The sequence below is a fragment of the Methylobacterium hispanicum genome, from assembly GCF_022179285.1.
GTDB classification, from domain to species: domain Bacteria; phylum Pseudomonadota; class Alphaproteobacteria; order Rhizobiales; family Beijerinckiaceae; genus Methylobacterium; species Methylobacterium hispanicum.
Map to the genome: position 1 here is coordinate 56239 of NZ_BPQO01000009.1, position 110939 is coordinate 167177.

Annotated in this window: 106 protein-coding genes and 1 pseudogene (2 of these 107 only partly in view); 58 read left to right on the top strand and 49 right to left on the bottom strand. The window is 72.7% G+C overall.

Annotation, left to right across the window (positions count from 1 at the left end; translation table 11 throughout):
• Positions 1-290 carry the 3' end of a DUF1186 domain-containing protein gene (locus MFF56_RS12360; RefSeq protein ID WP_066925527.1) on the top strand. The gene continues 556 nt to the left of window position 1, outside the view, so the window shows 290 of its 846 coding nt (coding positions 557-846); its start codon lies off the left edge, out of view; the stop codon is at positions 288-290.
• 106 nt (positions 291-396) lie between these two features.
• Here MFF56_RS12360 and MFF56_RS12365 read toward each other — a convergent pair whose 3' ends face one another.
• The 3 genes from MFF56_RS12365 to MFF56_RS12375 form a co-directional block, all read right to left on the bottom strand.
• Positions 397-1188, bottom strand: coding sequence for a HesA/MoeB/ThiF family protein (locus MFF56_RS12365; RefSeq protein ID WP_066925524.1), 792 nt, complete (start codon positions 1186-1188; stop codon positions 397-399).
• Between the two features lie 85 nt (positions 1189-1273).
• Positions 1274-1795 (bottom strand): translation initiation factor IF-3, encoded by a 522-nt coding sequence (infC, locus tag MFF56_RS12370; protein ID WP_238230070.1) that lies wholly within the window; start codon positions 1793-1795, stop codon positions 1274-1276.
• 259 nt (positions 1796-2054) lie between these two features.
• Positions 2055-3278 carry a glycosyltransferase family 4 protein gene (locus MFF56_RS12375; RefSeq protein ID WP_066925518.1) on the bottom strand — a complete coding sequence of 408 codons (1224 nt, stop codon included), beginning with the start codon at positions 3276-3278 and terminating at the stop codon, positions 2055-2057.
• 124 nt (positions 3279-3402) lie between these two features.
• On the opposite strand from MFF56_RS12375, the gene MFF56_RS12380 reads away from it, so the two are divergent.
• Positions 3403-4176: an alpha/beta hydrolase gene (locus MFF56_RS12380; RefSeq protein WP_066925515.1), complete on the top strand. Its 774-nt coding sequence runs from the start codon at positions 3403-3405 to the stop codon at positions 4174-4176.
• A 101-nt stretch (positions 4177-4277) separates the two neighbouring features.
• Here the strand turns inward: MFF56_RS12380 and MFF56_RS12385 are convergent, their stop codons facing one another.
• Together MFF56_RS12385 and MFF56_RS12390 are read right to left on the bottom strand one after the other, a co-directional pair.
• Positions 4278-4562 (bottom strand): BQ00720 family protein, encoded by a 285-nt coding sequence (locus tag MFF56_RS12385; RefSeq protein WP_066925512.1) that lies wholly within the window; start codon positions 4560-4562, stop codon positions 4278-4280.
• Positions 4563-4982: 420 nt separating this feature from the next.
• On the bottom strand, positions 4983-5411 hold the full coding sequence (locus MFF56_RS12390; protein ID WP_066925508.1) for an Hsp20 family protein: 429 nt from the start codon (positions 5409-5411) through the stop codon (positions 4983-4985).
• A 409-nt stretch (positions 5412-5820) separates the two neighbouring features.
• Between MFF56_RS12390 and MFF56_RS12395 the strand changes: the two genes are divergently transcribed.
• The 8 genes from MFF56_RS12395 to MFF56_RS12430 all read left to right on the top strand — a co-directional run bounded on the left by MFF56_RS12395 (position 5821) and on the right by MFF56_RS12430 (position 11673).
• On the top strand, positions 5821-6318 hold the full coding sequence (locus MFF56_RS12395) for a hypothetical protein (RefSeq protein ID WP_066925505.1): 498 nt from the start codon (positions 5821-5823) through the stop codon (positions 6316-6318).
• 80 nt (positions 6319-6398) lie between these two features.
• The gene (locus tag MFF56_RS12400) at positions 6399-6899 is read left to right on the top strand and encodes a Tat pathway signal protein (RefSeq protein ID WP_066925530.1); all 501 of its coding nucleotides are present in this window, start codon (positions 6399-6401) and stop codon (positions 6897-6899) included.
• A 148-nt stretch (positions 6900-7047) separates the two neighbouring features.
• Complete coding sequence (locus tag MFF56_RS12405) at positions 7048-7749, top strand: MotA/TolQ/ExbB proton channel family protein (protein WP_238230071.1); 702 nt, start codon at positions 7048-7050, stop codon at positions 7747-7749.
• 135 nt (positions 7750-7884) lie between these two features.
• Positions 7885-8358 carry a protein TolR gene (gene tolR, locus MFF56_RS12410; RefSeq protein ID WP_066922026.1) on the top strand — a complete coding sequence of 158 codons (474 nt, stop codon included), beginning with the start codon at positions 7885-7887 and terminating at the stop codon, positions 8356-8358.
• Positions 8359-8377: 19 nt separating this feature from the next.
• The gene (locus MFF56_RS12415) at positions 8378-9412 is read left to right on the top strand and encodes a TonB family protein (RefSeq protein WP_066922028.1); all 1035 of its coding nucleotides are present in this window, start codon (positions 8378-8380) and stop codon (positions 9410-9412) included.
• A 108-nt stretch (positions 9413-9520) separates the two neighbouring features.
• The gene (locus MFF56_RS12420) at positions 9521-10858 is read left to right on the top strand and encodes an MFS transporter (RefSeq protein ID WP_066922030.1); all 1338 of its coding nucleotides are present in this window, start codon (positions 9521-9523) and stop codon (positions 10856-10858) included.
• Between the two features lie 250 nt (positions 10859-11108).
• The gene (locus tag MFF56_RS12425; RefSeq protein ID WP_066922037.1) at positions 11109-11420 is read left to right on the top strand and encodes a hypothetical protein; all 312 of its coding nucleotides are present in this window, start codon (positions 11109-11111) and stop codon (positions 11418-11420) included.
• Positions 11421-11427: 7 nt separating this feature from the next.
• Positions 11428-11673, top strand: a complete 246-nt coding sequence (locus tag MFF56_RS12430) for a BrnA antitoxin family protein (RefSeq protein WP_066922039.1) — start codon at positions 11428-11430, stop codon at positions 11671-11673.
• Positions 11674-11676: 3 nt separating this feature from the next.
• Here MFF56_RS12430 and MFF56_RS12435 read toward each other — a convergent pair whose 3' ends face one another.
• The 3 genes from MFF56_RS12435 to MFF56_RS12445 are packed head-to-tail and all read right to left on the bottom strand — an operon-like array spanning position 11677 to position 13446.
• Entirely contained in the window at positions 11677-12138 is a 462-nt protein-coding gene (locus MFF56_RS12435) for a YaiI/YqxD family protein (RefSeq protein WP_066922040.1), read from the bottom strand.
• A gap of 10 nt (positions 12139-12148) precedes the next feature.
• Positions 12149-12340 (bottom strand): hypothetical protein, encoded by a 192-nt coding sequence (locus MFF56_RS12440; RefSeq protein ID WP_066922042.1) that lies wholly within the window; start codon positions 12338-12340, stop codon positions 12149-12151.
• Positions 12340-13446 (bottom strand): adenylate/guanylate cyclase domain-containing protein, encoded by a 1107-nt coding sequence (locus MFF56_RS12445; RefSeq protein WP_066922046.1) that lies wholly within the window; start codon positions 13444-13446, stop codon positions 12340-12342. Before MFF56_RS12445 ends, MFF56_RS12440 begins: the two co-directional genes overlap by 1 nt.
• A 411-nt stretch (positions 13447-13857) precedes the next feature.
• On the opposite strand from MFF56_RS12445, the gene MFF56_RS12450 reads away from it, so the two are divergent.
• On the top strand, positions 13858-14697 hold the full coding sequence (locus MFF56_RS12450) for an aldo/keto reductase (protein ID WP_066922044.1): 840 nt from the start codon (positions 13858-13860) through the stop codon (positions 14695-14697).
• A gap of 181 nt (positions 14698-14878) precedes the next feature.
• Positions 14879-16159 (top strand): OprO/OprP family phosphate-selective porin, encoded by a 1281-nt coding sequence (locus MFF56_RS12455; protein ID WP_373324056.1) that lies wholly within the window; start codon positions 14879-14881, stop codon positions 16157-16159.
• Between the two features lie 74 nt (positions 16160-16233).
• Here the strand turns inward: MFF56_RS12455 and pheT are convergent, their stop codons facing one another.
• The 4 genes from pheT to rpmI all read right to left on the bottom strand — a co-directional run bounded on the left by pheT (position 16234) and on the right by rpmI (position 20606).
• Entirely contained in the window at positions 16234-18654 is a 2421-nt protein-coding gene (gene pheT, locus MFF56_RS12460; RefSeq protein ID WP_066926404.1) for a phenylalanine--tRNA ligase subunit beta, read from the bottom strand.
• 78 nt (positions 18655-18732) lie between these two features.
• Positions 18733-19821, bottom strand: coding sequence for a phenylalanine--tRNA ligase subunit alpha (gene pheS, locus MFF56_RS12465; RefSeq protein ID WP_066926406.1), 1089 nt, complete (start codon positions 19819-19821; stop codon positions 18733-18735).
• A 158-nt stretch (positions 19822-19979) separates the two neighbouring features.
• Positions 19980-20351, bottom strand: coding sequence for a 50S ribosomal protein L20 (gene rplT, locus MFF56_RS12470; protein ID WP_066926412.1), 372 nt, complete (start codon positions 20349-20351; stop codon positions 19980-19982).
• A 51-nt stretch (positions 20352-20402) separates the two neighbouring features.
• Positions 20403-20606, bottom strand: coding sequence for a 50S ribosomal protein L35 (gene rpmI / locus MFF56_RS12475; protein WP_056244427.1), 204 nt, complete (start codon positions 20604-20606; stop codon positions 20403-20405).
• A gap of 575 nt (positions 20607-21181) precedes the next feature.
• Here rpmI and MFF56_RS12480 point away from each other — a divergent pair.
• Complete coding sequence (locus MFF56_RS12480) at positions 21182-22315, top strand: glycosyltransferase family 4 protein (protein ID WP_066926414.1); 1134 nt, start codon at positions 21182-21184, stop codon at positions 22313-22315.
• Between the two features lie 205 nt (positions 22316-22520).
• A complete protein-coding gene (locus MFF56_RS12485; protein ID WP_066926416.1) occupies positions 22521-24839 on the top strand; it encodes an amylo-alpha-1,6-glucosidase in 2319 nt (772 codons plus the stop codon).
• On the opposite strand, the gene MFF56_RS12490 is transcribed toward MFF56_RS12485, so the two are convergent.
• Positions 24790-25191 (bottom strand): PilZ domain-containing protein, encoded by a 402-nt coding sequence (locus MFF56_RS12490; protein WP_238230073.1) that lies wholly within the window; start codon positions 25189-25191, stop codon positions 24790-24792. The two genes, MFF56_RS12485 and MFF56_RS12490, sit on opposite strands and share 50 nt — an antisense overlap.
• Before the next feature lie 166 nt (positions 25192-25357).
• On the opposite strand from MFF56_RS12490, the gene dapE reads away from it, so the two are divergent.
• On the top strand, positions 25358-26530 hold the full coding sequence (gene dapE, locus MFF56_RS12495; RefSeq protein ID WP_066926420.1) for a succinyl-diaminopimelate desuccinylase: 1173 nt from the start codon (positions 25358-25360) through the stop codon (positions 26528-26530).
• Positions 26531-26570: 40 nt separating this feature from the next.
• Here the strand turns inward: dapE and MFF56_RS12500 are convergent, their stop codons facing one another.
• On the bottom strand, positions 26571-26930 hold the full coding sequence (locus MFF56_RS12500; protein WP_066926422.1) for a hypothetical protein: 360 nt from the start codon (positions 26928-26930) through the stop codon (positions 26571-26573).
• A gap of 177 nt (positions 26931-27107) precedes the next feature.
• Positions 27108-27824: a hypothetical protein gene (locus MFF56_RS12505; protein ID WP_066926424.1), complete on the bottom strand. Its 717-nt coding sequence runs from the start codon at positions 27822-27824 to the stop codon at positions 27108-27110.
• A 236-nt stretch (positions 27825-28060) separates the two neighbouring features.
• Between MFF56_RS12505 and MFF56_RS12510 the strand changes: the two genes are divergently transcribed.
• Positions 28061-28252: a hypothetical protein gene (locus MFF56_RS12510; RefSeq protein ID WP_238230074.1), complete on the top strand. Its 192-nt coding sequence runs from the start codon at positions 28061-28063 to the stop codon at positions 28250-28252.
• Between the two features lie 55 nt (positions 28253-28307).
• On the opposite strand, the gene MFF56_RS12515 is transcribed toward MFF56_RS12510, so the two are convergent.
• The gene (locus MFF56_RS12515; protein WP_066927700.1) at positions 28308-28991 is read right to left on the bottom strand and encodes a hypothetical protein; all 684 of its coding nucleotides are present in this window, start codon (positions 28989-28991) and stop codon (positions 28308-28310) included.
• Between the two features lie 668 nt (positions 28992-29659).
• Between MFF56_RS12515 and MFF56_RS12520 the strand changes: the two genes are divergently transcribed.
• On the top strand, positions 29660-30982 hold the full coding sequence (locus tag MFF56_RS12520) for a right-handed parallel beta-helix repeat-containing protein (RefSeq protein WP_238230075.1): 1323 nt from the start codon (positions 29660-29662) through the stop codon (positions 30980-30982).
• Between the two features lie 113 nt (positions 30983-31095).
• On the opposite strand, the gene MFF56_RS12525 is transcribed toward MFF56_RS12520, so the two are convergent.
• Positions 31096-31413, bottom strand: a complete 318-nt coding sequence (locus MFF56_RS12525; protein ID WP_197430465.1) for a hypothetical protein — start codon at positions 31411-31413, stop codon at positions 31096-31098.
• A 132-nt stretch (positions 31414-31545) separates the two neighbouring features.
• On the bottom strand, positions 31546-32454 hold the full coding sequence (locus MFF56_RS12530) for a LysR family transcriptional regulator (RefSeq protein WP_066919456.1): 909 nt from the start codon (positions 32452-32454) through the stop codon (positions 31546-31548).
• 351 nt (positions 32455-32805) lie between these two features.
• On the opposite strand from MFF56_RS12530, the gene MFF56_RS12535 reads away from it, so the two are divergent.
• The 5 genes from MFF56_RS12535 (at position 32806) to MFF56_RS12555 (ending at position 35325) form a co-directional block, all read left to right on the top strand.
• Entirely contained in the window at positions 32806-33924 is a 1119-nt protein-coding gene (locus MFF56_RS12535) for a PAS domain-containing protein (protein WP_082772886.1), read from the top strand.
• 42 nt (positions 33925-33966) lie between these two features.
• The gene (locus tag MFF56_RS12540; RefSeq protein WP_066919458.1) at positions 33967-34206 is read left to right on the top strand and encodes a hypothetical protein; all 240 of its coding nucleotides are present in this window, start codon (positions 33967-33969) and stop codon (positions 34204-34206) included.
• Positions 34207-34262: 56 nt separating this feature from the next.
• Positions 34263-34472 carry a hypothetical protein gene (locus tag MFF56_RS12545; RefSeq protein WP_066919460.1) on the top strand — a complete coding sequence of 70 codons (210 nt, stop codon included), beginning with the start codon at positions 34263-34265 and terminating at the stop codon, positions 34470-34472.
• Between the two features lie 5 nt (positions 34473-34477).
• Positions 34478-34687, top strand: coding sequence for a hypothetical protein (locus tag MFF56_RS12550; protein WP_238230076.1), 210 nt, complete (start codon positions 34478-34480; stop codon positions 34685-34687).
• A gap of 341 nt (positions 34688-35028) precedes the next feature.
• Positions 35029-35325, top strand: a complete 297-nt coding sequence (locus MFF56_RS12555; protein WP_066926608.1) for a hypothetical protein — start codon at positions 35029-35031, stop codon at positions 35323-35325.
• Between the two features lie 21 nt (positions 35326-35346).
• Here MFF56_RS12555 and MFF56_RS12560 read toward each other — a convergent pair whose 3' ends face one another.
• Complete coding sequence (locus MFF56_RS12560; protein ID WP_373324058.1) at positions 35347-35790, bottom strand: hypothetical protein; 444 nt, start codon at positions 35788-35790, stop codon at positions 35347-35349.
• Between the two features lie 188 nt (positions 35791-35978).
• Here MFF56_RS12560 and MFF56_RS32290 point away from each other — a divergent pair.
• The 4 genes and pseudogenes from MFF56_RS32290 to MFF56_RS12575 all read left to right on the top strand — a co-directional run.
• Positions 35979-36704 (top strand): annotated as a pseudogene (locus MFF56_RS32290) (CHASE domain-containing protein); the annotation flags it as partial.
• A gap of 132 nt (positions 36705-36836) precedes the next feature.
• Positions 36837-38660 (top strand): ATP-binding protein, encoded by a 1824-nt coding sequence (locus MFF56_RS12565; RefSeq protein ID WP_373324062.1) that lies wholly within the window; start codon positions 36837-36839, stop codon positions 38658-38660.
• 48 nt (positions 38661-38708) lie between these two features.
• Positions 38709-39122: a response regulator gene (locus tag MFF56_RS12570; RefSeq protein WP_066928184.1), complete on the top strand. Its 414-nt coding sequence runs from the start codon at positions 38709-38711 to the stop codon at positions 39120-39122.
• Positions 39119-40186: a sensor histidine kinase gene (locus MFF56_RS12575; RefSeq protein ID WP_066928156.1), complete on the top strand. Its 1068-nt coding sequence runs from the start codon at positions 39119-39121 to the stop codon at positions 40184-40186. Before MFF56_RS12570 ends, MFF56_RS12575 begins: the two co-directional genes overlap by 4 nt.
• 177 nt (positions 40187-40363) lie before the next feature.
• Here MFF56_RS12575 and MFF56_RS12580 read toward each other — a convergent pair whose 3' ends face one another.
• Positions 40364-42151, bottom strand: coding sequence for a PQQ-dependent methanol/ethanol family dehydrogenase (locus MFF56_RS12580; RefSeq protein WP_066928158.1), 1788 nt, complete (start codon positions 42149-42151; stop codon positions 40364-40366).
• Between the two features lie 241 nt (positions 42152-42392).
• Here MFF56_RS12580 and MFF56_RS12585 point away from each other — a divergent pair, with 241 nt between their 5' ends.
• Positions 42393-42665: a hypothetical protein gene (locus MFF56_RS12585; protein ID WP_066928160.1), complete on the top strand. Its 273-nt coding sequence runs from the start codon at positions 42393-42395 to the stop codon at positions 42663-42665.
• Between the two features lie 11 nt (positions 42666-42676).
• Here MFF56_RS12585 and flbD read toward each other — a convergent pair whose 3' ends face one another.
• From flbD to MFF56_RS12625, 8 genes are all read right to left on the bottom strand, one after another.
• Entirely contained in the window at positions 42677-44047 is a 1371-nt protein-coding gene (gene flbD / locus MFF56_RS12590) for a sigma-54-dependent transcriptional regulator FlbD (RefSeq protein WP_066928162.1), read from the bottom strand.
• Between the two features lie 56 nt (positions 44048-44103).
• Positions 44104-44442, bottom strand: a complete 339-nt coding sequence (fliN, locus tag MFF56_RS12595) for a flagellar motor switch protein FliN (protein ID WP_066928163.1) — start codon at positions 44440-44442, stop codon at positions 44104-44106.
• Positions 44442-45104: a FliH/SctL family protein gene (locus MFF56_RS12600; RefSeq protein WP_066928165.1), complete on the bottom strand. Its 663-nt coding sequence runs from the start codon at positions 45102-45104 to the stop codon at positions 44442-44444. Before MFF56_RS12600 ends, fliN begins: the two co-directional genes overlap by 1 nt.
• On the bottom strand, positions 45101-46174 hold the full coding sequence (locus MFF56_RS12605) for a flagellar motor switch protein FliG (RefSeq protein ID WP_082773406.1): 1074 nt from the start codon (positions 46172-46174) through the stop codon (positions 45101-45103). The genes MFF56_RS12600 and MFF56_RS12605 overlap by 4 nt, the downstream gene beginning before the upstream one ends.
• A gap of 51 nt (positions 46175-46225) precedes the next feature.
• On the bottom strand, positions 46226-47845 hold the full coding sequence (gene fliF, locus MFF56_RS12610; RefSeq protein ID WP_066928166.1) for a flagellar basal-body MS-ring/collar protein FliF: 1620 nt from the start codon (positions 47843-47845) through the stop codon (positions 46226-46228).
• Positions 47846-48039: 194 nt separating this feature from the next.
• A complete protein-coding gene (gene sciP / locus MFF56_RS12615; protein ID WP_066928168.1) occupies positions 48040-48315 on the bottom strand; it encodes a CtrA inhibitor SciP in 276 nt (91 codons plus the stop codon).
• 171 nt (positions 48316-48486) lie between these two features.
• Positions 48487-49170: a flagellar hook assembly protein FlgD gene (locus MFF56_RS12620; protein ID WP_066928170.1), complete on the bottom strand. Its 684-nt coding sequence runs from the start codon at positions 49168-49170 to the stop codon at positions 48487-48489.
• Between the two features lie 199 nt (positions 49171-49369).
• Positions 49370-51052, bottom strand: a complete 1683-nt coding sequence (locus MFF56_RS12625) for a flagellar hook-length control protein FliK (RefSeq protein WP_066928172.1) — start codon at positions 51050-51052, stop codon at positions 49370-49372.
• A 283-nt stretch (positions 51053-51335) separates the two neighbouring features.
• Here MFF56_RS12625 and mnmA point away from each other — a divergent pair, with 283 nt between their 5' ends.
• The 4 genes from mnmA (at position 51336) to MFF56_RS12645 (ending at position 55662) form a co-directional block, all read left to right on the top strand.
• Positions 51336-52487 (top strand): tRNA 2-thiouridine(34) synthase MnmA, encoded by a 1152-nt coding sequence (gene mnmA / locus MFF56_RS12630; protein ID WP_066928174.1) that lies wholly within the window; start codon positions 51336-51338, stop codon positions 52485-52487.
• 71 nt (positions 52488-52558) lie between these two features.
• Positions 52559-53212, top strand: coding sequence for a methyltransferase domain-containing protein (locus tag MFF56_RS12635; RefSeq protein WP_066928175.1), 654 nt, complete (start codon positions 52559-52561; stop codon positions 53210-53212).
• A gap of 65 nt (positions 53213-53277) precedes the next feature.
• Positions 53278-54021 carry a TVP38/TMEM64 family protein gene (locus MFF56_RS12640; protein WP_238230096.1) on the top strand — a complete coding sequence of 248 codons (744 nt, stop codon included), beginning with the start codon at positions 53278-53280 and terminating at the stop codon, positions 54019-54021.
• Positions 54022-54207: 186 nt separating this feature from the next.
• A complete protein-coding gene (locus MFF56_RS12645; RefSeq protein WP_066928180.1) occupies positions 54208-55662 on the top strand; it encodes a sensor histidine kinase in 1455 nt (484 codons plus the stop codon).
• Positions 55663-55801: 139 nt separating this feature from the next.
• Here MFF56_RS12645 and bioB read toward each other — a convergent pair whose 3' ends face one another.
• The 3 genes from bioB to MFF56_RS12660 form a co-directional block, all read right to left on the bottom strand.
• Entirely contained in the window at positions 55802-56854 is a 1053-nt protein-coding gene (gene bioB, locus MFF56_RS12650; protein WP_238230078.1) for a biotin synthase BioB, read from the bottom strand.
• 61 nt (positions 56855-56915) lie between these two features.
• Entirely contained in the window at positions 56916-57995 is a 1080-nt protein-coding gene (locus tag MFF56_RS12655; RefSeq protein ID WP_082773120.1) for a methyl-accepting chemotaxis protein, read from the bottom strand.
• A 144-nt stretch (positions 57996-58139) separates the two neighbouring features.
• A complete protein-coding gene (locus MFF56_RS12660) occupies positions 58140-59024 on the bottom strand; it encodes a fumarylacetoacetate hydrolase family protein (protein ID WP_066923766.1) in 885 nt (294 codons plus the stop codon).
• A 378-nt stretch (positions 59025-59402) separates the two neighbouring features.
• Between MFF56_RS12660 and MFF56_RS12665 the strand changes: the two genes are divergently transcribed.
• Positions 59403-60728 (top strand): OmpP1/FadL family transporter, encoded by a 1326-nt coding sequence (locus MFF56_RS12665; protein WP_066923768.1) that lies wholly within the window; start codon positions 59403-59405, stop codon positions 60726-60728.
• Between the two features lie 162 nt (positions 60729-60890).
• On the opposite strand, the gene MFF56_RS12670 is transcribed toward MFF56_RS12665, so the two are convergent.
• Entirely contained in the window at positions 60891-62678 is a 1788-nt protein-coding gene (locus tag MFF56_RS12670; protein WP_066923770.1) for a PHA/PHB synthase family protein, read from the bottom strand.
• Positions 62679-62827: 149 nt separating this feature from the next.
• Here MFF56_RS12670 and MFF56_RS12675 point away from each other — a divergent pair, with 149 nt between their 5' ends.
• The 4 genes from MFF56_RS12675 to moaB all read left to right on the top strand — a co-directional run bounded on the left by MFF56_RS12675 (position 62828) and on the right by moaB (position 65578).
• Positions 62828-63181 carry a hypothetical protein gene (locus MFF56_RS12675; protein WP_066923773.1) on the top strand — a complete coding sequence of 118 codons (354 nt, stop codon included), beginning with the start codon at positions 62828-62830 and terminating at the stop codon, positions 63179-63181.
• 157 nt (positions 63182-63338) lie between these two features.
• Entirely contained in the window at positions 63339-64556 is a 1218-nt protein-coding gene (locus tag MFF56_RS12680) for an LL-diaminopimelate aminotransferase (protein WP_066923785.1), read from the top strand.
• A gap of 192 nt (positions 64557-64748) precedes the next feature.
• On the top strand, positions 64749-64964 hold the full coding sequence (locus MFF56_RS12685; protein ID WP_066923777.1) for a hypothetical protein: 216 nt from the start codon (positions 64749-64751) through the stop codon (positions 64962-64964).
• Positions 64965-65026: 62 nt separating this feature from the next.
• Positions 65027-65578, top strand: a complete 552-nt coding sequence (moaB, locus tag MFF56_RS12690; protein ID WP_066923778.1) for a molybdenum cofactor biosynthesis protein B — start codon at positions 65027-65029, stop codon at positions 65576-65578.
• A gap of 7 nt (positions 65579-65585) precedes the next feature.
• Here moaB and MFF56_RS12695 read toward each other — a convergent pair whose 3' ends face one another.
• The 4 genes from MFF56_RS12695 to MFF56_RS12710 form a co-directional block, all read right to left on the bottom strand.
• A complete protein-coding gene (locus MFF56_RS12695; RefSeq protein WP_066923779.1) occupies positions 65586-66107 on the bottom strand; it encodes a hypothetical protein in 522 nt (173 codons plus the stop codon).
• A 206-nt stretch (positions 66108-66313) separates the two neighbouring features.
• On the bottom strand, positions 66314-66910 hold the full coding sequence (rnhB, locus tag MFF56_RS12700) for a ribonuclease HII (RefSeq protein WP_066923782.1): 597 nt from the start codon (positions 66908-66910) through the stop codon (positions 66314-66316).
• Positions 66911-67327: 417 nt separating this feature from the next.
• Positions 67328-68398 (bottom strand): glycosyltransferase family 4 protein, encoded by a 1071-nt coding sequence (locus tag MFF56_RS12705; protein ID WP_238230079.1) that lies wholly within the window; start codon positions 68396-68398, stop codon positions 67328-67330.
• Positions 68395-69237, bottom strand: a complete 843-nt coding sequence (locus tag MFF56_RS12710; protein WP_238230080.1) for a UDP-2,3-diacylglucosamine diphosphatase — start codon at positions 69235-69237, stop codon at positions 68395-68397. The genes MFF56_RS12705 and MFF56_RS12710 overlap by 4 nt, the downstream gene beginning before the upstream one ends.
• 686 nt (positions 69238-69923) lie before the next feature.
• On the opposite strand from MFF56_RS12710, the gene MFF56_RS12715 reads away from it, so the two are divergent.
• From MFF56_RS12715 to MFF56_RS12760, 10 genes are all read left to right on the top strand, one after another.
• Complete coding sequence (locus MFF56_RS12715; protein ID WP_066927610.1) at positions 69924-71132, top strand: aminotransferase class V-fold PLP-dependent enzyme; 1209 nt, start codon at positions 69924-69926, stop codon at positions 71130-71132.
• A gap of 175 nt (positions 71133-71307) precedes the next feature.
• A complete protein-coding gene (locus MFF56_RS12720) occupies positions 71308-72252 on the top strand; it encodes a D-2-hydroxyacid dehydrogenase (protein ID WP_066927608.1) in 945 nt (314 codons plus the stop codon).
• A gap of 255 nt (positions 72253-72507) precedes the next feature.
• The gene (locus tag MFF56_RS12725) at positions 72508-73368 is read left to right on the top strand and encodes an NADP-dependent methylenetetrahydromethanopterin/methylenetetrahydrofolate dehydrogenase (protein ID WP_066922726.1); all 861 of its coding nucleotides are present in this window, start codon (positions 72508-72510) and stop codon (positions 73366-73368) included.
• Between the two features lie 11 nt (positions 73369-73379).
• Positions 73380-74006 carry a methenyltetrahydrofolate cyclohydrolase gene (gene fchA / locus MFF56_RS12730; protein WP_066922728.1) on the top strand — a complete coding sequence of 209 codons (627 nt, stop codon included), beginning with the start codon at positions 73380-73382 and terminating at the stop codon, positions 74004-74006.
• 309 nt (positions 74007-74315) lie between these two features.
• Complete coding sequence (locus MFF56_RS12735; protein WP_066922730.1) at positions 74316-75503, top strand: malate--CoA ligase subunit beta; 1188 nt, start codon at positions 74316-74318, stop codon at positions 75501-75503.
• Positions 75504-75517: 14 nt separating this feature from the next.
• On the top strand, positions 75518-76405 hold the full coding sequence (sucD, locus tag MFF56_RS12740) for a succinate--CoA ligase subunit alpha (protein WP_238230081.1): 888 nt from the start codon (positions 75518-75520) through the stop codon (positions 76403-76405).
• A 130-nt stretch (positions 76406-76535) separates the two neighbouring features.
• Entirely contained in the window at positions 76536-79295 is a 2760-nt protein-coding gene (locus MFF56_RS12745) for a phosphoenolpyruvate carboxylase (protein WP_238230082.1), read from the top strand.
• A gap of 136 nt (positions 79296-79431) precedes the next feature.
• Positions 79432-80406, top strand: a complete 975-nt coding sequence (locus tag MFF56_RS12750; protein WP_066921163.1) for an HpcH/HpaI aldolase/citrate lyase family protein — start codon at positions 79432-79434, stop codon at positions 80404-80406.
• Between the two features lie 100 nt (positions 80407-80506).
• On the top strand, positions 80507-80941 hold the full coding sequence (locus MFF56_RS12755; RefSeq protein ID WP_066921165.1) for a GlcG/HbpS family heme-binding protein: 435 nt from the start codon (positions 80507-80509) through the stop codon (positions 80939-80941).
• A 90-nt stretch (positions 80942-81031) separates the two neighbouring features.
• Entirely contained in the window at positions 81032-81208 is a 177-nt protein-coding gene (locus tag MFF56_RS12760; protein WP_197430535.1) for a hypothetical protein, read from the top strand.
• Positions 81209-81278: 70 nt separating this feature from the next.
• Here the strand turns inward: MFF56_RS12760 and MFF56_RS12765 are convergent, their stop codons facing one another.
• Both MFF56_RS12765 and MFF56_RS12770 read right to left on the bottom strand, forming a co-directional pair.
• Positions 81279-81665, bottom strand: a complete 387-nt coding sequence (locus tag MFF56_RS12765; RefSeq protein ID WP_066921167.1) for a hypothetical protein — start codon at positions 81663-81665, stop codon at positions 81279-81281.
• 132 nt (positions 81666-81797) lie between these two features.
• Positions 81798-85217, bottom strand: a complete 3420-nt coding sequence (locus MFF56_RS12770) for a YhdP family protein (protein ID WP_082772984.1) — start codon at positions 85215-85217, stop codon at positions 81798-81800.
• Between the two features lie 158 nt (positions 85218-85375).
• On the opposite strand from MFF56_RS12770, the gene MFF56_RS12775 reads away from it, so the two are divergent.
• Positions 85376-85843 carry a peroxiredoxin gene (locus MFF56_RS12775; protein ID WP_066921169.1) on the top strand — a complete coding sequence of 156 codons (468 nt, stop codon included), beginning with the start codon at positions 85376-85378 and terminating at the stop codon, positions 85841-85843.
• A gap of 106 nt (positions 85844-85949) precedes the next feature.
• A complete protein-coding gene (locus MFF56_RS12780) occupies positions 85950-87071 on the top strand; it encodes a M23 family metallopeptidase (RefSeq protein WP_238230083.1) in 1122 nt (373 codons plus the stop codon).
• Between the two features lie 9 nt (positions 87072-87080).
• On the opposite strand, the gene MFF56_RS12785 is transcribed toward MFF56_RS12780, so the two are convergent.
• The 4 genes from MFF56_RS12785 to MFF56_RS12800 all read right to left on the bottom strand — a co-directional run bounded on the left by MFF56_RS12785 (position 87081) and on the right by MFF56_RS12800 (position 90391).
• Complete coding sequence (locus tag MFF56_RS12785) at positions 87081-87926, bottom strand: DUF1206 domain-containing protein (protein ID WP_066919840.1); 846 nt, start codon at positions 87924-87926, stop codon at positions 87081-87083.
• Positions 87923-88264 (bottom strand): hypothetical protein, encoded by a 342-nt coding sequence (locus MFF56_RS12790; RefSeq protein WP_066919838.1) that lies wholly within the window; start codon positions 88262-88264, stop codon positions 87923-87925. Before MFF56_RS12790 ends, MFF56_RS12785 begins: the two co-directional genes overlap by 4 nt.
• A 21-nt stretch (positions 88265-88285) precedes the next feature.
• A complete protein-coding gene (locus MFF56_RS12795; RefSeq protein ID WP_066919836.1) occupies positions 88286-88846 on the bottom strand; it encodes a Uma2 family endonuclease in 561 nt (186 codons plus the stop codon).
• Between the two features lie 99 nt (positions 88847-88945).
• Positions 88946-90391, bottom strand: a complete 1446-nt coding sequence (locus tag MFF56_RS12800) for a homospermidine synthase (protein WP_066919834.1) — start codon at positions 90389-90391, stop codon at positions 88946-88948.
• A gap of 759 nt (positions 90392-91150) precedes the next feature.
• Between MFF56_RS12800 and MFF56_RS12805 the strand changes: the two genes are divergently transcribed.
• From MFF56_RS12805 to MFF56_RS12820, 4 genes are all read left to right on the top strand, one after another.
• Complete coding sequence (locus MFF56_RS12805; protein WP_066919832.1) at positions 91151-91855, top strand: invasion associated locus B family protein; 705 nt, start codon at positions 91151-91153, stop codon at positions 91853-91855.
• A 17-nt stretch (positions 91856-91872) separates the two neighbouring features.
• Complete coding sequence (locus MFF56_RS12810) at positions 91873-92361, top strand: hypothetical protein (protein WP_066919830.1); 489 nt, start codon at positions 91873-91875, stop codon at positions 92359-92361.
• A 70-nt stretch (positions 92362-92431) separates the two neighbouring features.
• On the top strand, positions 92432-92821 hold the full coding sequence (locus MFF56_RS12815) for a hypothetical protein (RefSeq protein ID WP_238230084.1): 390 nt from the start codon (positions 92432-92434) through the stop codon (positions 92819-92821).
• Positions 92822-92900: 79 nt separating this feature from the next.
• Complete coding sequence (locus MFF56_RS12820) at positions 92901-96317, top strand: tetratricopeptide repeat protein (protein ID WP_238230085.1); 3417 nt, start codon at positions 92901-92903, stop codon at positions 96315-96317.
• Between the two features lie 18 nt (positions 96318-96335).
• Here the strand turns inward: MFF56_RS12820 and MFF56_RS12825 are convergent, their stop codons facing one another.
• Both MFF56_RS12825 and xth read right to left on the bottom strand, forming a co-directional pair.
• On the bottom strand, positions 96336-96533 hold the full coding sequence (locus MFF56_RS12825; protein ID WP_066925728.1) for a hypothetical protein: 198 nt from the start codon (positions 96531-96533) through the stop codon (positions 96336-96338).
• 170 nt (positions 96534-96703) lie between these two features.
• Positions 96704-97498, bottom strand: coding sequence for an exodeoxyribonuclease III (gene xth / locus MFF56_RS12830; RefSeq protein WP_066925730.1), 795 nt, complete (start codon positions 97496-97498; stop codon positions 96704-96706).
• 84 nt (positions 97499-97582) lie between these two features.
• On the opposite strand from xth, the gene MFF56_RS12835 reads away from it, so the two are divergent.
• The 3 genes from MFF56_RS12835 to glpX all read left to right on the top strand — a co-directional run bounded on the left by MFF56_RS12835 (position 97583) and on the right by glpX (position 100908).
• A complete protein-coding gene (locus MFF56_RS12835; RefSeq protein WP_238230086.1) occupies positions 97583-98278 on the top strand; it encodes a hypothetical protein in 696 nt (231 codons plus the stop codon).
• A 135-nt stretch (positions 98279-98413) separates the two neighbouring features.
• Positions 98414-99748: a homoserine dehydrogenase gene (locus tag MFF56_RS12840; RefSeq protein ID WP_066919733.1), complete on the top strand. Its 1335-nt coding sequence runs from the start codon at positions 98414-98416 to the stop codon at positions 99746-99748.
• Between the two features lie 170 nt (positions 99749-99918).
• Entirely contained in the window at positions 99919-100908 is a 990-nt protein-coding gene (glpX, locus tag MFF56_RS12845; protein WP_066919730.1) for a class II fructose-bisphosphatase, read from the top strand.
• A gap of 241 nt (positions 100909-101149) precedes the next feature.
• Here the strand turns inward: glpX and MFF56_RS12850 are convergent, their stop codons facing one another.
• From MFF56_RS12850 to MFF56_RS12860, 3 genes are read right to left on the bottom strand one after another with little or no spacing between them, the layout of a single operon-like run.
• Positions 101150-101629 carry a hypothetical protein gene (locus MFF56_RS12850; protein ID WP_066919729.1) on the bottom strand — a complete coding sequence of 160 codons (480 nt, stop codon included), beginning with the start codon at positions 101627-101629 and terminating at the stop codon, positions 101150-101152.
• Positions 101629-102801 (bottom strand): glycosyltransferase family 2 protein, encoded by a 1173-nt coding sequence (locus MFF56_RS12855; protein WP_066919727.1) that lies wholly within the window; start codon positions 102799-102801, stop codon positions 101629-101631. Before MFF56_RS12855 ends, MFF56_RS12850 begins: the two co-directional genes overlap by 1 nt.
• Before the next feature lie 47 nt (positions 102802-102848).
• Positions 102849-103769, bottom strand: a complete 921-nt coding sequence (locus MFF56_RS12860; RefSeq protein ID WP_066919725.1) for a L,D-transpeptidase — start codon at positions 103767-103769, stop codon at positions 102849-102851.
• Between the two features lie 496 nt (positions 103770-104265).
• On the opposite strand from MFF56_RS12860, the gene MFF56_RS12865 reads away from it, so the two are divergent.
• The gene (locus tag MFF56_RS12865; RefSeq protein WP_066919723.1) at positions 104266-105519 is read left to right on the top strand and encodes an MFS transporter; all 1254 of its coding nucleotides are present in this window, start codon (positions 104266-104268) and stop codon (positions 105517-105519) included.
• Between the two features lie 117 nt (positions 105520-105636).
• Positions 105637-106428 carry an enoyl-CoA hydratase/isomerase family protein gene (locus MFF56_RS12870; protein WP_066919721.1) on the top strand — a complete coding sequence of 264 codons (792 nt, stop codon included), beginning with the start codon at positions 105637-105639 and terminating at the stop codon, positions 106426-106428.
• A 15-nt stretch (positions 106429-106443) separates the two neighbouring features.
• Here MFF56_RS12870 and MFF56_RS12875 read toward each other — a convergent pair whose 3' ends face one another.
• Entirely contained in the window at positions 106444-107127 is a 684-nt protein-coding gene (locus MFF56_RS12875; RefSeq protein WP_066919719.1) for a GntR family transcriptional regulator, read from the bottom strand.
• A gap of 155 nt (positions 107128-107282) precedes the next feature.
• Between MFF56_RS12875 and MFF56_RS12880 the strand changes: the two genes are divergently transcribed.
• The gene (locus MFF56_RS12880; RefSeq protein WP_066919717.1) at positions 107283-108779 is read left to right on the top strand and encodes a carboxypeptidase M32; all 1497 of its coding nucleotides are present in this window, start codon (positions 107283-107285) and stop codon (positions 108777-108779) included.
• Between the two features lie 176 nt (positions 108780-108955).
• On the opposite strand, the gene MFF56_RS12885 is transcribed toward MFF56_RS12880, so the two are convergent.
• Positions 108956-110939, bottom strand: partial view of a YhaN family protein gene (locus MFF56_RS12885; protein WP_066919715.1) — the 3' portion only. It continues 1517 nt past the right edge of the window; 1984 of the gene's 3501 nt are visible here — the last part of the coding sequence; its start codon lies off the right edge, out of view; its stop codon occupies positions 108956-108958.

Below are 110939 nucleotides of genomic sequence, written 5' to 3' on the forward strand. Positions count from 1 at the left end.
GCGTCGAGGCGGCCCGGCGCGACGGGCGCATCACCGACGAGATCAGCGACGCGGGCTGGTTCAAGGAAGCCCTGCGCAAGGCGGTGAACCGCCCGGACGACCTGCGGCGCTTCGATGCCTGGAGCTTCGGGACCCTGGACGACCCGCTCGCCGACCTCGCCTGGACCGAGGAGGGCGCGGGGCTGCCCCAGCAGAATCCCTACAGGGACGTCGGCCGCAACGACCCCTGCCCCTGCGGCAGCGGCAAGAAGTTCAAGAAGTGCTGCCTGGACAAGGTCGCGGCGGCCTGACCTGACCGCGTTTCGGCCGGGCGCCTGAATCGCGCCATACCCTCTCTCCCATAGGGAGAGGTCTGCTTTCGCAGAAAGCCGGGTGAGGGGACCCGCGCCATGTCATTCAAAGGCTCGAAGCCAAGGCCTCCGTACCGCTGAGCGGGTTCGCCGGGTCCCAGCCGTAGGCCAGCGTCTCGAAGCGCATCGCGCGCGCATCGACCATGAGGAGACGCCCGACCAGCGGCTCGCCGAAGCCGGCGATGGCCCGGATCACCTCCATGGCCATCAGCGAGCCCATCACGCCGGCCAGCGCGCCGAGCACCCCGGCCTCGGCGCAGGGCGGCACCGAGCCCGCCGGCGGCGGCTCGGGGAAGAGGCAGCGATAGGTCGGGTTCGGGCGCCCCTCCGCATCGGTCTCGTGCGCCCGGATCGTGGTGAGCGAGCCGTCGAAGCGGCCGAGCGCGGCGGTGACCAGCGGGCGCCGCGCGTGGAAGCAGGCGTCCGAGACGGCGTAGCGGGTCGTAAAGTTGTCCGAGCCGTCCGCCACCAGATCGTACCGCGCGATCAGGTCCACCGCGTTCCCGGGCGTGATCCGGTGCGGATGGGCGACGACCGCGACGTGCGGGTTGAGTCGGGCGACCGCGTCCCCGGCGCTCTCCACCTTCGGCCGTCCGAGATCGGGCGTGCCGTGGATCACCTGCCGCTGCAGGTTCGAGAGCGAGACGGTGTCGTCGTCCACGATGCCGATCGTGCCGATGCCGGCAGCCGCGAGGTACTGGATCAGCGGGGCGCCCAGGCCCCCCGCCCCGATCACCAGCACGCGCGCGGCCTTCAGGCGGTTCTGGCCCGGGCCGCCGACCTCGGCGAGCACGAGGTGGCGGGCGTAGCGTTCGATCTCTTCGGGGGCGAGGGCCATGGCTGGCAGATAAGCCGGCTGCCGCCCAAACGAAAGCGCCGTCCCGGAGGGGACGGCGCGAACGCGATCGAAATGTCGAGGCGCCTCAGCGCGGCGCCAGGATCATGATCATCTGGCGGCCCTCGAGCATCGGCTCGCTCTCGACCTTGGCGATCTCGGCGGTCTCGTGCTTCACGCGCTCGAGGAGGCGCAGGCCGAGATCCTGGTGAGCCATCTCGCGGCCGCGGAAGCGCAGGGTCACCTTGACCTTGTCGCCCTCCTCGAAGAACCGCTGCACCGACTTCATCTTGACGTCGTAGTCGTGCTTGTCGATGCCCGGACGGAGCTTGATCTCCTTGACCTCGACCGTCTTCTGGCGCTTGCGGGCCTCGTTCTGCTTCTTCTGCTCGTTGAAGCGGAAGCGGCCGTAATCGAGGAGCTTGCAGACGGGCGGCGCGGAGTTCGGGGCGATCTCGACGAGGTCGAGGCCGGCCTCCTCGGCCATCTGGAGGGCATCGAAGAAGGCGACGACGCCACGGTTCTGGCCGTCCGCGTCGATGAGCTGCACGTCGCGGACGCCGCGAATGTCCCGGTTGGCGCGCGGCCCGTCCTTCTGCGGGGCCGGCATGGCTCTCATAGGTCTACGAATGGCTGCTATCTCCTGCTGCAACGACGAAGAGGCGACCCGGAACACCCGTCCGAGGATGTCCTGACCGCCGCCGCTCCGGCCAATCCCGGATAAATCCTACCTTGGCTCAAGCGTGCGGCAAGTCAACACACCTCGGCGTGCGTGAATCGCAGTTCTTCGCGGATGGTTCCCGAAAGACACGTCAGATGTGAGAACGCGCCAGCTTGCCCGCAAGATCCGTCACGCTCCCACGCTTCTGTCACGCCCCTCTGCCGAGGAGGCGCGCGTAGACGTCGAGGGTGTCGCCGACCATGCGCTCGAGCGAGAAGTTCGCCTCCACATGCGCGCGGGCGCGGCGGCCCAGCGCGTCGCGGGCGCTGGCGCCGAGCGCGAGCGCGTCGCCGAGCGCAGCGGCGAGCGCGTCCGCGTCGCCCGCGGGCACGCGCCAGCCCGTGCGCTGGCCGGGCTCCACGTCGGGCGGGCTCAGCACCGTCTCGGGCACGGCGCCGAGATCGGAGACGACGACGGGCGTGCCGAGCGCCTGCGCCTCCACCGCCGAGCGGCCGAAGGCCTCGGGCTCGACGGAGGGCACCGCCACCACGGAGGCCGCGCGAAAGGCCGCCGGCATGTCGGTGCAGTGGCCGACGCGCCGCACGATACCCTGGAGGCCGCGCTCGGCAATCAGGGCGTCGAGTTCGCGCACGTAGCCGTCCCGCCCCTGCGGATCGCCCGCCAGCACCACCGCGAGGTCGCCGACGCCGCGGCCCCGCATCATCGCCGCGGCCTCGATCAGGACGCGGTGGCCCTTCCAGGCGGTCAGCCGCGCGGCGAGCAGCACCACGCGCTCGTGGGGCGCCACGCCCCAGCTCCGGCGCAGGGCCTCGACCCGCCCGGGCCCGACCGCGACCGGCGTGAAGGCGGCCAGATCCGTGCCGCGGTGGATCACCCGCACCCGGTCCCCCGCCTGCTCGGCGTGGAGGCGCCGGATCAGGTCGGCGGTGTAGTGTGAGTTGGCGATCACCACGTCGCCGCGCGCCATCACCGAGTTGTAGAGAACCTTCACGCCGGTCCGGCCCGAGTAGCTGCCGTGATAGGTCGTGACGAAGGGGAGCTTGAGCCGCCGTGCCGCGCCGAGCGCCACCCAGGCCGGGGCGCGGGAGCGGGCATGGATGATGCCGACGCCCTCGCGGCGGCACAGCCTCGCGAGGCGCCCGACGTTGAGAGCCATCGCGGCGGGGTTCTTCGAGCCGGCCGGGAACGGCACCCAGACGCCGCCCTTGGCCTGCAGCTCGCCGACGAGCCGCCCGCCCTCGGTGGCGACGAGCGCCCGGGCGCCGGCCGCCGCCAGGCCCGCGGCCACGTCGACGGTGGTGCGCTCCGCGCCGCCCGCGTCGAGCTCCGGGATGATCTGGAGGACACAGGTGCCGGCGAGCGGCGGGGCCTGCATGGGAAAGCCGGTGGGGTTGCGCGTCTCGCCGGTCATGTGCGGAACGCTACCCTCTGTCTCGTGCGCATCGTCACAGGATCGGTCCCGGGCTTTACGGTCGGGTAAACGGAGCCTGAAGCTGAAGCGTTCAGGCCGGGAAGCATCGCGTAGGGAGAAGGGGATGGCGCAGATGGATGAGACGCCCGCGTTCATCGCGGTCGGCGCGGGCGCGGCGCGGCGCGAGATCGCCGTGCGGGTGCGCGAGGGCGCGGGGCCGCCGGTGGTCTGGCTCGGCGGCTTCCGCTCCGACATGGGCGCCACCAAGGCGATGGCGGTCGATGCCTGGGCGGAGCGCGCTGGCCGCCGCTTCGTGCGCTTCGACTACACGGGCCACGGCCTGTCGGGCGGGGATTTTGCCGCCTGCACGATCTCGACTTGGCTGGAGGATGCGGAGGCTGTGATCGCGGCGCACGCGCCCGAGCGCCCTGTGCTGATCGGCTCCTCGATGGGCGGCTGGATCGCCTGCCTCGCCGCCCGCGCCCAGCTCGCCGCCGGCCGGCCGGCCGCCGGGCTGGTGCTGATCGCCCCGGCCCTCGATTTCACCGAGGACCTGATGTGGGACCGGTTTCCGAAAGAGGTGCGGGATACGCTGGAACGCGACGGCGTCTGGCTGCGCCAGAGCGCCTACGCGCCGGAGCCGGACCCGGTCACCATGGCGCTGATCGCGGACGGGCGCAGGAACCGGCTGCTGACCGGCCCGCTCGATCTCGGCTGCCCGGTCCACATCCTGCAGGGGATGCGCGACCCGGACGTGCCGCACCCGCACGCCTTCAAGATCCTGGACCGGTTGCCCGCGGAGGGCACGGTGCTCACCCTGATCGCGGACGGCGACCACCGCCTGTCGCGGCCGCAGGACATCGCGCGGCTGATCGGGGCGGTGGCGGAGATGGCGTGAGAGAACGGTCCGACGGCGCCGGACGGGGAGCCCGGCGCCGCCGGGGCGCGCCTCCGACGAGGCTCGTGGCCCCGTCGCGGCCGGCGCGCGACCGGGATTGGCTAGTGCAGGCTGACCGGCTGCAGGTCGTGCGCGAAGGCGTTGGCCAGCACGACCTCGCGGGAATCCGCGAGCAGGATCGGGGCGCCGCTCGCCGAGAGCAGGGCGAACAGGTCGAGCCCGGGGGTGAGGTCGGGCGCCTGCGGGAACATCCGCTTGACCTCGTCCGAGGTGATCGCCCGCACGTAGGCGATATGGCCCTCGCCGAGCGCGGCGAGGTCGGCGGCGTTGAACTCGGCCGGATCGAGGTCGGCCGGCGTCAGGGGAGCCGGGTTGAGATCGGTCATGTCGTGCCCTCCTTTCGAGGCAGAGCTTCAGGCCTGGTTTGCGGTCCCGAAGCGACCGCGGGGCCTGATCCGCATGTGGTGGCGGCACGCTCGCCGATCAATCCTTGCCGGCTTTCCGCTTGACGCGCGTTTAAGCGCAGGGCGCAGGGGATTCCCGGTCCGGGGCTTCCGTCCGAAGCCGCACGCCACAACCCCGGTGTCGGCTTTTCGCGCCCTTCCCGGACGCCCGGAGCGTCAGCGGAGGGTGATCCGGGATCCAGCACAACGAGGCGCGTAGCGTCCGGATCCAGCAACCGTGCATGAAGATCGAGCCGCTTCGCGGCGCTTCATTCGCTGGATCCCGGATCACCTTCCACTCTCGTTCCAGGTGCCCGGGAAAAGGGCGGTGTTTCGTTCGTCAGGATCGAAGCCGTCCGCCGCTCAATCCCGCGCCGAGATCGTGATCTTGCGCACCACCCGCTCCGGCTCGGGCCGGGCGAGGTCGATCGACAGGAGGCCGTTGGAGAGGTCGGCGCCCAGCACCTCCATGCCGTCGGCGAGCAGGAAGGCGCGCTGGAACTGGCGCGCCGCGATGCCGCGGTGCAGGAAGTGGCGCTCGCGCTCCTCGACCTGGCGGCCGCGCACGACGAGCTGGTTCTCCTCCAGCATCACGTCGAGCTGGTCGCGGGTGAAGCCCGCAACCGCGAGCGTGATGCGCAGGCGCTCGGGCTCCCGCTCGGTGCGGGGCACGCGCTCGATGTTGTAGGGCGGATAGCCGTCGTTGGCTGCCTTCGACACCCGGTCCAGCGCCTGCTCGATCTCGTCGAAGCCGAGCAGGAAGGGGTGTCCGAACGGGGAGGGACGGGTCATCGTCGGCAAGCGTCCTTCAGGCGGAGCCCCGTGGCCCGAAGGCCTGTGGGCGCTCCGTGTCGCGGAGCCCGCCGCGGCAGCGCTCCCGCCCGGCCGTGCCGGATCGCGAGAAGATATGGACGGCGCGCCGCCGGGCATCAAGGGAGGCGGCCGAGAGGCCGCGGGGCAGGGCTCCGGCCCGGCGCGCGAAGCCTGGAGCGGGAGCGTATTTCGCCGGTCGGGAAGAGGTCGGGACGATTCGGCAATACTGGGGGCGACTTTCGAGACACCCAGACAGGCCCTGGGTAACAGTTTGGAACTGCTCTGAATTTCGAAGCAGACCTTGATCCCGGACGCTGTCCCGCGATATCGCCCCCGTCAGACGTGGAGCGGCCGGGCCTCGGCGCGCCGCGCGGATACCGGAGGCTTCATGACGGCGTCGTCCAGCCCGCCCGGCCACAACGCGATGCCGCGGGTGGCCGACGTCTGCGGCGACGACGCCGACGTGCTCGCCCTGTCGGTCGTCCGCTTCGTGGCCGCCGGCTACATGACGCGCGACGTGGCCTGCTGGGACGCGGCCTTCGATGGGGCCGAGCGCCTGCTCGGGCCCGACGAGGGCGGGCGCTTCGTCGCCTGCGCGGTCGGGATCGTGCGCGCGCTGCGGGCGGAGCGGGACCGGGACTGGTCCTTCATGCCCGCGACCTGCTGCCGCGTCACCGGGCACGAATGCGCCCTGGTCGGGTTGATCGGCCGCGGCCGGCGCTGCCTCTGGGAGGAGGTGGCGCAGGGTGCGGCCGAGATCACCGGCCGGTCCGAGGCGCCCCGGCTCGTGGCGGCGCTGCGGGCGGCCGTCGCGGCGATCGACGCGGCGGCGGACCGGCTCGGGCCCGGTCCGCAGCGCAGGCCGGCAGGTCAGGCCCTGCACTGAGTCTGAGGCCGGCCCCGTGCGGACCTCGGAACGGGTTCGAGACGCGAGAGGATGATGGAACGGTGATGGTCGCAGAGCAGGTGTCGGGGCGGGGCGCGGGGAGACGGCGCGGCCCGGGTGTAGGGTGCGGCTCCGTCGCATCCGGCTTGGCTGCGCTCGGCCTCACCGTCGCGCTCGCCGGCGCCGCCGCGGCCCAGGACGCGGCCGGAGCGGGCGCGCCGGCCGCCGCGGGGGCGCCGATCCGGCTCCAGCTCAACCGGCTGGAAGCCTCCGGCGAGGCCTGCCGCGCGACCGTGGTGATCGACAACCTCAAGGGCGGCGCGATCAAGTCCTACAAGGTCGATCTCTTCGCCTTCGACACCGAGGGGGTGGCGCAGAAGCGGGTCGCGGTCGAGCTCGGGCCGCTGCCCGCCCGCAAGACCACCGTGAAGCTGTTCGATTTCGCTGGCCTCACTTGCCCGAAGATCGGCCGCGTCCTCCTGAACGACGTGCTGGCCTGCGAGGGCGGCGAGGGCGGCCGGGAGGGATGCCTGGAGCGCACCGAGACCGAGACGAAGGCCGGCGTTCCCCTCGATCGCTGAGCCGAACTCAGGCCGCCGCGGGCTCCGAGGCCGCGGCGGCCGACCCGACGACCCAGGGCTGCCCGGCGCGGACGCGCCCGGCGGCCGGAAGCCATTGCGCGCATGCGAGCTTGGCCGCAACCCGACCCGATGACCTGAGGAGCCCCCGATGGAGAACCCCGCCCCAGCCGCCGAGGCCGTCGCTGCCGCGCACGACATGTCCTTCGTCGGCCTATACCTTCAGGCCGACCCGATCGTGAAGGGCGTGATGATCCTGCTGGTCGTCGCCTCGATCGCCTGCTGGACCGTGGTGTTCGAGAAGATCGTCCGCCTCGCCGCGGCCAAGCGCCAGGCAAAGGCCTTCGAGGCTCTTGTGCGCTCCGGCGGCAGCCTCGACGGCGAGCAGCGGGGCATCTCCGGCCACATCGTGAAGGCCGCCATCGACGCGTGGCGCGACCAGGACCCGAGCGAGACCCGCGCCGAGCGGCGCGAGCGCATCGAGCGGGCCATGCGGGCCGCCCTGGGTCTCGAGATGAAGCGCCTGCAGAACGGCCTCGCGCTGCTCGCCACCTCCGGCTCGACCGCCCCGTTCATCGGCCTGTTCGGCACGGTCTGGGGCATCATGAACTCGTTCTCGTCGATCGCGAAGAGCCAGGACACCTCGCTCGCCGTGGTGGCGCCGGGCATCGCCGAGGCGCTGTTCGCCACCGCGATCGGCCTTGTCGTCGCGATCCCCGCGGTGATGGCCTACAACAAGCTCTCGGGGGACATGGCGCGCCTCCAGAGCGGCTTCGTCTCCTGCATCGGCGTGCTCGGCAACCGGCTTGCCCGCGACCGCGGCACCGTCAAGCACCGCGCCGCCGCCGAGTAGCGCCCCCCGTTTCGGCGGGCGTCGCACGCCCGCCCCCGGCCCCGCCCCGGCATCCGGTGCGGCGGGGTCTCCCGCAATGCAAGTTCGTGCGCGGCGCCCGCGGATTCGGGCGGCCGCCAGTCCGGAGGACGCCCGATGGCGATGGGTTCGATCCGCGCGAGCGGGGGCGACGACGAGGACGGCCTCGACGCGACCCCGATGTCCGAGATCAACGTCACCCCGATGGTCGACGTTATGCTGGTGCTGCTGATCATCTTTATGGTGGCAGCCCCCCTGATGACGACCGGCGTGCCGGTGCAGCTCCCCAAGACCGCTGCCGCCAAGGTGGCGCAGTCGAAGAAGCCGATGGAGGTCACCGTCGACAAGGAGGGCCAGCCCTCCATCGCCAAGGAGGTCTTCACCACCGAGGGGCTGACGGCGCGGCTCAGGGCGATGGCGGCTGAGGACAAGGACCAGGTCGTGCTGGTGCGCGGCGACCGCGACGTGCCCTACGGCAAGGTCATGGAGGTGATGGGCCTCGTGGGCCAGGCGGGCTTCACCAAGGTGTCGCTGATCGCGCAGTCGCCGGGCGGCGCCGCGGCGCCCGCTGGCGGCGGGGCGGCGCGCTGATCCGATGAGTGGTACGTCCATGCCCGCCGGGTCCGATCTCGCCGGCCTCGCGCCGGACGGGCCGGGGAATCGGCCGTCCGGGCTCGCCGCGGCCTTCCTCGTCGCGTTCGCCCTGCACGCCGCCGCGCTCGTCGCCGTCGCCTTCCTGCGCCTCGCGCCGCCCGCTCCCCCCGGCGAGCAGCAGGTCACGGTCGATCTCGCGCCCCTGATGACCGAGGCCCAGACCGAGTCGGTGCTGGAGACCCAGGCCGCGGCCGAGACGCCGCCGGAGCAGCAGCCCACCGAGGAGCCGGTCGAGGAGGCGACGACCCCGCCCCCGCCGCCCGAGGTCGCCGAGGTCAAGCCGGAGGAGACGCCCGCCGAGGCCCCACCGCAGACCCAGGCCCTGACCGAGGCGCCGCCGGACGCCCAGCCGATCGAGCCGGAGAGCCAGGTCATCACCTCGACCGCGCCCGACACCGAGCCGCTGGCACCCCCGCCGCCGACCGTCGCCGAGGCCCCGAAGCCGGTCGAGCCCGAGAAGCCGAAGCCGGATCTGGCCAAGCTCAAGGCGGAGCGCGAGGCCAAGCTGAAGGCTCAGCGCGAGGCCAAGAAGCGCGAGGAGAAGCGCGAGGAGATGCTGGAGAAGCGCCGCGAGGAGCTGCGCGAGGCCAAGCTGAAGGCGGCCCGCGAGGCGCGCGCGCGGGAATCCCGCGCCGCCGACGGCGCCGAGCGCGCCTCCGCGGCCTCCTCGCGCCAGAACACCGCCGGCCGCGCGGCGGCGGGCAGCGACCCGAGCGCGATGCGCCAGTGGACGGGCGCGATCAGCGCGGCGATCCACGGCCGCATGAACCCGGGTGCGGCCGCCGGCACCGGCGGCGGCACGGCGGTCGTGCGCTTCACCGTGATGCGCTCGGGCGCGGTGACGAGTGCCGGGCTCGCCCGCAGCAGCGGCGTCGGCCCGATCGACAGCGCGGCGCTCGGCGCGGTGCGCGGCAGCCTGCCGGCGGCCCCCGCCGGCGTGAACCAGGCCAGCCTGACGGTGACGATCCCGCTCAATTACCGGGTGCGCTGAGCCCGGCACGCCCGGCTCACGCACTCGTGTGGCGGGCGCGCCGGAACCACGCCCCCCGAAACGGCTTGGCAGCGCGGCGCGACCGGCGCCGCGCGTGTCGAGACCCCCATGATCGCTGCTGCAGGTGCGGGCTCCGAGTCCCGCGCGCCCTCCGCCCGCGTGCTGCGCGGGCTCGACGCGCTCAACTTCTTCCTCGCCGACGTGCGCGACGGCCTCGGGCCCTACCTGGCGATCTACCTGCTGGCCGTGCGCGGGCCGGACCAGGGCTGGAACGAGGCGACGATCGGCCTCGTCATCACGATCTCGGGCATCGCCGGGCTGATCGCCCAGACCCCGGCCGGCGCCCTCATCGATCGCACCAGGGCCAAGCGGCTCGTGGTGATCGCGGCGGCCGTCGCCGTGACGCTGAGCTCGCTCGCCCTGCCCTTCATCCAGAGCTTCTGGCTCGTTGCCGCCACCCAGTCGGTCGCCGGCATCGCGGGCGCGATCTTCCCGCCCGCGCTCGCCGCCATCACGCTGGGCGTCGTCGGGCCGAAGGCCTTCGCCCGGCGCATCGGCCGCAACGAGGGCTTCAACCACGCGGGCAACGCCGTCTCGGCGGCGATCGCGGGCGCCACCGCCTACTTCTTCGGGCCCATCGTGGTGTTCTGGCTGATGGCGCTCCTCGCGGCCGCATCGATCGGCGCGATGCTGATGATCCCGGCGCGGGCCATCGACGACGACCTGGCGCGCGGCCTCGACCACCCGGAGGGCGCGGACGACGCGGCGCCCTCGGGCCTCGGCGCGCTCGTCCAGAACCGCACCCTGCTGCTCTTCGCGCTCCTCTGCGCCGCCTTCCACCTCGCCAACGCGGCGATGCTGCCGTCCGTCGGCCAGCTCCTCACCAAGCTCTCGGGCAAGGACCACGCGACCTCGCTCATCGCGGTCTGCATCGTGGCGGCGCAGTGCGTGATGGTGCCGGTGGCGGTCTTCGTGGGCGCGCGCGCCGACGCGATCGGCCGCAAGCCGATCTTCCTCGCGGCCTTCGGCGTGCTGGCGCTGCGCGGCGTGCTCTACACATTCTCCGACAACCCGTTCTGGCTCGTCGGCGTGCAGCTCCTCGACGGGATCGGGGCCGGGGTCTACGGCGCGCTCTTCCCCGTGGTGGTGGCGGACCTCACCCGCGGCACCGGCCGCTTCAACGCCGCGCAGGGCGCGGTCGCCACCGCGCAGGGGCTCGGCGCCGCCTTCAGCGCGACGCTCGCGGGCGCGCTCATCGTCTGGGCCGGGTTCTCGGCGGCCTTCCTGGCGCTGGCCGGGATCGCGGGCCTCGCCTTCCTGGCCTACCTGCTGCTGATGCCCGAGACCTACGGCTACACGCCGCCGGGGGCCAAGCCGGATGGAAGGCCGGACGGACGGTCCGGCAGCGCGCCGGGATCCCGGCCCCTCGCGACCGCCTCGGCCTGATCCCGCCCCGGAGACCGGGATCCCGCCGGACCCGCGCCCGCGGATTTCGCACCTGCGCCGAGGAATCTTGGCCGAAGCCTGGCCGTGAAACTCGCTTTTCCGGCAGGACGCCCTACATGAGGTGTGTCGCAGCCTTCCGGCGGTCCGCCCGCCGATGCGGCGCCACGGCCCGTCTTCCCCGCATCCGGGCCGAACCCGAACCAGCCGATCGTTGCGCGCGCCCAGCCCGCGGCGGCCAGAAAGGGACAGGATGACCCACGATACCGACACCGAGATCGACGACGCGGACGAGGTGCGCGATCTCGAGGCGGAAGCCAAGGCCAAGGCCGAGAACCGCGCCGAGCGGGCGGAGCGTGCCGAGCGCATGGCCCGCGAGGGCGCGCAGGCGATGGCCGAGCATCACGCGCAGATCAAGGCCGTCGACGAGCGCACGACCCGCCTGCGGGCGCTGCGCCTCGCCAAGGAGGCCGCCGACGCGCAGGTCAAGGCCGCCGAGGACGCCGCCAAGGCCGAGGCGAAGGCCGCCAAGGCGAGCGCCAAGAAATCCGCCCGGAAGGCCTGACCGTCCCATGTCCGACATGCGCAGCCGCCGCCCCGCCGACCCACGCCGGGCGGCGGAGGCCGCCTTCAAGGCGGCTACCACCCGCAAGCCCGAGAGCCCGGCCCCGAGCACGCTCGCCGCGGCGCCCGGCGCGCGCGAGAGCGTGACGCTGCGCCTCGACAGCGCCGTGCTGGAGCATTTCCAGAAGGACGGGCCGGGCTGGCAGGACCGCATCAACGCGGCGCTGAAGACCCTCGTCCCGCGCGAGGGCTGATCCTCACCGCCCCCGGCGCAGCCGGTTCACCGCGCGGTCGAGCGCGCCCAGGAAGGCTGAGCGGTCCTGGCGGGTGAACGGCCGCGGGCCGCCCGTGATCACGCCTGCCTCGCGCAGATCCTGCATCAGGTTCCGGGTGGCCAGCGCCATCCCGACGGAGGATTCGCTGAACGGCTTGCCGTTCGGCGCGATCACGCTCGCGCCGGCCTTCACGCAGCGACTCGCGAGCGGCACGTCGGCCGTGACCACGATGGAGGCTGGCCCCGCCCGCTCGGCGATCCAGTCGTCGGCCGCGTCGAGGCCGTCGCCGACCACGACCCGCTGGATCCAGGGCTCCCGCGGCAGGTTGAGCGGGCTGTTGGCCACCACATAGACGTGCAGCCCGTAGCGGGCCGCGACCCGGAAGGTCTCGTCCTTCACCGGGCAGGCGTCGGCATCGACGTAGATCGCTGGCGTCGTGGTCATGGCATGCCGCTCATCGCGCGCTCCTCGGCACGAGGCGCGCGGCGAAGCTCAGACCGATGAGGAGCGCGCCCAACGCGAACTGCCAGCGCTCGATATCTCCGCCGACCGAGATGACCACCGCGTGGCCGATCACCACGAGGCCCGCGAGCGGAAGCCCGAACCGGATCGCGGCCCGGAGGACCTGGAGCCGGGTTTCGCGCATCAGCGCTGCCCCGTGGCGGCCCGCAGGGGCGCGACGGCCGCCGCCTCCGCGCGGATCTCGGCCCGCGACACGGCCGGGGCGGCCTCGCGGGCCGCGCGTTCCAGGGTGGCGATGGCGAGCGGCTGGCCGCGCCCGCGCAGGGCGTGGGCGCCCAGCGAGCGGGCGCGGATGCCGGCGGGCAGCGCCGCCAAGCGGTCGAGCAGGTCCTGCGAGATCAGGATGCTGGTGCCGAGCGGCCGGCACAGGGCCTCGATCCGCGCCGTGACGTTCACCGCGTCCCCGAAATAGGCGATCTTGTGCCGATCGATGCCCACCTCCGCGGTCACGATCGGGCCGCCGTGCAGCGCCGCGCGCAGGCGCGGCACCGTGCCGAAGCGCGCCCGCCACGCCTCGGCGTCCCGCTCGATCCGGTCGAGCACGTCGAACACGCAAGCGACGCAGCGTGCCTTGTGCAGGCCGCGCTTCATCGGCCAGGTCACCATCGCCATGTCGCCGATATAGTCGTCGATCGAGCCGGCGTTGCGCCGTACCGGCTCGGCCAGCGCCGCGAACACGGCCGCGAGGTATTCCTGAGCGCGCAGGTCCCCGTGCGTCTCCGCGAAGGCGGTCGAGCCCATCACGTCGAGGAACAGGAAGATGCGCTCCTCCTCGACCGGCCGGTGGTAGCGGCCCACCATCAGGTTGATGAAGACCTCCGCGCCGATGAGGTCGCGCATGCGGATCACGAAGACGAGGAGCGCCGAGACTGCCAGCGCGTAGGTGAGCACCCGGGGCGTGGTCCGCACCGCCTCGGCGAGCGGGTCCGCCGTCAGCCCGAAGGCCCACACCACGAGGCCGCCGAGCGCGTTGCCGGCCACGATCATCGCCACGTAGGCGAGTTCCGCCGCCGGCACGAAGACGCTCGCGGGCAGGCGCCGGATCCGGGCCTGGAGCCCGGCCAGGATCAGGCCGCGATCGAAGGCCAGCGCGGTCGCGCCGATGCAGAAGCCGTAGGCGAGGCCGGCGAACGGCGAGGCGCCGTCCGCGAAGACGAAGTTGTAGACGAGCCCTGCGCCCGCGCAGGCGAGGAGGATCAGCGCCCAGAACCAGCGATGCTGCGGCAGCATCATGCCCCCCGTGGCGTCCGGTGCCCGACGGAGATCCCAGCGGATTTCCGGGCGCTTCTCAAGAGGCCGCGCGCGGCGCGCGGCCCTGGACGAAAGTCCAACCCCGACGGCGGGGCCGGCCCATTGCTCACCGTCCCTTGATGGCGCGAATAAGGCGTCGGTCGCGCCGCGCGGCCGTCCGTGGCCAGGGCGCCGCCCGTTCGGGTCCGGCCCCGCGCGCGACGGACCATTGGTATCCCGGCGGCGCGGGGCTTAAGAGCACGAGGCGAGGGGCGGCTTGCGCCCGTGCGGGACGGGTGCCGGGCGACCGGATGCGCCCTCCCGCGCAGCGGGACCGCCCCCCGTGGCAGGGCCGGTATCTCGGCCGGGCCCTCCGCCGGGTTCTGGGGCCGCCAGCAGAGGGGCAGAGCGATGCGGGCAAGAAGCTTCGGCGCCACCGGCATCTCCGTACCGGTGATCGGCCAGGGCACGTGGCGCATGGACGAGACCGGGCGCGCGGCATCGATCGCGGCCCTGCGGGCCGGGATCGATGCCGGCATGACGCATATCGACACCGCCGAGATGTACGACGACGCCGAATCCATCGTGGCAGAGGCGATCGCGGGTCTGCGGGAGGAGGTGTTCCTGGTCTCGAAGGTGGTGCCGGGCAACGCGACCCGGCGCGGCGTGGTGCGGGCCTGCGAGGCCTCGCTCCGGCGGCTCAAGACCGACCGGCTCGATAGCTACCTGCTGCACTGGCCGGGGCACCACCCGCTGGAGGAGACGATCGCCGGGTTCGAGGACCTGCGCCGGGACGGCAAGATCCTGTCCTGGGGCCTGAGCAACTTCGACGTGGAGGACCTCGACGCGGCGCTGCGCATCGCCGGCCCCTACCGGATCGCCTGCAACCAAGTGATCTACCATCTGGGCGAGCGGGCGATCGAGCACGCGGTCCTGCCCTGGTGCGCGCGGAACGGCGTGGCGCTGGTGGGCTACTCGCCCTTCGGCAGCGGCGAGTTCCCGGACCCGTCGAGCGCCGGGGGGCGGGTGCTCGCCGGCATCGCGGAGGCGCACGACACAACCCCTTACGGGGTGGCCCTCGCCTTCCTCACCCGGCTCGACAACACCTTCACGATCCCCAAGACCGTGCGGGCGTCGCGGGCCCTCGAGAACGCGGCCGCCGCCGACATCCGTCTCAACGCCGCCGAGATCGCCCTGATCGACGCGCATTTCCCGCGCGGCCCGCGCCCGCGCACCCTGCCGATGCTGTAGGCTGCCGAGAAGCCGCCCGGAACGGGCGCAGCGCGCGAGACAGGGTGTGGACTTCTGTCCTCACACCGGGCGAAAAAGCTTAGCGCCGTCCGCCCGCGTCACCGGGCTGTCGCAGCCGGCGTGGCGTGGTTCGGGCGCGGCCGGTTGCGGCGCCTGGTGCCGGCCCGCCCCGGAAATGGAGATGCGCGTGCGACGGCTGCGAACCGGACTGGTCCTGACCCTCGCGGCGGCCCTCTGTCCCGCCCTGCCCGCCCGCGCGGCCGAGGTCGGCGCCGGGAAGGCCGGGGACTTGGCCGGCCCCTACGGCGAGCGCCTGACGATCGACGAGCGCGGCATCACCCTGACCTTCCCGGACGACGCCGCGAAGCTGCGCATCGGCGGCCGGCTCCAGCTCGATTTCGGTGCGGCCGGCCTTCGGCAGCCGGGCCTGCCCGAGCCGTTCTCCGACAACATCGCGGTGCGCCGCTCCTGGATCGAGAGCTACCTGACCCTCGGCAGGACGCTTGAACTCGCCTTCCAGTACGATTTCGCCGAACCGACCCGCCCGATCAGCGACGCGGCCATCGGCTGGAAGGGCATACCCGACACGATCCTCACGCTCGGCAACATGAAGGAGCCCTTCAGCCTCGACCAGCTGATCAGCGACAACAACACGGTCTTCACCGAGCGCTCGCTCGCCGACGCCTTCGCGCCCGCGCGCAATTTCGGCTTCGCGATCGGCCGGACGATGGGCAACTGGACGGCGGTGGTCGGCGTCTTCGGCGGCAACGTCAACACGGACATCCGCAGCGAGGGCGTCTCGGCCGCCGCCCGCCTCACCGCGGCGCCGATCAACACCGACGCGCAGGTGCTGCATCTCGGGGTCAGCGGCAACTACCGGAGCCTGCCGCGCAACGAGGCGCCGCTGCAGCTCTCCGCGCGCTCGGAGGCCTTCCTGTTCGCCAGGCCCTTCGTGAACACCGGCGACATCCGGGACGCCGCGAGCGTCGGGCGCGTCGGGCTGGAGGCGGCCTACCGGCACGGCCCGGTCCTGATCCAGGCCGAGTACATCCGAACGGAGGTCGAGCGCTTCGGGGCCGCGCGGCCCCTGAGCTTCCAGGGCGGCTACGTCGAGGCCAGCGTCGTCCTCAACGGCGAGGGGCGCCGCTACGCGCTGACGCCGGAGTACGGCACCACCTACGCGATCTTCTCCGGCGTCCGGGTCGGCGACGCGGAGCGGGTCTCGAACGGCGGGTTCGGCGTGTTCGAGTTCGCCGCCCGCTTCAGCGCCATCGACCTCGACGACGGCCCCGTGCGGGGCGGCATCGAGCGGGACGTCTCGGTCGGGCTCAACTGGTACCCGGACCGCAACGTGCGCCTGATGGCCGACTACGTCCGCTCCCACGCCGCGCCCTCGGCCATCGCGGGCGGGCGCACGATCGACGCCGACACCTTCATCGGCCGGCTGCAGTTCTACTGGTAGAGGGGCCCCTCTCCCCGCTCGCGGGGAGAGGCCTGTCCGCACCGTGGTGGCGCCCGGACGGGGAGCGGCGCGGTTCAGCCTCGTAGGGTCGCGCCGGTCTTGCGCGCGACCTCGGCCACGATCTTCTGGCTCACCGCCTCGATCTCGGCATCCGTCAGCGTGCGCTCGGTCGGCTGCAGCCGCACGGCGACCGCGACCGACTTCTGGCCCTCGGGCACGCCCGCGCCCTCGTAGAGGTCGAACACGTCGACGCCCACGACGAGCTTGCGCTCGGCCCCTTGCGCGGCCCGCACGATCTCGCCGGCCGGCACGTCGCGGCCGACCACGAAGGCGAAGTCGCGCGCGAGCGGCTGGAGGTCGGAGAGCGCGAGCGCGGGCTTGGTCTTCGTCGCCCGCTGCTTCGTCGGCGGCAGGGCGCCGAGATCGATCTCAAAGGCCACCAGCGTGCCCTTGAGGTCGAGCGCCTTCATCACCCGCGGGTGGATCTCGCCGAAATGGCCGACCTGGTTCTTCGGCCCGAACTGCAGCGTGCCGGAGCGGCCGGGATGCAGCCAGGCTGGTCCGCCAGCGACGACCTGCAGCCCGCCGGTCGGCACGCCGAGGGCGGAGAGCAGCGCCAGCGCGTCGGCCTTGGCCTGGAAGGCATCGACCGTCGCGGCCGCGCCCTCCCAGTTCCGGCCGGCCCCCGTGAAGCCCGCCGTGCCGCGGCGGACCGCGGTCGCCCGGACGCTCTGGCCCTCGGGCGCGTCGCTGGCGAAGCACTGGCCGACCTCGAACAGGGCCGCGTCCGGGTAGCCACGGTCGGCGTTGCGCTGCGCGGCGCGCAGCAGGCCCGGCACGAGGCTCGGGCGCATGTCGGAGAGTTCCGAGGCGATGGGGTTGGCCAGCACGAGGTCGGCCCCGCCGCCGCCGAACAGTTCGGCGTCGGCGTGCGGGATGAACGACCACGTCACGGCCTCCATCAGGCCGCGGCCGGCGAGCGCCCGCCGGGCGAGCCGGGTGCGCTTCTGGATCGGGGTGAGGACCGGTTTCGCGACGCTCTCGGACCGCGGCAGGGGCCGGGCCTCGATCCGGTCGAGGCCGGCGATGCGGATCACCTCCTCGACGAGGTCGGCCTTGCCCTCGATGTCGGGCCGCCAGGAGGGGGTGAGCACCTTCACGCGGTCGCCCGAGCCCGCCACGTGGAAGCCGAGGGCCTCGAGGATCACCTTCATCTCGACCCGCGGCAGGTCGAGGCCGGCGAGCCGGCGCACCTCCGTCCAGGGGAAGTCGATGACCCGCTCGGTCTCGGGCGCCTCGCCCACGACCGTCGCCTCGGTCGGCGTGCCGCCGCAGATCTCAAGCACCAGCCGCGTGGCCTGGTCGAGGCCCGGGAGCGTCGAGGCCGGATCGACGCCGCGCTCGAAGCGGTAGCGCGCGTCCGTCACCACGCCGAGGCGCCGCCCGGTCTGGGCGATGTTCTGCGGGTTCCACAGGGCCGACTCGATGAGGACGTCGGTCGTGGTCTCGTCGCAGCCCGAGGCCTCGCCGCCGATGATGCCGGCGATCGACTCGACGCCCGCCGCGTCGGCGATCACCACCATTTCGGGCCCGAGCCGGTGCTCGCGCCCGTCGAGCGCCTTCAGGCTCTCGTCCGCGCGGGCGAGGCGCACGGTGAGGCCGCCCTGAACCTTGGCGGCGTCGAAGACGTGCAGCGGCCGGCCGCGGTCGAAGGTCATGTAGTTGGTGATGTCGACGAGCGCGTTGATCGGCCGGAGGCCGATCGCCCGCAGCCGCGCCTGCATCCAGTCGGGCGAGGGGCCGTTCTTCACGCCCCGCACCAGGCGCAGCGCGAAGAGCGGCGCGAGGTCCCGGTGCTGCTCGTGCAGGTCGAGCGTCACCGGGACGGGGCAGGGGCTTTCCCCGCGCACCGGCGGCTCGGGCGCCCGCTTCAGCGTGCCGAGGCCCACCGCCGCGAGGTCGCGGGCGATACCCGAGACCGCCGTGCAGTCCGGGCGGTTGGGCGTCAGGTTGATCTCGATGACCGGGTCGTCGAGCCCCGCGTAGAGGGCGTAGGGCTGGCCGACGGGGGCGTCCCCCGGCAGATCGAGGATGCCGTCGTGGTCGTCGCCGAGGCCGAGCTCGGCCCCCGAGCAGAGCATGCCGCGGCTCTCGACGCCGCGGATCGTGCCGACCGACAGGGTGATGTTCTTGCCCGGCACGTAGGTGCCGGGGGGCGCGAAGACCGAGATCATGCCGGCTCGCGCGTTCGGCGCGCCGCAGACCACCTGCAGCGGCTGCCCGTCGCCCGCATCGACCGTGCAGACGCGCAGCCGGTCGGCGTTCGGGTGCTGCTCGGCGGTGAGCACACGCGCCACCACGTAGGGCTTCAGCGCGGCGGCCTTGTCCTCGATGCCCTCGACCTCCAGCCCGATGCGGGTCAGCGTCTCGGCGATCGCGTCGAGCGAGGCGCCGGTGTCGAGGTGGTCCTTGAGCCAGGAGAGGGTGAACTTCATCGGGGTGGTCCCTCGGCCAAGCGCCGCGCGGGCGCGCCGGTCAGGATGCGCGGGCGGCGGCCGGAGCCGCCGGCGGGATCAGGCGGTGAGGCCGGCGACCAGGCTCGGCACGTCGAGCGGGCGGAAGCCGTAATGGTCGAGCCAGCGCACGTCCGCCTCGAAGAAGGGGCGCAGGTCCGGCATGCCGTATTTGAGCATGGCGATGCGGTCGAGGCCGACGCCGAAGGCGAAGCCCTGGACCTCGTCCGGATCGAGCCCGCAATTGCGCAGCACGTTCGGGTGGACCATGCCGCAGCCGAGGACCTCTAGCCAGTCCGTGCCCTCGCCGAAGCGGATCTCGCCGCCCTTGCGGGAGCACTGGATGTCCACCTCCGCCGAGGGCTCGGTGAAGGGGAAGAACGAGGGTCGGAAGCGCATCTTCACCGCCTCGACCTCGAAGAAGGCTCGGGCGAACTCCTCCAGCACCCATTTGAGGTTGGCGATGTTGGCGGCCTTGTCGATCACCAGCCCCTCGCACTGGTGGAACATCGGCGTGTGGGTCTGGTCGGAATCGTGCCGGTAGGTCCGGCCCGGGATGATCACGCGGATCGGCGGCGCCTTCGCGCGCATGGTGCGGATCTGCACCGGCGAGGTGTGGGTGCGCAGCACCTTGCGCTTCCCCTGCGCGTCCGGCGCGAGGAAGAAGGTGTCGTGCATCTCGCGGGCCGGGTGGCCGGGCGGGAAGTTCAGCGCCGTGAAGTTCAGCTCGTCCGTCTCGATGTCGGGCCCTTCCGCGACGGAGAAACCCATATCGGCGAAGATCGCGGTGATCTCCTCCATCACCTGGGAGATCGGGTGGATGCGCCCGCGCGTGTCCGGCGCCTCGCGCAGGGGCAGCGTGACGTCGACCCGCTCGGCGGCCAGACGCGCCTCGAGGGCCGCCTCGGCCAGCGCCTCGCGGCGACCGGCGAGCGCGCCCTGCACCCGGTCGCGCAACCCGTTGATCTGGGGACCGCGGACCTTGCGCTCGTCGGGCGTCATCGCGCCCAGCGTCTTCAGGAGGTCCGAGACGCTGCCCTTCTTGCCGAGCGCGGCGACGCGCACGGTCTCCAGGGCGGCCTCGTCGGAGGCCGCCGCGACCTGGGACAGGAGATCGCGTTCGAGCGTGTCGAGGTCGGTCGTCGCCATGGGTGTCGCTGGTCTGCCGGTTCGCTGTTGCCGGGGCGTTTGCGCGTTTGCCGGAGATCGCGCAAGCGCGCAAACGCCCTGGGACGGCTTCGAAAACGGAAAAGGCGCGGCGCTCCCGGGGAGCGCCGCGCCTTTGCTGCATCCGTGATGCGGGTCGCTCAGGCGGCCTTGGCGGCCGGCAGGGCGGCCTTGGCCTTCTCGACGACGACGGCAAAGCTCGCCGGCTCGTGGATGGCGAGCTCCGAGAGCGCCTTGCGGTCGACGACGATGCCGGACTTGGCCAGGCCGTCGATGAAGCGCGAGTAGGTCAGGCCGTGCTCGCGGACCGCGGCGTTGAGGCGCTGGATCCAGAGGGCGCGGAAGGTGCGCTTCTTATTCTTGCGGTCGCGGTAGGCATACTGCATGCCCTTCTCGACCGCCTGCTTGGCGATGCGGATCGTGTTCTTGCGGCGGCCATAGTAGCCCTTGGCGGCCTTCAGAACCTTCTTGTGCTTCGCGTGACTCGTCACGCCGCGCTTGACGCGGGCCATGGGGTATCTCCTGGATTACGAAAAAGACAGATCGCTCGGGTGGTGAAGAACTTACCGCTGGTTGGGCAGGAAGTACTTCTTCACGTTGGCGGCATCGCCCTCGAACAGGGTCGTGGTGCCGCGCAGGTTGCGGATCTGCTTCGTGGTCCGCTTGATCATCCCGTGGCGCTTGCCGGCCTGGGCGTACATCACCTTGCCGGTGCCGGTGATCTTGAAGCGCTTCTTGGCGCCCGACTTGGTCTTCAGCTTGGGCATTTGGCTCTCCGATGCGCAATGCCCTCCGTCCGGTGATCCGGGGAGGTTTGCGCGAAGTTGCTTCTGGTGGAGCAGCACGAGCCGCCACGGCAGCCCTACGGCCGGGCGGTTCGACGCGGGGCGGCTTATGACAGAAACGAGACGCCGCATCAATGGGCGCGCGAAGGTGGGCCGAACGGGCGCTCCCCACCGGGCTCCGCCCTTTCCCGGACGCCTGGAACGCAGTGGAAGGTGATCCGGGATCCAGAGAATGAAGGGCCGCGAAGCGGCGCCACCTTCATGCGCCGGCGCAAGTTCGGACGCTTCGCGGCTTACCGTGCTGGGTCCCGGATCACCCTCCGCTATCGCTCCGGGCGTCCGGGAAAGCGGCGTGGTGCGAAACGCCCAAGCTCCGGAGGGTAGGGCGCCCCGCGCTGCGGGGAAAGCGGGGAGGGCGTTGCGCAGCGCACAAAAGCGGCGTGACGGGCGCGGCGGTGCGGAACCATAAACCTTGGCCGTCCGTTCTGTTCATGTCCCACTCAGGCCCGACCGGGTTAGATCCCCGCAACATTCCGGCCTTCACAGGAGACACTTTCGTGCGCATTGCCCAGATCGCTCCGCTCTCGGAGGCCGTGCCCCCGAAGTTCTACGGCGGCACCGAGCGCGTCGTCAGCTGGATCACCGAGGAGCTGGTCCGCCAGGGCCATGACGTCACCCTGTTCGCCAGCGGCGACTCGCAGACGAGCGCCAAGCTCGCCGCCTGCACGCCGGAGGGCCTGCGCCTGCTCGGCTACCGCGACCACACCGCGAGCCACCTCGCGATGCTGCATCAGGTCCATCGCCGGGCGCACGAGTTCGACATCCTGCACTTCCACATCGACCTGCTCCAGTACCCGATGTTCGAGGACCTGAACCACAAGTGCGTCACCACGATGCACGGTCGCCTCGACGTGCCGGACTTCATGCCGGTCTACCGCACCTTCACGGGCATGCCGCTGGTCTCGATCTCCGACAACCAGCGCCTGCCGATGCCGCCGGACGTGAACTGGATCTCGACGATCCACCACGGCCTGCCGAAGGAGAACTGCCCGTACTACCCGGAGTCCAAGGGCGGCTACCTCGCCTTCCTGGGCCGCATCTCGCCCGAGAAGCGCCCTGACCGCGCGATCGAGATGGCGATCCGCTCCGGCACGCCGCTCAAGATCGCCGCCAAGGTCGACAAGGCCGACCAGGAGTACTGGGACGAGGTGATCGAGCCGATGATCCACCACCCGCTGGTGGAGTATATCGGCGAGATCAACGAGGAGCAGAAGAAGGACTTCCTCGGCAACGCGCTGGCGCTCGCCTTCCCGATCGACTGGCCGGAGCCCTTCGGCCTTGTGATGATCGAGGCGATGTCGGCCGGCACGCCGGTGATCGCCTTCCGGAACGGCTCGGTCCCCGAGGTGATCAAGGACGGCGTCGGCGGCGTGCTCTGCGACTCGATGGACGACGCGGTCGCCGCCGTCGCCAAGGTCAAGACCATGAGCCGGGCGGGCGTGCGCCAGCACTTCGAGACGGCCTTCACGGCCGAGTGCATGGTGAAGAAGTACGTCGCCGCCTACGAGCAGCTGATCGCCCGCCAGGGCGAGGTGATCCGGATGCCGAAGGCCGCGGCCTTCACGCCGAACCTCGGCGACCTCAACGGCACCGCGCGCCCGGGCATCTCGGTCGCCGCCATGCCGGTCTGACAACCGGTGCCGGTCTGACAACCGGTGCCGGCCTGAAGGCTGGCCGGCACGGGTTTCGCAAAGACGTCCGCCGGGGTGCGATTCACTCTGGCCGACGCCGCGGAACCGCCTAACTCAGACGGTCACAAGGGCCGCCGCATCGCCCGATGCGGCGGCCCTGTCGATTCGCATCCTCGACACAGACCCGAACCGGAGAGCTGAGCGCATGGCGGAGAGCGTGACGAAGGTGCAAGCTGTGACGCAAGCCGCCCTGCGCGGTTTCCAGGACGCGGACGAGGTGCTGCCGCCCTACCACATCGAGGCCCACACCTCGCTGACGGAACGGCCGCTGCGCTCGCTGAAGTTCGGTGAATCCTTCGCTGTGCTCGACGCCTACGGCGATATCGGCGTGCAGCCGGGGCCGGAGGGCGTGTACTTCCAGGATACCCGCTACCTCTCGCGGCTCGAGCTGACGATCGAGGACCAGCGCCCGCTGATGCTGTCCTCGGTGATGCAGGACGACAACGGCGCGCTCAGCGTCGACATGACGACCCCCGACATCCGCCTCGACGCGCACGACGAGACCACGATCCCCCGCGAGGTGATCGCGATCGAGCGCACCAAGTTCCTGTTCCGCGGCGCCTGCTACGACCGGATCGGCCTGCGCTCCTACGATTCGCGCCACCGCACCCTGAAGATCGCGGTGGCGTTCGACGCCGATTACCGCGACCTGTTCGAGGTGCGGGGCACCGACCGCGAGCGCCGCGGCAAGCGCGCCGTGCAGGTGGCGAGCGGGACCGAGGTCCAGTTCCGCTACGTCGGCCTCGACGAGATCGTGCGCACCACGTCCCTGCATTTCGGTCCGAAGCCGAAGAGCCTGGAGCCGGGCCGCGCCGTGTTCGAGGTCGAGTTGCCGCCGGGGGGCCGCGCCTCGCTCTTCATCCGCGTGGTGTTCGAGGCGCACAAGGCCTTCACCAGCGCGCCCGCGGCCGAGCAGGTCGGCGAGGATGCCGCCGCCAAGCTCTCGCTCGCGGCCGGCAGCAGCCATGCCAAGCCGCCCAAGGGACTCTCCGAGGGCACGATCTTCGCCCGCGCCTACCGGGATACGCGCCGCGACCAGCGCGCGCTGACGGCGGGCATCACCACGATCATCTCCTCGAACGACCAGTTCAACGAGGGCGCCTGCCGGGCCACCGCCGACCTCTACATGCTGGCGAGCCGCACGCCGGAGGGGATCTACCCCTTCGCGGGTATCCCCTGGTACTCCACGGTGTTCGGGCGCGACGGCATCATCACGGCGATGATGGCGCTCTGGATCGACCCGAATTTCGCCCGGGGCGTGCTCGGCTACCTCGCGGCCACGCAGGCCAAGGCGGTGGATCCGGCCGCCGACGCCCAGCCCGGCAAGGTGCTGCACGAGACGCGGCGCGGCGAGATGGCGATGCTCGGCGAGGTGCCGTTCCGGCACTATTACGGCACGATCGACGGCACGCCGCTCTTCGTGATGCTGGCCTGGGAATATTATTCGGTCACCGGCGACCGCGAGACCATCGCGAAGGTCTGGCCGGCCCTGAAGCTCGCGCTCGCCTGGATGAACACCTACGGCGACCGGGACGGCGACGGCTTCGTGGAATACGCCCGCGACACCGATAAGGGGCTGGAGAACCAGGGCTGGAAGGACAGCCACGACTCGATCTTCCACGCGGACGGGCAACTCGCCAAGGGACCGATCGCGCTCTGCGAGGTGCAGGGCTACGTCTACGCCGCCAAGAACGGCATGGCCAAGCTCGCCGCGATGCTCGGCCACGACGATCTCGCCGAGACGCTGACGCACGAGGCGCGTACCTTGCGCGAAAAGTTCGACGCGGCCTTCTGGAACGAGGAGATCGGCACCTACGCGCTGGCGCTGGACGGGGCGAAGAAGCAATGCGCGGTGCGCTCGTCGAACGCCGGCCACGCGCTCTTCACCGGCATCGCGCTGCCCGAGCGGGCGACCCGCGTCGCCGAGAACCTGCTCTCGAAGGACGGGTTCAACGGCTGGGGCGTGCGCACGATCGCCCGCGGCGAGGCGCGCTACAACCCGATGTCCTACCACAACGGCTCGATCTGGCCGCACGACAACGCGATGATCGCGATGGGGCTCGCCCGCTACGACCTGAAGCCCGAGGCCGCGCGCATCTTCCAGGGCATGTTCGAGACCTCGCTCTACCAGGATTCGAAGCGCCTGCCGGAGCTGTTCTGCGGCTTCATGCGGCGGCGCCAGCGGGGGCCGGTCTCCTATCCGGTGGCCTGCAGCCCGCAGGCCTGGGCGGCGGCGGCGCCCTTCGCGTTCCTGGCCGCCTGCCTCGGCATGGAGCTCGATCACGGGCGCAACCGCGTGCGCTTCCGCAACCCGATCCTGCCGCCCTTCCTCGACGGGATCTCGATCTACAACCTGAAGCTCGGGGCGAGCCGCCTCGACCTGCGCCTGCAGCGACACCAGGACGACGTGACGGTCAGCGTGCTGCGCCGGACGGGGGACGCGCAGGTTGCGATGGTGAAGTGAGGGGCGCCGGGGCCTCTTTGCCCCGGCCGAGTTCGAGCATCACGCCGGCGAGGTCGCCGCGCTGCCAGACCCTGCGCACCCGGAACGGGTTCTCGAAGCCGGCGACCCGGAGCAGGAAGGTCTCGGCGAGGAGGTGGCGGCGGGCGATCGACAGCCGGGCGCCGCCCGTCGAGATGTCGCGGATCACGCAGACCTGGGCGGTGCCGTCGGGCAGCAGGGCCGAGGCCGGGATCATCGCCGCGACGCGCACCGCGGCGCGCCGACCCGGATCGGCTTGATCGCGGCGTGCACGGTCGTCGGCGGACGTCATGGGCGAGAGGTCTGTCGTCGGGTGGTACGGTGGCGATGACAACACAACATCCGTAAACCCGGGCTTGCACGGATGACCGTGATTTCACGGTTTTACGCGGATTTGGGCGCTGCGTCCCTGATCCGGCTGGCGCGCGGGAGCCCGTCTTCCTAGAGGGGTGGGACGCCGCGCCGGCCGCCCCGCGAACCCTGCCATGTCGGACCCTGCCATGTCGGACCCTGTCACGCCTCCCGACGCCCTCGGCCTCGCCCAGGCCCTGATCCGCTGCCCCTCGGTGACCCCGGAGGAGGGCGGCGCCCTCGATCTCCTCGCCCGCCTGCTGGGGGAGGCGGGCTTCGCGGTCGAGCGCCCGGTCTTCTCGGAAGCCGGCACCCCGGACATCCAGAACCTCTACGCCCGCCTCGGCACGCAGGCGCCCTGCCTCGTCTTCGCCGGACACACCGACGTGGTGCCGCCGGGCGAGGCGGCGCGCTGGCGGCACGCCCCGTTCGGCGGCGCGGTGGCGGACGGCATGCTCTACGGGCGCGGCGCCGTTGACATGAAGGGCGGCATCGCCTGCTGGCTCGCCGCGACGCTGGCCCACCTGCACGAGCACGGCCGGCCGGCGGGCTCGATCGTCTTCCTGATCACCGGGGACGAGGAGGGGCCGGCGGTCAACGGCACCGTGAAGCTCCTCGACTGGGCGCGGGCGCGCGGCGAGCGCTTCGACCATTGCGTGCTCGGCGAGCCGACGAACCCGGCCGCGCTCGGCGACATGATCAAGATCGGCCGGCGCGGCTCGCTGACGGGCACACTCACGGTGCACGGGCGCCAGGGCCACGTCGCCTACCCGCACCGGGCCGAGAACCCGATCCCCGGGATGCTGCAACTGGCGCGCGCGCTGCTCGCCGAGCCGCTCGACGGCGGCACCGCGCATTTCGACGCCTCGAACCTCGAATTCACCACCCTCGACGTCGGCAACCCGGCCACCAACGTGATCCCGGCCGAGGCGCGGGCGACCTTCAACGTCCGCTTCAACGACCGTTGGACCGCCGAGACGCTCGGGACAGAGATCCGCGCGCGCCTGGCGCGGGCGGCGGGCGAGGCGGTGCGCTACACCCTCGACCTGCTGCCCTCGAACTCACCGGCCTTCCTGACACGGCCCGACGCCTTCGTGGACCTCGTCTCCGACGCGATCGAGGCCGAGACCGGCCGCCGCCCGGCGCTCTCGACCACGGGGGGCACCTCGGACGCGCGCTTCATCAAGGATGCCTGCCCGGTCATCGAGTTCGGCCTCGTCGGCGAGACCATGCATCAGGTCGACGAGTACGTGGCCGTCTCCGACCTGGAGCGCCTCACGGCGATCTACCGCCGAGTGCTGGCGGCCTACTTCGCGCGCTGAACCCTGCCGGGCCGGATTCGGTCCCGCATTCCGGGCGGCGTCAGGCCGGGGAGAGCCAGAGCACCAGCGCGATGGTCGCGGCGGCGGCGGCGATGAAGGCGACGAAGGCCGGCATCACCCAGCCGCGCCGCCCGTGCGGGTCGGCCGAGGCCCGCACGCCTGGCCTGGCCGCCTCGCTGGCGCGCGCCGCGGCGATCCGCTCCGGGGAGGGCGGGCGGCCCGCGGCCTCGTCGTCGGTGCCGAGCTGCGAGAGGCCGGGATCGTAGTGCGGGACCTTGTCGCCCGTGCGTCCCGAATCGATGTCGCCCTTCAGCATGGCGGTGGTCGGCCGCTCCGTGCCGGGCGGCGTGTCGACCCTGAGGTTGCCGGGCGGGGGCGGATCTTCTGAGCGGAACACCATGGCCGTCTCCCCGGTCCGGCCCCGGGTCGGTCCCGGCGCCCGCCGCCGCGCGGGACCGGTCCCGCAGCGACGCTCAGCCGTGCAATGCCGAACACCCCGCACGGGTTTCCGTGCGCGACCTCGCACCGCGCCCGCCACGGGCACCGGATGGGCGACCGCGGCGGATCGGGCGGGGTCTCAGGGCAGGAGCGGAACGGCGCGGCGCGCGCTCGCCCGCTCGGCGGCCTCCTCGCCGCACTTGGCCGCGTGGCTCGCGCGGTTGACGACCTGCAGGTTCGGCAGGCCCCAGAAGCCGAGGAGCTCCGGCCAGGGCCGCTCCCGGTGCTCGCGCCAGACCCGGTAGAGCGGCACCCGGTGATCGACCTCGGCGGTGCGCAGCAGGCGCTTGGCGGAGGCCGCGCAGCGGTGGCGCTGGCGGGCCTTGAGCAGCTTCACCTGATCGCTCGGCGCGACCCAGAACTTCCAGGCCGCGACGCAGGCGGCGTGCCAGCGGGCGTTGCGATTGGAGGTCCCCGCACCCCAGAGGTCGCGATGCCAGCCGAAGCGGTAGACCGGCTGGCCGCAGACGCAGCAGGTGCCGGGGCCGCGGGCGTGCTCCGCCTCGCGGAAGGGGGCGGGCGGCATCCGGAAGCCCGCGGCGGCCTCCGGCCCGGCCCGCCAGGCCCAGCCCTCCGGGGTCCCCGAGCGCGCCGCCAGCGCCCGGGCCAGCCCGTCGGCGCGCAGCACATGGGTGCGCCAGTAGCTCTCGACGGCGAGGCGCGGCGTCGGCGGGGTCAGCGGGCGCGCCAGAGCGTGCCGCAGCACCGGCGCCGGAAAGATCGCCGGCAGGGACCGCTCCAGCCGCGCGCGCGCCTTGAGGTTGCGCGCTGCGCGCCACTCGGATGCCGCACTCATGCCCGTTCCGACGTCCCCTTGCCGATGCCCGCCCGGTCCGACCGCGCCCCCGCTATCGCATCGGTCGCCCGTTCAGGCTGTAGCGGCGGCGCAGCGCCGACGCTCCGCGGCGGTCCGCGGCTCTGCGCGCAAGCCCCGTCGGGCGGCGCGAGCCATGTCCTGGGGCGGGTTGCCCCACGGATCCTGGCGTTTACCCAAGCTGGGCCGTGAAACACGCAACAGATCGAGGAGTTCGGATGAACTTGGACGCGCAGCACGACCGCACAGCCCTGCCGCCCGCCCCCGTCCCCGCAACGACCCAGCCGATACAGCAGACCACGGACCCGGCCGCGCAGGGCCGCGGCGACGCGAGCGCGGACCGGCCCGAGGGCGAGCCCGCCGCAACGCCCACCAACGCCTTCGAGGCGTTCGGCTCCTTCCCCGGATAGATGGCGCCCAGGCCGCCCGCTCGCGAGAGCGACCGGGAGCGGGCGGGCCGATGCCCTAGTCGGGCAAGTAGATCTGGCGGTGGTAGGCGGGCACGGTCGCGACCGCCACCACCTCGGCCCCGTCGAGAAGTCCCGCGAACAGGGGTCCGCTCGCGCTGAGCGCGATGCGGCTCGCCGTGCGGCCGGCCGGCACGGAATAGACGAACTCGGAGACCTGATCCGCCTTGTAGAGGCGGTAGAAGTCCGGCTTGGCGACCGAGGACACCTTGGGCTCCACGTGGGCGCGGGCCGCGACGCCGCGCTCGTAGCGCGCGCTCAGGCTGAGCCGGTCGTCGCCCTCGGTCGCCATGTCCCACGTCTCCTCGACCTGAGTGGCGCCGGCCTCGTTCGAGCGTGCCGTCCTGGTCATCGCGACCTTCGCCGGCTTGTACACGCCATAGGCTCCCGGCGCCGCCTGCGCTGGAGCGATCATCCCGCCGATCACCATGAAGGCGGCGGCGCCGCTCTGCGCGTTCTTCGCCGAGGTTCCCCACACGGCGTACTTGTCGGGATAGGCGGCGGCCTTCCCGTCCGCGTCGCTCTGGGAGAGCCCCTCGATTAGGATCAGGACGAGGTTCGCGTCCTTGGCGGCGCCCGAGCCCGGCACGGCGGCCCAGCCCGCGGGCAGGGCCTTGGCCAGCTTGTCCGGATCCGTCCTGATGAAGACGACGGTTCTCGTCTCGGTCGTGGTGAGATCCAATCTATCCGCTACGGCGACGCCGGGGATCTGTAGGACCGCCGCAATCGCGGCTGCGGAAATCCGAAGGCGAGCCCACCGCATCGAGACCTCCCGGTTCCGGGCCCTGCGATAGGGTGCGCAACACGCGTCCCGCCGCAGCGCCCGACGGCAAATCCCCCCAGCGCGCGTTTTCGCGGCAATTCCCCGTCGTGGCAATTCCCCGTCGTGGCAATTCCTCGTCGTGGCTGCGCGCCGGGGACTGTGTTTCCCGCCATGACGCCTCTCGGCAGGCTGCCGAATGCCGCGCACCCAGACGCCGGGCCGCGCCGGGACGACGCGGGCACAGGGCGCCGACCCATCCGACCCACCGCAAAGTCGAGTTCGCCTATTCGCCGCCCTGACACACGATCGCCCCATTTCGGCATTTGAGCTTGGCAACAAGAAACAAACGATTTACAAAAACGAACACAAAATAAAACGTATGTCGTCGTACAAACTGTTGATTTGTACTTCGTCATACTTTCGCAACCTTCTCATTCCCGGTCTCAGACCGTCCCCCTCTCACCCGTTCGGCGCGGCGCCACCCAGCGTGTCGCCGCTCGAAACGCCGTGCGCGCTCGCTGCACGGCAACAGCGCCGGCCGCTCGCGGCCAGGCATCCTCTAGGCAGAGAAAGAGACACCCCGAACGATGCGGTTCACACGTCACAACGACAGCCTCGCCCTCGACGATTTCTGGAACCGGGTGGAGCGGGACTGGCGCAGCGCCGGCTCCGACCGGACACCCCCCGCCGCCACGCCGGACGCGCCCGCCGACGACCTCGCAGCGACCGATCCAGCGACGACCCCGGCCGCCACGCCCGCCGGGACCACGCTGGAAACGACCCCGGCCGCCCCGCTCGAGCCCGTCGTGGTCGCCGCCCCGGAGACCTCCGCGGAGGCGGGCCCAAGCGGGTCCGCGAGCGTTCCCCCGACCGAGGCGGCGCCCGTCGCACCCGTGACACCCGTCGCGCCCGCGACACCCGACGTCGACGCCGCGGCCCTGCTGACCGGCACGGATCCCGCCGCCCCCGTCTCCGCGGCGGGGCTCACCCGTCACGACGGCACGATCCAGGCGCAGAGCGGGGACGTGATCGAGAACCTCGACATCTACGCCGACGGGCCCGGCATCGAGCTCGACGGCGACGCGAACGTCACCATCCGCAACGTCCGCATCCACTACAACGGGACCGACCAGGGCGGTTCCGGCATCGAGGCGATCGGCTCGCAAAACCTGACGGTCGACGGCGTCGAGATCATCAATGCCGGGGCTCCGGCCTCCGGCCCCAACACCGATCCCGAGCAGTACGGCATCGGGCTGTTCGAATCGCCGGGCGCGGCGGTGAGCCACGTCACGGTGCGCGACGCCTCGACGGGCCTCTACCTTCAGGACTCGCCGAACGCCACGCTCCAGGGGATCGAGGGCTACAACATGCGCGGCCCCTATCCGCGCGGGCAGCTGGTGCAGTTCAACCGCTCCGACAACAGCAGCCTGACCGACTTCTACAACTACAACGACTTGGAGACCTCCTGGACGGAGGACAACGTCAACATCGGATCGAACAACGTCACGATCGCCAACGGCCTCATCGACGGCAACAACTCGCCCTCCGGCGTCGGGGTCATCGTCGAGGGCGGCACCGGCGTCCACGTGAGCAACGTCGACACCGTCCGCATGGGCAACGGCGCCTTCTCGGATTACGGCAGCGGCAACACCTTCGACGACGTGCGCTCGTTCGACAACTTCGCGGACAGCCATGCCGGCCGCGGAACGCCGTTGTCGGGCTCGCTGATCTTCACGCTGGCCGACGACTCGACCATCACCAACGCGGCCTACCAGAACGCGGCCGCGCCCGGGAACGTCGTCTACGGCGGCGGCATCCAGGACGAGGCCTTCGGGGGTACCTTCCAGGCGAGCGAGATCACCGGGGAGGCGCCGATGGCCGCCTACCACAACGCGTTCTCCTGGAGCTGACGCAAGAGGGCGGCCGCCGGGGCTCCGGCGGCCGCCTCGCGGGCCTGCGGAGTGCGGGCCCGCCATCGCCCGGGCGGCGACGTGTAGGACGGGTTCGGGACCGTCGGGAGCCCTCAGCCGACGAGGTCGGCCTGCTCCTCGACGAGCGCCTCCAGCGCCTGCGCCAGGGCGCGGTTGAGCAGGGCGGCGCGGCGCTCATGCTGCAGGATGCGCCGGGCCGCCGTACGGGCGGTCGCCGCCCGCATCGCGCCGTGCGGCGCCCCGTCCCGCAGGGCGATCCAGGCCAGCGCCCGCAGCTGGTTGGCGTGCGCGGCCGCCCGGGCGCGCCGCTCGCGCGGCGTCGCGGTGAGCTCCGACGGGGCCGACGCGGACGAGGCCGACTCGGACGAGGCCAACTCGGACGAAGCCCTGCGTGTTTCGATGACGGACATGGGAGCGTGCCTCCATCACTTGGTGATTCGGCGTCCGCCCTCGATACTGCAGCGCTTTCCGCACTGTGGCAAGAATGCGGCACGCAAGAATCGTCTTGCGGGCGGCTTCCGCTTTTCGGACACGCGGCCGCCTCAATCCGGCGGCGCAGCGAGGTGGAGGCGCAGAAGGCTCGCGGCGGGGGTGAGGGGCCCTGGCCGGGTGACGATCTGCAGCGTGCGGTGGGCCCAGGCGTCCGAGAGCGGCACCGCCACGAGGTCCGTGGCGCCGCCGAACAGGCCGAACACGCCCCGCGGCACCACGCCGAGCCCCATATCGGCCTGCACCATGCGGCAGACCGCGTCGAAGCCAGGCACGTGCACCCGCAGCCGCAGGGGCCGGCCGGCGCTCTGCGCCTCGGCCCGGACGCTGCCGTAGATCGAGCTCTCGGCGTGCAGGCCGACGAAATCGTAACCGAGGGTCTCCGCGAAGGCGAGCTCGTCCCGACCCGCGAGCGGGTGGCCGCGGCGCATCACCACCACGAGCCGGTCGCGCCGGTAGAGCGTGGCGTCGAGGCCCAGCGTCGGAACGCTGCCCGCGCAGATGCCGATCTCGGCCCCACCCTCGGCCACGCCCCGCACGACGCCGCCGCTCGGACGCTCCTCCAGGTCGATCTTGATCGCGCCCTGCGCCGCCAGGAACGCGCGCAGGTCCTCGGGCAGGAACTGCACGATGGCCGAGAGGTTGGCGAGCATCCGGACGATGCCCCGCACCCCCTTGGCGTGCTCGGCGAGTTCCAGGGCGATCTGCTCGGCGTTGCGCAGCATGCGCCGGGCGTGGTGCAGCAGGGTCTCGCCCGCGGGCGTCACGCCCATGCCGCGCGCGCCACGCTCGAGGAGCTCGACGCCGAGGGTCTGCTCCAGCTCGGCCAGCCGCTTGCTCACGGCGGAGGGCGCGATCGCGGCGCGCCGCGCGGCGCGGGTCAGGCTGCCCTCCTCGCACACCGCCACGAACAGGCGCAGCGTCGTCAGGTCGAGCCGCCGCAGGATGGCAGGCGCCAGCATCTCGCAGGGTCCCGGGTCGTCCCGGCGCGGGAACGCCCGCGGGGTCGGGCCGCTTCTACAGCGCGGCGACGTCCCGGCCCAGGCTCCGCCCCGCCGGGCAAGAGAGGCCGGGCGCGAGAGGCCGGGGGCGGGATGTCGCGGCGAAATGCCGTCGCGGCGCCACGTATTCGGACCGGCGCCGACAGGACCGCCTCTGGATGTTCAGGTCGAACGCGCCGAGGGCCAAACTCAGGCATTCCATCCCGTCGTGCCGGATACGACCTCTGCGCGCATCCGCGGGTGATTTACGGATTTCCCACGGTCGGATGACAGCCTAGGGTCGTGCCTGACCTGCAGGATCATCCATCACGCATGCACCGGACTGCCGACACGCACCGCGATCTGTTCGACAGGACGTCCGAACACGCCGGCGCCCCGTCGCGTGGGGCCGCACCGCGGGAGTTCGCGGAGCCCCTCGGCGGCCTCGCCCCGGAGCAGGTGCTGCGCATGGTCGAGGGCTTCGGCCTGACGGGCACGTGGGCGTGGACCTTCGCGACCGACACGCACGTCTGGTCGCCGGGCCTGTTCCGGATCCTCGGCCTCGAACCGGAGAGCGCGCGGGCGGCCTACGGGCTCCTGCTCGCGCTGGTCCACCCGGACGACCGGCCCGGCGTCACCTCCGGCTCGGAGATGCTGCAGACCGGACGGGTGGCGCAGCGGACATTCCGGATCATCCGGCCCGACGGGTCCCTGCGCACCGTGATGAGCCGGGGCGAGGTGGTCGTCGATCCGGACGGGCGCCCGCGACAGGCGATGGGCGTCCTCATCGACGTGAGCGACCACGCGGCGCTGGCCCGCGCCCGCGAGGCCGAGCAGCGGCACAGGCGCGCGATCTTCGAGGAGGTCCGCGCCTTCACCTCGTCGAGCCGGGTCTACCCCTACACCGACTTCTCCGAGGAATGGCTGGAACTCGTCGGGCTGCCGAAGGCCGAACTGCTCGGCGAGCCGACCCTGCCGGTGCTGAAGGAGGAGCGCGCGCGCTGGCGCGACCACGGCCGCGCGCTCTACCTCTCCGGGCGGGTCGTCCACACGCAGCCGCGCCTCGTCCTGGCGGGCGGCGAGGTCGTCCCGTACCGATTCGTCATGGTGCCGATGCGCGACGCCGCCGGAGCCGTCGAGAGCTGGACGAACTACGTCGCGCCGCTCGTCCTGGACGCGCGCGCGACCGGCTGCCTGGCCGGGCCGGTCCGGGACGGGCTGGACCGCCTCGTGACCGGAGCGCACCTGCGGGCGGGCCGCGCCTTGCTCGACTGGTCGATGCAGCAGCTCGCCGGGGCGAGCGGGCTCTCCTTCTCCACCATCCGCCGCCTGGAGGACGGGGACGGCGCCGCCTCCGGGCGGGCGCAGGCGGCGGCGGTGGCGGCCCTGCGCGCGCACGGCATCGTCTTCACGCTGACGGAGACGGGTGCGATCGCGCTGTCCAGACGTTGACGCCAGACGTTGACGGCGGGCGCCGACGAAGGAGGAGCGGGGATGAGCGGGCTGCGGGAGAAGCGGGCGGCGATCGCGAGCGCGGTCGCGGCGGAGGGCCTGTCCGGGAGGGAGGCCGAGGCGCGGGTCGCCGACTTGCTGGTGGGACGCGCGGAGCCGGCGACGGCGGATCTGCGCCGCCTGCTGACGGAGTACCGCGACCTCGAAGCCCTCCCGGCCGACGAGGCCGACGTGCGCCTGGCCGAGGCGGGGGAGGTCTTCGCACCGGAGGACGACGCCTGAGGGCACCGCTCGCGCCTCCCGGGCGTTGGCCCGGTAGGACAGGACGGAGACGATCGATGGGCGGATCCACGCGCGAGGACACCGACATGCAGGCCCGGCGCCGGCCTGCCGGGGGGCCGGAGCCCCAGGGGGCCGCGATCTCGCCGCGGGACGCCGCGACCGGGCAGGTGCGCGCGACCGACGGACCGATGGAGCGGGCCGGCACGGAGGCCGAGGCGCGCGAGCGGGGCGAGGCGGGCCCCTTCGAGGGACGCCGGGAGGGCTGAGGCGGATGGCCGCCACGTCCCCCGACCGTCCCGCCGACGCGGCCCCGCCGGAGCCGGCCGGGCCGCTTCCCGCCGTCGGCGGGCGCGGGCGGCGAACCGGCCCCGCCGAGCCGCCGACCAACGAGCCGCTCGGTACGGACGAGCGCCCCGATGTCGGGCTCGCGCAGTCCGGCAGCGGCGAGGACGCGATCGTCCGCCGCGAGACCGAGATCTGAGGATCGGGCCCCGCGGCCAGCCCCAGCGGACGAGGTTCGCGGGCGTCGCCGCCCCGGAGGCCGACCGTGCGCCGGGAAACCCGGCGAACGGCGCTGAGCCGCGGCGAGGCAAGGCGCCGCCCGGAGCGCGGCGCGGGCCGGGGATCCGTCCCGGCCGAGGTCGGCTCGGAGAGCGCCGGACAACGGGATGTCCGGATCCGTTCCGGCCCGCCGGGCCTCATCAGGCTGCCTCGTGCGAGAGCACACCTGCCTATTTTCTAGCCCATATTGCCTTCGGAATAATCATCTGCCGCGCGGCGTTGATCTTCGTATAGACCAACGTTGCACGAAGGATGATCAGGATGATCGGCAAAACGGCACTTGTCGCGGCTTTCGCCCTCGCCCTCGTTCCAAGTCTCGTCGGCGCGCAGAACGGTCGCTGGAGCGGCTACGGCGATAGAAGAGGCATCGTGGCACCGCCCCAGACCGTTGAGTTCGGCCGCGCGGTCGGCCCGCGCGATCCGACCGGCATCCTGCGCGGTCAGGGTATCAGCAGCCGCCACGGCGGCATCGGCAACATGGGCGGCGGCTCCGGCCGGAGTGCCAATACCGGGATCGGCCTCGGCGGCATCGGCGCCAACCAGGGCGCCCGGTTCTGAGCCTGCCCCCGGCGGCCCCGTTCAGGGACCGCCGGGTTCGGCCACCGGCCCCCCAGCCGTCCCCAGCCCGGCCTTCGCGGCCCGGCGGTTGACGATCCCGAGCCGCAGGACGGCCTGCTCCAAGAAGTCGAGCGCGTCGATGAGGCCCGCGCGGGCCTGTTCCACGGCCGCGTCGCCCTCCTCGGGCGGCGTCTCGGCGAGCTTCACGGCGGCGATCAGCACCCGGTCGCGCTCGTCCTCGATCCGGCCGTCGCGCTCGAGATGGCCGCGCACATCCGCGTCGAAGGCCTCCAGGACCGCGAAGGGGAGGGCGTCGCGCCCGATCCGGCCGGGAAAGCTCCTGGCCCGGCGGCGCCCTTCCTCGGCGGCGCGGGCGAGATGGTCGGCGAGGCTGTCCAAGGGCTGCTCCGGAATCGCGGCGAGGGCATCGACGAGGCGCCGATACCGGAACGCCCGGACCGGCATGCGGGCTGCGTGCCGCCCACCGTCGACCCTATCTTAGGATCGATGCTGGCGCTCGGCCCGCCGAGATGGCAGAGAGCGGCCTCGCCGAGCCCCCGAGCCGCAGGAACCGCGCCATCCCGCCCGCCACGCCATCCGGAGCCCCGGTGCCGCACAGGGCGGCCGCGTCCCGGCACTTCATCCTCCCCCTGATGGTCCTGCTCGTCGGCCTCCTCGCCGCCGGGGCTGCCGCGCTGCAGCTCAAGGGCGCGAGCGAGCGGCGCGATCACGAGCGCTTCGAGCGCCTCGCCGGGCAGCAGGTCAACCGCATCCGCGAGCGCCTGGAGACCTACGTCGCGCTGCTGCGCGGCGCGGCCGGGCTGCTCGCCGCGAGCGAGCGGGTGACGCGGCCGGAATTCGCCGCCTTCGTGGAGCGCCTGCGCATCGCCGACCTCTACGGCGGCACCCGCGGCATCGGCTACGCCCGCCGCTTCCGGCCCGAGGAGGCGCAGGCCCTGGTGGCCGAGATGCGCGCCCAGGGGCTGCCCGACTTCCGGCTCCGACCCGACCCGCCGGGCCCGGACCCCACCGCCATCGTCGCCCTGGAACCCCTGGACCTGCGCAACGCCGCCGCGATCGGCTACGACATGTATTCCGAGCCGGTGCGCCGGGACGCGATGGCGCGGGCGCGGGACACGGGCGAGCCGGCCCTCTCCGCCCAGGTCGAGCTGGTGCAGGAGATCGACGGACAGAAGCAGGCGGGCTTCCTCGTCTACCTGCCGGTCTACGTGGGCGGGGCGGTGCCGGAGACCGTCGCGGAGCGACGGCGCCTGCTCAGGGGCTGGGTCTACAGCCCCTTCCGGGCCGGCGACCTGTTCTCCCGCGTCGCCGTCCCGCTCAGCCCCGGCGGCGCACCGGAGGTGACCTACCGGGTCCGGGACGGCGCCGGGCCGGCCGGCGACGGGCCCGGCGAGGCCGCCCCGCTCTACGCGTCGGGCGCGGGCGAACGGGTCCCGGAGGCGGGCTTCTCGACGCAGCGCACCCTCGACATCGCCGGCCACGCCTGGATCATGACCCTCGCGGCGGCGCCCGGCTTCGCGCGCGATCCGGCCGGCGACGTGTGGCCCCTGGTCCTCGGCGCCGGCTCGCTCGTGACCCTGCTGGTGGCGGGCGCGGCGCTCGCCCAGGCCGGGGCGAGCCGCCGCTCGGAGGTCGCGCGCCGCGACCTCGAGGAGGAGACCGCCCGCCTGGAACTGCTCAACCGGGCCGGTGCGGCGCTGGTGGCCGAGCACGACCTCGCGCGCCTCGTGCAGACGGTGATCGAGGCCGCCACCGAACTCGTCGGCGGGGCCTACGGCGCGTTCTTCGAGCGCGTGCCCGCGGGACAGGAAGGCAACGACGAGGACGTCTGGCGCCTGTTCAGCCTCACGGGGGGGCCGCGCGAGGCCTTCACCCGCTTCGGTCTGCCGCGGGCGACCAACCTGTTCCAGCCGACCTTCCTGGCCGAGGGCGTGGTGCGCTCCGACGACGTGGCGACGGACCCGCGCTACGGCTCGCACGGCGGCATGCCGAAGGGGCACCTGCCGGTGCGCAGCTACCTCGCGGTGCCGGTGGTCTCGGGGACCGGCGAGCGGCTCGGCGCCCTGCTGTTCGGCCACCCGGAGCCCGGCCGCTTCGGCCCGCGCGAGGAGCGACTGATCACCGGCTTCGCGGGGCAGGCGGCGGTGGCGGTCGACAACGCGCGCCTCCTCGCCTCGGTGCGGCGCAAGCGCGACCGCTTCCTCGGCGCGATGCGGGCGGTGCGCGGCGTGCTCTGGACCAACGACGCCTCCGGCCGCATGGTCGGCGAGCAGCCCGGCTGGGCGGCGATCACAGGCCAGAGCCGGGCGGAATACGAGGGCTACGGCTGGGCGGACGCCGTCCACCCCGACGACGCGCAGGCCAGCGTCGAGGCCTGGAACGCGGCGGTGGCCGAGCGGCGCACCTTCGTGTTCGAGCATCGGGTGCGCTCGCGGGACGGCAGCTGGCGGACCTACGCGATCCGCGCGGTGCCGATCCTCGACGAGGAGGGCGCGATCGTCGAGTGGGTCGGCGTGCACACCGACATCACCGAGCAGCGCGAGGCGGAGGCGGAGCTGCGGGAATCGAACGAGGAGATTCAGCGCTACGCCTACATCGTCAGCCACGACCTGCGGGCGCCGCTCGTCAACGTGATGGGCTTCACGAGCGAGCTGGAGGCCGTGCGGGACGACGTGCGGGCGGCGCTGGGCGACCACGCCGAGGCCGGGCGGATCGACGCCGACATGGACGAGGCGCTGGGCTTCATCAAGGCGGCGATCACCAAGATGGAGGCGCTCATCGCCGCCATCCTGAAGCTGTCGCGCGAGGGGCGGCGCACCTTCCGGCCGGAGCCGCTCGACATGCGCGCCCTGGTGCAGGGCCTCGCCGACGCGCAGCGCCACCAGGCGGACAGCGCGGGCGCCCGGGTGGCGGTCGCCGACGACCTGCCGGAGATCGCCGCCGACCGGCTCGCGGTCGAGCAGATCTTCGGCAACCTCATCGACAACGCCCTGAAGTATCTGGCGCCGGGGCGGCCCGGCCTGATCCAGGTCGCGGGCCGGCCGGTCGCGGGCGGGCGGGTGCGCTTCACGGTGGCCGACAACGGCCGGGGCATCGCGCCCCAGGACCACGCCCGCATCTTCGAGCTGTTCCGGCGCTCCGGCCTGCAGGACAGGCCGGGCGACGGCATCGGGCTGGCGCACGTCAAGGCGCTGGTGCGTTCCTTAGGCGGCCGGATCGAGGTATCGTCGGAACTCGGACAGGGGACGACGTTCAGCGTGACGCTGCCGCGCGCGGCGCAGGGTCCGGACGTGCCGCGCGGCGCGGCCGCGTGACGAACAGGGGATTTGGGGGACTTGGACGTGCATCCCGTCTGCATCGTGATGATCGAGGACGACGAGGGCCATGCCCGCCTCATCGAGCGCAACATCCGCCGGGCCGGCGTGAACAACGACATCGTGCCGTTCCGCAACGGCACGGACGCGCTCGCCTACCTGTTCGGCCCGGACGGGACGGGCGAGGTGAGCGCGCGGCGCCACCTCCTGATCCTGCTCGACCTCAACCTGCCGGACATGACCGGCATCGACATCCTGGAGAGGATCAAGGCGAACCCGCACACCAAGCGCTCGCCGGTCGTCGTGCTCACCACCACCGACGACGCGCGCGAGATCCAGCGCTGCTACGATCTCGGCGCCAACGTCTACATCACCAAGCCGGTGAACTACGAGGGCTTCTCGCACGCGATCCGCCAGCTCGGGCTGTTCTTCTCGGTGATGCAGGTGCCCGAGAACTCATGAGCACGACGCCTCCGTCCGCACCGCCGGACGGCGTGCCCGAACGCGGGCGCATCCTCTACATCGACGACGACCCGGGCCTCGCCCGCCTCGTCCAGCGGGGCCTCAAGGCGCGCGGCTACGTCGTCGAGACGGCGCCGGACGGCGCCGCGGGCCTCGCCCGGCTCGCGCAGGGGGGCATCGATGCGGTGGCCCTCGACCACTACATGCCGGGCCAGACCGGGCTCGACCTGCTGCCCGAGATCCGGGCGCTGCCCGACGCGCCGCCGGTGATCTACGTCACGGGCTCCGAGGACAGCCGCGTCGCGGTGGCGGCGCTGAAGGCCGGCGCGGTCGACTACGTCTGGAAGGACCTCCAGGGCCAGTTCCGCGAACTCCTCGGCGAGGCGGTCGATACGGCGCTCCGCCAGGAGGCCCTGCGGCGCGACAAGGAGCGGGCCGAGGCCGCCGTGCGCGAGGCGCGCGACCGGGCCGAATTGCTGCTGCGCGAGGTCAACCACCGGGTCGCCAACTCGCTGGCGCTGGTGGCCGCGCTCGCCCGGATGCAGACCAACGCCGTCGCGGACCCGGCCGCCAAGGAGGCGCTGGAGGAGATGCAGGCGCGCATCTCGGCCATCGCCGGCATCCATCGGCGCCTCTACACCTCGCAGGACGTCGAGGCGGTGGAACTCGACGCCTACCTGGCGAGCCTCGTGGAGGAGCTCCAGGCCTCGATGAAGGCGGCGGGGCGCGACCACTCGATCCGCCTCAGCGCCGAGCCCGTGCGGCTCGCCACCGACAAGGCGGTCTCGCTGGGCGTGGTGGTGACCGAACTCGTCACCAACGCCTACAAGTACGCCTACCCGCCGGAGATCCCGGGCGAGATCCGGGTCGCGGTCAGCCGCGAGGCCGAGCTGCTGACGCTCAGCGTCGAGGACGACGGCATCGGCTGGGCCGGGGAGGGGCGCCCGCGCGGGACAGGCCTCGGCGCGCGCATCATCCGTGCGATGGCGACGAACCTGCGCTCGCAGATCGCCTACGACGCGGGCCGCCCGGGCACCCGCGCGGTGCTGTGCTTCCCGGTCTGAGCCAGGGATCCTGCGGCCGGCCGGTGCGCCCGGCGGGCCGCATGAGAAACCCCGGGCGGCTCGCGCATCCCGGGGCTTCGTTTCACCGTCCCCTGTCAGGGCCGACCCGGCCCTCGCGCGGCCCCGGCTTGGCGCCGGCGCCGCGCGCCCGCAGGCTCGCTCATGTCGCGGCGAGTCTTATTTGGCGGCGAGCTTCTTCGGCAGCTTGAAGGCCCAGAAGCTGCCGCCCTGGTTGATGCCGGCGGTGGACTTGGCCACCTCGCCGCCCCAGAGCGGGACCGCGCCGCCCCAGCCGGCCGCGACGCCGATCCACTGCTCACCGTCCTGCTCCCAGGTGATCGGCGAGGCGACGATGCCGGTGCCGACCTGGAACTTCCAGACTTCCTCGCCGGTCTTGGCGTCGAAGGCCTTCAGGAAGCCTTCCGGCGTGCCGGTGAAGACGAGGTTGCCGCCGGTGGTGAGCATGCCGCCCCAGAGCGGAGCCTTGTTCTTGTACTCCCACACGACCTTCTTGGTGGCCGGATCGATGGCCTTCAGCGAGCCGATATGGGTGTCGAAGGTCGGCTTGATGGTGAAGCCGGCGCCCAGATACGCGGCGCCCTTCTTGTAGTTCACCGGCTCGTTCCAGATGTCCATGCCCCACTCGTTGGAGGGGATGTAGAACAGCTTGGTGTCGGGGCTGTAGGCGATCGGGTTCCAGTTCTTGCCGCCGAGGAAGCCCGGCGTCGCGTAGACCGACTTGCCCTTCTTGCCGTCCTCGGACTTGGCCGGGTCGCCGGGGCGGTTGGCGTCGTCGTAGATCGGGCGCCCGTTCTCGTCGATGCCCTTGGCCCAGTTGATGTTGGCCACGAACGGCGTCGCCGAGATGAACTTCCCGTTCGTGCGGTCGAGGACGTAGAAGAAGCCGTTGCGGTCTGCAGTGGCGCCGGCCTTCACGGTCTTCCCGTCCCGCTGCATCTCGAAGGGCACGAACTCGTTCACGCCGTCGAAGTCCCAGCCGTCGTGCGGGGTGGTCTGGAAGCCCCAGACGATCTCGCCGTTGTCCGGGTTGATGGCCAGCCGCGAGGCCGACCACTTGTTGTCGCCCGGGCGCAGCGCCGAGTTCCACGGGCCCGGGTTGCCGGTGCCGAAGTAGATCAGGTTCAGCTCGGGGTCGTAGGTACCGCCGAGCCAGGTGGCTCCGCCGCCGAACTTCCACATGTCGCCCGGCCAGGTCTCGTTGGCCTTGCCGGTCATGGTCGAGGGCTTGCCGTTGAGCTCGCCCATGTGGCCCTCGATGACGGGGCGCTTCCAGACGATCTCGCCGGTCTCGGCGTCGCGCGCCTCGACGCGGCCGACCACGCCGAACTCGCCACCCGACACGCCGGTGATGATCTTGCCCTTCACGATCATCGGCGCGGCGGTGTAGCTGTAGCCGGCCTTGAAGTCGTCGATGTCCTTGCGCCACACGACCTTGCCGGTCTTGGCGTCGAGCGCCACGAGCTTGGCGTCGAGCGTGCCGAAATAGACCTTGTCCTTGTAGAGCGCCGCGCCGCGGTTCACCACGTCGCAGCAGGGCAGGATGCCCTCGGGCAGGCGCGCGTTGTACTCCCAGAGCTTCTCGCCGGTGCGCGAATCGAGCGCGTAGATGCGCGAGTACGAGCCGGTGACGTAGATCACGCCGTCCTTGACGAGCGCCTGGCTCTCCTGGCCGCGCTGCTTCTCGCCGCCGAAGGAGAAGGAATAGGCCGGCACCAGGCCCTGGATCGTCTCCTTGTTGATGGCCTTGAGCGGGCTGTAGCGCTGGCCCTGCGGCCCGAGGCCGTAGGTGACGACGTCGTCGGTGGTCTTGGCGTCGTCGAGGATCGCCTGCTCGCTCACGCCGCCCGGGCTGGCGGCCTTCTCGGGGGCCCCGAAGGCCGAGCTCGCGCCGAGCGTCAGCGCCGCGACGCCCGCCGCCGCGAGGAACCGGTTCCGCACCGTCATGGGTCTTCCTCCTGGATCGTCCCGGGACGCCGGCCCGCGTCTCGCGCGCGTTCATCTTGCGGCTTGCCCCTGGATCGAAGACTAGGACAGGCTTCGGCCCGAAAGTTATTGGCCATAAGTCGAAGATAAGAGGACGGGTCGCGCCGGGGGCCGCCCCGGGTGCGCCGGGACGCGCTTGCCCGGCCGGGCCGGGGCCGCCAGAAGGGGCCTCCCCGAGACGCGTGCCGAGGAGCATGAGGACGTGGCGGACTTCTCCGAACTCGTCGCCCAGGCGGTCAACCCGTCGATGACCCGCAGCGAGCGCGAAGCGGTCTACACCGTGGTGCGCCAGGCGGTGCAGCGCCTGCAGGAGCGCGAGGCGCTCTCGCCGGCGGACGCGCGCTTCGCCCTGCAGAACCACCTCGTCGAGGAGACGATCCGCGACGTCGAGGGCGAGATCGCCCGCACCGCGGCTCTGCGCAAGCTCGACGACGCGCTCGCCGCCCAGAACAAGGCCTACAACGAGCGGCGCTGAGGAGGCACGGTTCAGCCGTAGGCGGCGAGCGCCCGCACGCCGCCGGGCTCGGCCACCTCCAGCCCCGCCTCGACATACTCGTTGAGCTTGTTGCGCAGCGTCCGGATCGAGATGCCCAGGATCTTGGCCGCGTGGGTGCGGTTGCCGAGGCAGTGGTCGAGGGTGTCGAGGATCAGGTCGCGCTCGACCTCCGCCACGGTGCGGCCGACGAGGCCGCGGGCGGCGTCGGCGGCCTGCGCGGCCTGCGCCGCCCGGGTGGCCGGGCCGTCAGCGGGGCCGATCGCGTCGCCCTCGGGCGTCAGGATCGCCTCCGCGCCGATCTCGGGCCCGCTCGCCAGCAGCACCGCCCGGTGCAGGGTGTTCTCCAGCTCGCGCACGTTGCCGCGCCAGGGGTTGCGGGTGACGAGGGTGCGGGCCTCCGCCGAGAGGGCGCGCGGGGCCAAGCCGTTCACGGCCGCGTACTTCTTGGCGAAGTGGGCGGCGAGTTCGAGGATGTCGGCGGGGCGCTCGCGGAGCGCCGGCAGGCGCAGGTGCACCACGTTGAGGCGGTAGAACAGGTCCTCCCGGAAGGTGCCCTTGCGGACCTCCTCGGCGAGGTTGCGGTTCGAGGTGGCCAGCACCCGGATGTCGACCTTGACCGGCGCCGTGCCGCCGACGCGGTCGATCACCCGCTCCTGCAGCGCCCGCAGCAGCTTCGACTGCAGCCGGACATCCATCTCGGAGATCTCGTCGAGCAGCAGCGTGCCGCCGTTGGCCTCCTCGAAGCGGCCGATGCGGCGCGCCACCGCGCCCGTGAAGGCGCCCTTCTCGTGGCCGAACAGTTCGGATTCGAGCAGCGCCTCGGGAATCGCCGCGCAGTTGACCGAGACGAAGGGCTTCTGGGCCCGGTGGGACTTCTGGTGGACGTGGCGGGCCAGCACCTCCTTGCCGGTGCCGCTCTCGCCGGTGATCAGAACGGAAGCCTCCGAGCGGGCGACCTGGTCGGCCAGCCGCACCACGCGCTCCATCGCGGGATCGCGCCAGACGAAGGCGCGGCTGTCGGAGGTCACCGCCTCCAGCACGGCCGCGATCAGTTCCGGATCGGGCGGGAGCGGGATGTACTCCTTGGCACCCGCCTGGATGGCGGCCACCGCCGCCCGCGCGTCCGCGGCGACGCCGCAGGCGATCACGGGCGTGCGGATGCGCTCGGCCTCCAGCGCGCCGACGAGGGCGCGGATGTCGAGCCCGACATCGATCATGATGAGGTCGGCGCCCCGCGCCCGCAGCACGGTCAGCCCCTGCGGGACGGCGTCGGCCTGCGTCACGGCGGCGCCGCGCTGCATGGCGATCTTCGAGGCGGTGACGAGCTCGCCGTTGAGCCGTCCGATCATCAGGAGCCGCATCGGGCACCTCCCATCCTGCCGCCCTGCCGCTCGGCCGGGCGGACATCCCAAAGGAATCAGTGCTCGCTCTTGACGATCTCGGTCATCGTCACGCCGAGCCGGTCCTCGACCAGCACGACCTCGCCGCGGGCGACGAGGCGGTTGTTGACGAAGATGTCGATCGCCTCGCCGACCTTGCGGTCGAGCTCCAGCACGGTGCCGGGGCCGAGCCGCAGCAGGTCGCCGATCGGCATGCGCGAGTTGCCGAGCACGGCCGAGACCATCACCGGCACGTCGAAGAGCTGCTCGAGGTCGGCGGCGCTCTTCGGGCTCGTCGGCGCCTCGCGGATCGAGTCCGCGTCGAGGCCGGCATCGTGCTCGCCGCCGAGCTGGGGCAGGCTGAAATCGTCGGACATCACGGGCTCGGGGGTTCGGGCGAGGGATCGGAAGAGGGGTCGGTGTATCCGAGGCCGAGGGCCCGGGTGATCGCGGCCTCGATGCGGGCGCGCTCGCGCACGATGCCGCCGTCGGCCCACTCGATGCGCGCGTCGCCCCGCTCGAGGTCGGGCTCGCCCAGCACCACGAGCCGGCCCTCGAACCCGCGCTCGCGGGCCAGCCGCCTGAGCAGGGACTCGGTCTCCTCCACGAGGCTGTCGTGCACCCGCACCGCGAGGTGGGGCACGCCGCGCAGGTGCTGGAGCGCGCCGCGCGCCGCCTCGCCGATTACCGCGAGCGGCTGTGCGTCGAGCGCCTCGCCGGCGACCCGACGCGCCAGCAGCACCGCTACCTCGACGGCCTGGGCCTCGCGCTCGGCCTCGCGGGCCTCGGCCTGGGCCATCAGCCCGGCGACCGAGAGGGCGAGCCGGTTCATCGCGTCGGCCAGCCGCGCCTGGAGCTGGGCGTGGGCCTCGGCCCGCCCCTCGGCCCGGCCCGCCTCCAGCCCGCGGGCCAGCGCCTCGGCGGCGGCCCGCTCCGCGGCGGCGGCGACCGAGACGGCCTCGCGCGCCGCCGCCTCGGCCGCCAGGTCGGGCTTGGGCTTGCGGAAGTCGGTGTCGAACAGGAAGGGGCGGGCGCTCAATAGACCAGCTCCTCCTCGGCGTTGCCCTTGGCGATCATGATCTCGCCCTTCTCGGCCAGCTCCTTGGCGATCTCGGTCATCTTGCCCTGCGCCTCATCGACCTCCTTGAGGCGGATCGGCCCGAGCGAGGTCATCTCGTCGTCGAGGTTCTTGGCCGCGCGGGTCGACATCTGGCTCATGAAGAAGCCGCGCACCCGCTCGTTGGCGCCCTTGAGCGCCCGGCAGAGCGTGTCGCTGTCGACCTTGCGCATCAGGGTCTGGACGCTGCCGGGGTCGAGCTTCAGGAGGTCCTCGAAGGTGAACATCAATTCGCGGATGCGCTTGGCCGAGCCGCGGTTGGCCTGGTCGAGGGCCGCGAGGAAGCGGCCTTCCGTCTGCCGGTCGAAGGCGTTGAAGACGTCGGCCATCATCTCGTGCGCGTCGCGGCGCGCGGTCTGGGCGATGGTCGAGACGAACTCGACGCGCAGCGTCTCCTCGATGTGGCGCAGCGCCTCCTTCTGCACCGTCTCCATCCGGAGCATCCGGTTGAGCACGTCGATGGCGAACTCCTCCGGCAGGATGGTCAGCACCTTGGCGGCGTAGTCCGAGCGCACCTTGGAGAGCACGACGGCGACCGTCTGCGGGTACTCGTTGCGCAGGAACGAGGCGAGGATCTCCGGGTCCACCTGGGCGATCGAGGCCCAGACGCGCTTGCCGGAGGCACCCTTGATCTCGGCCATGATCGCCGAGACTTGGTCGCTCGGGAAGATCTTGAGGAGCAGCGCCTCGGTGCGCTCGAAGTTCGAGGAGATGCCGCCGCTGTTCGACAGGCGGGAGACGAAGTCGATGATCAGCTTCTCGACGACCTCGGACTCGAGCGAGCCGAGCTGCACCATCGCGTGGCTCACCTTCTTGACCTCGTCCTCCTCCAGGCGCTGCCAGATCGGCGCGCCCTCGGTCTCGCCGAGCAGCAGCAGCATCGCGGCCGCCCGCTGCACGCCCGGCATGGTGGCGAACGCGTCCCCGCTCCCGCCGCCCGCCGCCAGCAGAGGCCCACCGGGTCCCGCCCCTACGCCCGCTCCCGCCGCCATCGCCCGTCCGCTCCCTCAAGCTCTCTCGATCCGGTCCCGATCAGGTCCGGATCAGGTTTCGTGGATCCAGTTGCGCAGCACCTCGGCGGTCTCGCCCGGGCTCTGCCGGACCATGTCGACCACCCGCTGCACCGTCTCGGCCTGGATCTGGCCGTTGATCTTGGCGAACTCCATCAGCTGCGCGGCCGGGCTGTCGGCCGCGAGCGCCAGGGTGGCGCCGCCCGCCACCGCCACGGCGGCGCCCTCCGGCCCGGCGAGCGCGGCCGCCTCGGGCGGCTCGTCCCCGGCGAGCACCCGGCGCAGCAGCGGGCGCACCACCGCGAGCAAGACCACCAGGGTCAGCAGCGCCAGCACGCCGAGTTCCGTGAGGCGCATCACGTCCTCCTTGGTGGACGGAAGCAGCGACTGGATCAGGCCGGGCTCGGCGAAGTCCGGCACGGCGGGGCCTTCCGCGAAGCGCAGGTTCACCACCTCGATCTGGTCGCCGCGCCCCTTGTCGAAGCCGATCGCGCTGCGCACCAGCGCGCCGATGCGCTCGATCTCCGCGGGGGTGCGGGCGGCGTAGACGGGCCGGCCGTCGGGTCCCGGCGCGTAGGCGCCATCGACCGCCACCGCAACCGAGAGCCGCCTGATCCGCCCGCCCTCGACGACCTCGGTCTTGGTGACGCGGGAGATCTCGTAGTTCGTGGTCTCCTCGTTCTTGTTCGTGGAATCCTTCTGGGCCGCCGGCTTGTCCTGCTGGTTGGCGCCCGGCAGCTCGTTGCCCACCGTGACCTGCCCGTCCGGGCTGCCGGTGAGCGAGGATTCGGTGCGGGTCTGGCTGGAGCGCACCACCCGGCTCTCGGGGTCGAAGGTCTCCGAGCGGCTCTCGATCCGGTTGGTGTCGAGCTGGGCCGAGACCTGCACGCGCGCCCGGTCCGGGCCGACGATGCCCGCCACGATCTCCTCGATCTGGCGGCGCAGGCGCCGCTCCAGCGCGACCTGGCGCTCCTCGAAGGCGGCGCCCGGCTCGGCCTCGCCGCCGCGCGCCCCGTCGGCCAGCAGCCGCCCGCGCTCGTCCACGATCGAGACCCGCTCGGGCTTCAGCCCCTCGACCGCCGAGGCCGCGAGGTGGCGCACCGCCCGGACCTGTCCGGGATCGAGGTCGCCCATCAGCTTGAGGACGATCGCGGCCGACGGCGCCTCGCGGTCGCGCTCGAACAGGCGCCGCTCCGGCAGGACGAGGTGGACGCGCGCCGCCTGGACGCGGCCGATCGAGCGGATCGAGCGGGCGAGCTCGCCCTCCAGCGCCCGCAGGTGGTTCACGTTCTGCACGAAGTTGGTGGACGAGAAGGCGTCGCCCTTGTCGAAGATCTCGTAGCCGACGCCGGGTTGCGCCGGCAGGCCCTTGCCGGCGAGGTCCATGCGCAGCCGCGCGAGGTCGGCGCGCGGCGCCATGATGGTCTGGCCGGCGTCTCCCTTCGCCTCGTAGCGGATGCCGCGGGCGTCGAGGTCGCGCACCACCGCGGCCGAGTCCTGCATCGAGAGGTCGGCGAAGAGGACGCCCATGTCGGGCCGCGAGACCCGCATGATGAGGAAGGCGAAGAAGCCGATCAGCGTCAGCGTCACCGCGCCCATGGCGGCGAGCCGGGCCGGTCCGAGCTTCTGGATCAGTTCGAGGACCGGCTTCACGACCGCGACGCACCCGCAAGGAACAACCCGTGGCGCGCCCGCTCGCCGGGCCGCCCGGCAAGATTTGCCGGGTTCGTGGTTAGCAGGTGGTTAATGCCGCCGCGCTCGCCCGGAACGCACGAAGCCGCGCCCCTTCCGGGAACGCGGCTTCGGTGGGTCGTCGGCCCGGCCGTCGCGAGACGCCCGGCCGCCGTTCAGTGGCGGTAGTGCTGGATGCGCGTCGTGCGCAGGCCGGCGAGCCCGTGCTGGTCGATGGAGAACTGCCAGCTCAGGAATTCCTCGGTGGTGAGGGTGTAGCGCTTGCACGCCTCCTCCAGGCTGAGAAGCCCGCCGCGCACCGCCGCGACGACCTCGGCCTTGCGGCGGATCACCCAGCGGCGGGTCGAGGGCGGTGGCAGATCGGCGATGGTCAGGGGGCTGCCATCGGGCCCGATCACATACTTGACCCTCGGGCGGTTCGGTTCGGTCATGATACGCTCTACAACTCGACTGACCTTGTCGAGACTGAAGCTACTTGTGCCCGCTTAAGAGATGTTGAAGCGGGCCGTTCGGATTTGATTCGCCTGGGACAAGAATCGCCGCCCGGCGCGGCGCATCGGGGCTAGCCCGTTGGGGACGCGCGCTTTCCGGCGCCCGCGCCGTCAGCCCGACGTTGTGGACAACCCGACGCTGGTCACGCTCGACAGCGGCACCCGGTTGTTGCCGACGACGAGGACCGGCTCGCTGCCCGAGAGATCGACCTCGTCGACCTTGCCGCTCACGCCGGTCTCGACCTTCACCGTCGTGCCGGTCGCGTCCGTGGCCCCGATCTTGATCGTGTAGGTGCCGGCCGGCTGCGAGATCCCGGCCGCGTTCTTGCCGTTCCAGGTGAAGGCCTGCGAGCCCGCATTCAACGACAGGTCCTGCTGGCCCACCGTGTTGCCCTTGGCGTCGAGGATCGTGACCTTCGCCCGGGGCGCGGCGCGGGCGGCGTTCAGCGTCCAGGTGGCCGCGCCGTCCTTGAGGTCGGCGGTCGTGCCGGTCGACTCGATGGTCTGGCCGATATAGCTCGTGGCCGAGGCGGTGCTCGCCGCCTTGCTGCTCGCCAGGATGCTGTCGAGCCGGTCGTTGGCCTTGAGCTGCTGCTCGACGCCCGCGAACTGCACCAGCTGCTGCGTGAACTGGTTGGTGTCCATCGGGTCGAGCGGGTTCTGGTTCTTGAGCTGCGTGGTCAGCAGCGTCAGGAACTGGGTGAAGTTGCCCGCGATCTCCTGCGCGCTCGTGCCCGAGCCGGCCTTGGAGGTCGTGGCCGCGGCGCTGGCCGCGCCCGTGATGCCCGATGCCATTCTGGTGTCTCCTGCCGGTGTCCTGCGGCGCCCGAGCGGGCGATCCGCGGGGGAGCGAAATCGTTATCTCGCGGGGCCTTGCGGCCCGATCGTCGTGCGGCCCCTCGGGCGGGGCCGTGTCCCTGACACGGCGGATGCGGAGCGGGGCGCAAGCGCCCGTCCCGCCGCGAGGTTCCGGAGCTCGGGGGTCCGCATCGCGCTAGATCCGGATGTCGAGGCCGCCGAGGCCGTGGAGCATCCGCAGCGGCGCCTCGGCGACGCGCTCCGCCTCCGGCAACCAGGCTCCCCGCGGCGCACGGCCGTCCTGACCGCCGGACTGATCGCCCGCGCGACCCTCGGACCCGTCGCCGCGCAGCGACAGGTTGATGCCGCCCTCCTGGGCGTCCAGCCCGGCCTGCGACAGGGCCTGCTGCAGGCTGCCCGCGTCGCGCTGGAGCATCGCCAGGGTCTCGATCCGCTCGACCACCATGTGCGTCATCACGGTGCCGCGCTCCTTGTCGATCTCCAGCTTCACGTCGATGCGCCCGAGGTCGAGGGGATCGAGCCGGATCTCGAACTGGCTCGATCCGGCCAGCGCCCGCAGGCCGATCGTCATCGGAACCTGCCCGATCTGGACCGGCGCCGTCGTGGGGACGGCGGCGGAGGCGGTCTCGGCGGCATGGGCCGCCGCGTGCGCCGCCGCGTGGGCCGCCGCGTGGGCCGGGTCGGTCTGGCCGATGCCGGGCGCGATCGCCTGGGCCGGCCCCTGGCCGGGCCCCGTGGGGGCGGGCTGGGGCACGGCCGCGCCGAGCGCCGCGACGAGGTCGGGCTTGGCGCCGGACTCCTTCGCGGTACCGGCCTCGGTCGGCACCGCGCTCTCCTTCGTGCCCTCCTCGGCACCCCGGACCTTGCGGGCCTCCGCAGCCAGGGCCTCGGCTGCGCGGGCGGCCGCGTCCCCGGACGCCTGGGCGCCCTCCGGAACCTGTCCCGGCACCGGGGCGAACGCCGCGGCGGCACCCGCCGGCCCCGCGGCGGCGGCGGCCGCGGGGCCGGCCTTCGCCGTCGTCCCGGGCACGCCATCGCTCCGGCTCGCCGCCGCGTCCGCCCCGGCCTGGGCCTTGGGCGGCGGGGCCGCGAGCAGCGCCAGAAAGGCCGGGAGCGTGGGGGGGGCGGCCGGCTCGGCCGCGGCCTCCTCGCTCTCGCCGTCCGTCTCCTCGGTCGCATCGGCGGTCCCCGAGGTGGTCCCCGCGGCGGCCTTCGCGATCTCGGCACTCGGCTGGACCTGCACGGCGCCGGTCAGCGCCGCCTGCGCCTCCGCGGGGTTCTGCGGAACCGGGACGGTCTGCGGAACCGGGACGGGCTGCACCGCGGCGGCCTGACCGTTCGGACCGACGGGGCAGGCCTCTCCCTTCGCGGCAGCCGTCCCCTCCGGCGGGACGGCCGGCGCATGCGTCGCGGCCGGGCGGGGCTCGGCGGCCTCCGCCGCACGCGCCGCCTCGGCCGCTCCCTCGGGGCCTGCGGGCGCGTCGGCGGCCTGGGTCCTCGGGGCGGCGTCGGCCACGGCGTCGGGTCCGGCATCGTCGCGCGCTTCCGTCCGGGTCGGCGCGGCCGCGTCCCGCCGGGACGGAGGGGCCGTCTCATCCGTCCGCGCGGCGGTGCGGGCCTGCGTGCCGCCGGTCCGGTCCGCCCCGGTCCGCTCGGCGCCCGTCCGATCAGTGATGCTCCGATCGGTGGTGTTTCGATCGGTGTCGCCCGTGCGCGCCGCCTGAGGCGCGCGCGCGCTGGCGGCGCTCAGGATCCGGTCGAACCCCTCCGCGGCGCCGCGCGAGGCGGTGCCGCGCACGCTCGGACGGGAATACCCACCCGCGACGCCATCCATCCGATCCGTGCTTGCGAACGCCATCGATCCCTGCTCCTCGCGGCTCAGCCAGCAAGGCGCGAGCCACCGCAGCAGGCGCCTCAAGCACCTGATGGATCGTGGTTTTCCGGATCGCCGCCGCGCGGCCGCGACTGGCCCGACGGCCGTTGCTGCCGGGCGGGCGGCAGCTTTTGCCGGGCGGGACCCTCCTCGCACACGGCCCGCCCCGGGCCGCCGCCCTGGAAAGTGCCGCCGCCAGCCACTATAGAGTGCCGCGGGCGGCCATTCCCCATTCCTGTCCGATTGCGCGGGGCCGCCGGATCCGGCCATGAACTCCCTCGACCTGCCCAAAGCCCCCCACGAGACGCGCGTCGTCGTCGCCATGTCCGGCGGCGTCGATTCCTCCGTGGTCGCGGGCCTCCTGAAGCGCGACGGCTACGACGTGGTCGGGGTCACGCTCCAGCTCTACGACCACGGGCAGGCGACCCACCGCCGGGGCGCCTGCTGCGCCGGCCAGGACATCCACGACGCCCGGGCGGCCGCCGCGCATCTGGGCATCCCGCACTACGTGCTCGACTACGAGGACCGCTTTCGCGACGCGGTGATCGACCGGTTCGCCGAGAGCTACCTCGCGGGGGAGACGCCGATCCCGTGCGTCGAATGCAACCGCTCGATCAAGTTCCGCGACCTGCTCGGCCTCGCCCGCGACCTCGACGCGGACGCGCTCGCCACCGGCCACTACGTGGCGAGCCGGCCGCTGCCGGAGGGGGGCCGCGGCCTCTACCGCGCCCTCGATCCGGCCCGCGACCAGAGCTACTTCCTGTACGCGACGACGCCCGAGCAGCTCGCCTACCTGCGCTTTCCCCTCGGCGAGCTGCCCAAGGACGAGACCCGGGCGCTGGCGCGCGAACTCGGCCTCGCCATCGCGGAGAAGCCCGACAGCCAGGACATCTGCTTCGTGCCGCAGGGCCGCTACAGCGACGTGATCGCGCGGCTGCGCCCGGACGCGGCCCGGCCCGGCGAGGTGGTCGATCTGGAGGGCCGCGTGCTCGGCCGGCACGAGGGCATCATCCACTACACGGTCGGCCAGCGCCGCGGCCTGAAGCTCGCGGTGGGCGAGCCGCTCTACGTGGTGCGGCTGGAACCCGACAGCGCCCGGGTCGTGGTCGGCCCCCGCAGCGCACTTGCCACCAGCCGCGTCCGGCTCGGCGACGTGAACTGGCTGGGCTCGCAGCCGCTCGAGGCCGCGGACGGCCTGCGGGTCGCCGTGCGGGTGCGCTCGACCCGCGAGCCGCGCCCCGCCACGCTGGGCGTCGGGGACGGCGGCGTGACGGTGGAGCTGGCCACGCCCGAGGACGGCGTCTCGCCGGGGCAGGCCTGCGTCATCTACGCCGACGAGGATCCGCGCGCGCGGGTGCTCGGCGGCGGCACCATCGCCCGCGTCGACGCGTTGTCGGCGCGCCCGGCCCAAGCCGCCTGAATGGCAAGCCGCCTGAACGGCGGGCCGGCAGAGTTTTTCCCAGCGCGACGAACCGCAGGACGACAGCCACGATGTTGAGCGAGCCGCAGGTGACGGGCCCGAGCACGGTCCTGATGCGCAAGGCCTACGCCCGCTGGGCCCCGGTCTACGACGTGGTCTACGACAAGCTGACCGAGCCCGCCGCCCGGGCGGCCGTGCGCGCGGCCGCCGCCTGCGGCCCCCGCATCCTCGAGGCCGGCGTCGGCACCGGGCTCTCGCTCGGCTACTACCCGACCGGCAGCTTCGTCTGCGGCGTGGACCTCTCCGAGGACATGCTCAAGCGCGCCCGCCAGAAGGTGCGGCGGCGCGGCCTCGCCCACGTGCGCGGCCTGCAGGTGATGGACGTCTGCCATCTCGGCTACAGTGATGCGAGCTTCGACGCGGTCGTGGCGCAGTTCCTGATCACCCTGGTGCCGGACCCGGAGGCCGCGCTCTCCGAGTTCCTGCGCGTGGTGCGCCCCGGCGGCGAGATCGTGCTCGCCAACCATTTCGGCCAGACCGACGGGCCGGTCGCGCGGGTCGAGGAGATCGTGGCCCCGCTCTGCACCAAGATCGGCTGGTCCTCGGACTTCAAGTCCACCCGGGTCGAGGCCTGGGCCCGGCGCAACGGCGTCGAGTTCATCGGCGTCGCCCCGACCTTCCCGGGCGGGTTCTTCAAGATCCTGCGCATGCGCAAGCCCGCTTGAGCGGGCGGGCGGAGCGGGGCGGGGAGAGCCGGCCGGGAGGCGGCCCCGGACGCGGCCGCCTCGCGCTGCGCTGGCTGCCGCTCGCCCTCCTGGTCGGGATCTCGCTGGCCGCCCTCCTCACCGGCACGGCGCGCCTCCTCAGCCTCGACGCCTTGCTCGCCTCGCGGGCGTGGCTGCACGCCTTCGTGAGCGCCGACTACGTCCGCGCCCTGGTGGCCGCCTACCTCGTCTATGTCGGCGCGGTGGTGATCTCGGTCCCCGCGACCCTGATGCTGACCATGGTCTGCGGCTTCCTGTTCGGGATCGTCACCGGCGCGCTGGTGGCGGTCGCCGCCGCCACCACGGGGGCGGCGATCGTGTTCTCGATCGGTCGAGGGCCCGGCGCGGACCTGCTCGACCGCGTGGCCGGCCCGCGCCTCGCCGCGCTCGCGGCGGGCTTCCGGCGGGACGCCTTCGGCTACATTGCCTTCCTGCGCCTGCTGCCGCTCTTCCCGTTCTGGGTGACGAACCTCGCCCCCGCCGCCTTCGGCGTGCCGCTGCGGACCTTCGCGGCCGCGACCCTGCTGGGCCTCCTGCCCGGCGCCTTCGTGTACGCGGCGACGGGCGCGGGCATCGACGAGGTGGTCGCGGCCCACGAGGCCGCGAAGGCGGCGTGCCGGTCGGCCGCCGATCTCGGCTGCGACGAGACGCTCACCCTGAGCGCGCTGGTGACCCCCAAGATGGTGCTGGGGCTGGGCGCGCTCGCGGCCCTCGCGCTGCTCTCGGCCCTGCTGCGCCCCCTCCTCGCACGACGTCAGGCAACGGACTGATCCGGAAAAGATCACCCGAAGTACAACGCCGACGCACAACCGGTGGTTAAGCACCGGGCCTGCGTTAACGACTGATAAGTTCGGGATGGAAACGGGCGTGCACTGGCGACCCTCTCGACGGCGCGTGAGCGCGCGGGGTAGGAAACGGCAGCGGGCGCGGGTTCGCGGGCGCCTGCCGGGGCATCGATGCGTGTGCGTACGGAAGAGTGTGGGGCGCGGCCGGAGCGCGCGATCGCGGGCCCGCGATCGCGCGGCCTGCGCCTCGGCCTCTCGGCCCGACTCTTCCTGATCACCGTCGCCTTCGTGGCGGCGGCGGAGGTTCTGATCTACGTGCCGGCGGTGGCGAACTACCGCCTGTCGCTGCTCTCCGACCGGATCGCGGCCGCGCAGGTCGCCGCCATGGTGCTCGATGCCAGCCAGGGCCAGCCGGTTCCCGACGACCTCGCCCGGCACCTGCTGGTCGGGGCGGGCGCCCGGGTGATCGCCGTGCGCGGCGACACGACCCAGCGCCTGCTATCCCTCGATCCCGTGCCGGAGCGCGTGGCCGACATCGTCGATCTGCGCGATCCCTCGATCTGGGAGGCGATCCGCGGCGGCTGGCGCACGATCTTTGCTCCCGCCGACGCGCCCATCCGCGTGGTCGGGCACGGGCGCGACGGCTTCGACCTCGTCGAGGTGCTGATCGACGAGGCGCCGCTGCGGCGTGCGATCGTCGATTTCGCCCTGCGGCTGCTGCTGTCCTCGCTGATCGTCGCCGCGGCGGCGGCCGGGGTGGTCTTCGTGGTGCTGCAGGTCGCGATCGTGCGGCCCGTGCGCCGGCTCGCCCGCAACATCGCGGCCTTCGCGGACGATCCGGAGGGCGCCGAGCGCGGCATCGTGCCCTCGCGCCGCACCGACGAGATCGGGGTGGCCGAGACCGCGCTCGCCCGCATGGCGCAGGGCCTCGCCGACCAGCTCCGCCAGAAGAAGCGGCTGGCCGAGCTGGGGCTCGCGGTCAGTAAGATCAACCACGAGTTGCGCAACCTGCTGACCGGCGCGCAGCTCCTCGGAGACCGCCTGGAGGGCGCGGCCGACCCGACCGTGCAGCGCGTGGCGCCGCGCCTGCTCGCGACCCTCGACCGGGCGATCCGCTTCTGCGAGGCGACCCTCGCGTACGGCCGCGCCAGCGAGCCCAGCCCGAGCCCGCGCCGCGTCGCCCTGGCGCCGCTGCTCGCGGAGCTGGAGGACCTGTCGGACATGGCCGCCGGGACGGCGGTGGCCGTCCGGGTGGAGACGCCGCCGGACCTCGCCGCGACCGTCGATCCCGAGCAGCTCGCCCGCGCGCTGACGAACCTCGTGCGCAACGCCGTGCAGGCGCTGGAGGGGGGCGGGACCGCCGCGCCCGAGGTGCGGGTGACGGCCTCCCGCGACGGCGCGGCGGGCGGCGGCGTGACCATCCTGGTCGCGGACAACGGGCCCGGCCTGCCGGAGCGCGCGCGCACGCACCTGTTCGCGCCGTTCCGGGGCTCGACCCGGGCCGGCGGCACCGGGCTCGGCCTCGCGGTCGCCGCGGAGCTGATCCGCCTCAACGGCGGCACGCTCACCCTCGACGAGGGCACGCGCGGCGCCTGCTTCCGGGTCGTGCTGCCGGCCGCGGCCTGAGGGTCGTAGAATCCGAGAGTTTTGGATTCCAAAGGTCGAGACCTTTGGCGGGTGCAGGGCTGCGCGCCCCGGCCCCCGCCTGCAGCGCCTTTAGGCGCCGAAAGGGCGTCAGGCCCTTGGGGATCCCGGGACCCTGGCCCTACTCGGCGGCGGCCAGGACCGGCTCGCGGACCACGATGCCGATGTCGCGCAGGAGCGCGGCGTCGTCGTCGGTCTCGTTGTTGGCGGTGGTGAGCAGGCGCTCGCCGTAGAAGATCGAGTTGGCCCCGGCCAGAAAGCAGAGGATCTGGGCCTCGCGGGTCAGGCTCTTGCGGCCGGCGCTAAGGCGCACCCGGGCGCGCGGCATCACGATGCGGGCGGTCGCGCACATCCGCACGAGGTCGAGCGGATCGATCGGCGGCCGGTCCTCCAGCGGCGTGCCCGCGACGGCCACCAGCGCGTTGATCGGCACGCTCTCGGGATGGGGCGCGTGGTTGGCCAGCACCTGCAGCATCTGGGCGCGGTCGGTGACGCCCTCGCCCATGCCGACGATGCCGCCGCAGCAGACGCCGATCCCGGCCGCCCGCACGTTCTCCAGCGTCCTCAGCCGGTCCTCGTAGGTGCGGGTCGAGATGATGTCGCCGTAGAAGTCGGGACCCGTGTCGAGGTTGTGGTTGTAGGAGGTCAGCCCGGCCTCCGCGAGACGCTCCGCCTGGGCGGGCGTGAGCATGCCGAGCGTGACGCAGGCCTCCATGCCGAGCCCGCGCACGCCCCGCACCATGGCCAGCACCGCGTCGAATTCCGGCCCGTCCTTCGGCTGGCGCCAGGCCGCGCCCATGCAGAAGCGGTGGGCGCCGTTGGCCTTGGCGGCGGCGGCCTCGCGCAGCACGCTCTCGACCGGCATCAGCCGCTCGCGCGGCACGAGCCCGCTCTTGCCCTCGCCCGTGTGGTGGGCCGATTGCGGGCAGTAGGCGCAATCCTCCGGGCACCCCCCGGTCTTGATCGAGAGGAGCGCGGCGCGCTGGATGTCGGCCGGATCGTTGTGCTGCCGGTGCACGAGGGCGGCCCGGTGCACGAGGTCGAGCAGCGGCAGGTCGTGGATCGCCCGGATCTCGGCCACGCTCCAGTCGTGGCGGATCGCGTGGCCGATCGCGCCGGGCCCGGACGGCGCCGCGGGTGTCTCGGGGGAACGGGGAGATAGCGTCTCGCTCATGCCTGCCTTTGAGCGGGATCGGCCGCCGGACGTCAAGCCTCGCGCACCTTGCCCAAAGGGCTCAGGCGGGGGCCTGCTCGATCATCCCGTACCAGCCGAGCCCCCGATAGGTCTCGTAGCCCGGCGTGCGGTGATAGGCGGTGACCCGGCCGCCCGCCTCGCGCACGACGCCGCTGCGGCCGCCGAGGGGATTGGCCGCCACGGTCTCGCTGAGGATCCCGCGCCCGTCCGAGGCGGCCAGCACGCGGCGGCGCGCATCGACCAGCAGGACCCGGGTGCGCTCCCGGTCGGCGGGCGCGACCCGGACGCCCTCGACGATGGCGCGGGCCTGGGGCTCCCAGTCGAAATGGATGGCGAGCACGCCCGCCAGCGGACCGCGCACCTGCCCGGCCGCCCGCACGCCGGCCGCGTAGGTCGCCACCTGCGCGTTGCCGAGATGCGGCTCCCGCCGGATGTCGGCGCAGCCGTAATCGTCCCCGCTCGGCAGGGCGAGCGCGTCCCGGAACCAGGGCTCGCCCGCGACGCTGCGTCCGGCAAGGCCCGGATAGCGGTCGGGGCGTCCGGTCGCCAGGATCCGCCCCGCGGGGTCGCAGAGCCAGAGGTCGAGATAGACCGTGTAGGCCGAGAGGATCACGCCGAGGCGCGCGGAGGCGTAGGCCGCGGCGTCGGGCGAGGGGTTGGCCGCGCAATCCACGATCGCCGAGTCGGTCGCCCACCAGCGCACGTCGCAGGTGCGCTCGTAGAGGTTGCGGTCGATCAGCTCGACGGCGTTCAGCGCGAGATCGACGAGGCGCTCCTCCTGCGCGCGCCCGGCCATCGCCCCGACCGCCTCCTGCAGCGCGGCGATCCGGCCGTCGAGATGCGTCTCCAACTCGCGGGCAAGGCCCTCGACCTCGGCGCCGATGGCCCGCACCTCCTGCGCCACCACCGAGAAGCCCCGCCCGTGCTCGCCCGCGCGCGCCGCTTCGATTAGGGCGTTCAGCGCCAGGATCCGGGCATGGCCGGTGATCTGGCGGATCCGGCCCGTCTTGTCCTGCGAGAGCTGCCGCACCTCGGCGGCGAGGCGGACGATCGCCTCCAGCGTCGGCGGCGTTGCGGCATCGGACGCGGCGGACATCGGGTGGAGGACGGGCTGTGCCATGACGTGTCCGTTCTGGAGCCCGCAGAACATCCTCCGAAAGCGGTAAAAGACCGTTAATTCGGTCGGCAGGACAGAACAGACCGGATTATCCACCCCCGATTGCAGATTTCGGCATCTGCAATCGGGAATGAAGCGCGCGACCGATCAGTCCGTCGGCTCGCCGGAGGAGACCTTCGCGGTCCAGTCGTCGAAGGCCACGACGGTCTGGCGCTGCTCGCCGAGTCGGTCGATGCGCAGCACCATCTCGTCGCCGGGCTTCAGGTAGCGCGGCGGCTTCATGCCGAGCCCGACGCCCGGCGGCGTGCCGGTGGTGATGATGTCGCCGGGTTCCAGCATCATGAAGTGCGAGGTGTAGGCGACGAGCTGGGGCACGTCGAAGATCATCGTCGCGGTCGAGCCGGTCTGCATGCGCCGCCCCGAGACGTCGAGGCTCATGCCGAGCGCCTTGAGGTCCGGGATCTCGTCGAGCGTGACGAGCCAGGGGCCGATAGGCCCGAAGGTCGGGCAGCCCTTGCCCTTCGCCCAGGTGCCGCCGCGCTCCATCTGCCACTCGCGCTCGGAGACGTCGTTGCAGATGCAGAGGCCCGCCACGTAGTCGAGCGCCTCGTTGGCGTGGACGTAGCTCGCCCGCGCGCCGATCACCACGGCGAGCTCCACCTCCCAGTCGGTCTTGGCCGAGGATTTCGGGATGATCACCGGATCGTTCGGGCCGGAGATGCAGGAGGGCGCCTTGTTGAAGAGGATCGGCTCGGACGGGATCGGCGCGCCGGTCTCCGCGGCGTGGTCGGCGAAGTTCAGGCCGACGGCGACGAAGTTGCGGGTGCCGCCGACGCAGGGACCGAGCCGGGTTTCCTTCGGCAGGAGTGGCAGGCTCTCGGGGTCGATCATCCGCAGCCGGTCGAGCGCTTCCCGGGCGAGCGCCGGCCCGGCGATGTCGCGCACGATCGCCGAGAGATCGCGATAGCCGCCGTCGCGATCGACGAGGCCCGGCTTCTCGTCACCCTGCGCGCCGTGTCGGATCAGCTTCATCGCGTCGCTCCCGGACGTTGTGCCCGGGACGGGACTTGGGGCGGCCCGCGCAGCAGGCAAGCAGGACTCCGCCGCGAAACGCGCCCGCCCCTCCGCCGCATGTTGCAAGGATGTCACGGAGGTCCGCCAACGCCGAACCGCGCCGGCCACCATCCGGCAAGGTTCACATATGAACTATTTTACCTCTGCGTCGCGATACAGTGCAGGAGACGCGATACAACAGATATCCGGCATCCTGTCGAGAAAATATACATGGATGATCTTTAGAAGGCACGACTTGCAAATAAGCGCGCCACACATCATCGTGCTGTCCAAGGTGCCAGCCCGCGAAGAATCGGGAATCCAGCACCGTCGAAGAACGCTCTAGGGAATCGTACCATGACGGGCAGGGGTCGGGCTCTCGCGCTGGCGGGCGTCGCAGCAACGGGTCTTTGGGCGGGCGCGCACGAGGCGCGGGCCGGCGCCTTCGGCATCCGCGAGCAGAGCACGCAGGCGCAGGGCCTGTCCTTCGCGGGCGCGGCCTCGGGCTCGGGCGGCGTCTCCTCGATGTTCTGGAACCCGGCCGTCATCACCATGCGGCCCGGCTGGGTCACCGAGCAGAACCTCACCTTCATCAACCTGTCGGCCGAGATCACCCCGACGTTCGGCACCAACCCGGGCTTCCTGCCGCTCGGCGGCTCGGGCGAGATCGGGCAGGGCGCCGTGGTGCCTTCGGGCGCCACCTCCTACCAGCTCAACGACCGCCTCTGGATCGGCCTGCAGACGGGCGCGCCCTTCGGCCTCGTGACCAAGCCGAACCAGGTCTGGGCCGGCGAGGTCTACGCCCGCTCGAGCCGGATCTTCTCGCTGGCCTTCAACCCGGTCATCGGCTTCAAGGTCAACGAGTGGCTCTCGGTCGCGGCCGGCCCGAACATCGAGTATTTCCGCCTGACGCTGCGGCAGGCCCTGCCGATCCCGGGCCTGTCGCCCGCGGTCTATCCGAGCGCCTTCCTGAAGGGCGATTCCTGGGGCGTCGGCTTCACGGCGGGCGCCACGATCACGCCCTGGGCCGGCACGGTGCTGGGCGTCGGCTACCGCTCCTCGGTGCACCACGACATCGAGGGCTCGATCGGCGTGCCGCTGGTGGCGCTCGCCCGCACGGCCGGACAGGTCACGGCCAACCTCAACACGCCCGAGAAGCTCAGCGTCGGCCTGACCCAGGCGATCAACCCGGTCACCCGCGTCAACCTCGGCTTCGAGTGGGACAACTGGAGCCGGCTCGGCAACATCGGCATCGTCTCGCGCACGCTGGGCGTGCCGGTGAGCAACCTGCCGCTCGACTACAAGGACGGCTACACCTACTCGATCGGTGCCGAGTACGACTGGTCGCCGAACTTCACGCTCCGCGGCGGCTTCGCCTACGAGCTCTCGCCGATCGTGTTCGCCAACCGCTCGGCGCGCCTGCCGGACGGCGACCGCTACATCGCCTCGATCGGCGCGAGCTACCGCTGGAACGAGAAGCTGACGCTGAACGTCGCGTACTCGCACTTCTTCCTCGACCGCAACCGGATCCTCTCCGGGCCGGGCCGCGACTACAACGTCGGCAACATCGCCTTCGCGGGCTACACGGACGCCAGCGCCGACATCGTATCGGTGGGCTTCCGCTACGTGTTCGGCGAGCCGGCCCGCCCGGTCGCCCCCGCGCCGCTGGTGCGCAAGTACTGAGGCCAGAGGTCCCGGGATCCCCAAGGGCCTCGGCCCTTGGGCGGGGTCCCGGGGCGGCGCCCCGGGTTCGAAATCCCTGCCCGGCTCTGCCGGGCAGGGCTTTCGACTGCAGGGCTCTGCCCTGCACCCGCGAAAGGTCTCGACCTTTCGAAACCATGACCCTCAGGACTTGATCCGCACGTAGGTGCCGGGCGCCGGTCCGAGGGAGGGGAGGGCGCCTTCCCCGGGGATACGGGCCGGGACGCGCTCGGGGGCCTGGGCCTCCAGCCACGAGAACCAGTAGGGCCACCACGAGCCCTTGTGCTCCGTCGCCGCCGCGATCCAGTCCTCCAGCCGGCCCTGCGCCTTCCCGCCGGTCCAGAAGCCGTATTTGGGCTTCGACGGCGGGTTCACCACGCCCGCGATATGGCCGGAGCCGGCCAGCACGTAATCGACCGGGCCGCCGAACTTCGACGAGCCCTCGAAGACCGAGAGCGCCGGGGCGATGTGGTCCTCGCGGGTCGCGAGGTTGAAGACCGGGACCTTCACCTTGGCCAGATCCAGCCGCACGTTGCCCAGCACCATCTTGCCCTTGGCGAGCGCGTTCTCCAGGTAGCAGTTGCGCAGGTAGAAGGCGTGGTTGGCCGCCGGCATCCGGGTGGCGTCGGAGTTCCAGTACAAGAGGTCGAAGGCGGCCGGCGGCTTGCCCTTGACGTAGTTGTTGACGACGTAGGACCAGATCAGGTCGTTGGGCCGGAGCATGTTGAAGGCGTTGGCCATGCGGGCGCCGTCGAGATAGCCGCGCTCGGCCATGCGGGCCTCGACCTGCCGGATCTGCGCCTCGTCGGCGAAGACCTTGAGATCGCCCGCATGCGTGAAGTCGACCTGGGTGGTCAGCAGCGTCGCGCTCTTGATCCGGGTGTTGCCGGTGGCGGCCTGGTAGGCCAGCGTGACGCCGAGCAGGGTGCCGCCGACGCAGTAGCCCGCGGCCGCCACCTCGCGCTCGCCGGTCGCGGCGCCGATCGCGTCGATCGCCGCCTCGATCCCCTCGCGCATGTAGCTCTCGAAATCCTTGTCCGCGTGCCGCGCGTCCGGGTTGACCCAGGAGATGCAGAAGACGGTCAGCCCCTGGTCGACCATCCACTTGATGAAGCTCTTCTGCGGGTTGAGGTCGAGGATGTAGAACTTGTTGATCCACGGCGGCACGATCAGGAACGGTCGCCGCAAGACCGTCTCGGTCGTGGGCGCGTACTGGATCAGCTCGATCAGATCGTTGCGGAACACCACCGCGCCGGGGCTGACCGCGACGTTGCGGCCGACCTCGAAGCTCGCCTGGTCCGACTGGCGCACCCGGAGCTCGCCCCGGCCCGCCTCGATGTCCTCCTGCAGCATCTGCAGGCCGCGCACGAGGTTGGCGCCGTTCTCCGCGAAGGTCTGCCGGATCAGCTCAGGGTTCGTCAGCACGAAGTTCGAGGGCGAGAGCGCGCTGGTCACCTGGCGCAGGTAGAACTGCGCCTTGTGGCGCGTCGTCTCGTCGAGCCCCTCGGCCTGGTCCACCAGATCCTCGGCCCAGCGCACGAGGATGAGGTAGGCCTGCTTGATGAAGTCGAAATAGGGGTTCTGCGTCCAGTCCGCGTGGGCGAAGCGCGGGTCCTTCGGTTCCGGGGACGCGACCGGCGGGGCGGGGTTGCCCTGGAGACGGACCAGGGTGGAACCCCAGAGCGTCACGAAGGCCTCGCCGAGCTTCGTCTGCGCCTCGATGCTCTTCTGCGGGTCGGAGAGCCAGTGCTCGGCGACGCTGCCCAGCGCCCGGCTCATCTCCTTCAACTCGTCCGAACCGCCCGCGCCCGCCTCCGCGGGCTTGAGGAACTGCGAGACGTTGCGGCCCATCGTCTCGACGAACTGGCCGGCATTGCGCGTCAGCGCCTCGAAATCGGGCACCTGCGGCGGCGGCGTGTGGGGGCTCGTCACGCGTGCGTCACTCCCTGTTGTCGCCGTCTCGCGGGAGACGGGCCGACCCATTGTCCCGACGCATCGGGCGGGGCCTCGTTTCCGACAAATTAAGGCGCGACCCGGAGATTTCGCCAGACCGATCGAGCCGCGGCCGCTACATCTCCAGCATGTTCTCGCCCCGCACGTTGTCGCCCCTCCGCCTCGCCCCCCTCGCCCTCGCCCTGGCGGCGGGCGGCTGCTCGGGCGATGTCGGGGGCCTGCGCAGCCTCGGCATCGGCGGCACGGCGCCGAAGGGCCCCGACGCGCCCGCCTTCGTGACCGGCACGCGCCGGGAGAACGCCGACTTCCTGCCGGTCGGCGTCTCGGCCCCGCCGCGGCCCGTGCGGGCGAAGTCGAGCGAGGGCCAGAAGGCGCTGGAGGCCGAGCTGGAGGGCGCCCGCAGCCGCAACCTCGCCCGCGGCCGGGCCGCCGAGAGCGCCGGCAAGTCCGTCAACCCGGCGGCGGCGCCCGCCGCGCAGTAGCGGCGGCAGAGCCGCGTCACAGCCGCGTCACAGCCGCCTTTTCGGGGTCGGCGAACCGGGACCTTCCGTGTTAGGAAGGCCGTTCGCATCCCCGGCAACCCTCGAAACGCCAGATCTCGAAACGCCAGACCCGGGACCGTGCGCGATGGACACCGCCATGACCGACTTTCACCGCATCAAGCGCCTGCCCCCCTACGTCTTCGAGCAGGTGAACCGGATCAAGGCCGCCGCCCGCGCCAACGGCGCCGACATCATCGATCTCGGCATGGGCAACCCGGACCTCGACGCGCCGAAGCACGTCATCGCCAAGCTCTGCGAGACGGCCGGGCGCCCGCGCACCGACCGCTACTCGGCCTCGAAGGGCATCGCGGGCCTGCGCCGGGCCCAGGCGAACTACTACCAGCGCCGCTTCGGCGTCTCGCTGAACCCCGACACGCAGGTGGTGGCCACGCTCGGCTCCAAGGAGGGCTTCGCCAACATGGCGCAGGCCATCACGGCGCCCGGCGACGTGGTGCTGGTGCCGAACCCGAGCTACCCGATCCACGCCTTCGGCTTCCTGATGGCGGGCGGCGTCATCCGCTCGGTCCCGGCCGAGCCGACCCCCGCGATGTTCCCGGCCCTCGAGAAGGCGGTGCAGCACTCGATCCCGAAGCCCGTCGCGCTCGTGGTCTGCTATCCCTCGAACCCGACCGCCTACGTGGCGGGGCTCGACTTCTACAAGGACCTCGTCGCCTTCGCGAAGAAGCACGAGCTGATCCTGCTCTCCGATCTCGCCTACGCGGAGGTCTATTTCGACGGCGAGCCGCCGCCCTCGGTGCTGCAGGTGCCGGGCGCGATCGACTGCACGGTCGAGTTCACCTCGCTCTCGAAGACCTACTCGATGGCCGGCTGGCGCATGGGCTTCGCGGTGGGCAACGAGCGGCTGCTGGCCGCGCTCACCCGGGTGAAGTCCTACCTCGATTACGGCGCCTTCACGCCGATCCAGGTGGCGGCGAGCGCCGCGCTCAACGGGCCGGACGACTGCATCCACGAGATGCGGGCGATCTACAGGAAGCGCCGCGACGCGCTGGTCGATTCCTTCGGCAAGGCCGGCTGGAAGATCCCGGCCCCGGCCGCCTCCATGTTCGCCTGGGTGCCGATCCCCGAGAAGTATCGCGGGCTCGGCAGCCTGGAATTCTCCAAGCTGCTGCTGGAGAAGTCCGACGTCGCGGTGGCGCCGGGCATCGGCTTCGGCGAGTACGGCGACGACTACGTCCGCATCGCCCTGGTCGAGAACGAGCAGCGCATCCGCCAGGCGGCGCGCAACATCCGGCGCTTCTTCGACAACGCCGACAAGACGCTGCACAACGTCGTGCCGATGCAGAAGGCCGGCTGAGGCGCGCCACGCCGCCCGGCCTTGTCGGCGGCCCGGCACCCGGGCGTGAAGCGGCCGGGCACCCGGCCGTGTGGCGGCCGGGCGACAGGGCTCCGCAAAGCCGCGCTCCGGGGCGCCCCCGCGCTTGTCCGGCGCGGCGCGCTGCGCGAGGGTCCGCCGAGGGGTCCTCAGTTTTTCGTGTCCGAGGGGTGCATGCGCCGCCTGAACCTGCCCGCCGCACTGCTCGCCGCCCTCGCGCTGGGGGCGGTCGCGGCCTGCGCGCCGAACCCGATCGTCGCCCGCGATCCCATCCCCGCGCCCGGGCCGCAGGACGCCTTCGTGTGCGACTCGCGCCCGATGCCGCTCAACACCTTCCGGACGAACTGCGACCCGGTTGCGCCCGAGCCGGTTCTGCGCGCCAAGGGCTGAGCGGGCCTGACGCGCCGGGGCCGAGACCCATATGAGGGGCCGGCGCGAGACAGGATTCGAGCATGGCCAGCGAGACGCACGCACGCAGCTTCATTCCCCTCGCCATCGCGGTGCTCACCGTATCGGACACCCGCGGGCTCGCGGACGACCGCTCCGGCGACACCCTGAGCCAGCGGCTTACCGAGGCGGGGCACCGGCTCGCCGACCGGGCAATCGTCACCGACGACGTGCCGGCGATCCGCGCGCGCGTCGAGGCCTGGATCCGCGATCCCGGCATCGACGTGGTGATCACGACGGGCGGCACCGGCTTCACCGGCCGCGACGTCACGCCGGAGGCGGTCGAGCCGCTGTTCGAGAAGCGCATGGACGGCTTCTCGGCGGTGTTCCACCGCATCTCCTACGACAAGATCGGCACCTCGACCCTGCAGTCGCGGGCGACCGCGGGCGTCGCCCGCTCGACCTTCATCTTCGCGCTGCCGGGCTCGCCCGGCGCCTGCCGCGACGCCTGGGACGGGATCCTGGCCCAGCAGCTCGATTACCGGCACAAGCCCTGCAACTTCGTGGAGATCCTGCCGCGGCTCGACGAGCACCTGCGGCGGGGCGCCTCCGCGTAGGGGTGGGTCAGCCCCGCTCGATGCGGGCGCTCAGGCGCCGCGGCTTGAGGCGCGGCGCGAAGACCGGACCGGCGAGCAGCCGGTCGCGGCGCACGAGGTCGCCGGCCCGCGCGCGGCCCGCGCCGACCACGCCCTCGCCGCGGGCGATCATCCGCAGGGGCAGGCCGGCATGGGGCCGGCGCAGGCGCGCCAGCGCCGTTCCGGGACGCGCCGTGCCGACGAAGCGGTCGAGGGTGCGGATCCAGCCCTCGGCCGGAACGTCGCCCGCCTCCAGGCACAGCACCCAGTCGCGCCGCGCGACGGCCGCGCCCGCCGTCCAGGGGCTCGCGCGGCCCGCGCGCACGACGAGCGTCGCCCCCGTGGCCTCGGCCACCGTCGCCACCCCCGCGTGCGCCGCCCCGGCGACGATCACCGCGTCGCCGACGAGCCCGGCCGCCACACCGGCGACGAGCGCGCTCAGGGTATCGGCAAGCAGGTCGATCGCGTCGGGCCCGTCGGGCCGGGCGATGTAGGTCACCGCGGAAAGCATGCGCGCCGATAACCGATTTCGGCAGCAAAGAAACCCTCTTCCCGCAGGGCTCGCGCCGCCAATCCCTGTACGGTGAACTGAAGCGGGGCTCGTTGCCCAACAAACAGGCGCCGCCTGGGCGGGGCCCGGCTACAGGATGGAGAGCCTCAAGCTCGACACGACGGCCTTCGCGGTGCCGGGCACGCAGCTCGCGCTGTTCTGAACCGTCAGGCGAAGGTGCGCGTGAAGGTGAGGCGGTGATGCGGGCTCCGGCCGCGGGCCGCGAGGCCGGCGCGGTGCAGGGCGGTGCCGTAGCCGACATTGCGCTCCCAGCCGTAATCCGGGTGGCGCAGGGCGAGGCGGCGCATCAGCGTGTCCCGCACGGTCTTGGCGACGATCGAGGCGGCGGCGATCTGCGGCACGAGCCGGTCGCCGCCGATGACGGCCCGGCAGGGCAGGGGCAGGCCCGGCACCGTGTCGCGCCCATCGACCAGCACGGGCGCGTCGAGGCCGAGCCGCAGCACGGCGCGGCGCATGGCGTCGAGGGTGGCGCCCCGGATGTTCAGGCGGTCGATCAGCGCCCGCGAGCCCGCCGCCACCGCGACGCGCCCGTGCTCGCGGATCAGGGGTGTGAGCACGGTTCGCAGGGCTTCGGGCACCCGCTTGCTGTCGTCGAGCCGCGCCAGCAGGTCGGGGGGGAGGGCGGCGGGATCGAACCAGACCGCCGCGACCACCACGGGGCCGCAGAGCGCGCCGCGCCCGACCTCGTCGCAGCCGATCGCGGCCGGGTAGCGCGCGGCCTCGGCCGGGTCGAAGGGGGGCATCGCGGGGTCTCGGGCGTGGCGGGGCGGCCGTTCTATGCGATCCGGCGCGGGCCGGGAATGCCGGTCCGGCGCTCTCCCTCCTTTGCGGCAGGGCAATCGCATATGCCGAGCGAGCCCTGAGACGAATGGAGCGCGGGTCCCCTCTCCCGTGCGGGAGAGGGACAGGGTGAGGGGCCCGGAGCCCTACGGGGAAGCCGCAGCGTTCCCGCGGCAGCCGCTCGCGTCATCCGTAGAGTTCTCATCCCTCACCCCAACCCTCTCCCGCACGGGAGAGGGGGCATGGCGCGGTTCAGGCGCGGTCCAGAGCAGGGGGCGCGCCATATGTGATTGTCCTATCCTCGACCGGGGAAGGGGATGCGCGGGGATCTCTCCCCGAGATGAGACATAGCGTAGCTTCTGCGGGGGAGATTGCCGCTCTCATCCCAGCCCGAGCACCGGCGCGGCGCCGGGTGCGGGCGCCTCCTCCTGCGCGTGGGCGCTCGCGATGTTGCCGAAGAACTGCCGCGCGCTCTCGGCCCAGGTGTGGCGCAGCGCCTCCGCGCGAGCGGCCTCCCGCGGGACGGCGAGCGCGGCGAGCGCGGCCGCGCGCAGGTCCGGGTCGAGGATGCCTCCTCGCGTGCCGCCGATCACGTCGAGCGGGCCGGTGACCGGGAAGGCCGCGACCGGCGTGCCGCAGGCCAGCGCCTCGAGCAGCACGATGCCGAAGGTGTCGGTGAGGCTCGGGAAGACGAAGACGTCGGCGCCGGCGTAGATCCGCGCCAGGGCGGCGCCCGTGCGCGTGCCGAGGAAGCGCGCGCCCGTGCCCAGCGCCTCGAGCCGCGCCCGGTCCGGCCCGTCGCCGACCACGACGCGGCTCCCCGGCAAGTCGAGGCGCAGGAAGGCCTCGACGTTCTTCTCCACCGCGAGCCGGCCGACGAACAGGAAGAGCGGGCGGGGCAGGTCGGCGAGTTCGGCGGGCGGGGCCTCGCCCGGTTCGGCCGGCCGGAACAGCTCGGTGTCGACGCCGCGGGTCCAGCGCATCAGGTTGGAGAAGCCCCGCCCGGCGAGTTCCCGCTCCAGCGAGGGCGTGCTCACCATCGTGCCGCAGGCCGCGCCGTGGAAGCGGCGCAGCCACGCGTAGCTCCAGGCCTCGGGCACCGGCAGGCGGGCCGCGAGGTATTCGGGAAAGCGCGTGTGGTAGCTCGTGGTGAAGGGCCGCCCGCGCGCGAGGCAGTGCCGCCGGGTGGCGTAGCCCACCGTCCCCTCGGTGGCGACGTGGACATGCGTCGGCGCGAGCCCGTCCCAGCGCGCCGCGACCTTGCGGCGGGTGGCGTGGGCGAGCCGGATCTCGGGATAGCCCGGCAGGGGCAGCGAGCGGAAATCCCGGTGGGTCAGCAGCACCGTGTCGAAGCCGAGGCCCGGCCCCGCCGCGACCATGTGCTGGAGCGAGCGCACCACGCCGTTCACCTGCGGATGCCACGCGTCGGTGGCGATGAGGAGCCGCCTCACGCGACGGCCCGCCGCCCGGGCAGGTCCGGTGCCTCGGCGGGCGGCTCGGCCTCCGCCGCCTCCGCAGCCGCCGACGCGCGGGCCCGCAGGAGGCTCGGATAGTGCAGCACCTCCATGCGGCCGTCGTAGTGCTCGACGATCGCCGTGCAGGATTCCACCCAGTCGCCGGTGTTGAGGTAGCGCAGGCCGTCGATCTCGCGGTTGGCCGCGTGGTGGATATGGCCGCAGATCACCCCGTCGGCGCCCTGGCGCCGGGCCTCGTCGGCGAGGAACTGCTCGAACTGGCCGATGAAGTTGACGGCGTTCTTCACCTTCAGCTTGGCCCAGGCCGAGAGCGACCAGTAGGCCAGCCCGAGCCGGCGGCGGACCCGGTTCAGGCCCGTATTGACCCAGAGCGCGAAGGTGTAGGCCCCGTCGCCCAGATGCGCGAGCCAGCGGGCGTGGCGCACCACCATGTCGAACTGGTCGCCGTGGATGACGAGGTAGCGCCGCCCGTCCGCGGCCTCGTGGATCCGGCTCTCGGCGATCTCGATGCCGCCGAAGGTGGTGCCGATGTAGTCGCGCAGGAACTCGTCGTGGTTGCCCGGCACGTAGACGATGCGGGCGCCCTTGCGGACCTTGCGCAGAAGCTTCTGCACCACGTCGTTGTGGCCTTGCGGCCAGTACCAGCCCAAGCGCAGCTGCCAGCCGTCCACGATGTCGCCGACGAGGTAGATCACGTCGGCGTCGTAGTCCTTGAGGAAGTCGAGCAGAAGCCCGGCCTGGCAGCCCTTCGTGCCCAGATGCGTGTCGGACAGGAACAGCGTCCGGACGCGCACCGTCTCAGGCTCCTCGCTCACGCGCGCATCCCGCATCCCGCGCCTCCTGCTCTGGCGAGCCGGAGCCAAACCGGAATCCGATCTCAGTTTGATGACGCAGGCCGGTCCGGGGGCGCACGGCTGGCCGGAAGCGGGCTCGACCCGCGCGGCGCCGCGCCGACCGTCCCGCGAGACGGGAGGCAGGGCCATGGATCGGCGGCGCACAGCAGAGACAAGGTCGATTGCTGCGCCGCCCATGCTGCGATGCAGCACAAAACAGTCAATCACGGGTTCCGCCCTCGTCGACCAGGGCAAATTTTTTTTCCAGTCCGGAGAAGTTTTTCCGGTTTTCTTTCCGTGACTTGACCGTCCATAATCATTCCCGGCCCAGTGGCGGCGCGGACCCGCCTCGAAGTGTCGGGGCGACCGGGAGGAAGGTGTCGATGACGCGGCAGAGCGCTTGAAAGCGCGACCCGGCCGGCGCAGGATGAGCGCGGTACAACGGAGGCGACCGGCATGCGCAGCATGCCGCGACGCGAGCGGCGCGAGGCCGCCACGCCGCTCCGCGTGACCGACGATCCGAACCAGCGGCGGGCTCACCCGGGCGACCGGGGACACCGCACGCGCCGCCCGGCACACTTCCCACGTCCCGCCCGGTCCGTGCACGACCCGACGACGCCGGCCGCGAAGCCGGCAGCGCATCAATTCAAGCAATTGGAGGAAACATCATGGCGGCAACCCGACGTCCCGGTCGCAATCACCTCTTCGTGCCGGGCCCGACCAACATCCCGGACCGGGTCCAGCGCGCGATGCTGGTGCCCTCCGAGGACCACCGCTCGGTCGATTTCCCGGCGCTGACCAAGCCCCTCTTCGAGGACACCAAGAAGGTCTACGGCTCGACCGACGGCACCATCTTCCTGTTCCCGGCCTCCGGCACCGGCATCTGGGAATCGGCGCTGACCAACACGCTCTGCCGCGGCGACAAGGTGCTGACCGCGCGCTTCGGCCAGTTCAGCCACCTCTGGATCGACATGGCCCAGCGCATCGGGCTCGACGTCGTCGTGCAGGAGGAGGCCTGGGGCACAGGCGCCGACCCGCAGAAGATCGAGGAGGCGCTGCGCGCCGACACCAACCACGAGATCAAGGCCGTGATGGTGGTCCACAACGAGACCGCCACGGGCGTCACCAGCGACATCGGCGCGGTGCGCAAGGCCATCGACGCGGCCGGCCACCCGGCGCTGCTCTTCGTGGACGGCGTGTCCTCGATCGGCTCGCTCCCCTTCCGTATGGACGAGTGGAAGGTCGATTGCGCCATCGCCGGCTCGCAGAAGGGCCTGATGCTGCCTGCCGGCCTCGGCGTGATCTGCGTCAGCCCGAAGGCGCTGAAGGTCTCGGAGGGCGCCGCCGGCCGCAACGACCGGCTCGCGCACGTCTACTTCGCCTGGGAGGACCACCGGAAGCAGAACCCGGCCGGCTACTTCCCCTACACCCCGTCGCTGCCGCTGCTCTACGGCCTGCGCGAGGCGCTGGCCTGCCTGTTCGAGGAGGGGCTGGAGAACGTCTACCACCGCCACCACGTGCTCGGCGAGGCCACCCGCCAGGCGGTCGCGGCCTGGGGCCTGAAGACCTGCGCCAAGGACCCGAAGTGGAACTCCGACACCGTCACGGCGATCGTGGTACCGGAGGGCGTGGACGCGGCCCAGATCATCAAGCACGCCTTCGTGCGCTACAACCTCGCCCTCGGCGCCGGCCTCTCCCAGGTCGCCGGCAAGGTCTTCCGCATCGGCCACGTGGGTGACCTGAACGAGCTCTCGCTCTTGGGCGCCATCGCGGGCGCCGAGATGGCGATGAACGATTGCGGGCTCAAGGTGACCCCGGGCTCGGGCGTGGCGGCGGCCGCGAACTACCTGCGCGAGAACCCGCTCAACAAGAACTGATCCGGCACGGATCGGAGAAAGGCCGCGGGGACAACGCCCCGCGGCCCGACCCGCGGGCTTGAGGAGGCCGGCGGGTCCAAGGAAGAAGACCGGTGCGCGCGCCCGCGCAGGACCGGCCGAGGCACCCGGATCAACCGGGGCCCGGAGGACGCGTCCGCTGCCGAGAGAGGGTTCCATGACGAAGAAGATCGTGTTCCTCGACCGCGAATCCCTCGACGCCAAGGTTCGGGAATTCAACTTCCCGCACGAGTACGTGGAGTACGAGTCGACCTGGTCGCCCGAGGATACCGTGGAGCGCCTGAAGGGCGCCGAGATCGCGCTGATCAACAAGGTGCCGATGCGCGCCGAGACGCTGAAGCAGCTGCCGGACCTCAAGCTGATCGCGGTCGCGGCCACCGGCACGGACGTGGTCGACAAGGCGGCCGCGAAGGCGCAAGGGGTCACGGTCGTCAACATCCGCAACTACGCCTTCAACACCGTGCCCGAGCACGTGGTCGGGCTGATGTTCGCGCTGCGCCGCGCCATCGTGCCGTACGCCAACTCCGTGCGCCGGGGCGACTGGGCCAAGTCCACCCAGTTCTGCTACTTCGACTACCCGATCTACGACATCGCCGGCTCGACGCTCGGCATCGTCGGCTACGGGGCGCTCGGCAAGTCGATCGCTAAGCGCGCCGAGGCGCTGGGCATGAAGGTCCTCGCCTACGACGTCTTCCCGCAGGAGGGGCTGGTCGATTTCGAGACCATCCTCACCCAGTCCGACGTGATCACCCTGCACGTGCCGCTGACGCCCGACACCCGCAACCTGATCGGGGCCGAGCAGCTCGCCAAGATGAAGAAGAGCGCCATCCTCATCAACACGGCCCGCGGCGGGCTGGTGGACGAGGCGGCTTTGCTCGCGGCCCTCAAGAACGGCACCATCGCGGGCGCGGGCTTCGACGTGGTGGCGCAGGAGCCCCCGAAGGACGGCAACATCCTGTGCGAGGCGGACCTGCCGAACCTCATCGTCACGCCGCACGTCGCCTGGGCCAGCAAGGAGGCGATGCAGATCCTCGCCGACCAGCTCGTCGACAACGTCGAGGCCTTCGTGGCCGGCAAGCCGCAGAACGTGGTCGAGGGCTGAACCGCGACGCGCGCCCTCTCCCATAGGGAGAGGGTTGGGGTGAGGGGTATGACGGTGCAGGCCTGAGCGCGCCATCGACGCGCGTTCAGGGTGAGCCCTCACCGGCCGCCTCATATCCCTCACCCGGCTTTCTGCGAAAGCAGACCTCTCCCTACAGGAGAGGGGACCCGCGCCCGATCCGCGGACGGCATTGCGCTGACGCGCCGTTAAAAGAATCCACACCCCACACGCCCCGACGGGCGAAAGGACGAACCGATGAAGAAGCTGCTGTTCCTCTTCGACACCGACGCGGTGCCGAGCGTGTTCGACACGGTCGTCGGCTACGACGGCGGGGCCGACCACATCACCGGCTACGGCAACGTCACGCCCGACAACGTCGGCGCGCTCGTCGACGGCACGATCTACACCCGCGGCGGCTCCGAGAAGAAGTCGACCGCGATCTTCGTCGGCGGCGGCTCCATGGCGGCCGGCGAGGCGGTGCTGGACGCGGTCAAGAAGCGCTTCTTCGGGCCCTTCCGCGTCTCCTGCATGCTCGACTCGAACGGATCGAACACCACGGCCGCCGCCGGCGTCGCGCTGGTCGCCAAGGCGGCGGGCTCGCTTCAGGGCAAGCGGGCGGTGGTGCTCGCCGGCACCGGCCCGGTCGGCATGCGCTCGGCGGCGCTGCTCGCCCGCGAGGGCGCCGAGGTGACGCTGTGCGGCCGCTCGCTCGACAAGGCGCAGGCCTCGGCGGACGCCGTCAACAAGCGCTTCGGCGTGAACGTCAAGGCGGCCGAGACCCCGGATGCCGGCTCGCGCGCCCGGATCATCAAGGGCCAGAACCTCGTCTTCTCGGCCGGCGCCATCGGCCTCGAACTCGTCCCCGAGGAGGCCTGGAAGGACGAGGCCTCGATCGAGTTCCTGGCCGACTACAACGCGCAGCCCCCGCTCGGGCTCGGCGGCCTCGAGGCGATGGACAAGGGCAAGGACCGGCACGGCAAGAAGGCCTTCGGCGCGCTCGGCATCGGCGGCCTCAAGCTGAAGCTCCACCGCGCCTGCGTCGGCCAGCTCTTCGACAACACCGAGCAGGTGCTCGATGCCGAGGAGATCTACGCGCTCGCCAAGAAGATGGCCTGAGGAGGGACCCGATGGCCGAGAACGAGACGATCGCGGAGTTCCTGGACGGGCTGGCGAGTTCCAGCCCCACGCCGGGCGGCGGCGGGGCCGCCGCCATCTCGGGCGCCATGGGGGCGGCGCTCGTCTCGATGGTGTGCAACCTCACCATCGGCAAGAAGAAGTACGTTGAGGTCGAGGCCGAGCTGCAGGAGGTTCTGGCCCGATCCGAGGCGCTGCGGGCCGAGCTCACCGGCATGATCGCCGAGGACGTGAAGGCCTTCGACGCGGTGATGGGCGCCTACGGCCTGCCGAAGGCCACCGACGACGAGAAGGCGGCCCGCGCCGCCAAGATCCAAGAGGCGCTGCGGGAGGCCACCGACGTGCCGCTCGCCTGCTGCCGCGCCTGCCGCAAGGTGATCGACCTCGCGCTGGTCACCGCCGAGAAGGGCAACCTCAACGTGGTGAGCGACGCGGGCGTCGCCGTGCTCTCGGCCTTCGCGGGCCTGCGCAGCGCGGCACTGAACGTCTGGGTCAACGCGAAGGGCCTGGAAGACCGCGCCTTCGCGGACCAGCGGCTCGCCGAACTCGAAGGGCTGCTCGGCGAGGCGGGCGCGCTCAACGAGCGCGTCTTCGAGATCGTGAAGGGCAAGGTGCGCTGAGGCGTCGACACCCCCGTCATCCCGGGGCTCGCCGCGGGCGAGAACCCGGGATGACGGAGCTGGCCTCGAGCGGCTTGGGACAACGGAAACACTGTGCAGTCGCGGCAAAGCTCTCGTGCGCCGCACCATTGAATACAGACAGCATTCGCTACACCTCAAGGTGCTTTCAACGCGAATGTCAAAAAATTTAATACCTCTGGGCGCTCCCGCGAAACAAAACTTGTCGCTATAAAATGCCCAGGACCGACGGAGCCGAAAAGGCCGGCTCGAAGACCAGCGGTCTCCCATAAAAAAATCGGAGGCGATGCCATGGACGTCCACGAGTACCAGGCCAAGGAGCTTCTCGCGAGCTTCGGCGTCGCGGTCCCGAAGGGCGCCGTCGCCTTCAGCCCGGACCAGGCGGTCTACGCGGCGACCGAGCTCGGCGGCTCGTTCTGGGCTGTGAAGGCGCAGATCCACGCGGGCGCCCGGGGCAAGGCCGGCGGGATCAAGCTCTGCCGCACCTACAACGAGGTGCGGGACGCCTCCCGCGAATTGCTGGGCAAGCGTCTCGTCACGATCCAGACGGGCCCCGAGGGTAAGCCGGTGCAGCGGGTCTACGTCGAGACCGCCGACCCGTTCGAGCGCGAACTCTATCTCGGCTACGTCCTCGACCGGAAGGCCGAGCGCGTGCGCGTCATCGCGAGCCAGCGCGGCGGCATGGACATCGAGGAGATCGCCGCGACCGACCCGGACGCGCTGATCCAGATCGTGGTCGAGCCCGCGGTCGGCCTGCAGCAGTTCCAGGCCCGCGAGATCGCCTTCCAGCTCGGGCTCAACATCAAGCAGGTCTCGGCCGCGGTGAAGACCATCATGAACGCCTACCGGGCGTTCCGCGACTGCGACGGCACGATGCTGGAGATCAACCCGCTCGTCGTCACGAAGGACGACCGGGTGCTGGCGCTCGACGCCAAGATGAGCTTCGACGACAACGCGATGTTCCGCCGCCGCCACATCGCGGACATGCACGACCCCTCGCAGAGCGACCCGCGCGAGGCCCAGGCCGCCGAGCACAACCTCAACTACATCGGCCTGGAGGGCGAGATCGGCTGCATCGTCAACGGCGCGGGCTTGGCCATGGCCACCATGGACATGATCAAGCACGCGGGCGGCGAGCCGGCCAACTTCCTGGACGTCGGCGGCGGCGCGAGCCCCGAGCGCGTCGCCACGGCCTTCCGGCTGGTGCTGTCCGACAAGAACGTGAAGGCGATCCTGGTCAACATCTTCGCAGGGATCAACCGCTGCGACTGGATCGCCGAGGGCGTGGTCAAGGCCGCCCGCGAGGTGAAGATCGAGGTGCCGCTGGTGGTGCGGCTGGCCGGCACGAACGTCGAGGCCGGCAAGCAGATCCTGGCCGAGAGCGGGCTCGACCTGATCACCGCCGACACGCTGTCGGAAGCCGCCGTCAAGGCGGTGGACGCCTGCAACACCGCCAAGAACAACTCAAAGAACCGCTGAGGGGAGATCGCGCCATGAGCATTCTCATCGACGAGAAGACCCCGATCCTCGTCCAGGGCATCACGGGCGACAAGGGCACGTTCCACGCCAAGGAAATGCTGGAGTACGGCACCAACGTCGTGGCGGGCGTCACCCCCGGCAAGGGCGGGCGCACCCATCTGGGCATCCCGGTCTTCAACACCGTCAAGGAGGCGGTGGCGGCCACGGGCGCCACCACCTCGATCACCTTCGTGGCCCCGCCGTTCGCGGCCGACGCGATCATGGAAGGGGCGGATGCGGGCCTGCGCCTCGTCTGCTCGATCACCGACGGCATCCCGGCCCAGGACATGATGCGGGTGAAGCGCTACCTGATGCGCTACCCCAAGGACCGCCGCACCATGGTGGTCGGCCCGAACTGCGCCGGCATCATCTCGCCCGGCAAGGCCATGCTCGGCATCATGCCGGGCCACATCTACCTCAAGGGCAATGTCGGGGTGATCTCGCGCTCCGGCACGCTCGGCTACGAGGCGGCCTCGCAGATGAAGGCTCTGGGCATCGGCATCTCGACCTCGGTCGGCATCGGCGGCGACCCGATCAACGGCTCGTCCTTCCTCGACCACCTGACGCTCTTCGAGCGCGACCCGGACACCCACGCGGTGCTGATGATCGGCGAGATCGGCGGTCCCCAGGAGGCCGAGGCCTCCGCCTGGATCCGGGAGAACATGTCGAAGCCCGTCATCGGCTTCGTGGCGGGCCTCACCGCCCCGAAGGGCCGCCGCATGGGCCATGCCGGCGCGATCATCTCGGCGACCGGCGACAGCGCGGCCGAGAAGGCCGAGATCATGCGCTCCCACGGGCTCACCGTGGCACCCGATCCGGGCTCCTTCGGCGCGACCGTGGCGCAGGTGCTGAAGGCGGCCTGACGCCGCGCCGGAACCACGACGGGCCCCCTCTCCCGTGCGGGAGAGGGGGCCCGCGCCTCACTCGTCCCCGCCACGGCGGTCCGCATCTGCGGTCCGCGAGACGGCGCACCCGCTGCCCGAGGTGGCCCCCATGACCCGAACCCTGCACGCCCCCCCCGGCCACGCCGACGAGAACGCCTTCGCGCCCCCGGTGATCACCGGCACCTCGGCGAAGGAGCCGCTCGACATCCTGTTCCACGCGCTCCTCGACGTGGCGCGCCGGCACGAGCCGGAGCTGGAATCGGTGCTGCACGGCACCGCCGACATCTCCGCCTTCTCGCCCGAGATGCTGGCCCGCGCGCTCCAGGTGCAGGGCATCTGGTTCCAGCTGATCTCGATCGCCGAGCAGAACGCGGCCATGCGCCGCCGCCGCCAGATCGAGCGCCTGGAGGGCCGGGAGGCGCTCGGCGGCTCCTTCGCCAAGGTCCTGGCCGAGGCGGCCGCCCGCGGCATCAAGGCGCCGCAGATCCACGCCCTGCTGAAGGACCTGCGCATCCGCCCGACGCTCACGGCGCACCCGACCGAGGGCAAGCGCGTGACGGTGCTGGAGAAGTTCCGGCGCATCTACCTCGTGCTGCGCGAGCTGGAGATGCCGCGCTGGACCGAGCGCGAGCGCAACGGCCTGATGAACGAGCTGCGCGCCCAGATCGAGCTGGTCTGGATGACGGGCGAGCTGCACCTCGAGAAGCCCACCGTCGAGCGCGAGGTCGCCTGGGGCCTGCACTTCTTCGACGAGTCGATCTTCGAGATGCTGCCCGAGATGATGGTCTCGCTGGAGGAGGCGCTGGCGCGCCACTATCCGGACGAGACCTTCGAGGTGCCGCCCTTCTTCCAGTTCGGCAGCTGGATCGGCGGCGACCGGGACGGCAACCCCTACGTCACCGCGAGCGTCACCCGCGAGACCCTGAAGCGCAACGCGCTGGCCTCGCTGCGGCGCTACCGCGACGGCATCAACCATCTCGCCCGCATGCTCTCGCTCACCGAGCGCTCGCTGCCGGTGCCGGAGGCGTTCGGGCGGGAACTCGCCCACGCTCTGACCGAGAGCGGCGACGCCAGGGCGATCGCGGGCCGCAATCCGGGCGAGCCCTACCGCCAGTTCCTCACCTGCGTGCAGCGCAAGCTCGAGGCGACGATCGCCCGCAACGAGGGCGCGCGCCCGGCCGGGCCGGACTATCCGAGCGCCGACGGGCTGATCAACGACCTGCGCGTGCTCGAACGGGGCCTCTGCGACGCGCGGTGCACGGGGCTCGCCACCGACCTCGTGCGCCCGGTGCGCCGCATGGTCGAGATCTTCCGCTTTTCGACGGTGCGCCTCGACATCCGCGAGAACTCCACCCGCACCACGCAGACGCTGCAGGCGCTCTGGGCCCGGCAGCACGGCGACCGTCCGCCGCCGGCCCCCGACTCGCCCGCGTGGCGGGACTGGCTGCTCGGCGAGCTCGCGCGCCCGCGCGATCCGGAGCGCGGCTTCGACGACCTGCCCGACGCCGCCCAGGAGACCCTCGACACCTTCGCGCTGGTGGGCGAGATGCGCGACACCCTCGACCGCGAGGCCTTCGGCAGCTTCATCCTGTCGATGACGCGCTCGGTCGAGGACGTGCTCGGCGCCTACCTGCTCGCCAAGGAGGCGGGCCTCTTCCTCGACGGGGCCGGCACCGAGATCTGCCCGCTGCCGATCGTGCCGCTGTTCGAGACGATCGACGACCTGCGCGCGGCGCCCGCCATCATGAAGGAATTGCTGGCGACCCCGGTCGTGCGCCGCTCCACCCGCTGGCAGGGCGGCGTGCAGGAGGTGATGATCGGCTACTCGGACTCGAACAAGGACGGCGGCTTCGTCGCCTCGAACTGGGAACTCTACAAGGCGCAGGCCCGCCTCACGGTGCTGGGCAAGCACGCGGGCGTGCCGATCGCCTTCTTCCACGGCCGCGGCGGCTCGGTCAGCCGCGGCGGCGTGCCGACCCACCGGGGCATCGCCGCCCAGCCGCCGGGCTCGATCAACGGGCGCTTCCGCATCACCGAGCAGGGCGAGGTCGTCTCGTTCAAGTATGCCAACCGCGGCACCGCCGCCTACCAGATGGAATTGCTGGCGGCCTCCGTGTTCGAGCACGCGCTGGCGCCCGAGCCCAACGGCAACGGGGCCGCCCGGCTCGGCGCGGACGACGCCATGGAGGCGCTGTCCGGCGCCTCGCGGGCGGCCTACGTCAACCTGCTGCAGACGGAGGGCCTGGTCGATTACTTCCAGGCGGCGAGCCCGCTCGACGAGATCGCGCTGCTCAACATCGGCTCGCGGCCGGCGCGGCGCTTCGGCGCCCGCTCGCTCTCGGACCTGCGCGCGATCCCCTGGGTCTTCGCGTGGTCGCAGAACCGGCACGTCGTCACCGGCTGGTACGGGGTGGGCTCAGGGATCCGCAGCTTCCTCGACGTGCGCGGGGCCGAGGGCGAGGCGCAGCTCAAGCGCCTGTTCGAGGAGTCGCGCGTGTTCCGCCTCGTCCTCGACGAGGTCGAGAAGACCCTGATGATGGTCGATCTCGACATCGCCCGGGACTATGCGGGCCTCGTCGCCGACGAGCTCGTGCGCGCCCGGATCTTCCGCATGGTCGAGGCCGAGTACGCCCTGACCCGGGAGATGGTGTTGCGGGTGAGCGGCGGGCGCGAGCTCGCCGAGCGCTTCCCCCTGTTCCGGGACCGGCTCCAGGGCCGGCTGCCGACGATCAACCAGGTGAGCCGCGAGCAGGTCGAGCTGCTGGCCCGCTTCCGCCAGGAGACCGACGAGGAGCGGCGCGAGGCCGTGAAGTCGGCGCTCCTCCTGTCCATCAACTGCATCGCCGTCGGCTTCGGCGCGACCGGGTGAGCCGGGACGCGGGACGGTCGCCGCGACCTGTCGCGCGCCGGCCGGCGATCCATGTTGTCACCGGAGCGCACGGCACCCCGGCTCCCGCGCGGCCCGCGAGCGGAACCAGAACCGTTACCAGGAGAGAGAAACACCGATGAGCTTCACCCTGATCCAGCAGGCCAAGGCGCGCCTGCACCGCTCCGAGCTCGCCGTGCCGGGCTCGAACCCGACCTTCATGGAGAAGTCGGCCTCGTCCGCCGCGGACGTGATCTTCCTCGACCTCGAGGACGCGGTCGCCCCCGACGACAAGGAGCAGGCCCGCAAGAACATCATCCAGGCCCTGAACGAGATCGATTGGGGCACCAAGACCATGATGATCCGCATCAACGGTCTCGACACCCACTACATGTACCGCGACGTCGTCGATATCGTCGAAGCCTGTCCGCGGCTGGACATGATCCTGATCCCCAAGGTCGGCGTGCCCCAGGACGTCTACGCGATCGACGTGCTCGTCACGCAGATCGAGCAGGCCAAGAAGCGCGAGAAGAAGCTCGGCTTCGAGGTGCTGATCGAGACCGCGCTCGGCATGGCCAACGTCGAGGCGATCGCGACCTCCTCCAAGCGCCTCGAGGCGATGTCCTTCGGGGTCGCCGACTACGCCGCCTCCTGCCGCACCCGCTCGACCGTGATCGGCGGCGTCAATCCCGATTACTCGGTGCTCACCGACAAGGACGAGGCGGGCAACCGCGAGACGCACTGGCAGGACCCGTGGCTGTTCGCCCAGCAGCGCATGCTGGTGGCCTGCCGCGCCTACGGCCTGCGCCCGATCGACGGCCCGTTCGGCGACTTCTCGGACAAGGACGGCTACCTCTCGGCCGCCCGCCGCTGTGCCGCGGCCGGCTACGAGGGCAAGTGGGCGATCCACCCGAGCCAGATCGAGCTCGCCAACGAGGTGTTCACGCCCTCCGAGAAGGAGGTCGAGAAGGCCCGCCGCATCCTCGTCGCCATGGAGGAGGCCGCGAAGGCCGGCCGCGGCGCGGTGGCCCTCGACGGCCGCCTCATCGACATCGCCTCGATCCGCATGGCCGAGGCGCTGATCGAGAAGGCCGACGCGATGTCGGGCAAGTAGGACCCGGGCGGATCTTTGGGGGCGGCCGCCGGAGCGATCCGGCGGCCGCCACCGTTTCAACGGAGGCGCCGGTTCGGCGCCCGACACGGGAGAGCCAGCCATGCACGTGACGATCGAACAGGCCGAGACCGCGATCCGCGCCGCCCGCGACAAGGCGGTCGAGCTCGGCACGCAGATGTGCATCGCGGTGGTGGATTCGGGCGGCAACCTGAAGGCGTTCTACCGCATGGACGACGCCTGGGTCGGCTCGATCGACATCGCCCAGAAGAAGGCCAAGACCTCCGTGTTCTTCGGCATGAAGACCGGCCAGATCGGCCAGCTCTCGCAGCCCGGCGGCTCGCTCTACGGCATCGAGCACTCCAACGACGGGCTGATCACCTTCCCGGGCGGCATCCCGATCGTGGACGCGGACGGCGTGATGTCGGGCGCGATCGGGGTCAGCGGCTCGACGGTGGAGAACGACGACGCGGTCGCCCAGGCCGGCGCGCAGGCGATCGGCAAGACGGAGCTGCCGGCGCACCCCTGGCGGACCTGATCCCGGCCGGCGCACCGTCCCGCAACCGCCGGTTAAGGCTACCGCCCTATGACGGGCCCATCAGCCAGCCACCGGTCGGGGAGCGCGACGATGAACCGTGAACAATTCGCCGAAGCCCTGCGACGCCTCGTGGCGACCCAGGTCGAGGACATCGAGCGGGCCGTCAAGGACGGCCACAAGACCATCGCGCTGAACGAGCTGGCGGACCTCAACCGCCAGCTCAAGGCCTTCGCGGCGGCGCTGAAGAAGGCGCCGGCCCGGGCCTGACGGGACGCGGGCCCGAAACGCCTCGAAGCCCCCGTCCGGATCGCCGGGCGGGGGCTTCGTCGTTCGAGGCCTACCAGCGCGGCCCGCCCCAGCGGCCCCCGGGCCCATCGGAGAAATCGCGCGGCGGCGGGTCGAAGCGCGGGCGGCGCGGGGGACCGAGATCGTCGGGCTCGTCGCAGACCCGGACCCGGCGGATCACCGGCTCGCCGTCGGCGTCGAAGCGGCGCTTCACGAAGACCCGGCAGGGTGGTGCGAGATCCGGCCCGGCCGAGAAGCGCGGGAAGCGGGGCGGCGGCCGGCGCCCGTAATCCTCCTCGAAGCCCGGGCCGCTTCCCGGCCCGAAATCCGGGCGCGGGCCGTAGGGCCCGTCGAAATCGGCCGCCTGGGCGGCGGTGCCGGCCAGCACCAGGGCAAGCAGCCCGAGGGTGCGGAGGCGAGGCGAGGGGAGGCGCGACATGGACATCCTCTGATGCCGCGTGGCCGGCGAGGCGCCGGGCCATCGGTGAGGATGGTGTCGCACGGGGCGCCTGAACGGCGCGGGAGCGGTCCCGTTCGGCGCCGTTCAGGCACCGGGACCGGCGGCCCCGGCCTACCGGTCGCTCGGGGCCGCCGCCGGGTCGCCGTCCGCGAAGGAGCCGCCCGCGCTGAACAGCTTGCGCAGGAAGCCCGGCGCCACGGCCGAGAGGGGGTTCACGCTGACTTCCGGAGAGGCCAGCCGCCCCTGCACCCGGAAGTTGACCGCGAACAGGCCCTCGTTGTGCCCACCCGCCAGCAGGGGCCCGAACAGCGGCACCTGCGCCACCACGTTGTTCAGCCCGTAGAGCGGCACGAAGGTGCCGTTGATGTCCGTGCGCTCGCGGCCCGTGTCGAGGAAGCCCGAGAGGGTGAAGCCGAGCGCCGCGTTCGAGATCGCCGCGTCCGAGAAGTCGACCCGGCTGCCCGAGCGCACGAAGTTCGCCCGCATCCGGTCGAAGGTCACCTCGGCCGCCTGCTGGACCGCGGGCCGGCGCCGACCGCGGGCGTCGACCGTCTCCGGGATGTCCGGGCCCCGGGCCATGATGCTCGAGAGCGCGGGCTCGTTGCGCAGCGTGAAGCTGCGGATCTGGACCACCCCCGCCTGCGGCCCGTCGTTCAGGTTGATCCCGGCGCTGAGCTTGCCGCCGAACATCCGGCGGTAGATGTCCACGAAGCGCAGCGTCGCGCCCGCATCCGCCGTCTCGACCGAGAGCACCGGCACGCCGCGCTCCCCCTTGGTCACGCTCGCCGCGAAGGGGGCGGAGCGGAAGCGGCCCGCGATGGTCGCTGCGCGCAGGTCCTTGCCCCGCAGCGAGAGCTTGAGGCTGGCGTTGGTCAGCGCCTCCTCGTTGTGGCCCGTGAGGATGCCGAGGGTGATGTCGGCGTCGATGTCCTTCGGAGCGGTCTCGCGGCCGCCCCGCTGTTCGGGCCCGGTCAGCGACTTCAGGAAGGGCCGCGCGTCGGCGACCGCGCCTCGCACGGCGACGCGGTAGCCCGAGCCGTTCCGGTCGACCACGACCCGCATGTCGTCGCCGGGCGAGAGCTTCACGCCGGAGAGTTCCGCCCGCTCCAGGCCGCCGTCGCCGAGGCTGGCGCTGCCGCGGGCGGAAGCCGTGCCGGCATCGAGCACGATGTCGCGCAGCTCCGCCCCGCCCTGGGTCTCGGAGAGGCTGAAGCCGAGGCGCCCGGCCTTGCCCGCGGCCTTGGTGAAGCCCGGCAGCAGCCCGTCGATGCCCGCACGCGTCAGGTCGGCCTCGACCCGGACCGGCGCCTTGCCCGCCCGCCCGAGCGGGACCACCGCCCGCACCGGGATCGTGCCGCTGAGCTGCGGGGCGGTGGGCAGGCCCTTCTTCGCCCGCACCGCCTCGTCGAGGGCGAGCCCCACCTGCACCTCGCCGCCGCCCGAGCGGGGCTGGCGCAGATCGACCGTGATCGGCGCGCCGAGCACCCGCGCGTCGCCCTTCAGGCTGAAGCCGTCGCGGCCGTAGGCGACGGCGAAGCGGCCGGACTCGAGCCGATCCTTGCCCACCACCTTGTCGACCGAGAGGTCGGAGAGGGTGCCGGAGATCGCGACCGGCAGGTCGGGCAGGTCGGGGATGTGCTTAAGGTTCAGCGGGAAGGCGATCTGCAGGTCGGCCGCGCCCCGGACCGTGGCCGGGTCGAGGTCGGCGCCCGACAGGCTCTTGAACATCCTGGTCTGGAGGAGGGCGGCGAGCGCGTCGGCGCCGCCGCCGAGTCGCAGGCCGATCTGCGCCACGACCGTGTCGGGGGTGATCTCCGGGATCACGAAGCTGCCGTCCGAGATGGCGAGCATGCGGCCGTCCGCCATGCGCAGATCCGCGGTGACGTCCCGGATCCGGGTGGTGCGGCCCGTGATGGTGCCGGCCACGCGCCCGCGCGTGAGGGGCGGCGCGTCGGGGGAGACCTCCAGGGCCGCCTCCGAGACCTGGAAGTCGATATGCACCGCGTTGTCGGGCATCGGCTCGCCGCGGGTCGCGGCGGCGAGTTCCGAGCCCGACATGTCCACCCGGATGTCCACCCTGTCGATGCGCCCGCCGCGCAGCGCGTCCACGAGGTAGTTGCGCGCGCCCGGCGCGATGTTCTCGGGCCAGAGCCGCAGGCCGGTGCGCACCTCGCTGTCGGTCGCCCCGATGTGGAGCGTCAGCCCGTCGTCGTCGGCGCTGGTGCCGAGCGTGCCGCCGAGCTGGCCCTTCACGCCGGGGCCCGAGAGGGTCAGCGCGTCGATGCTCAGGCCGCCGGCCCGGCCGGAGAGGCGGGCGTCCAGCGCCCCGATCACGACCGGCGCGTCTTTCGGCGCGGCGCCCCGCAGGGTGCCGTCGCGGCCGGAGAGCGTCGCCGTCCAGGCGGTGTCGGCGCCGGCCGGGCTCGCCTGCCAGAGGCCCGACAGGCGGACCGTGTTGCCCGCGCCCCGATAGTCGAGGCTGCCGAGCGTCATGGCGCGCTTGGCCTCGTCCCAGCTCGCCTGCGCGGTCAGGCTCTCGACCGTGACGGGGTTGAAGTCCTTCTCCTCGATGAGCAGCGAGCCGTCGCCGGTGCGCAGGCCGAGCTGCAGCGTCTCGATCCGCCCGTTCAGGAGGGCGGCGTCGGCCCGGGCCGAGAGCTTGAGGTCGGTCGTCACCGGCAGCTTCGACTGGCCGGAGAGCAGCAGCAGGTCGGTGACCGGCAGGTCGTCGAGGGTGATGATGCCGGTGCGGCGCCCGTCCGCGGCCTCCCGCAGGGTGCCGCCGAAGCGCCACTGCCCGTGCGGCCCGTCGATGCGCAATTCGAACAGGCGCGCGTCCTGGGTCGCGTCGCGCCCGAACAGGCCGTTGACGCGCTCGAACACCGCCTTGGCCTGCCCGTCCTCACCGACGAGCGTCAGGCGCGCGTTGGTGACGCGGGCCCGGTCGAGCGCGCCGACGACGCCTGCGGGATCCAGCACCACGCCGAAGATCGAGGCGATGCCGGCCGAGAGCGGCGAGACCGTGCCGCGGGCGGTGTCGACGCTCGGCAGGGTCTGGGGCGTGCTCGCCTGCGCGGCGTCGGGCGACGCGAAGGCGATCGAGCCGTCGTGGTGGACGAGCGCCGTCATCTGCACGTCCCGGAACTCGATGGAGCGCGGCTGCACGGCGAGCCGCAGCAGGCCCCAGCCGTCGAGGCTCACCACCGCGAGCGGCGCGCGCACCACCAGCGCGCCCTGCGGGTTGCGGATGTCGAGCCCGGCGATGCGGAGCGCCAGCGAATGCTCGGCGTCGAGTTCGAGGGAGGAATCGTTGAGGTCGATGCGCCAGCCCGGCCCGATCCGCTCGGCCACCGCCGCGGCGACCCGTCCCGAGAAGGCATCGAGGCTGATCGGGCCGGCGGCGAGCCGCAGCCAGACGAGGCCGCCCGCCAGACCGACGAGCACGACCAGGCCGAGCATGGTCAGGCCGCAGGCGAGGCCCCAGCGGCGGCCCGCCCGGGGCGGCGTCAGTCCCTCGGGTGCGTCAACCATCGAGACCTTGTATCGAGACCAAACGTCGAAGCGTGACCGCTGGATCGGAACGCGGGCTCATTTTAAGAGCGCGGTCGATCCCGACCCGGTCGGCTGTCGAACCCGCTGTTTCGGGGTCTTTCCCAGGCACACCATCAATCGGCCGAAAGGAAGGCACGATGTCCCTCACCGTCGGAGATCCGGCCCCGGATTTCACCCTGCCGGGCTCGTCCGGACAGAGCATCGCGCTTGCCGCGATGCGCGGTCACAAGATCGTGCTCTACTTCTACCCGAAGGACGACACGAGCGGCTGCACCCTGGAGGCGCAGGGCTTCAACGCGCTGCTCGCCGATTTCGAGGCCGCCGACGCGCGGGTGGTCGGCCTCTCGCCGGACCCGGTGAAGAGCCACGACACGTTCTGCGGCAAGTACGGGCTCCGGTTCCCGCTCGCCTCCGACGAGAGCAAGGAGACGCTCCGGGCCTACGGCGTCTGGGTCGAGAAGAGCATGTACGGGCGCAAGTACATGGGTGTCGAGCGCACCACCCTGCTCCTCGACCGGGAGGGGCGGATCGCCCGGATCTGGCCGAAGGTGAAGGTGCCGGGCCATGCGGAGGAAGTGCTGGGCGCGGCCCGCGACCTCGCCTGAGCGGTCCCCCGGGCCGTCTCGGGTGGGCCCGGGCGGGGCGGCCCTTTCGGGCTTCCTTAACCCTAACGGAGCCTGATGGGGCCGCGAGATGCGAACCCCGCCGCCCATGCGCCACCACGAGACATCGCCGGAACGAACCCGATCCCAGCGCGGCCCCGCGCTGCTCGCCTGCGGGCTCGGGCTGGCGATCCTCTGGGCCGGGGCGGCGACCTACGGCCTCGTCTTCCGCGACGACGCTCTGGCCCGCCTGTTGAGCGGCCAGGGCGGGATGCAGGCGGCCTACGAGGCGCGCATCGCCGCGCTCGGCGCCGAGATCGAGCGGGACCGCGAGACGCTCGCCGCCCGCACCGATCTGGAGCGCCGCCTCTCGGCCGCCCTGGAACGCCAGGCCGAGCTGGAGCGGCGCCAGTCGGTGCTCGGGCGCCTTCCCGGCCTCGCCCCCCCGCCGGCCGGGGAGGAGCGGCCCGCCCCCGACGCCTTCGAGCTGCGCGGCGAGGGCGAGCCCCGGGCCGGGCGGCGAGCCGAGCGGGCCGCCGTCCGGCTCGCCGGGCTCGAATCCGGGCTCGACGCCGTGCAGGCGGCGCAGGCCCGCGCCCTCGGCCGGGTGGTCGACGGCGCCGCGCGGGACGTGCGGCACCTGCGCGGCGTGATCCGCGGCGCCGGGCTCGACCCTGCCCGGTTCGCGGGCGCGGCCTCCGCCGTCGGCGGCCCGCTCGTGCCGCTGCCCGGGGGCGACTTCCCGGGGATGCTGGAGGCGGCGCAAGCGGCTCTCGGCGAGGCCGAGCGCCTGCGCCGGAGCACGGAGACGCTGCCGCTGCGGCCCCCGGTCGAGGGTGCGCACGGCGTGTCGAGCGGCTTCGGCGCCCGGCTCGATCCCTTCACCCGGGGGCTTGCCCTCCACACCGGCCTGGACCTGAAGGCGGAGACGGGCGAGCCCGCACGCGCCACCGCGCCCGGCCGGGTGACGGCGGCGGAGTTCGCGGGCGGCTACGGCAACATGGTCGAGATCGACCACGGGCACGGCCTCACCACGCGCTACGCGCATCTCGCCCGCATCGCGGTGGTGCCGGGCCAGTGGATGGCGGCCGGCGCCGTCGTCGGCCGCATCGGCTCCACCGGCCGCTCCACCGGCGCGCACCTGCACTACGAGACCCGGATCGACGGCGAGCCGGTCGATCCGGAGCGCTTCCTCGAGGCCGGGCGGCGGCTCGGGGCGGCAGCGCCCTGAGGCCGTCCCCTATCGCAGCGCCCGGAAGGCCTCGGCCGCCGCATCGTCCGTCTTGTCGATGTCGGGCGCGTCGATGCGCCGGTAGCGGGCCTGGATCAGGCCGAAGGCCCCGAAGGCGACGTGCCCGGCCGCGACCACGGCGAGCAGGATCCAGCCGTATTCCTGCCGCCGCAGCAGCCGGAAGGCCTCGCCCAGGCCCTTCACCTCGGAGGAGCGCTGGTACCACGCCGCCACGACGAGGAAGCCGCCGATGATCAGGAAGGCGACCCCGCGCGCCGCGTAGCCGAAGCGCCCGATCGGCCGCGCCCAGCGGCACTGCTCCGGGCCGAGCGCGAGGCGCTCGGTCACGTCGCCGCCGACCGCCTTGCCCAGGAAGCCGAAGCCGCCGGCCACGATCCCGAGGCCGATCAGCGCCAGCAGCCAGCGGCCGAGCGGCTTGGCCATGAGCCACGCGCTCCAGTCCTGCATCCCGTCGCCGCCCTTGAGGCCGAGCCCCAGGCTGAGGCTCGCCGCGGTGAGCGCGAGGCCGGCATAGATCCCGGCGCTGACGAGATGCGCGCCGCGCACCGCCAGCCCTTTCGGGCCGGCGCCGCGCCGGTCCGCGTCGGTGATCCCCTCCACCAGGCGCCAGATCGCGAAGGCGAGGAGCCCGACCGCGATCGCCCCGACCACGACGGGCCCGAAGGGTCCGCCGAGCACCGTCCGCAGCGCGCCCTTGCTGTCCCCGGTCTGACCGCCCGCGCCGAGCGCCGCCAGCACGGCGAGCGCGCCGACCACGCAGTAGACGAGGCCGCGCGCGCCGTAGCCGTAGCGGGCGAGGCGCTCGAGGGTGTTGCGTCCGGCGAACGCCCTCACGTCGGGGACCGCTGCGGCTTGCCGGCGAGCGAGACGTAGAAGCCGAGCCCGTCCTGCGCCGGCAGGGTCTGCAGGCGCTCGATCAGGCCGCGGCGCTTGGCGTCGAGCAGGAGGCGGCCGATCGGCTGGAACAGGGTCTCGCCGCCGCCCTCGGGGGGCGGGGCGAGGCGGATCGCCACCACCTTGCTCTTCCCGAAGCGGGAGCGCTCCAGCATGTCCTTGAGCGAGGCCTCGGCCGTGGCGCGGTTGGCGCCGCGCAGGTCCAGCACCGCCTCCGCATCGGTGACGCCGAGCGAGCCGCGCAGCTTGTCGGCGTAGAACTCTTCGAAGTGGGGCAAGGGCAGAGGACCTGACGAAGGCTAGAAGACGACGCGGGCGTAGATATCCGAAACGGCCAAGTCGCCGTCGAGTTCGGGCAGCGCGATCCGGTCGGCGGGACCGAAGACCTGCATCTCCCAGTCGCGGTCGCGCTGCCAGACCTCGATCCGCCTCTCGTTCTGGTAGACGATCAGGAAGGTCCTGAGGCTCGGCACGGTGAGGTAGAAATCGACCTTGCGCCCGCGATCGTTGGCCATGGTGGAGGGCGAGAGGACCTCGGCGATCAGCACGGGGTCGCGCGCGTAGCCGCTCGGGAGCGGCGGTCCGCAGCGCACGACGACGTCCGGGATCGGCGCGAAATCGTCCATCGCCTCGCTCAGGATGGCGAGGCCGGGCAATGCCTCGCACCCGCGCGCGTCGGCGAGGTCGCCGACCCGGCGCAGCAGGTTGTAGACGAGTCGCTGATGTCGCTCCCGCGGCGGCGACGTCAGCACGGGTTCGCCGTCGAGGAGTTCCCAGCGCTCCTCGTCGGGGCGGCTCTCCACCCAGACCTGATACTCGGCGACGCTCATGCGGGCGTCGCGTCTCGCGGCCAAAGCCATCGGGGCCTCATCCTGCCTGCGCCCGGATGGTAGCACCGCGGAGGCCGCCCGCAACAGCGACCGCCGGGGCCATGGCCCCGGCGGCCAGGTCCGAACCGATCAGCCGTGCACGAGCACGTTGCGGAACTGCCAGGGATCCTGCGTGTCGATGTCCTCCGGGAACAGGCCGGGGCGGTCGGTGAGCGGGGTCCAGTCGGTGTAGACGCCGACCACGGGGCCGAGATACGGCGTTTGGACCTCCAGGCAGCGGCGGAAATCCATCTCGTCGGCCTCGACGATGCCGGCCTCCGGGTTCTCCAGCGCCCAGACCATGCCGGCCAGCACCGCGCTCGTCACCTGCAGGCCCGTGGCGTTCTGGTAGGGGGCGATGGCCCGGGTCTCCTCGACCGAGAGCTGCGAGCCGTACCAGTAGGCGTTCTTCTTGTGGCCGTAGACGAGCACGCCGAGCTCGTCGATGCCGTCCACGATCTCGTTCTCGTCGAGGATGTGCTGGCGCTCCTGCACCTTGCCGGCATTGCCGAACATCTCGTGGAGCGAGAGCACGGCGTCGTCGGCCGGGTGGTAGGCGTAGTGGCAGGTCGGGCGGAAGACCGGCCGATCGCCCTCGCGCACCGTGTAGTAGTCCGCGATCGAGATCGCCTCGTTGTGGGTGACGAGGAAGCCGAACTGGGCGCCCACCGTCGGCACCCAGGTGCGCACGCGGGTGTCGGCGCCGGGCTGGAGCAGGTAGATCGCGCAACGCGAGCCCGTCTCCTGCTCGCGGGCGTTGTCGGGCTTCCAGGTCTCGTGGGTGCCCCAGCCGAGCTCGGCCGGCTGGTTGCCCTCGGAGACGAAGCCCTCGACCGACCAGGTGTTGACGAAGACGCCGCGCGGCTTCGGGTTCTTGGCGCGCTGGGTGTCGCGCTCGGCGATGTGGACGCCCTTGACGCCGAGATCCTTCATCAGCGCGGCCCACTCGGCCCGGGAGGACGGCTCCGCCCGCTCCAGGCCCGTGTCCGCAGCGATGTTGAGGAGCGCCTGCTTCACGAACCACGAGACCATGCCCGGGTTGGCGCCGCAGCACGACACCGCCGTGGTGCCGCCGGGGCTCTGGGCGCGGGCGTCGAGGATGTTCTGGCGCAGCGCGTAGTTGGTGCGGTCGCCCTGGCTCTTCGACTTGTCGAAGTAGAAGCCCGGCCAGGGCTCGGCCACGGTGTCGATGTAGAGCGCGCCGAGCTCGCGGCAGAGCTCCATGATGGCCCGCGAGGAGGTATCGACCGAGAGGTTGACGCAGAAGCCCTGGCCGCCGCCCTCGGTGAGGAGCGGAGTCAGCACAGCGCGGAAATTCTCGGGGGTGAGCGCCACCGTCTCGAAGCGCAGGCCGTGCTTCTCGGCGAGCGCCTTGTGGGTATCGACCGGGTCGATCACCGTGAAGCGGGCGCGGTCATACTCGAAGTGGCGCTCGATGAGCGGCAGGGTGCCGCGCCCGATCGAGCCGAAGCCGATCATCACGATGGGCCCGCTGATGCGGCCGTAGATCGGGTGACGGGACGGCTGATCGGTCATTCCGGGGAGATCCTCATCGTCTCGCGCGCCCCGGCAGGGGCGGGTGGTCGGGCATCGGTGGTTAAGCGTCGTCCGTGACGAAGCGGCGACAGGCCGGGCGCGGCTGTCCCGGCGATGCGCCGGGGCGGGCGGCTGCAGCACGCTCCGGAGGGCTTCTGACCGCGCCCGCCCGCGTGGTCAACCGTCCGTGCCCGGGCGGGTCCGGCCTGGATCAAGACCTCGTCCCGCCCGATCGCCCGGCGAAAGACAGATTTTCTCCCGAACCGCGGGCCGGATCGCGTCCTGCCCGAGCGACCCTGCAGAACAGCGCAAGTGTTCCGCGCCGCCGGCACTTTGCGACATATGAGATTCCCGCATGTGCCCCGTGCGGCCCGGCGCGTTGCGCCGCCCGCGCACCCTGCTCACATTGCACTGCAACAGAGGCCGAACGGTCCGTGGAAGCGCCCCCCAGACGCCCATGGAGTGAGCCATGCTCTCGGTCCTCGTCTCCCAGTGCCCCGCCCCCGAGCAGGAGGCGGTCGATCGCGACCCCGGCCTGCTGACCCTCGCCTTCGCGCTGGTGCGGAGCCTGCGCCGCCGGCTGGCCTGAGGCCGGGCCACCACGCGTCTCGGCGGGCGTTGCCCCTACGCGATTGCCTCGTCCTTCCCCCGACGCTAGAGCGCTCCGGGCCGTCGGGATCGGATCTGGAACGGCTCTAAAGCTCTGGGCGCGCATCGACTTCCGGTGCCGTCCGGTACGCCGCCGAGGGGACGAGATCGATGCCGACACGCGCGCTTGCCGAATCTGCGGCCCGGACGACCCGGCACCGGGCAGGCCTGGGCGTCGCGCTGCTCGCCGCCCTGCTGCTGTCGGTGCCGGCCGCGGCGCAGGAGACAGCGCCCGGGGCGGACGAGGCTCCAGCCGCCCCCCAGAAGCCCAAGCCCAAACCGGCCCCCAAGCCGAAGCCCAAGGCTGCGGAGAAGGCCGCCGAAAAGCCCGCGGAGGTGAAGTCCGAGGCCGCTTCCCCGGCCGCTTGGCCCGCGGGGGCCGACTCGGTGAGCGAGACCTACGGCGAGTGGACGACGAACTGCGCCCGCGCCGAGGCGCGGACGAGCTGCCTCGTCACCCAGTCCCAGGGCGACCGCCAGAGCGGCCGGCGCCAGTTCGTGTTCGAGATCCGGACCCCGCAGGAGGGCCGGGCCGAAGGTCTGATCCTGATGCCGTTCGGGCTCAACATCGAGTCCGGCGTGACCTTCAAGCTCGACGAGGCGGTCCTCGGCAAGGGCGCGCCCTACACCACCTGCACGAGCGAGGGCTGCCTCGTGCCGATCAGCTTCCCGACGCTCGCCACCGACGCGATGAAGAGCGCCAAGGCCCTCGTGGTGAACGCCCAGAAGGCCAACAGCACCGAGGCTGTCACCATCACCCTGCCGCTCGGCGGCTTCAACGCCGCCTTCGCTCGCGCCGCCGCGCTCGGGGGCTGAGCGGCTGGCCGCGCGGGATGCCGAACCGATCGAAACCGCTCTGGATCCTGACGGCGGCCCTGCTCGTCGGCACGCCGGCGCTCTGGATCGTCTACTGGTGGCAGGTCCTGGCATCGGGCAGCCTGCCGCACGACGGGGACGCCGTGGCTATCCCGATGTTCGCGGGCGTGGTGACGGGCTTCCTCGCAAGCCCGCTCGTGCTGGCCACGGCGTGGTTCTGTCTCAGGCGCTACGATCCGCGCACGCGGCTCCTCGCGTGGCGCGGCGACCGGCCGGTGAGGAGCGTGGCGGCGACCCTCGTGTTCGGCGGCCCAGCCCTCGTGCTGACGGCAGGCTTGCTCCACGACCTCGTCCTGGGTGTCGAGCCCCTCCACGAATACATCCTCGTCGCCCTCCGGGCGCCCTGGATCGCGTGGCTCCTCGCGATGCGGGCGGCACTGGTCGGACAGCGCGCGCCCGCCGCCGGTGACGACGGCGCACCGCGTCCGATTTCCGGCAGTCCGTGAGCTGGGCTAAGAACAGGGCCGCATGAGGCCGGACGAACCGGCTCGGCAGGGCCGACAGGGAGGGAACGCCATGGGGCGGACGACGAGACGGATCATGCTGGCGGTGCTGCTCGCGGGGGCGGGGATCCCCTCCGCGCGGGCGCAGGAGCCAGCCCCGCCCGCCACGGAGGCGAAGCCGCCCGAACTCGCCAAGAACGAGACCATGGCGGCCCGGCTCGCCGGTCTGGTGGGCTTCGTCAACGTCGCCTGCCCGGAGCTGCGCGGCGAGCCGGAGCAGCTCCACGCCGCGGTGCGCCGCCTCGGCGTCGAGCCCGGCGCCCTCGATGCCGGGACGCTGCACCTCGCCGCCACCGCCTATCTGGAGAGCTACCGCAAGGATCCCGAGGCCAATTGCCGGCGCGCCTTCGACAGCTTCGGCCCCTCGGGCAGCCTCGTCCCGAACCTCGTCGCCCGCCGCTGAGGCCCCGGTACGCCTCCATTAAGCCGCCGTTAGCCGTGCGCCCGGCAGAGTCGCGCTGCGTACGGCGTCGGGGCGTTCCATGGGGGCGGGACAGGTGAGGGGAGACCGGGCGGGCGGCCTGCGGGCGTTGCGCGCGGCCCTGCTCCTGGGAGCCCTGGCGGCCCTGCCCGTTCCCGCGGCCGCCGCGCGGCTCGTCGCCCTGACGGGCAGCGAGGCCCGGGCCGGCGAGGGCGCCGCGCCCGCGCCCTACGGCCGCATCCGCCTCACCTTCGACAGGCCGGTCTCGGTCAAGGCGCGGGCGAGCGCGGGCGTGCTGATCCTGAGCTTCTCCGAGCGGGCCCCCGGCGGGGCCGAGCGGCTCGCCCAGGAGATGCCCGCCTACATCGCGGTGGCCCGGCGCGATCCCGACGGGACCGGCCTGCGCCTCGCCCTGCAGCGGCCCGTCCGGATCAGCGTGCAGGAGGCGGCCGAGCAGGTCTTCGTCGATCTCCTGCCCGAGGGCTGGACCGGTCTCGTGCCGCCGCTGCCCGCGGAGGTGGTGGCCGAGCTGGCGCGGCGGGCCGAGGCGGCGGAGGCGGCGCTGCGGGTGCGCAACCCGCCCCCGGCCCGCCGCCCGCTCGCCCTCGAGGTCGCCCACCTGCCCACCCTGACGCGCCTGTCGCTGCGGCTGCCGCCGGGGGTGTCCAGCCAGAGCCTGCGGGAGGGCGCCGCCACCCGCCTGCGCATCGCCGGCGCCTGGACCATCGACACCGCGGAGGCGCGCGGCCGGACGGCGCCGGCCCTCGCCGGCCTGGCCGTGGAGACGGAGGCCGAGTCCGCGAGCCTGCTGCTCACCCCGGCCGAGGGCTACGCGCTCAGCGTCGAGCGCGAGGACGACGCGGTCGCCGTCGATCTGGTCAAGGCGGGCGAGAGGCCCGCAGACCCGGTGGTCGGGCCGGGGGGCGGTCCAGGGGTCGGGCCGGCGATCCCGTCGGCGACCGGGCGGGCGGCCGCGGCGGAGGCGCCGCGTCCCGCCGATCCGCCGCGGCCGGCCCCCGCGCCCCGCGAGAGCGCCCCCCGCCCCGCCTCCGAGGCCGAGCCGCCGCTGGCCAAACCCGGCACGGGCCTCGTCTTCGGCTTCCGCGCCCTGCCGCCGGTGGCGCTGTTCGAGCGCCTGGGCGTGGCGACGCTGGCCTTCGAGACGGACGAGCCCGTACGCCTGCCCGAGGCCGGCACGGCTGCCGGGCTCAGCCCCCTCGGCGAGCCGCGCCGGGTCGGCAACCTCACCGTGCTGCGCTTCTCGGTTCCGCCCGGCCGGCTCGTCGATCTGCTGCCGGTGGCGGCCGGGGAGGGCGCCGGCTGGGAACTCGTCGCGGGCGAGGCGCTGACGCCCAGCACCGTGCTCGACCCCCGGCGGCGGACGGACGCCGCCGGCCGCTTCGGCCTCGCGGTCGATCTGCCGAAACCCGGCGCGGCGACTTGGCTCGATCTCGACGGCGAGCGGATCGCCCTCGTCACCACCCGGGGCCGGCGGCCGGCCGGGATGCCCAAGCGCCAGCGCTTCGTCGATTTCGAGCTGCTGCCGAGCCGGTTCGGCCTCGCGGTGCTGGCGCTGGCCGACGACCTCGCGGTGCGCCCCGACCTCGACGGGGTCGTGGTCGGGCGCGAGGGCGGGCTCGCGGTGTCGAGCGTGGCGCAGCGCCCGGAGACGGCTTTGGCCGAGGCGGGCGCCCCGGCCATCGATCCCGAGGGCTGGGCGCGGGCCCGGACCGGCAACCTGCGCGCGCTCCTGCGCCAGCAATTCGCCGCCGCCGCCGCCGCGCCGCCGGGGGAGCGCGGCCCCTTGCGCGTCGCCCATGCCCGCACGCTCATCGCCGCCGGGCTCGACCTGGAGGGACTGGCGGCCCTCGAGACCGCCGCGGCGGACGATCCGCTGGTGGCAGTGCAGCGCGAGACCAGCCTCTGGCGCGGTCTCGCCCTCCTGCGCGCGGGCCGCCCCGCCGAGGCCCGCGCGGCGCTCGGCGGCGACGTGCTGGAGCGCGATCCCGAGGCGGTGCTGTGGCGCTCGGTGGCGGAGGCGGGCGCGGGCCTGTGGCGCGAGGCCGAAGCCGGCTTCGGCCGCACCCTGCCCCTCGCCGGCCGCCTGCCGGAGGATCTGCGCGACCTCGTGCTCGCGGCGGCGGCCGAGTCCGCGATCGAGGGCGGCGACATCGACGCGGCGGTCGCCCGGATGGACGCCGCGCCCAAGCACGACCCGCTGGTGCGCGACCGCCTCGCCCTGGTGAAGGGCCGGGTGGAGGAGCTGACCGGCCAGACGGTGGCCGCCCTCGACCGCTACGAGCGCCTGGAGGTCGCGGCCGCCGCGCCCGTCGCCGCCGCCGCGGGCCTGCGCCGGACCCTGCTGGCGCTCGGCACGGCCAAGATGTCCTCCGGCGAGGCGCTCGCCCGGCTGGAGCGCCTCGCCCTGACCTGGCGCGGCGGCCCGACCGAGGAGGCGATCATCGCCGGCCTCGCCCGCAGCTACGCGGCCGCCGGCCGCTTCCGCGAGGCCTTCGCGACGACCCGGCGCGCATCCGCGGCCTTCCCGACCTCCGAGATGGCACGGGTGCTCAACGGCGAGGCGCAGAGCCTGTTCGACGCGCTCTACCTCGGCGGACGCGGCGACGCGTTGCCGGGCGTGGAGGCGGTGGCGCTCTACTTCGACTTCAAGGAATTCGCCCCGATCGGCCGGCGCGGCGACGAGGTGGTGCGCCGCCTCGCCGACCGGCTGGTCGGGCTCGACCTGCTCGATTCGGCGGGCGAGCTCCTGCAGCACCAGATCGACCACCGCCTCACCGGCCAGGCCCGCGCCGCGGTCGCGGCCCGCCTCGCCACGGTGCGGCTGATGGACGGGAAGCCCCTCCAGGCGCTGGAGGCGATCGACGCGACCCACCTGCCGGAGCTGCCGGCCGACCTGCGCCGCGCCCGCGCCCTGGTGCGCGCCCGCGCCCTGTCGGATCTGAGCCGTACGGACCTCGCCCTGGAGACGATCGAGGACGAGGGCGGCCCCGACGTCGCGCGCCTCAGGGCCGACATCCTCTGGGCGGCCCGGCGCTGGCGCGGCGCCGGCGAGGCGCACGAGGCGCTGCTCGGCGAGGTCTGGCGCGGCGGCAAGTCCCTCGACGCGGCCGCCCGCGCAGACGTGATCCGCGCCGGCATCGCCTACGACCTCGCGGACGAGCGCCTGGGCCTGGAGAGACTGAAGGCCAAGTTCGCCGGCCTGATGGCCGAGAGCGCGGACGCGCGCAGCTTCGCGCTGATCACCGGCGCCGACCCGACGCGCCAGCCGGGCTTCCGCGAGATCGCCCAGCGCGCCTCGAAGGCCGAGACGCTCGGCGCCTTCCTGGCCGAGTACCGCAAGCGCTATCCCGACGCCGCCGCGCCCGAGCGCGGCCGGGCGGACGGCGGCTCCCCGCCGGGTCCGGGGGAGGGCGCGCAGAGCCGCGCGGAGACGCAGCCGGCGCCCCCGCCCGGATAGCGCGCCCGGATCGGTCGGCTACGAGCCGAACTGCGAGCCGAGCTGCTCCAGGTACTCGGCGAGGTCGAGGCCGCCGACGCGCTTGCCGTAGTCGAAGCGCTGGCCCTGGCGGATGTCGATGCTGGCGCTGCGGGTCGTCAGTGTGAACGGGCGCACGCAGACCCAGGCGCCGTCGCGGCGATGCTCGAAGTATCCGAGGATGTCGTGCTTGGCCATTGGACCCACCGGGAACGGAAATCGGCAGGTTAACGGCCGGAAACGCCGGCGGTTCGACTGCTCATCCGAAATCGTCGCTCGCGGCGTTACGCTCAAGCTTGGTCCGGGGCGGAGCGGACGGGCGTCCCGGCGATGACGGGGCGGCCCCGACCGCTCGCGCCGAAGCGGCCTCAGCCGTCGAGCAGTTCCACCGTCACCGGAACGTGGTCCGAGGGCTTCTCCAGGCCGCGCAGGTGCTTCTGGACCGAGGCCGAGACCAGCCGGTCGGCGGCCTGCGGCGAGAGCAGCAGGTGGTCGATGCGGATGCCCTGGTTCCGCGGCCAGCAGCCGGCCTGGTAGTCCCAGAAGGTGTAGACCCCCGCGCGCGGGTCGCAGGCCCGGAGCGCGTCGGTGAGACCCTCGGCGAGCAGGCTCCGGAAGGCCGCGCGCGATTCCGGCCGGAACAGCGCGTCCTCGCGCCACGCCTCCGGGTCGGCGGCGTCCTCCGGGTCCGGGATGACGTTGTAGTCGCCGGCCAGCACCAGCGGCACTTCGGCGTCCATCAGCGCGCGGGCGTGCCGGCGCAGGCGCTCGAGGAAGGCCAGCTTGTAGGGGAATTTCTCGCTCGCCACCGGGTTGCCGTTGGGCAGGTAGATCGAGGCGACCCGCACCGGCGCGACGCCCTCGCCCGCGACCAGCCCCTCGATGTAGCGCGCCTGGACGTCGGCCTCGTCGCCCGGCAGGCCGCGCCGCACCTCGGTGAGCGCGAGCGGCCGGCGCACCAGCAGCGCGACGCCGTTATAGGCCTTCTGTCCCAGCGTCTCGACCCGGTAGCCCGCCGCCTCGATCTCGGCGCGGGGAACGGACTCGTCCTGGCACTTCAGCTCCTGCAGGCAGACCACGTCGGGCTTGGCCTCGCCCAGGAAGGCCGTGAGGTGCCCGACCCGCTGCTTGATCGAGTTGACGTTCCAGGTGCTGATCCGCATCACGCCGCGTCCCTTGAGGCCGGCGCCCGTCATCGGGCCTTCGCACCCGCCTGACAAGCGGCGGGCGGGGGAGAAGGGGCCACGATGAGCACCGACTGGTTCGAGCCGATCCGGGCCTATTGCGAGCGCGCCGGCGCCGGGTTCTGGGACGAGCCGCTGAACGCCGCGACGAACGCAGCCTTCCTAGTCGCGGCGCTGGCCGCCGCCCGGCGCGCGGGGCGCGACCCGGCCGCCCTGGCGCTGGCCGCCCTCGCCGGCATCGTCGGGATCGGCTCGTTCCTGTTCCACACGCTCGCCGTGCACTGGGCGATGCTGGCCGACGTGATCCCGATCGCGCTCTTCATCTACGGCTACTTCTTCCTCGCCCTGCGGCGCTTCCTCGGGCTCGGGGGGCTTGCGGCGGGCGGCGCCACGCTCGGCTTCCTCATCGTCTCGTTCGGCCTCGTCCCGGCGCTCGACGCGCTCACCGGCCGCGACGTCGAGGCGCTGACCAACGGCTCGATCGCCTACCTGCCGGCCTTCCTGGCGCTCGGCGGCGTCGCGGCGCCGCTCGTCGCCGGCCAGACCTGCCATCGGGCCGCGGCCCGCCGCGCGGCGGGTCTGGCGCTCCTCGGAATCGCCGCCCTGTTCGGCCTCTCGCTCGCGGCGCGCACCCTCGACCGGGCGGCCTGCGGGACGATTCCCGTCGGCACGCACTGGCTCTGGCACCTCTTCAACGCGGGCGTCCTCTACGGGCTGATCACGACGGCCATCCGCTACCGGCAGCGCGTGCCGGACTGACGGCGCACCGCGGGCTCGCAGGTCCTTTGCGGGTTTCTTGCGGGTTTCTTGCGGGTGCGGACAAATCGTTGCATGAGTGCCGCGCCCGCCGGGGCGCGTCCGCGCTCCGCCGCTTGCCGGGCCCGGATAGGAACCATGACACACAGCCTCCGCCTCGGCGTCGCCGGCCTCGGCACCGTGGGTGCCTCCGTCGTCCGCATGATCGCGCGCCGCGCCGACGCGCTCTTCGCCGCGACCGGCCGGGAGATCCGCATCACCGCCGTCTCCTCGCGCGACCGGAACCGCGACCGCGGGCTCGACCTCTCCGGCATCCAGTGGTTCGACGATCCGGTGGCGCTCGCCCGCTCGGGCGCGGTCGATTGCGTGGTCGAGCTGATCGGCGGCTCGGAGGGGCCGGCCAAGGCCACCGTCGAGGCGGCGCTCGCCTCGGGCAAGCACGTGGTCACCGCCAACAAGGCGCTGCTCGCCCATCACGGCGCGGCGCTCGCGAAGGCCGCCGAGGCGGCGGGCGTGGCGCTGGCCTTCGAGGCCTCGGTCGCGGGCGGCATTCCCGTGGTGAAGGCGCTCCGCGAGGGTCTGCCCGGCAACGCGGTGAGCCGCGTCTACGGGATCCTCAACGGCACCTGCAACTACATCCTCTCGCGCATGGAGCGCGAGGGCCTGACCTTCGAGGCCTGCCTCAAGGACGCGCAGGCGCTGGGCTACGCCGAGGCCGACCCGACCTTCGACGTCGAGGGCTTCGACACCGCCCACAAGCTCGCCATCCTCACGAGCCTCGCCTTCGGCACCGTCGTGGACGCCGAGGGCGTCTCGGTCGAGGGCATCTCGCGGGTGCAGCCGCTCGATCTGCGCATGGCCGACGAGCTCGGCTACCGGATCAAGCTGCTCGGCGTCGCCCAGGCGACCGCGGCCGGCATCGAGCAGCGGGTGCACCCGACCATGGTGCCGAAATCCTCCGCCATCGCCCAGGTGATGGGCGTGACGAACGCCGTCACGGTCGATGCCGACGCGGTGGGCGAACTCACCCTGATCGGCCCGGGCGCGGGCGGCGAGGCCACCGCGTCCGCGGTCGTCGCCGACATCGCCGACGTTGCCGCGAACATGGCGGCCGGCCGCGTGCGCCCGACCTTCGGCCGACCGAGCGCCGCCTTGCGCCCGGCCGAGCGGGTCGAGATGCAGCGCCACGAGGGCGGCTACTACATCCGGCTCACCGTGCACGACCGCCCGGGCGTCGCCGCGGGCGTGGCCACCCGCATGGCCGAGCGCGAGATCTCGATCGAGAGCATCCTGCAGCGCCGCAGCGAGAACGCGGCGGTCAACGACCCGCGCGGGCGCTCCGGCCAGCCGGTGCCGCTGGTGCTGATCACCTACGCGGCCACGGAGGGGAACATCCGCGCCGCCCTCGACGCCATCGCGGCGGACGGCCTGCTCGCCGAGTCGCCTCAGCTGATCCGGATCGAGCGGGAATGATTCGTTAATCTGGAGTTGTAGGGGAAACCCGCGCGCTCCGGCCGGGTTGGGCGGAGACCGATCCGCCGCGTCCGTGCTATGCGGTCGGGCAGAGGAAGCTCCCGCGCGGCACGCGCCGCGCCGGGGGACGGCACCGGAAACATCCGGGCCGGGACGCGAGGGCAGGAACCATGTCTGAGGCGCCGCACGAGGGCTCGCGCAACGTCGCGATGCGCATCCTCGGCCTGGAACTCGCCCGCGTGACCGAGCGGGCGGCGATCGCCGCGGCGCGGCTGCGGGGACAGGGCAACGAGAAGGCCGCCGATCAGGCCGCCGTCGATGCGATGCGCGAGGAGCTGAACACCCTGCCGGTGGACGGCCGCGTGGTGATCGGCGAGGGCGAGCGCGACGAGGCGCCGATGCTCTACATCGGCGAGCGGCTCGGCCGCGGCGGGCTGGAGGTCGACATCGCGGTCGATCCGCTGGAAGGCACCACCCTCTGCGCCAAGGACATGCCCGGCGCCATCGCGGTGATGGCGATCGCCGAGCGCGGCGCCCTGCTCGCCGCACCCGACGTCTACATGCAGAAGATCGCGGTCGGCCCCGGCTATCCGGCGGGCGTGATCGATCTCGACGCGAGCCCGACCGACAACATCCTGGCGCTGGCCCGCGCCAAGGGCGTGCGCCCCCACCAGATCACCGCGCTCGTGCTCGACCGGCCGCGCCATGCCGGCCTCGTCGCCGAGATCCGCGACACGGGGGCGGGCGTGCGCCTGATCTCGGACGGCGACATCGCCGGCATCATCTTCACCACGAGCCCGGAGGAGACCGGGGTCGACATCTATCTGGGCACGGGGGCCGCCCCCGAGGGCGTGATCGCGGCGGCCGCGCTCCGCTGCACCGGCGGCCAGATGCAGGGCCGGCTGATCCTCGACTCCGCCGAGAAGCGGCGCCGGGCCGAGGGCATGGGCATCACCGAACCGAACCGGATCTACGACCTGACGGAGCTGGCGCGCGGCGACGTGATCGTGGCGGCGACCGGCGTCACCGACGGATCGCTGCTGCGCGGGGTACGCTTCCGCCCGAACGTGATCGAGACCGAGACCGTGGTCTACCGCTCCGCCACCGGCACGATCCGCCGCATCCGCGGCGAGCGGCGGCGCCTGGACGCGGGGGCCTAGGCCCGCGGGTTCCGTCCGGTTACGGGGATCGCTTCGTCTGGCGCGGATGCTCCCCCTCTTCGGCCGGGGGAGGGAGAGCGGCGCGGACTGCCCGGGCCCGAAGCCGCCTCATACCGTTTCCGGTCGATCGGTTCGGCCGCGCGCGGTGAACCGCGCCATGCCCCCTCTCCCATAGGGAGAGGGGGCCCGCGCTTCGTCCTGAGGCGATGCGTCAGACCGCACCGATCGACCGGAAACGGTATCAAACCTCCACCGTCAGCGGCACGCGGATGCGCCGGCCGCCGGGCTCGTCCAGGGCGCACCTGAGCTCGAGCCGCACCCGCGCTCCCGCCCGCTGCGCGGAAGCCGGCAGGTGGAGCCGGCACTGGACCACGGTGTCCCGCCCCGCGAGCGCGCGCCAGCGCACCGCGTGGCGGCGCCCGGCCCGCGTCCAGCGATCGCCGTCGTCCGGCTGGACGCTGAGCCGCGCGCCGCCGGGCGCCAGCACGTCCACGCCGTCGATCAGGACGTCGGCGGCCGCGGCGTTCGAGATCGCGAGGGCGAAGGCGTAGCCCTGCCGGCCCTGCCACGCGCCGACGAGCCGGCGCGCGGCGACCGGCGCGCCCTCCGGCACGGCCAAGGCGCCGCGCCGCCCGGCCCCGATGCGGAGGCCCGCGTACAGGATCGCGCCGGCCAGGAGCAGGAGGCCGGCCGCGGCGGCGAGGAGGGGCGTCGGCGGCATCAGGCCTCGGCGATCAGCGCCTCGATCCGGGCGATCTCCGCCCGGGTCTCGGCGATCACGGCCGGATCGACCGGGTCCTGCACGTCGTTCGTGTCGTGCAGGGCGAAGTAGTCGGCGTGCCGGCGCAACGCCTCGCTGGTGGCCCGGTCGGCGGCGGGCCCCTGGAGCTTGCGCCTGACGAAGGCGCTCCGGCTCTTGGTCGAGTAGTGGTTGACCCGCAGGTTGGTCCAGTCCGGCACCCGCGTGATCCCGCGCGCCGCGTAGGCGACGTCCCACTCGGCCGCGGCGCCGGACGCCGCGCGATAGAGCCCGTAATCCATGTCGATCGCGTGCACGTTGACGCCGAAGCCACGGAAGCGCTCGGGCCGGAAGACCGACTTGATGTGGTTGTTGAGCGGGTTCAGCTCGACCGCCCGCCGGTCGTACTGCTCGATCACGAGGCGCCCGGAATCGTGCTCCGCGCGGCCCGCGCTGCCGTAATTCGCCCAGTTCAGCGCCAGCGCGCTGACCGCGCCGTCGGCGCAGAGCTCCCCCAGCGTCTCGGGGATCGGGCGCCCGTTGGTCGGGACCAGGAACTCGTCGCAGTCGAGCGCCGCCAGCAGGTCGCAGGTCTCCCGCACCTCCGGCCGCGCCACCGTCTCGGCGTAGAACGCCGTCTGGAAGTAGCTGCGGCCGAGATAGTCGTAGCGGGTGACGATTCCGGCCCGGTCGAGCCGGCGCAGCAGGTCCGAGGTGGCGTCCGCACCGCCGTTGTCGGCGATGAAGAAGCGCGCGATCCCGCGGGTGCGGTGGTAGGCGAGCCATTCCAGCAGGTAGGGCGCCTCGTCGCGCGCGGGCGCGATCAGCCCGATCCGCGGCGGCCGGGACGGCGCCACGTAGCGCGCCGTCCCCAAAGGGGCGCCGGTCTCGGCGCTGTGCAGGGCGATCTTCGTGCCGACGGGGAAACCGTGGTCCAGCCGGAAGCCGGTCCGCAGGATGCCGCAGGCGCCGCGCGCCCGCACGTCCTCCCGGACCGCGCCGGCGACGAAGCGGAAGACCAGCACGTCGTCGGCCCGCACCTCGAGGATCGCCGGGCGCTCGCTGCCGTCCGGGCGGCGCATGCAGGCCCAGCCCGCGATCACGCGCCCGTCGATCGCCTCGATGGTCCCCAGCAGGGCATCGACATCCGCCAACCGAACCCCTCCCGCACTCGCCTCCGCGTGAGGCCCCGGGACGGCGCTCAGCCCAGCACGACGACCTTCGCGCCGACCGGGACCCGGCCGTAGAGGTCGATCGCGTCCTGGTTGATCATCCGGATGCAGCCCGAGGAGACCGACTGGCCGATCGAGTAGGGCTCCAGCGTGCCGTGGATGCGGTAGAGCGTGTCCTTGTTGTTCTGCCAGAGGTAGAGGGCGCGCGCGCCGAGCGGGTTGCGGGTACCGCCCGCGACGCCGAGGCCGCTCTGGAGCTTGTCGATCTGCGCGGCGAGGTCGGGCCGGCGCGCGATCATCTCCTTGGGCGGGTACCAGTCCGGCCAGGCCTGCTTGGAGTTCACCGTGGCGATGCCCGACCACGAGAAGCCCTGCTTGCCCACGCCGACGCCGTAGCGGCGGGCGCGCCCGCCCGTCTGCACCAGCGTGAGGTGCCGGGCGCGCGGATCGACAACGATCGTGCCCGGCTCATGGGGACCCGAATAGGCGATCTCCTGGCGCAGGAAGGCCGGGCTCATCTTCTTGTAGTTGAAGGCCGCGATCGGGAAGGCGTCGTCGGTGATCGCCGCGTAGGCGCGGGCGTAGTCAATCGGCCCGTCATCGACCGGGCGCTCGACCACGCTGCGCTGCGCGGGCGGCTGGCCGGGCTGCGGGGCAGGCCCCGGACCGGGCTCCGCCACGGGCCCGCGACCGGGCACCGCCCCCTCGTCGCCGAGCACGGGACGGCCGAACTCGACCCGGCCCGTATAGGGCTCGTAGCGGCCGTTGCGGCGGCGGTAGAAGGCGCCGTTCTGGTCCTGGTAGAGCAGGTCGTCGTCGTAGCCACCGCTGCCCCCCGGCACGAGGCCGACGCGCTGGGCGAGGGCGGGCAGAGGCCCGCCGAGGGAGAGGGCCGCCGCCGATCCGGCGAGCAGGAGGCGGCGCGAGAGGCCGGTCTTGAGATCCGACATGGCTTGAGCGTAGGACGTCCCTGATGGTGCCCGGCACAGCGCGTGCGGGCCACGGCGCGACCTTGCGCCGGCTGCCCCCGGAACGGCCAAGGTCGTCCGGTCAAGCTCTAGCAAAGTCAAGGCTCGTCTGAAACCTGTACGGCGGCGCGGGTCAGCCCTGCGCGGCCCGCCGTCGATTTCGCGCAACAGGTCCTTCACGGCCGCGTGAGCTGCGCAGGTCCGCGCCATCTCCCGCCCTGTCGGAGCCCGCGCTGCCCGCACCTGAGGCATTATTCCCAGGCCGCACGCCCCGGGCCGGCGGCAGGACAGGGCAGGACAGGGCAGGGCAGGGCGGCCCGCGGGTTGGCACGCTTGCTGCAATGGTCGCTTCAGCCGCGACAGCGCGGCGCCCCGGGGCAACGACGCCCCGACAAGCGGACGGTGTGAGTCCGGCCCCTCCGGCACGTGCGGTCGCCCCCCCGGGGCGACGCACCGCGAACTCGACGAGCACCCGCAGATGGCCAGCTTCAAGACCGTGATGAAGTCGGGACACCCCCCGACGCTCTTCGCCGCGTTCCTGTACTTCGATTTCTGCTTCGCGATCTGGGTGCTGAACGGGGCGATGGGCCCGTTCATCACCGAGACCTACGGCCTCACCCCGGCCCAGACCGGCTTCATGATCTCGCTGCCGATCCTGGCGGGCGCGATCATGCGCTTCCCGCTGGGCGTGCTCGCCCAGTATATCGGCCGCAAGAACGCCGCCCTCACCGAGATGGGCGTCATCGTGCTGGCGATGATCTACGGCTTCTTCTTCGTGGCGAGCTACAACGACGTGCTGGCGATGGGCGTGCTGCTCGGCATCGCGGGCGCCTCGTTCGGCGTGGCGCTCTCGCTCGGATCCGGCTGGTTCCCGCCCGAGCACAAGGGGCTCGCCATGGGCATCGCGGGCGCCGGCAACTCGGGCACGGTGCTCGCCGTGCTGTTCGCGCCCCCGCTCGCCCAGGCCTACGGCTGGCAGACGGTCTACGGCTTCGCGGGCGCCGTGATGCTCCTCCCGATCGCCGTGATGATCGGGCTCGCCAAGGAGCCGCCGGACAACCATCGGCAGACCTTCCGCGAGCACGTCTCCTGCCTGTTCACCAAGGACGGCTGGGCCTTCTCGCTGATCTACATCATCACCTTCGGGGGCTTCATCGGCCTGTCGAACTTCCTGCCGACCTTCTTCTACGAGAGCTTCGGCGTCACGAAGGTCGAGGCCGGGCGCCTCACCATGCTGGCGGCGCTGATGGGCTCCGGCATCCGCATCCTCGGCGGCTACTTCGCCGACCGGATGGGCGGGATCCTGGTGCTGACCGTGGTGCTGATGGCCGCGATCGGCTCGTTCCTGGCGCTCACCGCCGCGCCGTCGCTGGCGCTCACCACGATCCTGTTCATGCTCTGCTTCGCCGCGCTCGGGGCCGGCAACGGCGCCCTGTTCCAGCTCGTGCCGCTGCGCTGGCCGAACAACACCGCGGTCGCGGGCTCGATGATCGGCGAGGTGGGCGCGCTCGGCGGCGCCATCCTGCCGAATGTGATGGGCCTCTCGAAGCAGTACACGGGCGGCTTCGCGCCGGGCTTCGTCGGCTACGCGGCCTTCACGCTGGTGGTGCTGGGCTGCCTGTTCGTCTGGCAGCGCAAATGGGTGGGCGCCTGGGTCGGCCCGCGCGGCAAGGTGCTGGAGGCCGGTGCCCGTGCCGAGGCCCCGGGCGCTCTGAAGCCCGCCACCGCCTGAGGGCAGGCGCCGCGCGCGGACGGGAGCCTTGCGGGCCCCCGTTCCCGTTCGGGCGGCTTGATCGGCCGGCCCGCCCGGGCCAGACCGGGGCTCAGGACACGCCGACCCGAGCCGCCGATGACCGACCAGCCCACCGACGAACTCCTGTTCTCGCAGGACGAGGCCGGCATCGCCCGGATCGTGCTGAACCGGCCCCAGGCCCGCAACGCGCTGACCTTCGCGATGTACGAGGGCCTCGTCACCCTGTGCGAGCGGATCGCCGCCGACCCGGCCGCGAAGGTGCTGGTGATCACGGGCGCCGGGGACCGGGCCTTCGCGGCCGGCACCGACATCGCCCAGTTCCGCGAGGTCCGCACCGCCGACGACGCGCTCGCCTACGAGCGCTTCATGGACAAGGTGCTGGGAACCCTGGAGCGGCTGCGGGTGCCGACGATCGCGTCGATCGCGGGCGCCTGCACAGGCGGCGGCGCAGCGATCGCTGCGGCCTGCGACCTGCGCGTCGCCACCGCGGACGCGCGCCTGGGCTTCCCGATCGCCCGCACGCTCGGCAACTGCCTGTCGGTGGCCAATCTCGGGCGCCTCGCGAACCTCGTCGGCCCGGCCCGGGTGAAGGACATGATCTTCACCGCCCGGCTCCTGGGCGCCGAGGAGGCTCTGGCCATCGGTCTCGTCGGCGAGGTGGTGGCGGACGCCCAGGCCCTGCGGGACCGCACCGACGCCCTCGCCGGGCTCGTCGCCGGCCATGCGCCGCTCACCCTCCGGGCCACCAAGGAGGGCCTGCGCCGGCTGGCGGAGGACGCCGCGGATCCGGACGACGACCTGATCCTCTCCTGCTATCTCAGCGCCGATTTCCGCGAGGGAATGGAGGCGTTCCTGGCCAAGCGCCCGCCGGTCTGGACCGGGCGCTGAGGCGCCCCGAGCGGCTCAGCCGGCCGCCGCCTCCGCGCCGACGCGGGCGGCGAGCACGGCCTTCTTGCCGCGGATATGCGCGCGCATCAGCGCCGAGAGGCCGGCGCCGTCCCGGGCGCGCAGCAGGACGACCATGCGGGCGTGCTCCTCAACCGCGCGGGCCCACTCCGCCTCCGTCTGGTGGACGGAGTAGCGCGAGCGCTGGATGCGGCCCGACAGACCGAGGTAGATCGAGGTGAGGACGGCGTTCCGGGCGGCCGACATGATCGCCTCGTGGATGCGCCGGTTGAGCGGGTAGTAGCGCGCCGCGTCGCCCGCCCGCCACGCCTCGACCATCTGGCGGTGGTCGTCCTCGATCGCCGCGATCTCGTCCTCGGTGGCGGCGGCGCAGGCGAGGTCGGCCGCGGTCGCCTCGAGCCCCGCGATCACCTCCAGCATCTCCTCGATCTCGCGCTGGGAGATGCTCGCCACCCGGGCGCCCCGGTTCGGCAGCAGTTCGAGCAGCCCCTCGGTCGCCAGGATCTTGATCGCCTCGCGCAGGGGCGTGCGCGAGATGCCGAAGCGCTCGGTCAGTTCGCCCTCGTTGATGCGCGCCAGCGGCTCCATCTCGCCGGACTGGATCAGTGCCCGCATCCGCTCGGCGACCTCGTCGTGGAGGTAGCGGCGGTGAATTCCGATGCCGGGGTCGATCCTGTTCATCGGCCGGGGCCCGATCCGCGTGACCTGTCGTGCGCAATCGTACGTTTAGTTCGGCTCGATATGCGTGTCCATGCACAAGAGTGCAGGTTCGCCCTCGGGTGGTCGGGACGGCACGGGCGATGCTAAGCCGCCGGACCCGAACCGGAGACGTGACGATGCCCCTCGATGCGCCGGCCTACGCCGCCCTGGAACGCACCTTCGCCCGCCTCTCGGCGCTGAGCGGCGCGTCCGGCATCCTCGGGTGGGATTCTCAGACCCAGATGCCGGACGGCGCAGCGGCGGGGCGCGCCGACCAGATCGCGGTGCTGCACGGGCTCGCGCACGAGATCCTGACCGGGCCGCAGGTCGCCGACCGTCTGGCCGAGGCCGGCGCGGAGGCGCTGGGGCCGGAGCAGCGCACGAACCTCGCCGAGATGGAGCGCGCCCACCGCCACGCCGCGGCGGTGCCGCAGGATCTGGTGGAGGCGAGTTCCCGCGCGGTCTCGCGCTGCGAGATGACCTGGCGCTCCGCCCGCGCGGATTCGGACTTCGCCCGGCTCGCGCCCGAACTCGCCGAGGTGCTGCGCCTGCAGCGGGAGATCGGCGCCGCCAAGGGCGCGGCGCTCGGCCTCGCGCCCTACGACGCGCTCCTCGACGGCTACGATCCGGGCCTGCGCCGCGCGACCATCGACCCGCTCTTCGCCGAGCTGCGGGCGTGGCTGCCCGGCACGATCGCGGCGATCCGCGAGCGGCAGGCGGCGGGCCCGCACCCCGTCCCGACGGAGGGCCCCTTCCCGGTCGAGACGCAGCGCGCGGTCGGGCTCCGGCTGATGGAGGCGCTCGGCTTCGACTTCGCCCGCGGGCGGCTCGACATCAGCCTGCACCCGTTCTGCGGCGGCGCCACCGACGACGTGCGCATCACCACCCGGTACGACGACGCCGACTACGCCCGCGCCCTGATGGGCGTGCTGCACGAGACCGGCCACGCCCTCTACGAGCAGGGCCGGCCCACCGCGTGGCGCCGCCAGCCCGCGGGCGAGGCGCGCGGCATGACGCTGCACGAGAGCCAGAGCCTGATCGTCGAGATGCAGGCCTGCCGCTCCGAGGCGTTCTTCCACTACCTCGCGCCGCTCCTGCGGGAGGCCTTCGGGCGCTCGGGCCCGGCCTGGGAGGCGCAGAACCTGCACCGCCTCGCCACCCGCGTCGAGCCGGGGTTCATCCGGGTGGACGCGGACGAGGCGACCTACCCGGCCCACATCCTGCTCCGCTACGAGCTGGAGACGGCGCTGATCGCGGGCGACCTCGCGGTCGCCGACCTGCCGGGCGCCTTCAACGAGCGCGTGCGGGCGCTTCTGGGGCTCGACGTGCCGAACGACCGGCTCGGCTGCCTGCAGGACATCCACTGGCCGGGCGGCGCCTGGGGCTATTTCCCGACCTACACGCTGGGCGCGCTCGCGGCCGCTCAGCTCTTCGGGGCGGCCAGAGCGGCGGCGCCCGACCTGCTGCCGGGGCTGGCCCGGGGCGATTTCGCGCCGCTGCGGGACTGGCTGCGGGCCAACGTCCACGCCCGGGCGAGCCTCGCCGACACGGACACGATCCTCACCGAGGCGACCGGGCGCCCGCTCGGCACCGCGGCGTTCCGGGCCCACATCGAGGCGCGGTACCTGGGTTAGGCAGCCAGTCCCGGATCCCAAAGGTCGAGACCTTTGGCGGGTGCAGGCAAGGGGTTGGATCTTGGCCCTGCTGTCGATCCCTGGCCCCGGCCCTGCCGGGGCCCGGGATCGCAACCCGGGGCGCCGCCCCGGGACCCCGCCCAAGGGCCTGAGGCCCCTGGGGATCCCCGACGGGGTCACAGCTCCAGCACGTCGACCGCCGCCCCGAGCCGGCTGCGGGCGAGGTCGGCGACGTGGCGGTGGTGCGTGAACAGGATCGGCTGCACCCGAGCCCCGATCGCCGCGAGCGCCTCCAGGCCGTGCGCGGTGCGGGCGTCGTCGAAGGTGAGGAAGAGGTCGTCGCCCACGAAGGGCGCCGGCTCCGCGCGGGCCGCGTAATCCTCCAGATAGGCCAGTCGCAGGGCGAGGTAGAGCTGGTCGCGCGTGCCCTCGCTCAGGCCGTCCACCGGCACCAGCTCGCCGGAGGCGCGCCGGCCGGTCAGCCGCGGCTCGTCGCCCGCGTCGTAGTCCTGCGCGAGCCCCGCGAAGGCGCCGCCGGTCAATCCCGAGAACAGGGCGCCGGCGCGGGTCAGCAAGGGGTCCTGCTGGCCGGCGCGCTGGCGGCCGATCGCGGTGCCGATGAGGAGGCCCGCGAGCCGCAGCACCGCCCAGCGCCGGGCCTCGCCGGCGAGTTCCGCCTCCGCGGCCTTGCGCTGGGCGAGCGCCAGCTCGGCGCCGGTGCCGCCCGCTAGCTCCTCGCGGCGGCGCTCGGCCCGGTCGCGGTCGGCGAAGGCCGCCTTGCCGCGCTGGTCGAGCGCCTCCTCCTCCAGGGCGAGACCGCGCAGCGCCGCCTCGATCGCGTCGGGCGAGGTGCCGGCGAGGTCGGCACGCAGTTCCGCCTCGGCGACCCCGTCCGAGACCCGGGCGAGGTCGGCCCGGCGGCTCTCCAGCGCCTGGCGCAGCGCCCGCCGCGCCGTGAGGCGCGCGTGGAGCGCGGCGGGCTCCTCCGCCGGCCCGTCCGGATGCTCGGCGCGAGTCTCTGCGCGAGACTCGGCGCGCACCTCGGCGAGATGCCCGGCGAGCGCGGCCGACGCCGTCCCGCGCGCGGCCTCGGCGGCCGCCAGGGCCTCGGCGGCCTCGCGGCGGCGGCGTTCGAGGTCGGTGCGGCGGGCGCGCCGCTCCTGCGCCTCACCCAGGCGGCCGTGCAGGGCCTTCATGGCGGCCGTGGAAGGAAGCCCGACGAGGTCGGGAGCGAGCGCGGCCACGAGGGCGTCGGCCCCCGCCCGGTAGGCCTCCATGTCGCGGCTCAGGCCCGCGATGCGGCGCTGCTGGTGTTCCAGGGCGGCCAGGGCCGCCGGCACCGCGGCCCAGGCGGCCAGAGCGCTGTCGGCCTCGTCGGGGCCGGCCGCGCCGTCGAGGCCGATCAGGGGCAGGGCCCGGCCCCAGGCCTCCCGCCAGACCGCCTCGCGGGCGCGCGCCTCGGCAAGGTCGGCCGCGCGGCGAGCGGCCTGCTCGGCGGCGGCGCGGGCGCGCCCCTCCGCCTCGCGGGCGCGCTCCCAGGCCTCGCCGAGGGCGGCGACGCGCTCCTCGATCCGGGCCAGAATCAGGCCGGGATCGAGGCCGGGCAGGAGGTCGAGCCCGGCCCGCGCCGCGAGCGCCGCCAGCGGCGCGCGGGCGGCCTCGACGCGCTCGACGAGACGGCGCTGCTCGATGCTCTGCGTCTCGACCGCGGCGAGCGCGTCGAGGAGCGTCTGGACCTCGCCGAGCCAGGCGGCCATCTCGGCGGGCGGGGCGGCCGCGAGGCCGGCGGGCAACCAGGCCGCCTGCCAGGCGGCCTCGGCCTCGGCGCGGGCGGTCTCGATCGCGGCGAGGTCCCGGTCGGCGGCCTCGACCTCCTCCGTCTCGGCCTCCAGGCGGACCCGGTCGGCGGCCTGCTCGGCGGCGCGGGCGGCGTCGCGCACGAGGTCGTCCGCGGCCCGGTCGGCCGCCATGACCGCCTCTCGCACCGCCTCCCGCACCGCCTCCCGCGCGTCCTCGTGCGAGCGCCGCCCCGGCTCGGCACCCGGGCCCGCCTCGATCAGCGCGTCGCGCTCGGCGCGCAGGCGGGCGAGGTCGGCCAGCGAGGGCAGGGGGCCGGCGCCCTCCCGGAGCCGCAGGCGCAGCCGCGTCGCGGCGGCGGCC

Coding starts and splice junctions, on each gene's coding strand:
- MFF56_RS12560 (WP_373324058.1), bottom strand. CDS start 35,790: ATGCCGGTCCGGGCGTTCCGGTATCGGCGCCTCGTCGATGCCCTCGCC.
- tolR (WP_066922026.1), top strand. CDS start 7,885: ATGGCGATGGGTTCGATCCGCGCGAGCGGGGGCGACGACGAGGACGGC.
- sucD (WP_238230081.1), top strand. CDS start 75,518: ATGAGCATTCTCATCGACGAGAAGACCCCGATCCTCGTCCAGGGCATC.
- MFF56_RS12840 (WP_066919733.1), top strand. CDS start 98,414: ATGACACACAGCCTCCGCCTCGGCGTCGCCGGCCTCGGCACCGTGGGT.
- MFF56_RS12715 (WP_066927610.1), top strand. CDS start 69,924: ATGGCGGCAACCCGACGTCCCGGTCGCAATCACCTCTTCGTGCCGGGC.
- MFF56_RS12780 (WP_238230083.1), top strand. CDS start 85,950: ATGCGCCACCACGAGACATCGCCGGAACGAACCCGATCCCAGCGCGGC.
- MFF56_RS12580 (WP_066928158.1), bottom strand. CDS start 42,151: ATGACGGTGCGGAACCGGTTCCTCGCGGCGGCGGGCGTCGCGGCGCTG.
- glpX (WP_066919730.1), top strand. CDS start 99,919: ATGTCTGAGGCGCCGCACGAGGGCTCGCGCAACGTCGCGATGCGCATC.
- MFF56_RS12435 (WP_066922040.1), bottom strand. CDS start 12,138: ATGACCACGACGCCAGCGATCTACGTCGATGCCGACGCCTGCCCGGTG.
- pheS (WP_066926406.1), bottom strand. CDS start 19,821: ATGGCGACGACCGACCTCGACACGCTCGAACGCGATCTCCTGTCCCAG.
- MFF56_RS12755 (WP_066921165.1), top strand. CDS start 80,507: ATGCACGTGACGATCGAACAGGCCGAGACCGCGATCCGCGCCGCCCGC.
- MFF56_RS12570 (WP_066928184.1), top strand. CDS start 38,709: ATGATCGAGGACGACGAGGGCCATGCCCGCCTCATCGAGCGCAACATC.
- MFF56_RS12390 (WP_066925508.1), bottom strand. CDS start 5,411: ATGACCCGTCCCTCCCCGTTCGGACACCCCTTCCTGCTCGGCTTCGAC.
- MFF56_RS12625 (WP_066928172.1), bottom strand. CDS start 51,052: ATGGCGTTCGCAAGCACGGATCGGATGGATGGCGTCGCGGGTGGGTAT.
- flbD (WP_066928162.1), bottom strand. CDS start 44,047: ATGCGGCTCCTGATGATCGGACGGCTCAACGGCGAGCTCGTCACCGCC.
- xth (WP_066925730.1), bottom strand. CDS start 97,498: ATGCGGATCAGCACCTGGAACGTCAACTCGATCAAGCAGCGGGTCGGG.
- MFF56_RS12575 (WP_066928156.1), top strand. CDS start 39,119: ATGAGCACGACGCCTCCGTCCGCACCGCCGGACGGCGTGCCCGAACGC.
- MFF56_RS12750 (WP_066921163.1), top strand. CDS start 79,432: ATGAGCTTCACCCTGATCCAGCAGGCCAAGGCGCGCCTGCACCGCTCC.
- MFF56_RS12870 (WP_066919721.1), top strand. CDS start 105,637: ATGACCGACCAGCCCACCGACGAACTCCTGTTCTCGCAGGACGAGGCC.
- MFF56_RS12385 (WP_066925512.1), bottom strand. CDS start 4,562: ATGACCGATCTCAACCCGGCTCCCCTGACGCCGGCCGACCTCGATCCG.
- MFF56_RS12770 (WP_082772984.1), bottom strand. CDS start 85,217: ATGGTTGACGCACCCGAGGGACTGACGCCGCCCCGGGCGGGCCGCCGC.
- MFF56_RS12815 (WP_238230084.1), top strand. CDS start 92,432: ATGGGGCGGACGACGAGACGGATCATGCTGGCGGTGCTGCTCGCGGGG.
- MFF56_RS12550 (WP_238230076.1), top strand. CDS start 34,478: ATGGCCGCCACGTCCCCCGACCGTCCCGCCGACGCGGCCCCGCCGGAG.
- rpmI (WP_056244427.1), bottom strand. CDS start 20,606: ATGCCCAAGCTGAAGACCAAGTCGGGCGCCAAGAAGCGCTTCAAGATC.
- MFF56_RS12395 (WP_066925505.1), top strand. CDS start 5,821: ATGACGGCGTCGTCCAGCCCGCCCGGCCACAACGCGATGCCGCGGGTG.
- MFF56_RS12365 (WP_066925524.1), bottom strand. CDS start 1,188: ATGGCCCTCGCCCCCGAAGAGATCGAACGCTACGCCCGCCACCTCGTG.
- MFF56_RS12725 (WP_066922726.1), top strand. CDS start 72,508: ATGAAGAAGCTGCTGTTCCTCTTCGACACCGACGCGGTGCCGAGCGTG.
- MFF56_RS12540 (WP_066919458.1), top strand. CDS start 33,967: ATGAGCGGGCTGCGGGAGAAGCGGGCGGCGATCGCGAGCGCGGTCGCG.
- MFF56_RS12555 (WP_066926608.1), top strand. CDS start 35,029: ATGATCGGCAAAACGGCACTTGTCGCGGCTTTCGCCCTCGCCCTCGTT.
- MFF56_RS12505 (WP_066926424.1), bottom strand. CDS start 27,824: ATGAGTGCGGCATCCGAGTGGCGCGCAGCGCGCAACCTCAAGGCGCGC.
- MFF56_RS12795 (WP_066919836.1), bottom strand. CDS start 88,846: ATGGCTTTGGCCGCGAGACGCGACGCCCGCATGAGCGTCGCCGAGTAT.
- MFF56_RS12535 (WP_082772886.1), top strand. CDS start 32,806: ATGCACCGGACTGCCGACACGCACCGCGATCTGTTCGACAGGACGTCC.
- MFF56_RS12525 (WP_197430465.1), bottom strand. CDS start 31,413: ATGTCCGTCATCGAAACACGCAGGGCTTCGTCCGAGTTGGCCTCGTCC.
- MFF56_RS12405 (WP_238230071.1), top strand. CDS start 7,048: ATGGAGAACCCCGCCCCAGCCGCCGAGGCCGTCGCTGCCGCGCACGAC.
- MFF56_RS12510 (WP_238230074.1), top strand. CDS start 28,061: ATGAACTTGGACGCGCAGCACGACCGCACAGCCCTGCCGCCCGCCCCC.
- MFF56_RS12800 (WP_066919834.1), bottom strand. CDS start 90,391: ATGACCGATCAGCCGTCCCGTCACCCGATCTACGGCCGCATCAGCGGG.
- MFF56_RS12875 (WP_066919719.1), bottom strand. CDS start 107,127: ATGAACAGGATCGACCCCGGCATCGGAATTCACCGCCGCTACCTCCAC.
- MFF56_RS12425 (WP_066922037.1), top strand. CDS start 11,109: ATGACCCACGATACCGACACCGAGATCGACGACGCGGACGAGGTGCGC.
- MFF56_RS12860 (WP_066919725.1), bottom strand. CDS start 103,769: ATGTCGGATCTCAAGACCGGCCTCTCGCGCCGCCTCCTGCTCGCCGGA.
- sciP (WP_066928168.1), bottom strand. CDS start 48,315: ATGACCGAACCGAACCGCCCGAGGGTCAAGTATGTGATCGGGCCCGAT.
- MFF56_RS12500 (WP_066926422.1), bottom strand. CDS start 26,930: ATGGTGTTCCGCTCAGAAGATCCGCCCCCGCCCGGCAACCTCAGGGTC.
- MFF56_RS12810 (WP_066919830.1), top strand. CDS start 91,873: ATGCCGAACCGATCGAAACCGCTCTGGATCCTGACGGCGGCCCTGCTC.
- MFF56_RS12665 (WP_066923768.1), top strand. CDS start 59,403: ATGACGGGCAGGGGTCGGGCTCTCGCGCTGGCGGGCGTCGCAGCAACG.
- rplT (WP_066926412.1), bottom strand. CDS start 20,351: ATGGCCCGCGTCAAGCGCGGCGTGACGAGTCACGCGAAGCACAAGAAG.
- MFF56_RS12660 (WP_066923766.1), bottom strand. CDS start 59,024: ATGAAGCTGATCCGACACGGCGCGCAGGGTGACGAGAAGCCGGGCCTC.
- pheT (WP_066926404.1), bottom strand. CDS start 18,654: ATGAAGTTCACCCTCTCCTGGCTCAAGGACCACCTCGACACCGGCGCC.
- fliN (WP_066928163.1), bottom strand. CDS start 44,442: ATGTCCGACGATTTCAGCCTGCCCCAGCTCGGCGGCGAGCACGATGCC.
- MFF56_RS12850 (WP_066919729.1), bottom strand. CDS start 101,629: ATGCCGCCGACGCCCCTCCTCGCCGCCGCGGCCGGCCTCCTGCTCCTG.
- fchA (WP_066922728.1), top strand. CDS start 73,380: ATGGCCGAGAACGAGACGATCGCGGAGTTCCTGGACGGGCTGGCGAGT.
- infC (WP_238230070.1), bottom strand. CDS start 1,795: ATGCCGGCCCCGCAGAAGGACGGGCCGCGCGCCAACCGGGACATTCGC.
- MFF56_RS12760 (WP_197430535.1), top strand. CDS start 81,032: ATGAACCGTGAACAATTCGCCGAAGCCCTGCGACGCCTCGTGGCGACC.
- MFF56_RS12420 (WP_066922030.1), top strand. CDS start 9,521: ATGATCGCTGCTGCAGGTGCGGGCTCCGAGTCCCGCGCGCCCTCCGCC.
- mnmA (WP_066928174.1), top strand. CDS start 51,336: ATGAACTCCCTCGACCTGCCCAAAGCCCCCCACGAGACGCGCGTCGTC.
- MFF56_RS12880 (WP_066919717.1), top strand. CDS start 107,283: ATGCCCCTCGATGCGCCGGCCTACGCCGCCCTGGAACGCACCTTCGCC.
- MFF56_RS12380 (WP_066925515.1), top strand. CDS start 3,403: ATGGCGCAGATGGATGAGACGCCCGCGTTCATCGCGGTCGGCGCGGGC.
- MFF56_RS12485 (WP_066926416.1), top strand. CDS start 22,521: ATGGCGGAGAGCGTGACGAAGGTGCAAGCTGTGACGCAAGCCGCCCTG.
- rnhB (WP_066923782.1), bottom strand. CDS start 66,910: ATGCCCCCCTTCGACCCGGCCGAGGCCGCGCGCTACCCGGCCGCGATC.
- dapE (WP_066926420.1), top strand. CDS start 25,358: ATGTCGGACCCTGTCACGCCTCCCGACGCCCTCGGCCTCGCCCAGGCC.
- MFF56_RS12440 (WP_066922042.1), bottom strand. CDS start 12,340: ATGCGCGAAACCCGGCTCCAGGTCCTCCGGGCCGCGATCCGGTTCGGG.
- MFF56_RS12445 (WP_066922046.1), bottom strand. CDS start 13,446: ATGCTGCCGCAGCATCGCTGGTTCTGGGCGCTGATCCTCCTCGCCTGC.
- MFF56_RS12415 (WP_066922028.1), top strand. CDS start 8,378: ATGCCCGCCGGGTCCGATCTCGCCGGCCTCGCGCCGGACGGGCCGGGG.
- MFF56_RS12685 (WP_066923777.1), top strand. CDS start 64,749: ATGCGCCGCCTGAACCTGCCCGCCGCACTGCTCGCCGCCCTCGCGCTG.
- MFF56_RS12520 (WP_238230075.1), top strand. CDS start 29,660: ATGCGGTTCACACGTCACAACGACAGCCTCGCCCTCGACGATTTCTGG.
- MFF56_RS12680 (WP_066923785.1), top strand. CDS start 63,339: ATGACCGACTTTCACCGCATCAAGCGCCTGCCCCCCTACGTCTTCGAG.
- MFF56_RS12695 (WP_066923779.1), bottom strand. CDS start 66,107: ATGCTTTCCGCGGTGACCTACATCGCCCGGCCCGACGGGCCCGACGCG.
- bioB (WP_238230078.1), bottom strand. CDS start 56,854: ATGAGCGAGACGCTATCTCCCCGTTCCCCCGAGACACCCGCGGCGCCG.
- MFF56_RS12545 (WP_066919460.1), top strand. CDS start 34,263: ATGGGCGGATCCACGCGCGAGGACACCGACATGCAGGCCCGGCGCCGG.
- moaB (WP_066923778.1), top strand. CDS start 65,027: ATGGCCAGCGAGACGCACGCACGCAGCTTCATTCCCCTCGCCATCGCG.
- MFF56_RS12865 (WP_066919723.1), top strand. CDS start 104,266: ATGGCCAGCTTCAAGACCGTGATGAAGTCGGGACACCCCCCGACGCTC.
- MFF56_RS12825 (WP_066925728.1), bottom strand. CDS start 96,533: ATGGCCAAGCACGACATCCTCGGATACTTCGAGCATCGCCGCGACGGC.
- MFF56_RS12645 (WP_066928180.1), top strand. CDS start 54,208: ATGCGTGTGCGTACGGAAGAGTGTGGGGCGCGGCCGGAGCGCGCGATC.
- MFF56_RS12450 (WP_066922044.1), top strand. CDS start 13,858: ATGCGGGCAAGAAGCTTCGGCGCCACCGGCATCTCCGTACCGGTGATC.
- MFF56_RS12430 (WP_066922039.1), top strand. CDS start 11,428: ATGTCCGACATGCGCAGCCGCCGCCCCGCCGACCCACGCCGGGCGGCG.
- MFF56_RS12605 (WP_082773406.1), bottom strand. CDS start 46,174: ATGGCGGCGGGAGCGGGCGTAGGGGCGGGACCCGGTGGGCCTCTGCTG.
- MFF56_RS12745 (WP_238230082.1), top strand. CDS start 76,536: ATGACCCGAACCCTGCACGCCCCCCCCGGCCACGCCGACGAGAACGCC.
- MFF56_RS12765 (WP_066921167.1), bottom strand. CDS start 81,665: ATGTCGCGCCTCCCCTCGCCTCGCCTCCGCACCCTCGGGCTGCTTGCC.
- MFF56_RS12565 (WP_373324062.1), top strand. CDS start 36,837: ATGACCCTCGCGGCGGCGCCCGGCTTCGCGCGCGATCCGGCCGGCGAC.
- MFF56_RS12635 (WP_066928175.1), top strand. CDS start 52,559: ATGTTGAGCGAGCCGCAGGTGACGGGCCCGAGCACGGTCCTGATGCGC.
- MFF56_RS12805 (WP_066919832.1), top strand. CDS start 91,151: ATGCCGACACGCGCGCTTGCCGAATCTGCGGCCCGGACGACCCGGCAC.
- MFF56_RS12675 (WP_066923773.1), top strand. CDS start 62,828: ATGTTCTCGCCCCGCACGTTGTCGCCCCTCCGCCTCGCCCCCCTCGCC.
- MFF56_RS12655 (WP_082773120.1), bottom strand. CDS start 57,995: ATGGCACAGCCCGTCCTCCACCCGATGTCCGCCGCGTCCGATGCCGCA.
- MFF56_RS12775 (WP_066921169.1), top strand. CDS start 85,376: ATGTCCCTCACCGTCGGAGATCCGGCCCCGGATTTCACCCTGCCGGGC.
- MFF56_RS12720 (WP_066927608.1), top strand. CDS start 71,308: ATGACGAAGAAGATCGTGTTCCTCGACCGCGAATCCCTCGACGCCAAG.
- MFF56_RS12620 (WP_066928170.1), bottom strand. CDS start 49,170: ATGGCATCGGGCATCACGGGCGCGGCCAGCGCCGCGGCCACGACCTCC.
- MFF56_RS12455 (WP_373324056.1), top strand. CDS start 14,879: ATGCGCGTGCGACGGCTGCGAACCGGACTGGTCCTGACCCTCGCGGCG.
- MFF56_RS12530 (WP_066919456.1), bottom strand. CDS start 32,454: ATGCTGGCGCCTGCCATCCTGCGGCGGCTCGACCTGACGACGCTGCGC.
- MFF56_RS12735 (WP_066922730.1), top strand. CDS start 74,316: ATGGACGTCCACGAGTACCAGGCCAAGGAGCTTCTCGCGAGCTTCGGC.
- MFF56_RS12375 (WP_066925518.1), bottom strand. CDS start 3,278: ATGACCGGCGAGACGCGCAACCCCACCGGCTTTCCCATGCAGGCCCCG.
- MFF56_RS12835 (WP_238230086.1), top strand. CDS start 97,583: ATGAGCACCGACTGGTTCGAGCCGATCCGGGCCTATTGCGAGCGCGCC.
- MFF56_RS12820 (WP_238230085.1), top strand. CDS start 92,901: ATGGGGGCGGGACAGGTGAGGGGAGACCGGGCGGGCGGCCTGCGGGCG.